Below are 100,497 nucleotides of genomic sequence, written 5' to 3'. Positions count from 1 at the left end.
AAATAAAATTATTAATAGAATTTTGTATTATATTCTTCTTTTCAGAAGATAAATAGACATTATTGATAGATGGTATGATGTTTTTTGTTTAGAGGGACAATAAATAAAATTTATTTTATTAAATATTATATAGGTGATTATGATGAAAATATTTAGGCATTGTGTATTATATGTCGTTGCAATAGCTCTTTTCTTTTCACAGGTTTTAGGTGCTCATGCCGATTCTTTAAATGGTAGATTTCAAGATGCTGGTTTCATTTCTGCGATGACACAAGAAAATGGAGTTACTAAAGCTGTTAATATGATTATCGGCCAATTTGGAGGACAAGGTACTGAGAAAAATATTCACAAGGTTGCAGCTTTAATGGGGATGGAAGCAGCGATTTTTGGTTTAGTCGCATATCTTGTATATTTCTTTACTAGAAAGCCTCCGAGTCCTAACAGAGAGACAGGTGGAAGAATATTTGATGCTTTTGCTCATAGTGCATGGACTCTTAATTAAAAGTTATTTCCTTGATGAAATGTAAATTATTCTGTTTTTGAATCTTTCATGTTAATAAACCGTGATGTTTAATCACGGTTTATTTATTTTTACTTTTAATGATATTAGTAAATTTATCCTTTTATATCATTAAGATATTGTTGGGGGGATAACAGTATAGGGGGAAATTAAAATAATCAGCTGCTTTTTTTAGTTAATTAAATTTTTTCTTTTCAAAACACGCAATTGAACTAAGTTTTTTGTTGATATTTTTTCTATGATGAAAATAAATATGCTTTAATTGAGATAACCATAAACTGTGCTTATCCGGTCAAAAAATATAGGGTAATATAACTCTTATGGTTATTGCGGATTTTATTCTGATGAACCGAAAAAGCACAGTGATGCGTCTTACAAAGATTTGCAAAAAATACTTTTATTAGAGGCTGTTCATCTCTTTGTGGTTTACAATTTTTTTTATCATTTTATCTTAAGATAAAGAGAATGTGGATTTATTTCTATTTCTCTATTTTATCTGAGAAGGGTGGAGTTATACGAATGTCAAAAAAAGTCATGATCGTGGAAGATAATGAGCTTAATATGAAGTTATTCCGTGATCTTGTAGAAGCGAGTGGCTATGAAACCGTTGAAACACGTAATGGTCTTATGGCATTAGATTTGGCCCGTTCTTCGATGCCATCTCTTATCCTTGTGGATATCCAGTTGCCAGAGGTTTCTGGAATAGATGTCATTAAACAATTAAAAGAGGATGAAGAACTTCGGTCAATCCCTGTTGTTGCTGTAACAGCTTTTGCTATGAAGGGGGATGAGGAACGAATTCGTGCCAGTGGATGTGAAGAATATATGTCAAAACCTATTTCTGTCCCCCATTTTATCACAATGGTAAAACATTTTGTGGATTGAAGCTTTGTTAAGTGATGATAGAAAAAGACACTGAAAAGCGTACAAGATTGCTAAAATTATCATGCAAATGTTTTCGTACTTTAGCACGTGGATATATTACAAGTTAGTAAAACAGATTTTAAAAATTGATACTGAAGTTTTAAATTTTTTTGGTCTATTTTTCTTGGTTTTGTTTTAAGAGAAACAGTTGTTTCCCATTCTTGTTTTTTCTAATCGATATAGATTTTTTCCGATATTCATCTAAAAGTCTGTTTTAAGCAGGGGAAAAAAGCCCCGATAAAAACGGGGCTCTATACATCGCACAAAATCTGTACATTGCACGAAAGTTGAAATTAACGTTTTGAAAATTGGAAAGAACGACGCGCTTTTGCTTTACCGTACTTTTTACGTTCAACGACACGGCTATCACGGGTAAGAAATCCTCCTTTTTTCAAAATTGGGCGAAGTTCTGGTTCGTAATAGGTTAAAGCTTTGGAAATACCATGGCGCACTGCACCAGCTTGTCCAGAAAGACCACCACCTGCAACGGTTGCAATAATATCAAATTGGGTATCCCTATTTGTTGCAACAATTGGTTGACGAAGAATCATTCTCAGAACAGGACGGGCAAAATATTGATCAAAGTCCTTGTTGTTAATGGTAATTTTTCCAGATCCTGGTTTAATCCACACGCGAGCAACAGCATCTTTTCGTTTTCCTGTTGCATAGGCACGTCCTTGAGAATCAAGCTTTTGCACGTGGACAGGAACGACATTTTCATGGGGTTCTGTAATACTTGTTGCCATGCTAAGTTCAGAAAGAGAATTAATTTCAGCCATAATCAAGCAATCCTTTTGTTTTTGCGGTTTAAAGCACCAACGTCAAGAGATTCGGGCTGTTGTGCTTCATGTGGATGTTGGCTTCCAGCATAAACACGGAGATTCTTCAATTGACGGCGACCAAGGGGACCACGTGGAATCATGCGTTCTACAGCTTTTTCAACAACGCGTTCAGGAAAACGTCCTTCAAGAAGCTGACGCGCTGTACGTTCTTTGATTCCACCAATATAGCCGGTATGCCAATAATATTTTTTATCTGTATATTTTTTACCGGTAAGAGCTATTTTATCGGCATTGATAACAATAACGTTGTCACCATCATCAACATGTGGCGTAAATGTAGCTTTATGTTTGCCACGTAAGCGGTTTGCAACAAATGTGGCAAGACGGCCTAAAACAAGGTTTTCTGCGTCAATAATAACCCATTTTTTCACCACTTCAGTTGGCTTTTGCGAAAAAGTTGCCATAGAAGTATCCTTTAATTAAAGCCCTTGTAGTGTGAGGGCATTTTCACGTTTGCGTTGAAAATCATTAGCACAGCGAAACATTTCACGTGTATTGGTCTCTCTGATATAATGTCTTTTAATTTACGTCAAGAGAAAATAAAAACTTTATAAAACAGTATCTTATGTAAGAGGTATTATGATACCTCATTAAAATAAGTTTATGAGCAATTTAAATCTAAAATGAATGTTGTAAAAGGCTATTTTATCTTTATCGCGTGATTGTGTTTTATTGATCTTCATTATAAAATAAGCTGCAATGCAGCTGTCTCGTTATTTTCTCAATGTTGAATCTTCTGCTTGTGGTCAAGCTTGGTTAGATGCTCTTGATGTTCAAGGGATAAATAATGCGCGTGCTATTTCTCAAAAGTTTGGTTTTCCAGATCAGTTAGCGCGCGTCCTTTCAGCAAGAGGTGTGGATGAAACTGAAGCTGTTGCTTTTATTAATCCAACATTGCGAACGCTTATGCCTGATCCAGAAAGCTTTAGAGATATGCAATGCGCAGCAGAGCGCATTGTTAAGGCTCTTCTCAATCAAGAACAGGTTGCTGTTTTTGGTGATTATGATGTTGATGGTGCTTGCGCATCAGCACTCATAGCACGTTTTTTTCGTTATTTTGGGATTGAAGTTAAAATTTATATTCCTGATCGGATTGTTGAAGGCTATGGGCCCAATGAACAAGCAATGAGAATGCTTGTGCAAGAAGGTGCCCGTTTAATTATCACAGTTGATTGTGGCGCAAACAGTCCAGATGCTGTAAAAGCAGCGAGGCTTGCAGGTGCTGATGTTGTGATTTTAGATCATCATCAAATGTCAGAGATTCATCAAGAAGCTGTTGCTCTTGTCAATCCTAATCGCCCTGATGACTTTTCTGGACAAGGGCATTTATGTGCAGCAGGTGTTGTGTTTGTTACATTAGCTTGGGTTCATCATTTGCTGCGGAAAAAACAATTCGAAGGGAAGCTGCCTGATCTTCTCAGTATGCTTGATCTTGTTGCCTTGGCAACCATATGTGATGTTGTTCCATTACAGGGTGTTAACCGTGCTTTTGTGGTAAAAGGGCTTCAAGTAGCTCGTTCTATGCATAATCCTGGGATAGCAGCTTTAACAAAGGTTGCACGGATAGGCGAGCCACTTAATAGTTTTCATTTAGGTTTTTTATTAGGTCCTAGAATTAATGCAGGAGGGCGTATTGGCGACCAAGCTTTGGGAGCACGTTTGCTTAGCTGTGAGAATAAAGATGAAGCGGGCAGAATAGCAGAACAATTAGATCAGCTTAACCAAGAACGCCAAGAAATGGAGAACATTCAATTAGCACAGGCAGAATCTTATATTGCTTCTCTTTATCAAGATCAAGAAACCCCATTGTCACTTGTCATTTCTCATAAAGAATGGCATCCAGGGATTATTGGTATTCTTGCTTCTCGTCTTAAAGAGCGTTTTTTTTGTCCTGTTTTTGCTATTGCTTTGAAAGAAGATGGAAATGGCGTAGGATCAGGACGCTCAATTCATGGTATAGATTTAGGAGCTCTCGTTCGTGAAGCTGTTACACTCAATTTATTAGAAAAAGGAGGGGGACATGGTATGGCAGCAGGAATTACAATTCAATCAACAAAAATTGAAATTTTTCGAAAATGGCTAGAAGAAAAAGTTTCTGTAATGGTTTCACAATTGCATGCAAAAAAGTCTCTTCGTATAGAGGGGTCTCTTTCTGCTTCTGGTGTCAATCAAGCACTCTTTGAGTTACTTGAAAAGGCAGGACCTTTTGGAACAGGGAATGCAACACCTGTTTTTGTTCTTCCCTCTCATCGATTAATGAGCTTATCTGAAGTTGGTAAAGGACATCTTCGCCTCATTGTATCTAACGTGGAAGGCAAGAAACTGCAAGGAATAGCTTTTCGTGCTGTAGGAACAGCGCTTGGTGATTTTTTGTCGAGAAATATTGGTGAAATGATTCATTTAGCAGGTCATCTTAGTTTGAATTATTGGAATGGAACGATCAATCCGCAACTGCGCGTGATTGACGCTGCAGCAGTGATTTAAAAGAGATCTTTTTTATATTAGATATCTAAATTAGAAGCAAAAGTAGAATTTTCTTGTATGAAACGAAATCGTGCTTCTGGTTTTGTTCCCATGAGATTTTCTACAGTCTTTTTCGTTTCTTGCATTTCCACGGTATCAATAGAAACGCGAAGCAATGTACGTTTTTGAGGATGCATCGTTGTTTCTTTAAGTTGTTCTGCGCGCATCTCACCCAACCCTTTAAAACGCCCGATTTCAATTTTAGCTTTTCCTGTAAATTCAGTTTTGAGCAATTCATCCTTATGGGTGTCATCGCGGGCATAAGCAACTTTTCCTCCTTGCGATATTCTATAAAGGGGAGGGACGGCAAGATATAAATGTCCCTGATGAATAAGGTCTGGCATTTCTTGAAAAAAGAAGGTAATGAGCAGTGAGGCAATATGAGCACCATCAACATCAGCATCTGTCATGATGATAATCCGTTCATATCTGAGATCTTTTTCACGATATTTAGAACGTGTCCCACATCCAAGAGCAAGGATAAGATCGCTAATGGTTTGGCTTGAGTTCATTTTTTCATGGGCTGCACTGGCGACATTGAGGATTTTACCACGAAGAGGTAAAATTGCTTGGTTGGCTCTATTTCTCGCTTGTTTAGCGGATCCCCCTGCAGAATCCCCTTCAACAATGAATAACTCAGCACCCTCAGCATGGTTTTGGCTACAATCTGCCAGTTTACCGGGTAGACGTAATTTACGAACAGCAGTTTTTCGACTTATTTCTCTATCTTGGCGTCGTCTCACACGTTCTTCAGCACGTTCAATAACCCAATCGAGAAGTTTTGTTGCTTCTTGGGGGGAATTTGCCAACCAATGATCAAAAGGATCGCGGATTGCATTCTCAACAATACGCTGTGCTTCAATGGTTGCTAAACGATCTTTTGTTTGTCCAACAAATTCAGGATTACTGATAAAGACTGAAAGTATTGCAGCTGTTGAAATCATAATATCGTCAGATGTTATGATTGCTGCACGCTTATTTCCTATTAACTCAGCGTAAGACTTCAAGCCACGTAAAAGAGCTTGACGTAATCCTATTTCGTGTGTTCCACCTTCTCCTGTAGGAATCGTATTGCAGTAAGATTGCACACAAGGGTCACCACCATGCCAAGCGATGGCCCATTCAACGCAGCCATGACCATTATTTTGTTGTGTTTTGCCAGAAAAAATTTCTGACGTTACGCGATATTCATCTTTTAGTGACGCGAGTAAATAGTCTTTAAGTCCATTGGGAAAATGAAAAACAGCTTTTTCAGGAATATTTTTTACGCCTTCAAGTATGACGGGATCGCAACTCCAGCGAATTTTTACACCGCCAAAAAGATAGGCTTTGGAGCACGCCATTTTATAGATTTTTTCTGGATCAAAAGCTGCTTTTTCACCAAAAATTTCACGGTCAGGATGAAAACGAACACGTGTACCACGACGATTATAAACATCTCCCAAATCTTCCAATCCAGATTGAGGAATACCACGTGAGAAGCGTTGGCGATAAAGTTTTCGTTCTCGTGCAACTTCAACTTCCATATCATCAGAAAGAGCATTGACGACAGAAATTCCTACTCCATGAAGTCCGCCCGCAGTTTGATAAGCTTTTCCATCAAATTTTCCTCCTGAGTGGAGCTGCGTCATAATAACTTCAAGAGTGGATTTGTCAGGCATTTGAGGATGATTTTCGACAGGAATACCGCGTCCATTATCTGTAACGGTTATATAACCGTTCCTATCTAATGACACTTCAATGGAGTCTGCATAACCAGCAACAGCTTCATCCATCGCATTATCAATAATTTCGGCAAATAAATGGTGAAGTGCTTTACTGTCTGTTCCACCAATATACATTCCAGGGCGTAAACGTACAGGCTCTAAGCCTTCAAGTACGCGAATAGAGAGGGCATTATAGTCGTCTTCTTGCGTATTTTTTGCACTTTTTTTTGAAATCATTGCTTTTGATTTCGTTAGAGATTGCAGAGTGCTTTCTTTTGTATTTACCCGAGATTGGGCTTTATTTAAAATACTAAAAAGATCCTTGTGGTTATCGCTCATAGCGTTTAACTATCTACCTCATAAAATGAAAGATTTATTAAAATAAATTTTATGCCTGTTTTTTATTTAAAAATCAATGCAGTTAGGAAACATCAATTGTTGGACCAAAAATTTGTTCAAAAGTGTGTTTGAGAGCAATATCAATATCATGCATTGTTACAGGGCACCCTAGATCCAGAAAGCTTGTTACACCGTGGTTTGTAATTCCGCAAGGAACAATTCCTGAATAATGGGCTAAATTAGGATTAACATTGATAGAAACGCCATGAAAACTTATCCATTTGCGTACTCGAATGCCAATCGCCGCAATTTTATCTTCAGAAGAAAGATCATTTTGTTTTGATGGGTAATGAGACTGTTTAACCCAGACACCAACGCGATCTTCTCTACGTTCGCCTTTAATGTTAAAGCTTGCAAGCATCTGTATGATCCATTCTTCTAACGCACTAATGAAAGCACGGATGTCTTGTTTTCGGCGTTTAAGATCAAGCATAATATAAGCAATACGCTGTCCTGGACCGTGATATGTAAATTCACCCCCCCGTCCTGCTTCATAAACAGGGAATAAATGAGGTGCTAAAAGATCCTTTTTATCTGCACTCGTCCCCGCTGTATAAAGGGAAGGGTGTTCAAGAAGCCAAACCTGTTCATGGGCCGTTTTTGCAAGAATTTTTTCTACACGTTCCTGCATGTAACGTAGTGCTTCAGGATACTCAACCAAATGATCACTTATTTTCCATTCAACGGGTGGATTTCCTAGAATCGCATTAAAATGATGTGATAAGTGATTACGATCCCTATGTTTTAATTCAAATGTCATTGGCAATACTTATCTTAAGGTTTGAGTTTTGGTCCTGTAATCAGAAAAATAACAAAAGTGTAAAGTTTAAGAGACACTTTATGAAAATTGCAATGAATTTTATTTTAAAAATGCGTTATGCTCGTTTTACCATCTTCCTGTTGCTCCGCCACCACCTGATGATCCACCACCACCCCTGAAACCTCCTCCTCCTGAATGTCCACCAAATATTCCACCAGGGTTTCTACCGCTCGCGTTTAAGTTTAAAAACCAAGGCGTGAAGATAATACCCATCCAAAGATATTTTCGTGGACCTACTTTCTGACCAAAAATCATAGCAAGAATGGGCAACCCAACTGCTATAAAGAGAATGAGAAACATGATTGTATTGATAATCATTTCTTCTTTTTCAGCTTGTTTACGTTGCTCTTCAACAGTTTTAGCTTTTTGTTTGATTCGAAAAGAAAAATCAGCATCACTTTGTGTGATCACTTTGATAATGGCATGAACCGATTCGACAATTCCTTTTTGATAATTTCCTTCACGAAAATTAGGAATCATGAAGCTATTAATGATGACAGAGGAAATGGCATCTGTTAGTTCTCCTTCCAAACCATAGCCTACCTCAATGCGTGCTTCACGTTCATTGGGGGCAATGACGATTAATACGCCATTATTGATTTGTTTTTGACCTAGCTTCCATGTGCGAAAAAGAGAATTGCTGTAGGTCTCTATATCATTGCCCGAAAGAGTAGGGAGTGTTACAAGAGCGATTTGGTCTCCCGTTTTCTCTTCGAGTGTAGCGAGCTTTTCCGTTAAATTTCTCTTTGTTGCAAGATCAAGTAAATGAGCCATATCGTTGATATAGCCGGTTAAAGGAGGAAACTTAGTGTGTGCGTAAGAGACATTTCCCAATGCAATGATCAAGTATAGAATGCTCAAAGGAACCCATAAACGTAGAAAAAAACGACGTTGTATAGCATGTTGAAATGGTTTCATTAATTAAAATTAACCTTTGGTGTTTGTTGGCTATCCGTATCAATGGTAAAAGTTGGCATAGGCTTAGCATCGCGAAACCATAATTTTGCCCAAATCATTGTCGGCATTGTTTTGAGTGCAGTGTTGTAGGCACGGACTGTTTCGATATAATCTCGGCGCGCAACCGAGATACGGTTTTCAGTTCCTTCTAGTTGTGATTGAAGAGCAAGAAAGTTCTGGTTTGCTTTAAGATCCGGATAGTTTTCGACAACTGCCATAAGCCGCGAAAGTGCACTTGATAAATTTGCTTGATTTTTGAGATATTGCTGCATCACTTCTGGATTATTCAACATATCTGCATTAATGTTGACTTGTGTTGCTTTGGCTCGTGCTTCAATTACATTTGTGAAAACACTTTGTTCATGGGCGGCGTAAGCCTTGACGGTTTCTACGAGATTGGGGATGAGATCTGTACGGCGCTGGTATTGATTGAGCACTTCACTCCATGCTGCGTGTGCTTTTTCTTCATTTGTTGGTATTGTATTAAATCCGCAGCCACTTAAAAATGGTATTAATCCTGCCAAAAAAATAATGATTGAAATTTGTTTTAATATTTTAAACATTGAAGAAGTTTGTATATTTAACATAAAAGATGTCTCCACAGATATTTTATGTATCATATAGGGTTTATCTTCTTGGTGGAAAGTATTTTGAATTTTATAAACAGCTATTATTATCAATAAACTGACATATCTCTGCGTTTTTAGCAGGCTTAAGTGACTTGTTGATATGATAATAATAGCAAGAATATAGATGTCATCTTGTGAAAGATCAATAATATTTATATCAATTATTCTTACAGAAGATTGTATTATTTTCGCAGATTTTTTTTGTTTTATAGGTTTTATAGTAGGATTAATAATGTTAAGAATTGTATTTTAATTGAATAAAGAAAGAAAATTATGACGATTATACTAAAACCGGGTGAGGTAACGCTTAGCGAACTTGAAGCGATTTATTTTGATGGTGAAATCAGTAAGCTTCATAAGGATACGCATTTAGCTATCGAGAAAGGAGCGCAGCGCATTGCTGAAATTGTTGCTGGAAGTGAGCCTGTGTACGGTGTTAATACTGGTTTTGGGAAGTTGGCTTCCATTAAAATTGATGCGGACAAAGTCACTGTTTTACAGAGAAATCTTATTTTGTCCCATTGTTGTGGGGTAGGAGATCCTCTCGCTGAAAATATTGTGCGTTTGATGATGAGCTTAAAGCTTATCTCTTTGGGAAGAGGGGCCTCTGGGGTTCGTCTAGAGTTGGTAAATTTGCTGGAAAATATGCTTGAAAGGGGCGTTATTCCTGTCATTCCAGAAAAAGGATCTGTTGGCGCTTCAGGTGATCTTGCACCACTTGCTCATATGGCGGCTGTTATGATGGGAGAAGGAGAAGCATTTTTTCAAAATATTCGTATGAGTGGAGCACTTGCTTTAGAGAAAGCAGGATTATCCCCTATCATTTTAGAGGCAAAGGAAGGCTTAGCCCTTATTAATGGGACACAGACATCAACAGCACTTGCACTTGCCGGTCTTTTTCGAGCTTATCGAGCATTGTGTGGTGGATTGTTGGCAGGAGCTTTAACGACAGATGCTACCATGGGATCAACGGCGCCATTCCATCCTGATATCCATGTTTTGCGAGGCCATTATGGGCAGATTGCTGTATCGAAAACATTAGAAAAGCTTGTCGAGGATTCAGAAATTCGTGCAGCCCATTTACGGGGTGATGAGCGTGTACAAGATCCTTACTGTATACGTTGTCAGCCACAGGTTATGGGGGCATGTTTTGATCTTTTGCTTGCAGCAGCAAAAACACTGATTATTGAAGCAAATGCTGTTACAGATAATCCGTTGATTTTAAGAAATGGTGAGGTTGTATCAGGTGGGAATTTTCATGCTGAGCCTGTAGCGTTTGCTGCTGATCAGATTGCTCTTGCTTTGTGTGAAGTAGGATCTATTTCTCAACGACGTATTGCTCTTATGGTTGACCCAGCAGTTTCTTATGGTCTTCCAGCTTTTTTAGCGCACAATGCAGGTCTTAATTCAGGTTTTATGATCGCTGAAGTAACAGCAGCAGCTTTAATGTCTGAAAATAAGCAAATGGCTCATCCTGCTTCTGTTGATTCAACACCAACTTCAGCCAATCAAGAAGATCATGTTTCCATGGCTTGCCATGGTGCTCGTCGGTTATTAGTAATGAGTGAAAACCTTTTTGCACTTATTGGCATTGAAACGCTTATTGCAGCGCAAGGAATTGAGTATCGAGCACCTTTAAAGACAAGTGCTCTCTTACAGTCTGTTATGAAATGTTTACGTAAAAATATTGCTTCTCTTAAGGAAGATCGCTATCTGGCTCCAGATCTTCATCAAGTCCATATACTTGTACGTGAAGGGCATTTATTATCTGTTTTACCAAGAACAATTTTTCCTTCATTAATTTTTCAATAATATTTTTTTAAGGCCAATGATGAAGGGCATATATTAAATTTTGAAACTTTCTCGTATAAAAATATAGAAGATCAATACTATATTTGAATTATTTAATAGATTATGTATATATTTTCTATTCGTAGCCAACTAGATGTTTTATAATGGTCTGAATTTATTGGCATAATTTTATAAAAATTATAAAATTAAAGTACCTATACTTTATGATTTATATCAGAAATTTTTAATCTAAGTTAAATAATATCTATAAACTATATACTGTAATAATATTTTTATAATTATAAATTTTATTATAGGCATTGTATAAAGTAAAAATAAAAATTTTATTGTATATTCTTCTTATTTGTTAATATTTTATGAGTTTTATAATTTATTTTTTGTATTTTAAGTAAAAAAGGAGAAAGAAATGTTTAAAAGTGCTAGATTATGTGTCTTAACAACAGTTCTTTTTTGTTTTTCACAAATTCTTGAGGTTCATGCAAATTTGAGGAGAGGCCGCTTTCCAGAGGAGGTTTTCATTATGATAGGGGGGCAAGAGAAAGAGCCTCTTGTTTCGACGAAAAACAAAAATTTTATTGCTATCTTAGGGCAAAACTCCAGAGGTAAAGAGAGCTCTATTATCGGATCAGCAGTTAAAGATACTATTTTTACCGTATATTTTTTTTTCATTGGAAAACTTGTTGTTAGGGCAATTGGAGCCTTTAAAAAATGGGCTGTAGATACACTTTCTCATACTTTTGAAAACTGGCGAGATTCGCTTTATCACTGATTGAGCAATTCAATTTGCGTAGAAAATTTGTTTCATGGGCCCAAAGAGAATTTGCTTAGAGTAACAAAAAATTAATCATATGCATTGTTAATGCGCCTGTTATGAATTTTTAGGCTTCTATTTTGGTGAGCTGAAATAGAAACTTAAGAGTTTACACTCCATTAAGGCTAATTTTCTCTGTAAAAAACTAGAGAATACGGAATGAATTAAATGACAATTATAAAAAAATTCATTATCACTTTATTTAAATAAAATAATACGAAGTTGCAGGCTATAAAAGCTGAATAATTCGTAATAAAAATGTTTTTTCATTGTTTAGAGCAAAGTGTTGGACTGGCTGGTCTTCGGTTTTTTTATATATTTGTGAAAGAAACGCGAGGCTTTATTTATCATAAAGCTGTTATCGTGCTGTGGATTTTGTCAGCATTTCAAAAAGTAAGGAAAGAAATGGCAATAAATGAATTGAAACGAGGGATGAGTAAGCGGCAAGTTATTTTTTTAGCTCTTGGCTCTGCTATTGGAACAGGTCTTTTTTATGGTTCTGCACAGGCCATTAAGCTTGCGGGTCCTAGTGTTTTGATTGCCTATTGTATTGCTGGTTTAGCTATTTTTATGGTTATGCGGGCTTTAGGAGAGATGATACTTCATAATCCATTGCCTGGTTCTTTTGCGCGTTATGCGGCAAATTACATATCACCATTAGCAGGTTTTTTAACGGGATGGACATATGTCTTTGAGATGATTCTTGTTGGTTTGGCTGATATTACAGCTTTTGCGACTTATATGGGGTTTTGGTATCCTGATGTTGCTCCTTGGGTATGGGCGCTAAGTATTACATTAATCATCACAGGTATTAATTTAGCTGCTGTAGAAGTTTACGGTGAGCTAGAGTTTTGGCTATCTTCTATTAAAGTTATCGCTATCATTGCGATGATTATTTTAGGAATAGCAATTATTTTTTGGGGGTGGGGTGGAAGTGTAAGTTCTTCTACTGTTACGGTTCATAATTTATGGAAGAATGGTGGTCTTTTTCCCAATGGTTGGTTTGGTTTTTTAGCTTGCTTTAGTGTTGTTGTTTTTGCTTTTGGTGGTATAGAAATCATTGGCATGGCAGTCATGGAAGTTCAAAATCCTCATCAAACGATTTCAAAAGCAATTAATTCTACTCCAGTTCGTATTTTGCTTTTTTACGTCATGACGTTAGCTATTTTAATGTCTCTTTATCCTTGGAATGAGATTGGTCTTATGAATAGCCCTTTTGTATCAATTTTTGAAAATCTTGGGATTTCATATGCAGCAAATATTTTAAATATTGTTGTTGTTACAGCGGCTATTTCAGCAATGAATAGTGGAATGTATGGTGCTTGTCGTATGATCCATGGTTTATCACAGGAAGGTTATGCTTTAAAAAAGTTTCAATATTTATCAAAAAACGGTATACCAGTTTTTGTTATTTTGATGATCTTCGTTATTTTTCTTCTTGGTGCTGTCCTTAATTATTTTTATCATGAAAAGCTTTTTTTTCTTATTGCAGCAATGGCAACATTTGCAACGGTTTTTGTTTGGATGATGATTCTACTTTCGCAAATTTTTATGCGAATTAAGATGCCTAAAGAAGCACAGAATGGTTTAAGCTTTCCCATTCCATTTTGGCCGATAGGATCAATTTTTTCTATTTTATTTATGGTTTTTATTTTTATTCTCTTATGGTACTTTGATGAGACGCGACCAGTTTTAATTGTCGGTATTAGTTGGATTGCTTGGCTTATTATTTGTTTCTATGCCCTTAAACTTTATAATTTAAAGCAAAAAGAGATCGTAATAAATAAAGATTGAATTAAAAAGAAATAGCTGTTGTCTGCAGGAGAATGGGTATTTGATTTTTATCCTCTAAAGATTGGAATGATCGGTACAGGGCTCATTTTTATCACAAGTGGAAGAGTATAAATGCATTTTTCAACTGTATTTAAGCACAAAATTATACAATACTACTATCAAAAGTACGCAAGAGAAGTATAATTAGCAAAAAAAATCGTTCAAAAGTAGTCAATCTTCCAATAAATCTCAATTGCATACCACAACGATTTCCTCCATTTTGGGGGCCACAGGCAGTTAGGCGTACAAAAGAATCTGCAATTACTGCTTTTCATATGATTGCAAATGTAGGCATTGGCACTGTTTATAGCGGTAGTGGGAAAAACAACACACTAGCAGGGGCGTGGTTTCTGGAAACCATGTAGAGATGGGTGGTGTGGTAATCTTACCGTTACCAGCCTCAGTGTACGGGATAAATTTTCAGCAGGCAGAAATTTGTTTCTGTTGGATTTTATGCTGGAAAAAAGGATGATGCAGCGGCAACCAATATTTCCTTTAACAAGGATAAAACCTTTAGTAGTCATTACAGTGTTGTGGAAAGAGACAATACCTGCTGGAAGTGCGCTTGGAAAGAATGATCAAGAATGTTTACAGATCTCAACAGCGTTCATACTTGTCTTGGAAATGTGAGTCCAAAATGCCAAAAGCTTTACGGCACATCTCATATAGAACAAATTCCTTTAAGTAAATCAATGGAGTAAAAAATAAAACAAACTCTAAAATTATTAAGTGCTGTAACGCTATTAATCATAACTGGATATCAGTTTAATAAACCTTCTTTAGGAGAGGTGGTGACGTGGGAAAAGCTAGGAGCAGATTTTACTGAGATAGGAAAAGCCTTATTAGAATGTGGCATGCTAAACACCTTATGATCGCGATCCAGAAAGCAAAAAGCTTAGCTATAATGCAATAGCAACCATAAAAGCTTGTATGGTTCAAGCTGGTTTTCGTGATAAAGTGGGGGCTTGGTGTGAGAAGCATAAAGCCGAAAATCTTCCGATTTGTCGACCAAGCGCTGTTGTTCTACGGAGAAATATCAAAAAGCGCTTAAACAGCCTTTTTGTAAAAAGTACAAAAATAGCCGTAAATGACAACCTTAAGTTTTGCTGTTTGTGGAACGTACAATCGCCACATTCATGTGTTCCCATATTCGTGCGGGATTATTTCCCAACCAACCATCCAACGCTATTTATTTATGGGGCTTACAAATGTAGGCGCAACAATTTATAAAAATATCTGTTTCAATTATAATCAAAATATTGAGAATAATTTTATAAGCATAACGTTTATAGAATATGATTTTAGTAGTAATTTTGCTATATTTTTGATACGATACTAAGTGGTATTTCAGAAAAAGATTAAAGATAATAAAGATTGATAATTCCATCGTTGTTTTGGAAATGGAAAAACAGCATGTAAAATAATTTGTAGATTGTTTCGTGATATCAAAATTATTCAAGGATAGGAAAATGAAGCAGATTTTAAAATTATTAAGCGGGATAGCTCTATTGGTTATGGGTGGATGTTACCCAGAACAGCCTCCTCGAACAGCTGTAGATGCATGGGAAAAGCCTGGTGCGGATCAACTTGAGGTCAAAAAAGCACTGTTGGAATGCGGAATGCAACATCTTGATGGCCGTCTTGATGCAGAAAAAAGTACCGATGAGAAATTCAATGCAGAGGAGTCTGTGAATGCATGCATGACACAAGCAGGTTTCCAAGATAAATTGGGCAGGGTAAAGTGGTGTGAGAAATATGAAAATCTTCCAATTTGTCAGCCTGATGCTGTTATTCCTCAGCGAAGTGTAGAGAGGCGTTTGAATAGTCCTCATTGTGAAGAACACAAAGAACAACCTGAATGTCAACCTTAAGCGTTGGGGTTTCTGTAGTCAAAAATCCTTACATTCTTGTTTTTGCATGGGGGGGCAGGGTTGTTTTTCCAATGTCTACGTGCTAACGAAAGTCATCTTGCATGTGAGCAAATGTTAGCGGACTTATCAGTCTTTCTATCGTAAATATTAAAGGAGGGGGGAAATGAAAAGAATATTGAAAGTATTGAGTGCTATAATTTTATTAAGCTCTGCTGGATGTATTAGCAAACCTCCCCCATCGACCTTGGCATTATGGGAAAAGCCCAGTGTTAATAAATCTGTGGTCGAACAAGCACTGTTAAAATGTGGCTGGAAACCAATCTACGCTTCTTCCGAAAATATGGATTCGCGTGCAAGTGAGTTTGCAGCAGTTTATGAATGCATGACTAAAGCAGGTTATCGGTACAAATTACAAGATTCAAAGGGAATCTATTTTTCATTAGCGCCGCGAAGTGATTCATTTTTAGTTAATTTAATGGTAGCGGGGTATCAGCAGGTTATGGACAATGATACTTTTGGTGTAACCAATGCGACAAAACAGGAGCGAGATTTGCTGTTACGTCTTGAGAATGATAAAAAACGCCAAAAAATAAAAAAAGTTTTGAAAAAGTGAAATATTTGTCTTTAAAGCAATAATTGAATGAAAAATATTATGGAAAAAACGGAGAGAAATACAGCTTTTTTCTCTCCTTTAGAGTGATATTCATCAACTCTGAGAGTGCAATAATGTTATTGTCAGATGTGATGATATCGGGGAATATTTAGAAATTTATTCAATATAAAAATGACAAAAATAACTTTGCTAAAATATCTACTTTAACGATAACGAGTAGATTGCTTTCATAAAGCTGATTTTGATAAAATTTTATTTTGATGCTTTTCAATTTTAGGATAGTGAGTGTTTCACTGTATTTTAGTTTTTATCTGAAAATTTAAAAGGTTATGCAAGTGTCTTTGATGTGAATAGCTTTTCATGTTATGATCATGTTTAGAGATGATATCCTCTAAAATACTTCATTGTTTCATTCAAACCATTGATGATAGGGCATTAAGAGAAGTTTCGTGTGTTTATTTAATTTTGTGCTAAGTAACCAGCAATTTTAATGTAAAAATTGTTTGCATTCGCTTATCTCTCAAGGAGAGATTTCTTCAGTTTTTATTGCAGTTGAAGAAATGATGCGGTTATAAGTTTACTGTATTTCATCGCATGATATTTTTATTAACATATTTTGAGCATTTTAACCTTAAAAATTATTAACATTTTGTTTTATTTTTATTTTGGATAAATGAGATAAATTGAATTTTATTTCTCCAGAATTTACATTTCTTTGTGTTTTTTTGAGACTCATTTTCTAGTGCTTTATGTTATAGTTCTCAGCATTTTGGGGAGTGAATCTTTAAAAAGATCATCAATGATATTTTTAAATTTTTTGTTCTTTCTTTACATAAAACACAAAACATATTATGAAAACGCTTTCATTTATCATAAAAATAATAAAATAATTTCTTTATTTTATTCTTATTGTATTTAATTTGCAGTTTATTATTTTGCCAGCATTTTTTGTTTTTGTTGAAAAAAGAAAGTTTTGAAAAGCAATGATAATCAAGGTATCTCATAATCGCTTTTATTCGTGTGTTTTTACAGCAGCTATTTTTTCTTTTTCGTTAAACATAAATATTGAGGCACATTCTCGCTCATTTGGATCACCATCATGTGATGAAAACAAATTACCCTATGAATGCAATGATGGTGCAAAGCATACAATTAGTGATAAAATATATAAGTTCACGGCATCTGTTAAACCAAAGAATGAGGAAGGGCGTTTTCTCACTGTGCCTACTGCTATAGGAGCACAGAAGCCAAATACAGTTATTCAGGCAATGCGTATAGAGGTTGAAGGTACTGCAGGTATAGAAAACTTTTATGGGGCTATTGTATCACAAGGGGGAAAAATTGTCTTGAGTGATTCAGCTTTTAAAAATGTGTCAATAGGTCTTAAAGTTGATGGTGGAATAATTGAGGTCAATCGTGGAAAAATTGAAGCTTCTCAGGTCGCTGCTTATGCAGAGAAGGTAGGAGCATCTGTTACGTTAACGAATACAAAAATTAAAGTGGAGGGTCAGGGTACTGGTCAAGAGAGTGCTCTTTTCGTTAGTGCTGATGCGGATATTCAGATGAAAGGAGGATTTATTGATGTGAATGATGCCGCTGCACTTTATGTGGGGAAGGGGGGGCGTGCAACTTTAGATAATGTTACTATTACTTCAAAACGTCAAAAAACAGAAGAGAGAGAAAATATAAATGAAAAAGTTGCACATACAGTTTTCAATGTAAAACAGCAGGGAGCTATTTATTTAAGAAATACGAATATTGTTTCTACGGATGTTCGTGTTTTAACAGTTGGACAGGATTTGAACACACAGTCTGGGGACGGTTGGGAAGGAAATATTTTAATTTCGCGGGTTAATATTGAAGATTCAACCATTAAAGCAATAGGTAACAAACATGGTATGCATTTTGAAATGGGAGGAGAGAATAATACATACGGACAGGGACTTGTTTTTTTGAAAAGAACGGTTTTTGAGGTTCCAGCTGGAACAGCTATTCATAGTTATAACAGTCAGAGTTATATTGGAGTAACAGAAGGCACGAAAATTTCTGGTGATTTATTATTAACAGCTGAAAAAGGGGGGAGTGTAGCAATTTTGGCAGATTCTTCTTCATTGATCGGAGGGACTCGTGTTGATGATGATTCTATTGCTGAGCTTTATTTGACAAGAGGATCAAAGTGGTTTTTGACAAGAAGAAGAGAGATAGATTCGCACGTTGCAAATCGTACAAGCTCGTTTATTTCATTTATAAAACTTTCTGATAGTTCTATTGCTTTTGAAACGCCAATGTTTCACGAGTATCAGACACTTTATATTGGGAAGGGAGAAAAAGAAGTTTATAGTGCGCAAGATAGGGCGGATATTTATCTCAATACATATCTCAAGAGTGATGGTTTGCTCGATCATAAAAAGACTGATCGGCTTTTGATACAGGGTGATGTTTCTGGAAAAACGACCGTTTATGTGCAATTTGTTGTAGGAAATCAGGGGGAGATAGAAACGGGTGAAAATGCTCATAGTATTTCACTTATTCAGGTTTCTGGAACAGCAGCAGAAGATTCTTTTCAGTTAAATCGTGCTTATATTGCATTAGAGGGCTTGCCTTACCAATATTATCTTAATGGCTATGGTCCAGCTTCTTCTCTTGGACCAGCAAAGACTTCTCAAAGATTGGTTGAAGGAGAGGGAGATTTTTGGGATTTCCGCCTTGAAAGTAAATATATTCAGCCTGCTTTAGGGATGTCGGTTATTCCTCATTCTGAGTTAAAGATTAGGGAAGTTGTTCCACAAGTTCCGACCTATCTTCTGTTACAAAATGCTTTGTTTCATATGGGGATCATCAATATCAGTAATCAACAAAAGCAGTTGCAAGCTATGCGGTCTATTTCTCGTAAATTATTAAAAGTTGAAGGGAATTTTGCTTTATCTGTTTATGGTTACGGTGGGAGTTCTCGGTATGTTTCAGATCTTTCTGCCCTTGAATATGGGTACGATGGTCATGTTGATTATAACGCTATAGAAACAGATATTTTACTCAAAACAATAGAGAGAGCACATAGTGCGATGTCTTTTGGGATTATGGGAACCTATGGAAAGCTTTCCTTACAACCTCGTGATGTGGAACAAAGTCAAAAGAGTTCGTTTAATAAATGGTCATTTACGGCATACGGTAGTGTGGAACACAATACTGGTTTTTATGTAGACGGTCTTTTATCTTATGGTTTTTTAAAAGGGGATGTGCTTACGCATGTTTGGGGGAAGACAGCGACATTAAAAGCAAATCCTCTGAATATTTTGTTGTCTGCTGGTAAAGTGTTTATGACAGGACATGAGGGTCTTATTTTTGATCCGCAGATTCAGCTTACTTATCAACATCTTCAATTTGATAAGTTTCGTGATATCGATGGGGTTGATGTTGATATGAAAAAAGGAGACCAGTGGTTGATGCGTATTGGAGGGTATTTAAGTAAAACATTTACGGCATCTGAAAAGGATCGTGTTATTTCTTTAAAGGGTAATATTCATCTTGCACATCGTTTTGGTGAAAAACAGTTTATTCATCTAAAAGATGTTTTCCAGTTAGGTGCTTTTGGTTCTTCTTTAGAAACAGGTTTGGGTATTAATGCACAATTTTCTTCTAAAGTTACATTTTACAGTGATCTTAGCTATCAGCATAAACTAAGCAAGGCAGGTTTTTCTGGAGTGCATTTTTCTGGTGGATTGCGTTATCATTTTTAACAAATCTTTTTAAAAATAATCGATGTATTTTGACAAATATGAAAGGGTCACGTTGTTTTAAATTTTTTGTCTCATTGATAAGGGGCTCGAATGCTTTGAGGAAAATTTGTCAATGAAACTCTAAATCTGTTTGTGTTGTTTTGGCTATCAAGATATGGGATGCATTCGTCATCAGTCTTTTTAAATAGCAGCATTGTTGTTCTATATACCGTAAAACACCGTCGTTTGACGGGGGCTGATATTAAGAAAGGCAAGAGGATCTTGATTTTTGATTGGGGGCTTTTTCTGCTAAGCAAAGATGGATGATACGTAAAATGCACAGCTTCATATTTTTTGTGAAGCGCATTTTTCTGCTTTGCATTATATTCTGTGAGGAGTATTTTGAAAGTATGCGAGTGATATCTCTTTTAGATGAAGAGGGTGCAGGGTTGTGGGTGAATTATGACTATCAAATTCAACATTTCCAGCTTTTAAACTCTTTAAAAAAACTGTTCTAGCAGCTATTGCTGAATATATGAACAAGATCGTTGTCTTGTCTGTTCAATAGATATAAAAATATAATTTTTAAATTAAAGCGGGGTTGATAAGGTCTTTTTTCTCTTTTGAGGCGTGGAGAGAAGGGGGTGATCATGTCGAAAGGATTGATGATAGGTCGTCGTTATTTCGAATATAGAAATATTGAAGAGCTTCTATTAAAATGCAGTGTAAAAGCAAAAAGCAGGTCATAGCTTCTCTCTATCCTTTGTTTTTGAATATGCATCTTTAATAAAAAAATGTTTGCCAAATTTTAGGAAACCGCATTGTGGTTTTGCCTATATCAATGAGATTTATATAAAAGTTGAAATTGAGTGGAATCTTTATCGGGTTATTGAGCAACCTAGTGTTTCCATAGGATGCTTAAGGTATTATCAAGCCATTGATGGTAATCGCGCGCTTCTTGATCTGAGGCATGAACAGAGAAAATAAAACCAGGGTATCCACCAAATGCTGGTGGAGGTGGTGAAATATGATCAGGTTCAAAGAAAATTATAGTTCTGGCGGTTTGAGGATTCTGTGCAACTTTATCTAGACCTGAAAATCCGCAGAAGTGTCCATAACCATGAAGAGGAATAATGTAATTTGCAGCCACTTTTTTAGCTGGGAGTCTATCGGGAAGGATGGGGTTTTGTTCAGCTAAAGCGGCTTTCATACAGAGTTTTGCAAATGAAACCCCTGTACCTTGCTCCACAATAAAATGGGAGACCCCCGATCCACCTATACGAGCTCCAATCTCAATGATATAAGGTAAATTATTGGCATCGAGGCGTAGCTCCACATGGGCAGCACCCATGTTTATACCAAGAGCTTTAACGCCTGAACATGCAGTCTCACATAAAGCAATCATTAAAGGATCATCTATATCACAGCGTTGACGATAAATTGTTTCCTCAAACCATGGTCCTTCAGGTTTCCCTTTGTCGCCAACGGCTAAAACATGCACACCTGCTGTATCCACAAAGCATTCGACAACAAATTCTTTTCCTGGCAAATACTGTTCTACGACTAAACCTAAAGGTTTATTTTTATCGTTAAAACGTGCCATGTCTTTATGCTGAACATTCCATACCGCTTTGACGAGATCAGGAAGTTCGGTGGAATTTTTAGCTAACATTACGCCTGTACTCGCCCAGCCAGAGACAGGTTTAATAACGAGTGGATAGTCTAAGGCATGTACTTGTGATAGGTCTTTTGGATTATCTATATAAAGAAATCTTGGTGTTCTAAGCCCTGCTTTAGCAAAAGCTTGTCGCATGAGATATTTGTTTCTGGTTAATGCTGCTACTTCTGGCTCAATACCGGGCGTATTGATTTTTTGGGCTGCCAAAGCTGTCCATAGGATGGCTTCTTCGCGAAGGGTCATAACTCCAGCAATATTGCGTTCTTTTACGCCTTTTGCAAAAGCATCTAGAGCTGCTTCTGGGTTATCAAAAACAGGAAGTTGCCAAGTTGAAGTTACTGCTGCGGGGAGTTGAGTAGGAGCGCTTTCAGCGGTATCATAGATCATGACTAATTCGATATTAGCTGCTTGTGCTGCTTCAAATATAAAGGGTAATTTTGCATTGCGTTGGCAAACTAATGCGAGCTTTTTCATTTTGTTTCCTCATTAAATTTGGAATTTTGGGCACGACGTTTTTCTTGCCATCCAGATACCTTTGATGCATCTATAAATAAGAGTGTCATTCCTATAATAGCCATTATCATAGCAATTATTTTGATAACATTGAGAGAAGTGCTTGAGCCGATTATCCATTCACATGCAACGACTGCAAAAGGAGATAATACGCCAATAGTGTTGGCGTATAATACGCCTCCTTCAGCTAAAACTTTTTGGTACAATACGTAAACTGGCGCTGAGCAAACAGTTCCTAAAATCAATATCTTAAATATATCTTCTAACTTAAGATATAAGAGTGGAGCAGGATCAAAAATGAATAATGGCATAAATGACACTGCAGAAATTGTCGTGATCCAAGCCAATGAGGTGAGCAAAGGTAAATTTTTAAGATAACGTTTAGACAATAAACCATAAGCAGAGTAAGAAAGCGCTGCTGTTAAAGCAAGAGCTATTCCTATGAAGCTGTAATATCCCCCCTCTACACTGTTTATATTGAATGCTATAGCCGCTACACTGACAATGATCATACCGATAAGCTTGAACCATGAAAACATAAGACTATTTGTCAGTGTGCCCAATATATAGGTAATTCCTGGAATAGTGGCGAGAACCATGGTTAAATCACTGGCGTTGAGTGATTTTAATGCACCAAAGCTGCATACAAAGTACAACGAGAATCCTAATATTGATAGAATTAAAAAAGAGGGCATCATGGAAAGTAATGGTAGGGATCTGAAAACAGCTTTCTCACGAACGGCTGCAATCAACCATAAAGCGGCAGCAGTGGCAAACAACCTCAGTCCAACCGCATGCATTACTGGTATATTGCTAACCAAATTCTTAGATAATAACCAACTTATGGAAAACAACGCTAGAATGGCAAAAGTGAATAGGAATAACCGTCCTTTAAAAAAATCCACTGATTGAATCCCCCCAATAACTCGCTGTGCATAAGATGAAGTTGAAAAATTAAATCGTGACTATAAGGTTTGCGATCTTCCACGATTATTTTGGATATAATCTTTAGCCCCTACCAAATAAGCGTTATCATCTAATATTTCAAATGCTTCTGTATCTGCAATTATCAGTGATATTACTTGCTTAAGAGGCTCTAAGTCAAATTGAATATAACCTTGATCCCTTTCAATTAATGTTTTGTTACGTATCAATATTTCAAGAAGAAAGATATAAGAAAAACAAATTATTTTAAAAAATTATACTAACAACTGTTTTTAGAATATAGAGACAAGATCCAAGATCATTGTCTTGTTTGTTCAATAAAGGATATATTTTAAAATCAGATTTGGATTGGTAAGACTTTTTTCTTTCTTTAGGATAGAGAAAGAAATCAGTTTAGCTTTAATCAGATATATAGAGCTTTGAAAAACCGTCGTTTTTTGAAATATCAGAGGTGAAGCAATATGCGTGAAATTTTGAATCGTTTTGATAGACCCTTAAATAAAAAGAGTTCTGTTCAGGAGAATCAAAATTTTTCATGCCAATCACATCCCAAACGGTTTTATAGACAAGTGAAGATCGCTTGTGAGGAGGGTGGCTTTACAATTTTATTGGATGAACGTTCCGTTAAAACGCCTGCAAAGCGCCCTTTTCTTGTGCCAACGGAAGTGTTTGCTAAATTCATTGCTCACGAGTTTGAGTGCCAAAAGCACGTTATTGATCCAGCAAAAATGCCGATGACGCGTCTGGTTAATACTGTTATTGATGGTATCGCTGATGATATGCAGGTTGTTTTTGAAGATTTATTGCGTTTTGTTGCCTGTGATATGATCTTTTATCGTGCACAAACACCTAAAGAGCTGGTGCAAAAACAATCTGAACAATGGGATCCTTTATTAGATTGGGCAGAAGAAAAACTGGGGGCACGGTTTTATTTGACGGAAGGGTTGATGCATGTGGAACAATCATCAGAAGCCATTCAAGCCGTGAGCAATTATTTACGTAACGTTGAGTCTCCTTATATGCTTGCTGCACTTCATATGATGACAACCTTAACAGGGTCTGCTCTTATTGCTCTTGCGGTTGCTGCGGGAAAAATTGATGCAGATCATGCTTGGTCTATTGCCCATTTAGATGAAGATTGGATGATGGAACAATGGGGAACGGATAAAGAGGCAATGGCACACCGTACTCATAAAAAAGTTGAATTTAATGCTGCTGTTACAATTGTTACAGCTTGTTTATAAGTTTTTTTCATTACAGTATTTTTGTGATTTTTTGCGGATTGATTTTTACTTTTTCAAGTCCAGGAAAAACTTCATCGATTATATTTAAGACTGTCTCGTCATTCCCTCGGATAAAATACCATTGGTCATTATGAAGTAAGGCAATAATCTCAGTTTGAATAGAACATTTTTTCCCAACATTTGTTGTGGTTACAAGCTCCACGGGTATAACAAAATAGGGAATGCCATTATCTAGTGTACCGTCACGTTTTTGTTTTTGGTCGATGTGGATACTTTCAATTTTATAACTTTCTGCTAACTGTTCGATTTGGCTTTTCATGATTTGCCGAAATTGTGATTGGCTAAGATTTTTTTTGGCGGTTAAGCTGTTGATGATTTCGGGAGGGATAGCATTTAAGATGGCATCCGCATCGGCATTTTTAAGTGCTGTACTATAAGCAGATGTCGCTTTTTCAAGGGCGGTAAGTTTGGGGGGGGTAATTGTATGTGCTTGAGTTGTTGATGTGATAAGGGCAATGCGTAAAAGAATGGAAACGAGAAAAAAAATCCGCGGCATTAGAAACCTTTGTTAATTAATCTGAGAGATTCAAAATGACTATAAAGGAAAAGTAGATAAGCTAAAAGCCTCTTACACCCTTGCACGAGAAGAATATCCACAAAAATGGAGGCTTTTGCCTCCATTTTAAAAATCAAAAGAATGGGTATGATTGTTTAAACAGAATAGTACATATCAAATTCAACGGGATGGGGCGTTGTTTCGTAACGCAAGACTTCTTGCATTTTTACTTGAATGAAGGAATTAATCTGATCATCATCAAAAACATCACCAGCTTTAAGAAAGCCACGATCTTTGTCAAGCGCTTCAAGTGCTTCACGCAGGCTTCCTGAAACGGTAGGGATTTCTTTGAGTTCTTTTAAGGGAAGATCATAAAGATCTTTATCCATAGCATGTCCAGGGTGAATTTTGTTTTTGATTCCATCAAGACCAGCCATTAAGAGGGCTGCAAATGCTAAATAAGGATTTGCTGTTGGGTCTGGAAAACGAACTTCTACGCGTTTTGAATTTGGTGAAGAACTCATTGGAATACGGCAAGATGCAGAACGATTACGTGCCGAATAGGCAAGAAGGACAGGCGCTTCATAACCAGGAACCAAACGCTTGTAGGAGTTTGTGGATGGATTGGTAAAGGCGTTGATTGCTTTTGCGTGCTTAATGACACCGCCGATAAAGAATAAACAGGTTTCTGAGAGTCCGGCATATTCATTGCCGGCAAAAATGGGTTTGCCATCTTTCCAAATAGACATGTGAACGTGCATACCTGAGCCATTGTCACCAAACACTGGTTTGGGCATGAAAGTTGCTGTTTTTCCATAACTGTTTGCTATTTGATGGACGACATATTTAAAAATTTGCATCTTATCCGCTTCACGAACGAGCGTATCAAAACGAATACCCAATTCATGTTGACCCGCTGCTACTTCGTGATGGTGTTTTTCTACCTGTACGCCCATATCTTTGAGTGCTGTGAGCATTTCAGAACGCATGTCTTGGCAGGAATCAACAGGGGGTACAGGAAGATAGCCTCCCTTCATTCGTGGGCGATGCCCTAGATTGCCTGTTTCATATTCTGTATCATCATTGGAGGGAAGTTCACTTGAATCGAGTCTAAACCCTGTGTTGTAAGGATCCGTTTTATAGCGCACGTCATCAAAGATAAAAAATTCTGCTTCAGGACCTATATTGATTGTATCTCCAATCCCTAAAGATTTCATATAAACCTCAGCCCTTTTAGCGATAGAACGAGGATCCCTACGATAAAACTCGCCAGAGACAGGATCAAGGATATCACAAAATATGACCAAAGTAGACTGAGCAAAAAAAGGATCAATATGCGCTGTTTTGGGATCAGGCATTAAAACCATATCAGATTCATTAATTGTTTTCCAACCCGCAATTGAAGAACCATCAAACATAACACCATCACTAAAGGTATCTTCGCTGATCTCTGCGATGTCCATTGTAATGTGATGCAATTTTCCTCGTGGATCAGTAAAACGTAAATCAACAAAACGGATTTCGTTGTCTGCAATCTGTTTGATAATATCTGATGCGGTTGTCATATTCAATTTCCTTAATATGGCGTTGAGGGTGATAAAAGATGAATTTTTCGTTGTATATTCAAAGAGCATCGATCCCAGTTTCGTCAGTGCCTATACGAATGGCATCATCAATGGAAAAGACAAATATCTTTCCATCTCCTATATGTTTTGTTTGCGCTGCTTTACGTATTGCATCAACAGTTTGTTCTAGTTTTTCATCGGATACAACAATTTCAATCTTTACTTTAGGCAGAAAGTCAACAACATATTTTGTACCACGATAAAGTTCTGTATGTTCCCTTTGACGACCAAAACCTTTCGCTTCTGTTACGGTAATACCATGGAGTCCAATTTTTTGAAGCGCTTCTTTTACTTCATCAAGTTTGAAAGGTTTTATAATGGCTTCAATTTTTTTCATGCTGAAATTATCTCCAACGTTATTTTGTCTTTTTAGACTGCATCACATTATATTGACAACTGTAAGATGTCCAATAGATACTTTGTGCACAAAAAGTCGAAAACAATGATACTCTACGCTCTTGGAGGAGCGTTTTTTTGTAGAATAAAGGGCAATGCTGCTGTTCTGGAAAAAATCTTACGCTTCTTTATACAGAATTAAAATAATATAATAGGAAAGTTTTGTTTCTTTTTTTTAAATAATAGGTTGATTTATAAGGATAATTAGACGTTTCTCATATTGAAGAAGAAATTCGAGTAGCGTGAGATCTTTTTATCGTCAATCAATTAAAATGATATCTTTGTGTATTCTCATCGTACGAGTGTGTGGATAAAATAAAAGAGAAATAAAAAAGCCTATAATGAAAGGTTCTCAAATACAAGAGCTTTAGTAGAAACTGAGAGCTGGCAAAGTGTGTGATGGTGCTGGTTTGCATCTTCGTAAAAGCGTAAAGATGGTGGTATACAATAATCGAGTGACCATTATATCATTTACAGGGGATGCCATGCAATGAGCTTGGAAGTATTGAGAAATATTACTTTGAAACAAGCGTCTGGAATTGGCAATACAAATATTCCGTTTAGGAAATTCTGTCTGTTCGTGAGGACCGTGATCTTGTTAAAGAATGCGATAAATGAAAGCGTGAAGCAATGGGCAATCTTCATTGTAGGATCTTGCTATGGATACTTTTGAAAGTCGTTAAGGTAAATTAAAAGGAGATGGGAAAGATGACAACTTTTTTATACCTTTCAAATTTCGTATTTTTTTCAAATTAGGTTGTCTGATCATTTTAGATATAAATAAACAGAGAAGAGATATGCAATTATGCGCGCATTCTTATTTGGCAATACGAAAACTGAAACAGCTTATGCTAAATCGTTTCAGTCTTGTTTCAAACAGGCTATTGTACTGGAATGAGAGGTTAATTTACAGGTAACAATAAAAGTACAGGCTTTATTTATGTGCTGTATTTTCAAGGGGTAGACTTTTTAAGCGTTAGAATTGTGGAGAGATTGGCGCAGTAAAACGTCTTTTAGAAATTTTCCCGTATAGGAAGCGGGAACTTTAATAATGTCTTCAGGGCGTCCAATGGCAACGATTTCTCCACCGCGATCTCCACCTTCTGGTCCTAAATCGATAATCCAGTCGGCTGTCTTGATAACGTCAAGGTTATGTTCAATGACGATGACGGTGTTGCCTTGCTCGACCAGTTTATGGAGTACTTCAAGAAGTTTAGAAATATCATGAAAATGTAAGCCTGTTGTTGGTTCATCCAAAATATAGAGTGTCCGCCCTGTTGTTTTGCGTGAAAGTTCTTTCGCAAGTTTTACACGTTGTGCTTCCCCACCAGAAAGTGTGGTCGCTTGTTGTCCTACTTTTATATAACCCAATCCCACTTTAATGAGGGTCTCCATTTTATTATGAATAGCGGGAATAGCGTGGAAAAATTCCTCTGCCTTTTCGATTGTCATATCCAAAATATCAGCGATAGAATGCCCTTTGAATTTTATTTCTAGTGTTTCTCGATTATAGCGCTTTCCTTTACAGACATCACAAGTCACATAGACATCTGGTAAAAAGTGCATTTCAATTTTGATGACTCCATCACCTTGACAGGCTTCACAGCGTCCTCCTTTAACGTTAAATGAAAAACGCCCAGCTTTATAACCACGGGCTTTTGATTCTGGAAGTTCGGCAAACCAGTCACGAATCGGTGTAAAAGCGCCTGTATAGGTTGCGGGGTTAGAGCGTGGGGTGCGGCCAATGGGGGATTGATTGATATCGATGACTTTATCAAGAAACTCTAATCCTTCAATTTTATCGTAGTGGGCAGGGCTGTGATGACTGCCCATGATCTGATGTGATGCTGCTTTGAAAAGCGTTTCAATGAGAAATGTTGATTTTCCTCCTCCAGAAACACCGGTTATGCATGTGAAGGTTCCAAGAGGGATATTCGCACTGATATTTTTAAGGTTATTGCCTTTGGCGCCGATGACTTTAAGGATTTTCGATTGTGATATTTTGCGTCGCTCAGTTGGCATTCTAACAGCCATTTTTCCTGAAAGATATTGGCCTGTGAGAGAGGATGGATTCTCGATAATTTCTTGCGGTGTTCCTTGCGCTATGATTTTACCACCATGAACCCCTGCAGCAGGACCCATATCAACAACATGATCTGCTGTGAGAATAGCATCTTCATCATGTTCAACGACAATGACGGTATTGCCAAGATCGCGCAAATGGCGTAGCATTTCCAAAAGGCGTTCATTATCACGTTGATGTAAACCGATGGATGGTTCATCTAAAATATAAAGGACGCCTGTAAGACCAGAACCAATCTGGGAGGCTAATCGAATACGTTGGCTTTCTCCCCCTGAAAGGGTTCCTGAGTTTCGAGATAAGGTAAGATATTCCAGTCCTACATGATTTAAAAAAGCTAAGCGTTCGCGAATTTCTTTTAAAATACGTACAGCAATATTACGTTGTTTTTCCGAGAGATATTGATGGATATTGGCAAACCAATCATCTGCTTTTAGAATAGAAAGGTCTGATATTTGCCCAATATGCATCCCATGGATTTTCACAGCAAGTGCCTCTGGTTTTAAACGATAACCGTGACAGGCTGGGCAAGGTGAAGAAGACATATAACGCTCAATTTCTTCGCGGGACCAAGCAGAATCTGTTTCTTTCCAGCGTCTCTCCATATTGGGGATGATACCTTCAAAAGGTTGAGTCATTTTATGCGAACGAGAATCATTTTTGTAGATAAAGGAGATTTCATTTCTTTTTGTACCGTAAAGAATAGCTTGTTGTGCTTCATCAGAGAGTTTACACCATTGATCTGTGAGTTTGAAACCGTAAGCTTTTCCTAATGATTCTAAGGTTTGACGATAATAAAGTGAATCTGATTTAGCCCAAGGGGCAATGGCTCCGTTTTTTAAGGTAAGGTTTTTATTGGGCACAATTTTCAGTGGATCCATTGCCTTTTTGATGCCCAGTCCATCGCAAAGAGGACAGGCTCCAAAAGGATTATTGAACGAAAAAAGGCGTGGTTCAATTTCGGGGATAGAGAAACCGGATACAGGGCAGGCAAACTTTTCTGAAAAAAGAAGCCGTTTGTGTGTATCATTTTTTGACTTATGAGCCGATTCTTTTGTTGTTTCTTTTTGTGCCAAGGGCTGGTCTGCCATTTCAGCAATGGCAAGTCCATTTGCTAGTTGTAAACAGGTTTCTATACTATCAGCCAAGCGAGAGATGATATCCTTCTGTACAACAATGCGGTCTACCACGACATCGATGTCGTGTTTATATTTTTTATCAAGAGGTGGAATATCAGGGATTTCATAGAATTTTCCATCAACTTTAGCGCGTTGAAACCCTTTTTTTAAAAGCTCGTTTAGCTCTTTTTTATATTCTCCCTTTCGTCCTCGCACCAAGGGGGCCATAATAAAAATTCGTGTACCTTCTGGTAAGGACATAATTTGATCTACCATTTGGCTTACCGTTTGGCTTTCAATAGGGAGACCTGTAACAGGGGAATGAGGAATACCAATACGTGCAAAAAGGAGACGCATATAGTCGTGGATTTCAGTAACAGTGCCGACCGTTGAACGAGGATTGCGGCTGGTTGTTTTTTGTTCAATGGAGATGGCTGGGGAAAGGCCATCGATACGGTCGACATCGGGTTTTTGCATGACTTCCAAAAATTGGCGTGCATAAGCCGAAAGGCTTTCGACATAGCGGCGTTGTCCTTCAGCATAAATTGTATCAAAAGCTAAAGATGATTTTCCTGATCCAGAAAGTCCTGTTATAACAATAAGTTTATCACGAGGTAGATCGAGATCAATATTTTTAAGGTTATGCTCACGTGCACCACGAATGGAGATATATTTTTGATGAGTCATATTTTATCCTTGGCATATGTGATAAAAATTAAGCCTTTAAAATGGAATAAAACTGTTTTTTTAGAATTACAACGTGTTTAACTACTTTAATGCAGAAAGAAGGTATGGGTTTTGTGAAAAGAAAAATACAAATGAGCAGCTTTTTATTCTCTAGTGATGGAATAAACTATGCGTTGTTGTCATATTTTGTTATAATTATACGGATCCAATATTGGGAAAGGATAGCAATATCCATATTGAAGGTCAATTACAGACGTGTAAATTGAAGGTCAAGATGGTCATAACTGTTATGTAAAGACTATTTTACGATTAAATTTTTGGAGTTTATGCGATGGCTGGTAGCCTTAATAAAGTTATTTTGATTGGTAATCTCGGGGCAGATCCTGAAATCCGCCGTTTGAATTCTGGAGATCAAGTGGCAAATTTGCGTATTGCTACTTCGGAAAGTTGGCGTGATCGGAATACAAATGAGCGAAAAGAACGCACCGAGTGGCATAATATTGTTATTTTCAATGAGAACCTTGTCAAAGTTGCAGAGCAATATTTAAAAAAGGGGAGCAAAATTTATATTGAGGGGCAGTTACAGACACGGAAATGGCAAGATCAAAATGGAAATGATCGTTATACAACAGAGGTTGTCTTGCAAAAATACCGTGGTGAATTACAAATGCTTGATGGGCGTGGGGGGGCTAGTGGGGAGCAAGGAGCAGGTGGGGGTAGTTACAGTGGTGGTTTTGCAGAGAGTAGCTCAAATCAGAGAAATACTTTTGGCCAAAATAATAGCCAAGTGGGAGAAAGTTTTTCTCATAAATTAGATGATGACGTCCCTTTCTAAGAGCCTTTATATTCCAGTATTACGCGTTCTTTATAGTTTGTCTGTTCAAATTTTTGAAGTTTAGCGAAGTGGAAACTGTTTATTATTATTGATGATTCCTAATAGGAATGAGTAACATCTTGAAAAATATTGTTAAATTTCTTTTTTGTTATGGGAGAGAAATTAGCATTTTGCTGTATTTTTCGATATAAACAAAGTGAAATGATTCTTTTTTGAAAGTTTTGAAATTGTGACTGATCTTACTCCACAGCCAGAACGTGATGTGCTGACCGGTATTGAACCAATCAGCATTATTGATGAAATGCAACGCTCTTATCTCGATTATGCGATGAGCGTCATTGTTTCGCGTGCACTCCCTGATGTCCGTGATGGTCTTAAACCTGTTCATCGACGTATCCTTCATGCTATGAATGAGATGGGGCTTGTTTTTAATAAGCCGTATCGTAAATCTGCTGGTGTTGTTGGGGAGGTTATGGGAAAATTCCATCCCCATGGTGATGCTTCAATTTATGATGCTTTGGTACGTATGGCGCAGGATTTCTCTTTGAGAAACCCATTGATTGATGGGCAAGGGAATTTTGGTTCCGTTGATGGTGATCCTCCTGCGGCAATGCGTTATACAGAGTGTCGTTTAGAAAAAGTTTCAGAAGAGCTTTTAGCTGATATTGATAAGGATACTGTTGATTTTCAGGATAATTATGATGGGCGTGAGCGTGAACCGGTTGTCTTACCAGCGCGTTTTCCCAATCTTTTGGTGAACGGATCAGGGGGAATTGCTGTGGGAATGGCAACCAATATTCCACCCCATAATCTTGGCGAGGTTGTTGAGGGTTGTATTGCTTTGATTGACAATCCCGATATCACACTCGATCAAATAATTGAAATTATTCCCGGTCCAGATTTTCCTACAGGGGGGATTATTCTCGGCCATTCTGGTGTCCGTTCAGCTTATGAAACTGGGCGTGGCTCAATCATTATGCGCGCTAAAGTTGATATTGAAGAAATTCGCAGTGGTCGACAGGCAATCATCGTGAGTGAAATTCCTTATCAGGTTAATAAGGCAACGATGATTGAGAAAATGGCTGAATTAGTGCGTGATAAACGCATCGAGGGAATCTCTGATTTGCGTGACGAATCTGATCGTGATGGATATCGTGTTGTTATTGAGTTGAAGAAAGATGTTGTTGCGGAAGTTGTTTTAAATCAATTATATCGTTATACGCCGCTGCAAACTTCTTTTGGTTGTAATATGGTTGCGTTAAACGGGGGAAAACCTGAACAAATGACGTTGCTTGATATGCTTCGTGCATTTGTTTCTTTTCGGGAAGAAGTTGTTAGTCGGCGAACAAAATATCTTTTGCGTAAAGCGCGTGAGCGGGCCCATGTTTTGGTTGGTCTTGCTCTTGCTGTTGCCAATATTGATGAAATCATAGCGCTTATTCGCAAAGCTCCTGATCCGCAGACAGCACGTATACAATTAATGGAGCGGCGCTGGCCAGCGATGGATGTCGCACCTTTGATTAAACTTATTGATGATCCTCGTCATATTATTCATGAGGATGGTACTTATAATCTCTCTGAAGAACAGGCGCGTGCTATTTTAGAATTGCGTTTGCAACGGTTGACAGCTCTTGGGCGTGATGAAATCGCTGATGAATTGAATAAAATTGGCGTGGATATTGCTGATTATCTTGATATCTTGGCATCGCGTCTACGCATTATGCGTATTGTTAAGGATGAATTGAGTGCTCTTCGTGAGGAATTTGCAACGCCACGACGTACCGTCTTTGGTTTTGGTAGCGCTGAGATGGAGAGTGAAGATCTGATCGCGCCAGAGGATATGGTGGTAACGGTGAGCCATAGTGGCTATATTAAGCGCGTCCCTCTTAATACCTATCGTGCACAGCGCCGTGGTGGTAAGGGACGTTCTGGTATGTCCACAAAGGATGAGGATTTTGTAACGCGGTTGTTTGTTGCCAATACGCATACTCCGGTTCTTTTCTTTTCATCACGTGGGATTGTTTATAAGGAAAAAGTTTGGCGACTACCGCTGGGGACACCGCAATCGCGTGGGCGGGCTTTGATCAATATGCTTCCTTTACAACAGGGCGAACGCATTACAACGATTATGCCTTTGCCTGAAGATGAATCAAGCTGGAGTGCATTGGATATCATGTTTGCGACAACACGTGGGACAGTGCGTCGTAATAAGTTATCAGATTTCGTTCAGGTTAATCGTAATGGTAAAATTGCCATGAAACTTGATGAAGAAGATGAAATTCTTTCGGTTGAAACCTGTACAGAACATGATGATGTCGTTCTCACAACAGCCAATGGACAATGTATTCGTTTTCCAGTTTTAGATGTTCGTGTCTTTGCAGGGCGTAATTCTGTAGGGGTTCGTGGTATAAACTTGGCTAAAGGCGATAAAGTCATTTCGATGACAATCTTAGAGCATGTTGAGGCGACGTCTCTTGAGCGTTCTGCTTATATTAAACGTGTGATGAGCGAACGGCGTGCTGCTGGTGCAGATGCTGATGTTGAAGATATTCTTACTCTTGATGAGGAAGATGGGGGCGCTGAAACAGAGTTAACAGATGAACGTTATGCAGAACTTCATGCACGTGAACAAATGCTTTTGACCGTGAGTGAATTTGGTTATGGTAAACGCTCTTCTTCCTATGAGTTCCGGATTTCGGGACGGGGGGGAAAAGGGATTCGTGCAACAGATCCCTCTAAAACAGCTGAAATTGGTAAATTAGTAGCGGCTTTTCCGGTGAGAGCGCAAGATCAAATTATGTTGGTATCAGATGGGGGACAGCTTATTCGCGTGCCCGTTGAGGGAATTCGTACTGCTGGGCGTTCAACTAAAGGGGTGACAATTTTTAATACAGCCGAAGGTGAAAGAGTCGTATCGGTTGAGCGTATTTCTGAACCTGAAGATGATACGCGTTCCTTAGAGGATGAAGGTGCAAAGCATTCTGATACAGTTGGTATGAGCGAAGAAAAATAATTTTGAAGAGGGTGGAGTGAAATCATGAAAATTGCTTTTTATGCAGGTTCCTTTGATCCTCTTACAAACGGTCATCTTGATGTTTTAAAAGGGTGTTTTGTGTTAGCTGATAAGGTGGTCGTCGCTATAGGACTACAGGCGAATAAAAAAACACTCTTTAGCTTTGAAGAGCGCGTTGGTTTTATTACGCAGGTAGGGAAAGATTTGTTTGGTGCAGATTCTGATCGGTTGCAGGTTCTTTCATTTAATAACCTTCTCATTGAAAAGGCGCGTGAAGTTGGTGCTTCATTTCTTATTCGCGGGTTGCGTGATGGGACTGATCTTGATTATGAAATGCAAATGGCAGGGATGAATGGCATTATGGCTCCTGAATTGCAAACTGTTTTTTTGCCAGCAAGCGTTTCTGGACGTGCGATAACGTCTACATTGGTCCGTCAAATTGCCTCTATGGGAGGGGATGTGACACCATTTGTGCCGCCCAATATTGCACAGGCTTTGCGTTCGAAATTCCATTCTGTTAGGGGAGAATAATTGTGTCTCGTAGATTTTTGGCTGTTTTGATATGTGTTTTTTGTTTTTTTTCATTGCGCGCTGTTGCTGATAATTCTAGCTTAGTAAGTTCAGCAAGTGATGCGAGCCTGCTTGTTTTATCTCTCAAAGATGGTGATGTTATTATTCGTCTACGTTCTGATTTGGCGCCAAAACATGTTGTGCAAATCAAAAAACTAACAAAAGAGGGGGCTTATGATAATGTTGTCTTTCATCGCGTTATTCCTAGCTTTATGGCACAAACTGGTGATGTAAAATTTGGAAAAAAAGGCAGTAGAGATTTTGATCTGAAACGCGTTGGTATGGGAGGTTCAAATTATCCCAATATACCGGCTGAGTTTTCAAAGCAGCCGTTTAAGCGGGGTACGGTTGGGATGGCACGTTCACAAGATCCAAATTCAGCTAATTCTCAATTCTTCATTTGTTTTGATGATGCTGCTTTTTTAAATGGTCAGTATACGGTTGTTGGAGAGGTTATAAAGGGGATGGATGTTGTTGATAAAATTAAAAAAGGCACCGCAAGTAATAATGGAACTGTAACAAATCCTGATGTTATTTATGCCGCCACTTTACAAATTGAGAGATAAATCAAAGGAGTTTCCATATGGCTGAGTATAAAAATCTAGAGAATACTTTGATTCTTGAAACAACAAAGGGCAGAGTTGTTATTGAGCTTTTTGCTGATTTAGCACCTTGTCATGTTGAACGTATTAAAGAACTGGTCCGTGAAGGTGCTTATGATAATGTTATTTTTCATCGCGTTATTGATGGTTTTATGGCGCAGACTGGTGATGTGCAATTTGGAAAGAAGGATGGTGAAAAATTTAATTTATCACGTGCGGGGATGGGTGGTTCAGAAAAACCAAATTTAACAGCAGAATTTTCAAATCTGTCTCATAAGCGTGGTACAGTTTCTATGGCACGGAGTCAGAATCCAAATTCGGCTAATTCGCAGTTTTTTATTTGTTTTGCAGATGCTCCGTGGCTTAATCGTCAATATTCCATATGGGGGCAGGTCGTTGAAGGTATGGAAAATGTCGATAAAATTAAGCGCGGCGAACCTGTTATCGATCCTGATGCAATTACCAAAGCTGTTATTGCTGCGGATGCAGAATAGTATGATGGTACGCGTTTCAATTGTAAATTGTTAAAAGGAAATACCCTTTTCTGATCAGTAAAGGTGTACGGAGCTCCTTTATAGTATCATGCTTATCTGTCATATTCTCGGAGTCAAGAGTTTTCCATTATTCTCTTCAATCTGATCTTCACGAATATGGCGCCAAGGATTTGTATAAACAGCTGTTAGGATAAGAAAATGCAAAAAGGTTAGGGGGGGCAAAGTTTTTTGTAAAAAATCCGATAATTTCTCTTCGATCCATTGCCGGTCTCTTAATGGTTTTATGATGTTACTTTCCTGAAAAAGCACGTGCTTTTTTGCCGCTTATATATCAACATCCAATCTTAATGCAGCAGCATGTTTGAAACATATATTGAGACAGATAAGAGCTAGGGAAACGCCATCATAAAATTTTCCAGCTTCCAATATTACAGTAGAATTTTGGTATTTAAGGCTCTGCATAAAAAGCATTTTAATTTTTTGATTCAATGCATTATCTTTAATGTCTGCTCTTTTAAAAAGATTGATGAATCTATCCATGTGACGATATAAGGTGAGGTTTTGTGATGGATCGTTACATTATATTTTTAACGTTATATTGTGAAAATATATGTGCAAGAAATTAAAAATAAAAAATATGATCTTTTCTATTTTCAGATAAAATGTAGCAAAGATAGGAAGGGGGCGTGAGAAAAACTCTGAATAACTTTATAGATAAGTTGCATTATATATCAATGCATTAGTTTATAATGATAATTTATTATTTTGAACATTGAATGAGAATTCAGAATATTGGAAGTTGTGCAATGTGATTAAAATTTTTTTATTCGTACAAAATTATTGCTTATGAAAGTACGTAAAGATGAGATTATTGGAGATAATAATTTTACAGTTCTATTAAGGCTTTGGTGCGTTAAAAATCAATATTTGAAGTATGATATTTTTGCCATTTTCTAAAGTCAGATTGTTTCTTTATTATGGTGATTTCTTAACAACAAATGTTCTTTTAGCTCGTTTAATTTTTTATGCTGGTTACAATATCGATCGAATCAACAATTAATTTAATAAAGTTTATGACAATGCTCGTAAGGGAGGTGTCTTTTTTCTTTCTATAGAGATATGCATTGATGAAATCAAAAAGACGATAGTGATGATAAAGACATTTCATTATAGAAAAATTGCTCAAGATGGATATGCACGTCGAGGTGAAATTATTACTGGACGGGGGTGTGTTCGTACACCTGCTTTTATGCCTGTTGGGACAGCAGGAACCGTTAAGGCTATGTATATGGACCAAATTCGTGATCTTGGAGCGGATATCATTTTGGGGAATACTTATCATTTAATGTTACGTCCAGGAGCTGAACGTGTTGCACGTTTGGGGGGATTACATGAATTTTCACGCTGGAATGGACCTATTTTAACCGATTCTGGTGGTTTTCAGGTTATGTCATTGGCGGGCATCCGAAAAATTACCGAAAAAGGKGTGATTTTTCGCTCTTACATTAATGGAGCCTACTATGAAATGAGTCCAGAGCGTTCTATCGAAATTCAAGGACTTCTTAATGCGGATATCCAGATGCAGTTGGATCAATGTATTGCATTACCGGCTACGGAAAAAGAGATGGAAGAAGCTATGGAACTTTCATTGCGGTGGGCACAACGTTGTAAAAAAGCTTTTGGTGATCAACCAGATAAAGCCTTGTTTGGAATTGTTCAAGGCGGTGATAATATGAAACTGCGTGAACGTTCTGCTCAAGCATTAAGAGAAATGGATTTAAAGGGCTATGCGATTGGAGGACTTGCTGTTGGTGAGCCACAGAGTGTTATGACAGCAGTGTTGGATGCGACTTGTCCAATCTTGCCAGAAGATAAACCACGCTACCTTATGGGAGTGGGGACACCTGATGATATTTTACAAAGTGTTGCGCGTGGTGTTGATATGTTTGATTGTGTTATGCCAACGCGTGCAGGGCGTCATGGTTTAGCTTTTACGCGCTTTGGGAGAATTAATTTGCGTAATGCACGTTACGCAGAAGATCCTCATCCTCTTGATCCACAGTCACTTTGTCCGGCTGCAAATGATTATAGCTGTGCTTATTTGCATCATTTGATCAAATCTGGTGAATCTCTTGGTGGTATGTTATTGACTTGGAATAATCTTTTTTATTACCAACAATTGATGCAAGGAATTCGTGATGCCATTGAAGAAGGCTGTTATGCTGATTTTTGCGCTGAAACGCGTGCTCTGTGGGCACAAGGGCGCTAAAATATTATTCATCTAATACTGCGTTTTATTTGTTATTGAATTTGTTTTTTACTTACAAATTTTACGCAAAATGAAATTATAAATATCTTCCCAAAATATAAAATTGCACTATCTTAAAGTGTAAAAGTGCTACTTTTATGGGGCATACATTTTTTTGTAATTATCATACAAAACAGAAACTGTTACTCCGGTACGCGCTACCTGATCCGGAGAAAAACAGTTTGTTTCTGTTTCTGATGACTGTTTAAAGCAACAATGTTAATGAGGCGTTAGCGAACTCTTAAAGAAGTATGAAAATTGTATTTTTATGAGTTCCTTTGTGTTTTTTATTGATAAAGGTAAAAAATGTATTACCTAAACAAGAATAGATAAATTATTAGAAAATTAAAAGAATAATAAAGTAACATTATATTTAAAAATGTTATAATTTTACATTTTGTTTTTAAAATTTTAGTATAAGTATATTTAAAATATAGTTATAATTTTATTAAATATCATTAATATTTTAATCATAAATTATTATATTTATTTTATGCTCTATCTATAAAATTTATATGAAAAAAAGCATAATAGATTACGTGAATATTTTAAATTTATAGATAGTGAGTTTGATAAAAAACTATTTTATGTTTTTCCATCTATAAGATGAGATAGGGCTGAATATCTCTAGAATAGGACTATTTAATCAATGGAGAAATCAAGCACTATTTCATGAAAACTTAAAAAAACTCTATGATAATGCATAAGGATGGCGTACGCGTTGAAATTATAGCTTATCGATTTGGAGAGTGAGAATTCAGGTAATAAAAGCAAAGAGATAATAAATTGTGGAGAATCTTTATACTTGTATCAAGATAATGATGAGATATTACTTACCCGTTTGGAATGCATTCTTTGATAAATTTTAGAGTTGTTTATAGTGTGCGCTACATCATTCTAAAATAAAAATTTTAGGGGAAAATTGAAACGACTGAAAAGAAGAGACAGAGTTTATTATCTGGCAGGGCTCATAAAAATAGTTGAATACATTTATAACCGTTAGTTTTTTAAGATCCTTCATTAAAGAATTTTACTGAGAGCTCCATAAAGTGCTTATAGATGTTTCTAAAACTTTATTGGGAATGATTTGGCATGTGCGTAACAATGTTTTAAATTTTTATTTTTACGTATTACAGATATCTACAGCTAAAAATCTTATCCAGAAGTGATGATATGAAGGATTCTCATAAACAAAACATTCTTGCATTGGGGATTGATTCGAGAATACGGCGTTTAGCAATTTTAGCTCTTGCAGTGGGAAGCTTTGCTATTGGGACTGCAGAGTTTGTTGCAATGGGGCTCTTACCAGAGATGGCGAGAAGTTCATATGTTGATATTCCTATTGCGGGTCAATATATTTCTGCTTATGCATTAGGGGTTGTGATTGGAGCACCTCTTTTAGCTATTGCGACAGCTCAGATATCACGCAAAACTGTTTTGATAGGATTGATGCTTTTTTATGCCTTAGCAAATATTGCGAGTGCTTTTTTTTCTGATTTTAGCATATTAGTCGTATTACGTTTTCTCAGTGGTCTTCCCCATGGAATCTATTTCGGACTTGCAGCTATGGTTGCCTCTTCAATGGTGGAAATGAATGAACGTTCTAAAGCTGTTGGATCTGTTATGCTTGGCTTAACCATTGCAACTGTTTTAGGAGCACCAGGGGCTACTTGGATTGGTCAACTTATTGGTTGGCAAATTGCTTTTATCCTTGTGGGGATAATTGCTTTATTGTGTTGTTTTCTTATTTGGAATTTTTTGCCTTCCGATTCAAGTTCTCCAAGAACGAGCCCCTTACGCGAAATGGGGGCATTAAGGCAAAAGCAGGTGTGGCTTCTTTTGGCAATGGTTTCTGTGGGAGCTTCAGGATTGTTTTCTGTTTTCACGTATATTAAGTCAACACTCATGCACATTTCTGGTGTTTCGCTTGAATGGGTGCCATTTATCATGCCCTTAGTTGGATTGGGGATGGTGGCAGGAAATCTCTTGGGGCCTAAATTGGCTATTAAAATAGGCATTTCGCCGATGATATTTTTTTCTATGCTTTGGAGTGTATTTGTTTTTTTTCTTTTTTTCTTTTTATCCTATGCTCCGTTAACAGCAGCAATAGGATGCTTTTTTGTTGGGACTTCTTTTGCTTCTATGCCTTCTATACAAACAAAAATTATGGATGTTGCACGACAGGGACAGATTTTGGCAGGAGCATTAATGCAGTCTGCTTTTAATATTGCCAATGCTCTTGGTGCAGAAATTGGAGCATTGGTTTTAAAATTGGGTTATAGTTATGAGTATACAGCTGTATTAGGGAGTATTCTAACTTTGTGTGGATTAATGATTTTTTGCGTCTCATGGTCCATGGAGAAGCATGCTTAATATTGTTCTTTTGGGGATGAAGAAAGAATTTTTATATTTATTGTTAATTCTTGGAATGTTCTGTTGGGGTTGGTTTTTTTAATATGCAGTAAGAAATGCGTAGCGCTAATGGAATAGCAAGACAAAATAAAAGCCCCATGAGCACCATAAGAAGCGTTTTTGCCGCTAAGATCATTCCGATTGTTCCTCCAGGATTAAAAAGACCCGCAAGATTGGTGATGACTCCCGCCAGAGTTGCACTTAAGGCGGCTGAAAATAGCTGTACAGAGGTGAGGGATTCACTGGCACGAAGAGCATCTTCATCATTTGCACATTGTAAGACCCTTGTGAGCAAATGTGGCCACGCTATACCCGCACTGATCCCAATAAAAAATAGTGCTAAGCAAATAATAAAAATATATTGGAGTGTGGAAACTTTTGTTGGAATGAGCCATAAAAGAATAGTAATGCCTAACAGTTTTAATAAGGGGGAGTATACGATGATATTGCGAATTTTTTTTGCGGAGACACCAACACTTGAGAGGGCTCCACATGTCCATCCTAGGCTCATAAGTGCGGCTATATAGCCAGCAACAAGTGGCGCTTGACCATGAAGCTCTTGAAGAAAGAGTGGAAAATAAAGTTCCATACTATATATGACTGTTGTCATAACAAGTATCAATGCGTAAACAGGAAAAATTTCAGAAGAAAAAGAAAAGGTTTTGTGTGGCAACATAGGATGAAGGGAGGATGATTCAATTTTTGCTAGAACAAAAAGAAGACTAAGTCCGATAACGAGCCCGCAAATTTTTGCCATTGTTGACTCCATAGCTCCTCCAACAGAAATGATAGAAATCAATAAGGTGAGTGTGAGAAGCTGGAGAAAAGGGAGAGGGGATATTGGAACATTATTTTCATTCTTTTTGGGTAAAAATTTAAAAGCGATGAGTGAGAAGAATATAGCGAATATGCCAATGATCCAAAAGGATGCTCGCCATAAGCCATAATATACAGAAAGTCCTCCGATTGCTGGTCCCAACAAGGTCGATATTCCCCACATTCCGGAAATAACACTTAATGCGTGTGACCATAAAGATGGGCTGAAAACAATGCGTACCATGGAATAGGATAGGGATAACAAAGAACCACTTCCAAATCCTTGAATAAGGCGTCCTATTAAAAATAATGGCATAGATGAAGAAACGCTGCACAGAAAAGTTCCGATGGTAAAGATAAGTCCAGAGATAACATAAGCGTTACGAGGACCTAATTTCCCTAATATTGTTGTCGCAAGCGAAGTCCCCACGAGTGAAGCTGTAATGAAGACAGTTGCTACCCAAGAATAATATATCTCGCTACCAATATGATTCATAAGAGAGGGTAAAATAGTAATAACAATATAAACGTTGGTGGCGTGCAACACAACTCCGCCTGTAAACGTTAAAAAACAAGCACTATTTTTACCCAATAAAAGCGCAGACCAGCTTTGTTTTTTCACTGTTTTTGCTGTTCAATAAAAATTACTCTCTTTTTACTTATAAGGCAGTTTTTTAAATTTTCCAAGAAAAATTCAAAGCTCTACATAGAGCTTTGAATTTTAATTAAATTATTTCTTAATTGCCCATTGCTTTTTTGAGATTTTCATCAATTTTATCGAGAAAACCTGTTGTAGAGAGCCACTTTTGTTTAGGTCCGATTAAAAGTGCAAGGTCTTTGGTCATAAAACCTTCCTCGACAGTTTTAATACATACTTCTTCCAATGTTGAGGCAAAGCTTTTTAATTTTTCATTGTTATCTAGTTTGGCACGGTGCGCTAGTCCCCTGGTCCATGCAAAAATAGAGGCAATAGAATTGGTTGAGGTTTCTTCACCTTTTTGATGCTGACGATAGTGACGTGTTACGGTGCCGTGTGCAGCTTCTGCTTCAACAATTTTACCGTCTGGTGTCACGAGAACGGAAGTCATAAGACCAAGAGAACCAAAACCTTGGGCAACAATATCAGATTGAACATCACCATCATAGTTTTTACATGCCCAAACATAGCCACCCGACCACTTTAATGCAGAAGCAACCATATCATCAATGAGACGGTGTTCGTAAGATAATTGACGGTTTTCAAATTCATCTTTGAATTCTGTATCAAATATCTCTTGAAAGATATCTTTAAAACGGCCATCGTAAGTTTTTAGAATGGTATTTTTTGTTGAAAGATAAACCGGAACATTCCGCTGTAATCCATAATTAAAAGATGCGCGGGCAAAATCACGAATTGACTCATCAAGATTATACATCGCCATGGCAACCCCTGCGCTTGGGGCATCAAAAACATTATGTTCAATAACTTGATTATCATCACCAACAAATTTAATAGTTAATTTCCCTTTGCCTGGAAATTTAAAATCTGTTGCCTTATATTGATCACCGAAAGCGTGGCGTCCAATAATAATTGGCTTTGTCCAGTTAGGAACAAGGCGAGGGACATTTTTACAGATAATGGGTTCACGAAAAATGACTCCTCCTAAAATATTGCGGATGGTACCATTAGGCGACTTCCACATTTGTTTTAGGTTAAATTCTTTAACACGTGCTTCATCAGGTGTGATGGTGGCACATTTTATACCGACCCCATATTTTTTGATAGCATTGGCAGAATCGATCGTTACCTGATCATTGGTTGCATCACGGTTTTCGACGGAAAGATCATAATATTTGAGATCAATGTCGAGATAGGGATGGATTAGTTTATCTTTGATATATTTCCAGATGATACGAGTCATTTCATCCCCATCGAGCTCAACAACGGGGTTTTCTACTTTGATCTTTGCCATTAGAAGTCCTTTTTCTTTTAAGTGATACTACTTTATAGCACTTTCAGGTTTATAATGAAAAGTAAAAACAAGGGAAAAAGGCATGTAAATATGGGTGTTAGAATATATGATCAATAGAGTGTAAAATTTTATTGAAGAGTTTAATTTTTGAAAAGAAGTGATGTGTTTGCAAACCTATAATCATTGTATAATTGATAAAAATCTGTTTCATTGATAAAATAAGTCGATCACGAGGGAACAAGGGGATGTATTTTTATTATCAAAGTTTCCATTTAACTCTTTGATAAATTGATCGTATTCTAAATTATGGTTTCTTGAATTGTTCTCTTGCGTGAGGAATCCTCTATTTTTCGATCGCCTTTTGATTCTAAAATTGCGGACTACTTGTTTATAGAAAAATTTAATATGATACAAAGGCTCTGTAATGAGGAATGATTCATCTAAAATGCCGCTGTGGGAGCCAATTTCAATTTTGAAGGTTGAAAAAGATGGATAAAGAACATAGCTGATTTTAATGTAAAAATTAACAGCATATGCATGAATTCACGTTATAACGAGCTAGAGCTTTCTAATTTATTTTGTTGCTATTAATTGTGCAAAGCAAAAAAAACTATCCTTGAAATGGAACAAATAAATTAATCACAGGGTGATTCTTGAACCCTTTTTACGAAGGGTTTCTCTAGAAATGCTATTCCCTTACTTTTACTATAGCACCCCGTACCTTAAAAAATATGAATAAAACGAATATATTATATAGAAGAAAATGAATGATGGTACGCCCAAGGGGAATCGAACCCCTGTTTCCGCCGTGAAAGGGCGATGTCCTAACCGCTAGACGATGGGCGCAAACCAATAATGAGGCTTATAGAGAGGATCTTTTTACTTCGCAAGCCCTCTGGGGCATTTTTTTTGAAAAAAGTGTGCTTTATTGAATGATTTTTGAGTGTTTCTTGTTTGGATCATTCTATTTTCTAAGATTCTTTGTAGAAAAAATATGAGGTTATCATGAGGGATAGAAAGTTTTGCTGCAAACATTATATTTAGTGAATGATATTTTTGTTCGTTTTTGTCTCATGCTTGCACATATGAATATTTTTTAACTTGCTTAAGAGAGCTTTTATACAAGAAGGCTGCTCATTTGAGCTTGTTATAAATCAAAACCGTATAATTTATGAAGTAGAAAGCCATATTTATGAGCAAGTTAACAACTAGCGCGAATCATAAAAAATTTCTTTTGAAGTATAAGCCATAGTTTTCGTTTCATTTCACAAGAAGAAGGTCTGTATGGTAAAATTAAAAAATAATGGGGAAGGTTTTATAAAATATCTTAAAAATTATTTTTTCTCAACTTTGCTTTTACATGATTGTAAGAACTTTAAATGCTTTTTATTTGTTCTTTTGCATCTTTCGAAAGTTATTTATTTGAAAATAAATCAGTGTAAGTAAAGAGTTGATTAAGGTTTTTTGTCCTTTCAATTCGTTCGTTTTCAAAGGGATAGCAATAAATTAAGGTAAAATATTCGAATTTTACAAATTTATTCTCAATATTTATAATGTGTTAGGATTATGCTGTAGATACATGAGTTTTTGTTTTTTACTTTAATGTAAATTCTGTTTTTATATAGGGGAACGTTAAGAGTTTTGCATTAAAGAACGATAATTTAAGCTATATAATGGTAGGAAGGAATGTGGTATTATTTACTAATCTACTTTATTTTTTCCATTTTCTTTACGTATCATATGAGAGAATGTTTTTTATTTAATGTTTGCTGATTTAGAAGAGATGTTTTTTTCTATCAAACTTTCAATATTCCTTTGCGTGTTATTGATTGTTTTTGAGAGATTTTTTTCTATCCTTTGTTGATAGAGTTTACTTTTTAAAAACAAGGCAGTTTTTTGTGGTAGCTCGCATTCATTCGTTTTGCAGATTTTCATTCTAAATTAGATTTTTTTATAAAAGTTATGAAATCTTTGAAGAAATAAATATTTGTATTTTTAGGAATTTTGCTTGAATAGGCAGGGATAATTCTATTAGAAAAAATGAAAGTGAAGAGAGCAGAGGGGCTTTTGTCCTGATAGTATCAGTATTCTTTGTGTTGAGTGGCACATCATTTAAATGATTTTTCAATTAGAGATAGGGATCAGTGGTTAGATAATGGCAGAAGCTTTAAAAGTTGGTGTGGCGGGACTTGGTACGGTTGGTACTTCAGTTGTTCAAGCTCTATGTGAAAAAGCGAATAGTTTGGCTTGTCAATGTGGGCGATTCATCAAAGTCATTGCTGTTAGTGCGCGCGATAAAGGCCGTAATCGTGGAATTGATCTAAGTGGTATAAGATGGTTTGATTCACCTGTAGAGATGGCTGCTTTTGATGAGATTGACGTTTTTGTCGAGCTGATTGGTGGTGAATTGGATATTGTGTATACTGCTGTTAAAAGGGCGCTTGAGGCAGGACACCATGTTGTGACGGCCAATAAAGCTCTTCTTGCTCGATATGGAGTAGAGCTGGCTATAATTGCAGAACAAAAGGGTGTTTTTCTTCATTTTGAAGCAGCTGTTGCAGGGGGAATCCCTGTTATTAAAGCGATGAGAGAATCACTGGTCAGTAATCACATATCGCGGATTTATGGTATTCTCAATGGAACCTGTAACTATATATTAACACGCATGTTTACGGAAGGTCTTTCCTTTAAGGATTGTTTAGCAGATGCACAGAGACTTGGTTATGCTGAAGCAGATCCAACTTTTGATATTGAGGGAAATGATACGGCTCATAAATTAGCTTTGTTGACAAGTTTGGCATTTGGGACAGCTGTTTCGTTAGAGGATGTTTATGTTGAAGGAATTCATAATATTTCACAAATTGATATCCGAGCGGCTGATGAATTGGGGTATCGAATTAAGCTTTTAGGGGTTGCATTAAAAACGGATTCTGGAATAGAGCAACGCGTTCATCCAACAATGGTCCCAACATCCTCAATGATTGCACAGATCAATGGTGTAACCAATGCTCTTTCTATTCAAAGCGATTTATTAGGTGAACTACTGTTTTCTGGTCCTGGCGCTGGAGGAATGGCAACAGCATCAGCCGTTATTGGTGATTTGGCTGATATAGCAAAAGTGCGTTCTGGTTTTCACTATGCTCCTGTTTTAAGACGTCCAGCATTAGAACTTTCTCCTCATAAAAAAGCACGTATTTCACATCATGCAGGTGGTTATTTTATTCGTTTAAATGTTCATGATCGTGCTGGTGTTTTTGCTGCGGTTGCAAAGCATATGGCTGATAATCACATTTCATTAGAGTCGATTGTTCAAAGGCCTTTTGTAGAAAATCAGATTGAAAAAACGATTATTTTAATCACGCATGAAACAACAGAAGTGAATGTACGACAGGCACTTGCAGAAATTGAAAAAGATGGACTTCTTGTGGCAAAATCTCAATTCATTCGTATTGAACGTATGGCAGAGAATTGATAACTTATCTTGATAAGACAAACTTGAATATTTTTATCTCTTGTGGAAAGTTTTCATCTTTGCCAAAAACTTTATTCTTAAGGCTTAATAAGGACTCATATTTTTTCTGGTATTCATTCGGTAGGATTTTTTCATATGCCCACAACTCAGAAGATTTTAAATGGACTTGATCGTATTTTGACACTTGAATTGGTTCGTGTTACTGAACGCGCTGCTGTTGCTGCTGCGCGCTGGCGTGGACGTGGCGATGAAAAAGCTGCAGATCAAGCAGCTGTGGATGCAATGCGGCGGGAACTTAATCGATTGCCAATTGAGGGTACAGTGGTGATTGGTGAAGGTGAGCGGGATGAAGCGCCTATGCTCTATATTGGAGAAAAAGTAGGTCTTCAAAATGGACTGGCGATCGATATTGCACTTGATCCACTGGAAGGAACAACACTGTGTGCTAAAAATCTTGCCAATTCTTTGGCAGTGGTTGCAATTGCTGAAAAGGGTAATCTCCTTTATGCTCCTGATGTTTATATGAACAAAATTGCTATTGGTCCTGGTTATCCAAAGGGAGTGGTCGATATAGATGCTTGTCCTACCGATAATATTCATGCTCTTGCTAAGGCTAAAGGAGTGGCGGTTAATCAGATTACTGTTTGTATTATGGATAGACCGCGTCATGAAAAATTGATTGATCAAGTGCGAGCGACAGGGGCATCGATTCGCTTGATTGGTGATGGAGATGTTGCTGCTGTTATTGATACAACTAATCCAGAAGAAACAGGTATTGATCTTTATATGGGGATTGGTGGAGCGCCAGAGGGTGTTTTAGCATCCGCTGCTTTGCGCTGCATTGGAGGACAGATGCAAGGCCGTTTGCTGCTTGATACAGAAGAGAAAATTTCTCGTGCAGCCAAGATGGGGATTAGTGATCCCAATAAGGTTTATACAATGGAAGAAATGGCAAAGGGTGATGTTTTGTTCTCAGCAACAGGGGTAACAGATGGTAATATGCTTTCTGGTGTTAAATTCACGCCTCGCTACATTCAAACGGAAACTCTAGTAATGCGTTCTCATACGGGTACAGTTCGTAATATCAAAGCACAGCATAAAGATCATTCAAAATTTGATTAATGTTTTTTTGTTATTCCTAAAAAATAGAGAGATCACTTTAGAGCGTACGCTTCCATGAAAATCGATCTATCTTCATGGAAGCATTTATAGATGTAAAAACATTGTTTTATTATGAGAGCTGGACAGAATGCACCCAGCCATTTTGATCTTTTATATTCCCTTTTTGAAGATCAACCAATTGTGTCCGAAGTTGCTTTGTGACTTCTCCAACTGTTTCATTTCCGATAATAAATTCCTCTCCTTTATATCTGAAACGGCCGATTGCTGTGACAACGGCTGCTGTACCACAAGCAAAAACTTCTTTAAGATATCCGCTCTTTGCATCTTCTTGAAGCGATGCAAAAGAATAAGGACGCTCTTCTATCGTTAATCCCATTTGTTTTGCCAACTGTAAAATTGAATGACGCGTTATTCCTGGAAGGATCGTTCCATTAAGGGGAGGGGTTACGAGTGTATTATTTTCCATAATAAAGCAGACATTCATACCGCCAAGTTCTTCAATCCATTTATGTTCAACCATATCAAGGAAGAGCACTTGGCTACAATCATTTTCAGTTGCACTTTTTTGTGCAAGTAAACTGGCTGCATAGTTGCCACCACATTTGGCAGCACCCGTCCCTCCTGGGCCAGCACGACTATACTCTGTTTCAATCCAGACGCTAACAGATTTTTCTTCTCCTTTGAAATAGGATTCAACTGGAGAGGCTATGATACAAAAAAGATATTCTTGAGAAGGGCGAACGCCTAAAAAGTTTTCATTGCCAAACATGAATGGACGGATATAGAGGCTAGCGTTGGGATGATCAGAAACCCATTTTTGATCAACTTTTACTAATTGATGAACGGCATCCAGAAAAATATTTGTTGGTAATTCTGGCATGGCTAAACGTTTTGCTGACTCTATAAACCGTTGTGCATTGGCATCAGGACGGAAGAGCAAGATGCGTCCGTCTTTTGCACGATATGCTTTTAAGCCCTCAAAAACTTCTTGTCCATAATGCAAAACAGTACTTGCAGGATTAATTTCTAAAGCTTTATATTGAGAAATAACGGCGTTATGCCAGCCTTTGTCTTCAGTCCATTGAACAGTACACATATGGTCTGTAAAAAATTGACCAAAACCAGGATTTTTTAGAATTTCTTCACGTTTTTCTTCTGACAAAGGTGATGGGTGCTTTTCTATTTTAAAGGGAAGTGAGGATACGGGAGATTTCATAAAAAAACCTTTTGAGAATGTTTTATTTTTTTATTAATAAAAATAATGAGATATTTTGGTTATAACTCTATTATTAGCAAAACCTTTGTGTCAATGTTTTATTATAGAGAATTCAAAAACTGTGGTAGATATTTTAATTCTCTTCTCAGCTCTTTTTTCTGACTTTATGAAGTAAACTGGAACCTTTATCTCTCTTTATCGTTTTTTCAAAATAAGTATCTGAATAATTTCATATATGCATATTTTCTTGAAATTTAAAGGTAAGGGAATTGAGAAAAGGAATCCACAATGATTGATAAAAATTATCACACATATGAAGAACGTATGGCTGCCGAGCGAAAAGATCGCGAACAGCGTGTTTCAATCGCTAAGGGTATTTTTGCTATTCTTCTTGCGCTGTTTATTATCTGGTTTATTTTTGGTTTTTTAGGATCTTTTTTTGCAAAATCTCCTGAACATAGTTCACGCTATAATACTCCAGAAACAAACCAGACCATAACAACGCCCCAAAAAGATTTAAATTCACCCCCTCCTGTACCTTATACCTATAAGAGTACGCAGTGATTTTTTCGTAAACACAATCTTTTAAATAAGGCGAAAATCAGCGCAGATTAAAGAATAAAGTTAGCGTAAATACATAAGAAAAAAAATTGAGATAATTTTAATTTCTGAATTTTTCGATAAATCATTAAATATTCTGGGAATAAATAGCCTTACAATAAAACGTGCAACGGTTTTAACAACCGTTGCATGATTGGTTTAGCGTGTGATGAAGCAACTTCCACCAGAACTTTTAATGGTTTCACAAAGGATTATGGCTTCATTACGGTCCTGCGTTTGAATACGAACACGGTAATAGGTTCCTTTTCCTGCTATAAAAGCTGGTTGAATATTTAAGGGGCGGGTACCGATAAGAAATCCAAATTTGGATTTCATCTTTTTCAAAGAATCTCTCGCTAACTCATGCGTTGGTTGAGAGGCAAGTTGCACATAATAACCCTCTGAATTTTGTTGTGCAATTCTATTTTGTGATAGGGCGTGCGTTTCGACTTCTGCATTTCTCTCTGCATGAGAAGGAATTGGAATAAATTTTTCTTCAATACTCACGTTAGAACTATTTTCGGCGATTATTTTATCAATATTATTTTTGAGATCATGATCATTTTCTTGGTCGCTTCTATCGGAATCATGCGATGAAAAAACGGACGACTCTTGAAACTCGTCAGGAATTTGATCAACGGTTTCTGCAGATTGAGCAGCAGGTTTTCTCTCTGTTTGATGCATGGGAGAGAGTGTCATTGTACCATCTGGATTGACAATAACGGTTTGTACTTCTCGCGTTGGAACAGTATGATTGATAGCTTGTGTAATGGCATCTTCGACATCAGATTCAGTTGAAGAAGATGATGAAATATTTGAAGATTCTTCTGGATTGAATCCTTCTAAATTTTCAGGTTGTTCAGAGTTATCAATGAGGAATTGTTGTGTATTTTCTTGTTTTTCATTTTGTCCAGTCGTTTGTTTATAGACATCTAAATTATGGGCAACATCATTTTTTGTTTCAGTTGTTTCTGGTTTGAATTTAAAAGGTGTATTATCAGCGTGGATAATGACCATTTCTTCATTTTTCTGTGATGGCATAAAAAAATGAGAATAACCAGCAAACCCAACGGCTATTAAAATAAGAAGAAAAATACCTTTGATGAAAATTTTACCCCAAATAGGGCTTTTAAGAGGAGGAGGCGCTGAGGGATATGTGGGGATTTCATCTGAACTTGTGTAGGGTGAACTTTCGCTAAAAGAGGGAGAATTATATTCCATATTGGCAGCAGAAAAATAGTCAGTATTTTGTTCTTTAGAGTTTATATAACCCCCTTCTTTTGAATTCTGTATAGTTTGATGAAAAATTTCATTAAAAGATTCGTTTTTCTGTTGTTTTTGAGAAAAATCATTTTTGGGAACATTTCCTACATTGAGTACATCCGCAAATTCTTCTTCCAAACCACCTGTTGGTACATCATATTCTGGGGCTTCATACGGGACTTCTGGAACCATAACAGGCCCTGTTTTTTCTACGATTTCTTCTGAGAATTTATAAGTATCAACATTGGGTGGAGGCGTATTTCTGTGTGTATAGTTATGGGCAAAAAAGCTCTCTGTTTGCTTTGTATTAAGAGGTTCTGATGAGGAAAGAAACTCGTCTAAATTATTTTGGTTATATGAAATCTCTCTGTTTTGGTTAGAGACATTTTCAGCCTTATTGATGTATTGAGTTTGATCCTCGTTATATGTTCGAACTTTTTCGCTATACGTTTCTTGTTGTGTGGGATTTTCTTCAAAAAAATGAGGATAATTGGTTGTATAATCTTCTCGCGAAGATTCTTTTAAATGAGATTGTCTGTCAACATGTGGTGAATCCAGAGGAGAAGAGAAAGCACTCGTTGTTTGATTTCTTTCTGTGTTTTGTCTCTCTGACACAAAGTTGGAAGATGGGAAAAATTCATTTGATTCCGGAGAAGAGGAAGCATCCGTATGATCTTTTGGCATATGATCTTTTGGGCCCCAGTTTTCTTGAGCTGCTGAAATCTTATAGAGATGGTTTATAGAAGTATCATAGAAGCTTTGATTGTCATCATAAGTTTTTTGTACATTCGCAGTCTCAGGCTGTTGTGAGTTTTTTTGTGAAAAATAATTAGTTTGTTCAACAGTTTCTGTTTCGTTTCTCTTATTTTCGCGTCTTTCAGATTCATCAAAAAAGAAATTTTCTGTTTCTGATTGTGGGATAAAATTACGTTTTTCAAAAAAAGGATCAGCACTTGTTACTGTCTTTTTCTGTTGAGGTAATTGATTCTTTTGGATTGGTAATGGAGAAAGCGCGTCTAAAATTCGTTCTTCATCATGACTGATTTGTGAAGAATATCTCTCTGCAGATAAATTATTTTGTTGTGAATGGTTGAAAGAACCGGTTTGTGCGATATCTGAGGCTGTTGCGTTGCTGGTTGCATGCAAGTTCCATTGCTTTTTTTGATCATCAAACGGTAAGTCGTATGTTAAATTATTTTTAAGTTCTTCTTCTAGAAAAGACAAATCAAAATCATCATCATAGGATGATGCTTTGGCATGAGATGTTGAACGATCTGTCTCTAAAGAGGCGTGTTCATTTTGATTTCCGCTTTGTTTGGTCGGATTAAAAATGCGCGTAAGTCTTTCTAAAGGATCATGGTGTTCATGATCTTGTCTTGTTTCGTGCGGATTTTTGCGATCATTATCGCTCATAGCTTTTCTCACATAATGATTTGCACTTGCATGCAATCAATGGTTGATTTTGATTTATTATATTAAAATTATAAATTTTCCCCTCTCATGCAAGGATACATGAAAAAGTTTACGAATAAAGTACCTATTGTATGTATTTATAGAACTTTTTCAACGCATTTCTATTGGGGCTTCGACTCCTATGATGCTAAGTCCTGATGATAAAATATTGATAACGGCTTGTATTAATCCCAATCTTGCAAAGGATAACTCTTTATCATGAGGCTGAATAAAGCGTAAATTGAGATTTTCACTTCCTTTATTCCAATGGGTGTGAAAGCAGGAGGCAAGGTCATAAAGATAAAATGCTAATCGATGAGGTTCTTTATGAATGACGGCTTGTTCAATGATACGCGGATATTCAGAAAGTTTGCGTATTAATAATATTTCATTGTCATCTATTAGTCGATGAAGATAGGTGATCAATATATCATTTGAAAAACTTTCGATATGAAGCACTTCTTGTGCTTGACGAAAGACTGAGTGACAACGTGCATTTGCATACTGTACGTAAAAGATAGGATTATCTTTTGATTGTTCTGTTACTTTTGCAAAATCAAAATCAAGAGGCGCTTCACATTTGCGGTATAGCATCATAAAACGCACTGGATCACGACCAACTTCTTCGACAACGTCTCTTAGAGTGACAAATGATCCTGCTCTTTTTGACATGCGTACAGGTTGACCATTGCGAAAGAGTTTTACCAATTGACATAAGAAAACACTTAATTTGGCTTTATCTCCAGAAATTGCTTTTGCCATGGCTTCTAGCCGCTTTACATAGCCTGCATGGTCTGCTCCTAGAATATAAATCATTTCGTCAAAATGACGATTAAATTTATCGCGAAAATAAGCAACATCAGCAGCAAAATAGGTATATGAACCATCAGATTTGATCAAAACACGGTCTTGGTCATCACCGACATTTGTTGAACGAAATAAAGTTTGCTCGCTTGGTTCCCAATCTTCTATATTTTGCCCTTTTGGAGGGGGGAGTTTTCCTTTGTAGATATAACCATTTAAAGTGAGGTCGTTAATGGTGTTACGAATAGCGCGGGCATTATCTGCGTAAAGCATTCGCTCAGAAAAAAAGATATCATGATAAATATTAAGAGCAGCCAAATCCTCGCGAATCATGGACATCATTGCATGAATCGCTCGTTCTTTCACGATAGATAAGGATTCATTTTTATCCATGGTGAGAAGTTGGTCACCAAACTCTTGAGCTAGCGATTGACCCAATGGTATCAAGTATTCTCCAGGATAGAGTCCTTCTGGAATTTCATTAATTTTTTGTCCAAGAGCTTCACGATAGCGCAGCAGTACGGAGTGAGCGAGGACTTCGATTTGTTGACCAGCATCATTGATATAATATTCTTTCGTAATGTTATAGCCCGCAAATTGCAGCAAATTAGAGAGAACATCTCCAACAACGGCTCCGCGACAGTGTCCAACATGCATGGGTCCTGTCGGATTTGCTGAGACATATTCAACATTGATACGTTTTCCTTGTCCCATAGGGATACGACCATAAGAAAGGCCTAGTTCAAGCATATATTTTATAGCATCTTGCCAAAATAATTTTGTAAGCTTGATATTGATAAAACCAGGACCGGCAACACCAATATTTTCGATGGAGGAATCATCTTTAAGCAATTCTATGATTTTATCTGCAAGTACGCGGGGGCTGAGCCCAATCGATTTTGCAAGTACCATAGCAGCATTGGTTGATAAATGACCATGGGAGGAATCACGGGGGGGATCAACGGTGATTTTTGATAAATCTAAATCTTCTCCATTTTTTCCTTTTAAATCAGATGATTCAATTGATTTCTTAATTTTATTTTCGAAGTTTTTAAAGATATTCATATTAAGCTTCCATGATGATTTCAAAAGCCATTAAACGAAATGATCTGTATGGTCAAACAAACGATGATATTCACGTAGAGCATAGTGATCAGTCATGCCTGAAAGAAAGTCAGCAATCAGACGTGCTAACTCTTGATTTTTTAAGTGCACTGCTTTTTTGCACCAACTTTCAGGCATTGTATCTGGATTTTCATAATAACAATTGAATAATTTTTGTACAATGCATTTTGCTGCATTGCGACGGCTAAGAACTTGTTCATGGTAATAAAGATTTTTAAATAAAAAGTTTTTTAGTTCTTTTTCGTAAACGGTCATCGATGGTGAAAAGGTCACAATAGTTTGTTTTGCTTGGTAAATATCGTTTATGCTGGTTGGTTTGATGCGTGCTAAGTTTTCATGCGATTGTTTGATGACATCTTCAACCATGGTTGTTATCTGTCTTCGTACAAGTGTGTAACCGCATCGTGCTTGGTCGAGGTGGGGATGCTCATCTGTTATATCTTTTAAGAGTTCTGCTGTGAGTGAAACGTGTTCAAATTGATCGAGTGTTAAAAATTGTGACCGTAAACCATCATCAATATCATGGGCATTGTATGCGATATCATCTGCAATCGCAGCACATTGTGCTTCTAGTCCTGCAAAACAATCGAGTGCAAGATCTTGCTTTGCATTGTATTGTAAAATATCGCTAGGAACCTCTTTATTTTTAGCATAAGGACCTAAAAGGGGACCGTTATGCTTGACAAGTCCTTCGAGAGTTTCCCATGTAAGATTCAGTCCATCAAAATTTGCATAGCGCTGTTCTAGTTTTGTAACAATGCGTAAGGCTTGTGCATTATGGTCAAAGCCACCATAATGAGTCATGGCTTCATTAAGAGCCTCTTCTCCTGCATGACCAAAAGGCGTGTGCCCAAAGTCGTGAACAAGGGCAATGGCTTCGGCAAGATCTTCATCAACACACAGGGCACGCGCTAAGGTTCGTGCAATTTGAGAAACCTCTATGGAATGGGTGAGGCGGGTACGGTAATGGTCGCTTTCATCAGCAATAAACACTTGCGTTTTATGTTTAAGACGCCGAAATGCATTAGAATGAATAATACGATCTCTATCTCGTTGAAAAGGTGTGCGTGTAGAGCTCATCGTTTCATGGAATAACCGACCACGGCTTGTTTGCGGATGAGCACTGTAGACGGCTCGAGATTGGTAATTGAAGTTGATCGTGCCTATATCCATTGCAAGCTGTCCATTATCATCTTAAAATTGAGGGTGGTTTATGATGAATAAACTTCTCTTTATAATAATGGGATACTCTTTCTTGATGGCTTAATGCAAGGATATATAAAATGAAAGTGAAAATTTCAGATGCTGCTGCTAAGCAAATTGTACAGATACTTTTGCGCGAACCCGATAAAATCGCATTACGTATTTCTGTTGAAGGCGGTGGGTGTTCTGGTTTTTCTTATAAATATGACTTGGTTTCTGAAATGTGTAAAGATGACCTCGTTCTCAAAAAAGATGGGGCAACGGTGTTTATTGATTCACTCTCACTTCCTTTTATGGAAGGCGCTGAGATCGATTTTGTTGATGATCTTATGGAGCAGTCTTTTCAAATCCATAATCCTAATGCTGTTTCATCGTGTGGTTGTGGTGTAAGTTTTTCAATTTGAGAGTGGGGGCATTGCGATATTGTTTCTTGAAAAAAATATCATGTTGGTCAACAATATAAAAATGGATAGCCTTATAAAAATAATGCGCGGCTGTGTGCGATTCTGCGTGGTGCTCACTTTATTGATCTGGAGCCCCTGTGCTTTTTGTGAGGAAGGAGTAGATCAGCAGCTGGGACAGTCACGGAGTTTTATTGTAAAGTCAAAAGAGCAGGAAAAAGAGAATTTAACATCTCAGGCACAACTCATTTTAAATGCTCGATTAACAAATAGCCGTCAAGATATTGAGAAAGGACTTGTCTGGCGGGTTTATGCCCCTATTCTAGGGATTGATAATAAATTACCATTAGTGGCAACCTATAAGGGGGGAAGTGCACATTTTGATTTAGAGCCTGGAAGTTATCTTGTTCATGTCTCATTTGGTCATGTGAGTGCTGTGGGCCGTATTCGTCTAGAAAATGGGCAAAGTTTGGTGAAAAACTTTCAGCTTGAGGCTGGTGGTCTTATTTTAAATGCAACACTGCTCAATGGTATTATCAATGAAAAGGAACTTCGTTTCACGATTTATGAGGATGAAAAAGAAAATGATGATACGGGGGTAATTTTATCAAATGTTAAGCCTCAATCTGTTGTGCGTTTAAAAGCTGGACGCTACCATGTTGCTTCCCATTATGGTTCCATTAATGCGACGGCACGTTCGGATATTCAAGTGGAGGCTGGTAAAATGACAGAAGTTACCCTTGAACATCAGGCGGCTCAGATTGTTTTAAAGCTGGTACGGGAAGAAGGAGGGGAAGCGCTTGCAGATACAAGTTGGTCTCTTGCCAATGATTCTGGTGATATCGTTTATGAAACGGTTGGTGCTTACGTTTCACTCGTGTTAGCAGAGGGAGAGTATATTGCAATTGCTAAAAATAAAGATAAAATTTATCAAAAGGTTTTTTCTGTCGTTTCTGGTCATGATGAAGATATAAGTGTGGTGGCAAATGAACAAAATATGCAACGGATTGATGAAGATATAGATTGATCGTTGTTCATGGAACTAAACCGTGAATAAAAGATGGGGTTTGTGCGTTTTGATTGAAATTTCAACAGTTGGTGTGTTTTTTGCTGGGGCACTCTCTTTTTTATCGCCATGCGTTTTACCATTAGTTCCTCCTTATTTATGCTATATGGCTGGGGTTGGTATTGATGACTTTCGTTCAGAAAAACCTGATGAAAAAGTCTTTATACGGCGGGCTTTATTGTCTTCTGTTATTGCTTTTGTTCTCGGGTTTACCACTATTTTTGTTGCTTTGGGTGCGAGTGCAAGTACCATTGGTAAGTTCATCGGTTATTATCGTGATTGGTTTGCACTTGCTGCTGGAATTATCATTATTATTTTTGGTTTAAATTTTTTGAGGTTTTTCAAGATCTCTTTTTTATTTCGTGAGGCGCGCTTTCAGACGGGTAAAACACCTGCTGGTCCTTTAGGAGCTTACGTTATTGGTTTAGCTTTTGCCTTTGGTTGGACACCATGTATTGGTCCCATTTTAGGGCCTATTATAACGCTTGCTGGAACAAAAGAAACTGTGGGCGAGGGCGCTATTCTATTAGCAGTTTATGCGTTAGGTCTTGCTGTTCCTTTTGTGTTGACAGCTTTATTTTCCAGTCGTTTTATGCGGTTTTTAGCAGCTTTTCGTATTCATTTAGGAAAAGTTGAAAAAATTATTGGTGTTTTTCTTATTCTTACAGGGGTTTTATTTTTAACAGGCTCTATGCAGGATCTTTCATTTTGGCTTTTAGAACATTATCCTTCGTTGAGTTATGTTGAAAATATTCGTTGGCACGATATTATGAACTTTTTTGGATTTTCTCGTTAGTCTTATGTGTTTTTATGGTTAGAAGTTGTCTGTCTATTGTTCTTGCTGCTGGTGAGGGGACGCGTATGAAATCGCCTCTGCCTAAGGTGCTTCATAAAATTGCTGGATTGCCTTTTATATGCCACGTTCTAAAACAAATAGAATTGGCAGGATCTTCGCAAGTAGCTGTCGTTGTGGGATGTGGTGCTCAAGAGGTTACACACGTTGTTCAATCATTCGTAAAAGATGTGATGATTTTTGAACAAAAAGAGCGTTTAGGAACGGCGCATGCTGTTTTATCGGCTCGTTTAGCTTTGCAAAAGGGGGKGGATGATGTTCTCATTGTTTTTGGGGATACACCTCTCATTCAGCAAGATTCATTGCATCAAATGCGTGCACAGCTTGCTGATGGAGCCGATGTTGTGTTTGCAGGCTTTCATACCCAAGATCCAACAGGTTATGGGCGCCTTCTCGAGAAAAATGGTCAATTGATCGCGATTGTGGAAGAAAAAGACGCAAGTGATGAAGAAAAAAAGATTTCTTTTTGTAATGGGGGAATACTCGCTATACGTGGAAAACATGCACTTTCTCTTTTAGAGAAGGTTGAGAATAATAATCTGAAAAAAGAATATTACTTAACAGATATTGCTTCTCTTGCTTCGCGTGAAGGATTAGATGTGCGTGTTATTGAGGTCCCTTTTGAAAATGTTGTAGGAATTAACAATGGTTTTGAGCTATCGAGGGCCGATTCTTTGTGGCAAAAACGTAAAGCGCGCGATTTAATGTTATCGGGTGTTACACTCTTAAAACCAGAAACAATTTATTTTTCTTATGATACAGAAATTGAATCAGGTGTGGTGATAGAACCAAATGTTTATTTTGGATTAGGCGTGAAAGTACAATCTGGTGCTGTTATTCGTGCATTTAGTTATCTGGAAGGTGCTGTGGTGGGTCAAGATGCACAGATTGGTCCCTATGCACGTTTGCGTCCTGGAACAGAGTTAGCAAAATCTGTAAAGGTTGGAAATTTTTGTGAAGTCAAACAGGTTAAGATAGGGGAATCTTCTAAAATAAATCACTTAAGTTATATTGGTGATACAGAAATTGGTGCACACACCAATATTGGGGCTGGTACGATTACATGTAATTATGATGGATTTAACAAATATAAAACCGTGATTGGTGATCATGCTTTTATTGGATCTAATACGGCACTTGTTTCTCCATTGGAGATAGGAAATGGCTCTTATATTGCTTCAGGAAGTGTTATTACTAAAAATATTCCTATGAACAGTATGGCTTTTGGGCGTGCACGACAGGTTATAAAAGAGGGCTATGCAACAAAATTTCGGGCGCGCTTGTTAGAGAACAACTTGTCAGAAAATAAACAGAAAAAATGATCATTTTTCAGTCTATTTCTTTGTTTTGTGCCGATCTAACATGGATAAGAGGTTTATTCTTAGAGATTGCCGTACGCTATGTTTGAGTTATTTTATTATTTGTCGTTTTAAATAAAGGCTGTTGGATTGTTTTATAAGATTTGAATCTTAAGATGTGGGTTGGAGCTTTTTAATGTGTGGAATTATTGGAATTCTTGGAAAGAGGTGTGTTGCATCCTCTTTGGTTGAGGGGTTAAAACGTCTTGAATATAGAGGGTATGATTCATCTGGGGTGGCAACAGTCTATAATGGGCATCTGTATCGTGTCCGTGCTGAGGGGAAGCTTGTTCATTTAGAAGAAAAATTAAAAAAAACACCTCTGGAAGGAAATTTAGGGATTGGCCATACCCGTTGGGCGACGCATGGTGTTGCTGTTGAGCGCAATGCGCATCCCCATGTGACTGAAAAGCTTGCGGTTGTTCATAATGGTATTATTGAAAACTTTGTAGAATTGCAAAAGGAACTCATCGAGGATGGTTATATCTTTGAAACAGAGACGGATACAGAAGTTATTGCACATTTAATAACGCGTGCATTAAAAAGTGGTCTTTCTCCGCAAGAAGCTATGCGTACCAGCTGGAAAAGGTTGCAGGGAGCTTTTGCTATGGCTCTTATTTTCGAAGGTGAAGATAATCTTATGATTGCGGCTCGTTCTGGTCCACCGTTGGCAATCGGTTATGGAAAAGATGAATTTTTTGTGGGATCAGATGCTATTGCTTTGGCTCCATTCGTTGATCATATTAGCTATTTGGAAGATGGGGATTGGGCTGTTATCACACGGGAAGGCGTCACAATTTACGATGGAAGCAATCAACCGGTAAAACGTTCTGTGACAACATTACTTGAAGAATCCTTATTGATTTCTAAGGGGAATCATCGTCATTTCATGCACAAGGAAATGTTTGAACAACCTGAAGTGATTTCTCATAATTTGGCACATTATCTTGATCTTGGAAATTATACCGTTCGCGCTTTTGAAAATTTGATTGATTGGAAAAATATTCATCGTCTCCTTTTTGCGAGTTGTGGAACGGCTTATTATTCAACCTTAGTTGCACGCTATTGGTTTGAGAAATTTGCCGCGTTAAGTGTTGATAATGATGTTGCTTCGGAGTTTCGTTATCGTGAGCTCCCTATAACGTCCGATGCGTTATCATTGTTTGTTTCTCAATCCGGTGAAACAGCGGATACATTGGCTTCTTTGCGTTATTGTCGTGAGCGGGGTGTAAAAACAGCCACAATTGTGAATGTTAAGCAATCAACAATGGCAAGGGAGGCTGATTTTATTCTCCCAACACTTGCCGGACCGGAAATTGGTGTTGCTTCAACAAAAGCTTTTACCTGTCAATTGGCAACGCTTGCTTCACTTGCCCTTAGTGCTGCGAAACAACGTGGCTACCTCTCGGTTCAAATGGAACAGCAATTGGTTCAACAGTTGGCAGAAGTTCCCCGTATTTTAAATGAGGTTTTAAAATTAGAGAGTGAAATTGAATCTATTTGTCGTGATTTGGTGAACGCAAAAAGTGTTCTTTATCTGGGACGTGGAACTTCTTATCCAATTGCTTTGGAGGGCGCTCTTAAACTGAAAGAGCTTTCTTATATTCATGCTGAAGGTTATGCTGCGGGTGAGTTGAAGCATGGGCCAATTGCGTTGGTGGATGAGACAATACCCGTTATTGTCGTGGCTCCTTATGATCGGTGGTTTGAAAAGACTTTTTCTAATATGCAAGAAGTGGTTGCGCGCAATGGTCGTATTATTTTAATCACCGATAAAAAAGGCGCAGAAGTAGCTTGTCTTAAGACTTTATCAACGATTATTTTGCCAGATGTTCCAGAATTTATTGCTCCTATTATTTATGCTCTCCCCATTCAGTTAATCGCTTATCATACGGCTGTTTTATTAGGTACAGATGTTGATCAGCCTCGTAATTTAGCAAAATCAGTCACGGTTGAATGAAAATAGATTGTGTATTTCTGAATTTGTCGAACATAATCAACTGTAACAAATTGATTCATAGTGATAATTCATTTTTCTTTGTTGAATGAGAATATCGAAGACAGGACTTTTCGTTTCAAATTCTTGATGACAGAATAAAAAATGTTTCCTTAACGATCAGAAAATGGACTAGATGTATGAATATTAAGAGTAAAAAGGCGCAGTAATATGCTTCTTCTCCTTTAATGTAAAGCGTAATCCAGATTGGGAGAGAAAGTGCTGCTGTTGGTTTGTTATTCTTTCATGAAGCATAATAGTGTAGGGATTGCGTTCGGGTATTGTGGGGGATTGGAAAAAAGAAAATCATATTTGAATAGAGAAGTTTTTATCAAATATTTTTTCTAGAATTATCCTGCTCGTAAGAGGCGCGCAGCATCGTCATGTCCGAAAAGATAAAGAAGCAATCGTAAAGCTTGTCCTTGCTCAGAGGAAAGATGAGGATCGCGTTGTAAAAATAAGCGTGCATCTTTTCTTGCTATGGACAAAAGATCGCTGTGAACTGCAAGGTTTGCTATATGAAATTCAGGAATCCCAGATTGTTTTGTTCCTAGAAGTTCTCCTTCACCTCGCAAGCGCCAATCTTCTTCAGCAATTTCAAAACCATCTTCTGTATTGCGTATAATATTCAGGCGTGTGGCTGCTGTTTTGGTTAGTGGCTCTTTATAGAGCAAAATGCAGGAAGATTTTTTATCACCTCGTCCTACACGTCCACGCAATTGGTGCAATTGTGAAAGGCCAAAATGTTCTGCGTGTTCGATGATAATAATCGAAGCGTCTGGAATATCCACGCCTACTTCAATGACGGTGGTTGCAACTAAAATACGTGTATTTCCGCATTTAAAAGATGCCATAGCGGTTTCTTTTTCTGCTGTAGACATTTTGCCATGGATCATTCCAACGAGAGTCCCAAAGCGCTCATGGAGAAACGCAAAACGATTTTCAATTGAAGTAAGATCAAGAGCTGTCGATTCCTCCACTAAAGGACAAATCCAATAGAGTTTTTCTCCTTTGTCTAGTGCTATTGCGATTCGCTCTATAAGCTCATGCATACGTTTTAAAGAAAGCATTGCTGTTGTAATGGGTTGTCGTCCTATTGGTTTTTCTGTAATTTTAGAGACATCCATGTCACCAAAAGCTGTTAAGACAAGGGTGCGGGGAATGGGGGTAGCAGTCATGACCAGCATGTCAGGTTTATCGCCTTTTTCTGTAAGTGCAATACGTTGATGCACACCAAAACGGTGTTGCTCATCGATAATGGTTAAGGCAAGATTATTATAAGTCACACTGTCTTGTATGAGAGCATGGGTTCCGATGACAATAGAAACTTTGTCTGATAAAATATCATTTAAGATATTGGTCCGCGACTTTCCTTTTTCTCGTCCTGTTAAAAGCGTTGTTTTTAAGCCTATCTTTTCGGCAAGTGGGGCAATAGTGGCAAAATGTTGCCGAGCGAGCACTTCTGTGGGGGCCATTAAAGCTGATTGTCCTGAATTTTCAGCAATTTGTGCCATTGCCATCAGTGCAACGATGGTCTTTCCTGCGCCTACATCGCCTTGGAGTAGTCTTAGCATCGGTTCTGGTGAAGCAAGATCATTGGCGATATCCTCTACTGCTTTCATTTGCCCCGTTGTGAGTTGAAAAGGGAGAACATTGAGCAATTTTTTCGTATAAATTCCTGTTGATGGTCGAGAAGTCCCAACAAGAGATTTGGTTTTCAAACGCACAAGGCCTAGCGCCAATTGACAAGCGAGCAGTTCATCATAGGCAAGACGTTTGCGTGCTGTACTTTCTAAGGAGAGATCATCGGGATTAATGGGAGCATGGATACGGCGTAAAGCAACAGAAAAGGAAGAAAAATTTTGCTGCTTTTTAACATTTTCGTCTATCCACTCTGGGAGGAGAGGAATAAAATCAAGAGCATTTTGTATGGCACGTCTTAGTGTCTTTGCGGCTAGTCCTGCAGTAGAGGGATAAACAGGTTCGATGAGAGGAATCTGATTTGATTGTTCGCTTGGGGCAATATGATCGGGATGCGCCATTGAAAGTTGCCCATTAAACCATTCAACTTTTCCTGATACAATGATTTTTTTCCCTTCAGGGAGTTGTTTTTTCAGCCAAAGAGGTTGAGCATGAAAAAAAACTAAATTTATTTTTCCTGTTTGATCATGGGCGATAACACGATAGGGGATTTTGTTATGACCACGGGGTGGGGGTTGATGTTGATCGATAATAATTTCGAGCGTAACCGTTTCTCCTTCTTTTGCATAAGCAATGCTGGGACACATTCTGCGGTCTATAACGGAATGGGGCATTAATTGAAGAAGATCAATAAGGGTTGCTTCACGGTGTGTAGGATTAACATTTAAAAGTTTTGTCAGTAAGCCATAGGTTTTAGGTGTAATACCAGAAAGGGTCCGAATAGAATTAAAAAGAGGGATAAGAAGATTTGGAAGCATGGGGAAATTTAACTTGCTCTTTTTATTTTTTCTAGACCTTTATGAAGAGCTTTTTGGGGATAAAGTCATAAAGGGGGAATTGTTTTATTAACACATTGAGTTTTAGGAAGAAAAATGAATATTTAAAGAGAAATCTAATCTAGAGAATGCTAAAATTAAAGTGCTCATATGAGGTATATTTTCTTCCTTTTATTTTAGGCGTTTATTTGCTGTGAATAGAGGCATTTTCTTGATAGAACTCTCTTATAAAGATCAATAATATTGATCATGTGGGATGATAAATTTATAGCTTTAAAGTTATGCTAGCCTGAAATTTTTTTAACGGGTGCTGTTTGGCATTTAGTTTTTAGTAGGAAATTGTGAGAGTGGTTAAAAAAAATAAACTACAAGAGTATAAAAATTCTTTTCCTCGCTTTATTCATTTGAGAGTGCATTCAGCTTATTCTTTGCTCGAAGGAGCTTTAAAAATTCCCCAAATTATTCAACAGGCGATTTCAGATCAGGCACCAGCGGTTGCTATTACCGATACCAATAATTTATTTGGGGCTTTGGAATTTTCGCAGTATTGTCTTTCTCATGGGGTTCAACCTATTATTGGTTGTCAGCTTGCTGTTGATTTTTGTGATGAAAATGATCATTCACGTTTGCTTAAAGGACGTCATGCTTCTGATTTTTGCTCTATTGTTTTGTTTGCTGCTAGTAAAACCGGTTATGCCCATTTGGTTCGTCTTGTGAGCCGTGCTTATCTTGATAAATGTGATACTGATCCTCCTCATATTAAAGCTGATTGGTTGTCAGAGTACAGTGAAGGTATCATTGCTTTAACGGGGGGCAAGGGAGGGCCTATTAATTATTCTTTGGCAGAAGAAAAAAAAGAACGCGCTGTTGAACGTTTAATTTATTTGAAAAAAACTTTTGCTGATCGTCTTTATGTGGAATTACAACGGCATGGTTCTTATGATCGAGGAATAGAAGCAGACCTTATTGAATTGGCTTATGCGCATGAAATTCCTCTTGTTGCAACGAATGAAGCCTTTTTTCTGAAGAAAGAAGGGTATGAAGCGCATGATGCGTTAATGGCTGTTTCAGAAGGACAAATTGTCTCTAATCCAGATCGAAAAAGGGTGACGCCAGATCATTATTTGAAGTCACAAGATGAAATGGTTGCACTGTTTTCTGATCTTCCAGAAGCTTTAGAAAATAGTGTTGAAATTGCATTGCGTTGTCATATTGCCACGCCTCTTCGAAAACCGATATTGCCTCGTTTTATAGAACAATCTACTCATTCAGAAAACACTTTAGAAGCAGAAGATAGTGAATTGTTAAATCAAGCTAAAGCTGGTTTGAAGATGCGGCTTGAAACAATTGGATTGGCTGAAGGGTATTCGATTGCAGATTATGAGCAGCGGCTTGATTATGAGGTTTCAGTTATTACGCGTATGCAATTTTCTGGATATTTCCTTATCGTTTCAGACTTTATAAAGTGGGCAAAATTTCATGATATTCCCGTTGGTCCAGGACGGGGTTCTGGTGCAGGTTCACTTGTTGCTTATGCATTGACGATTACCGATGTTGATCCATTGCGTTTTTCTCTTCTCTTTGAACGTTTTCTCAATCCAGATCGTGTTTCGATGCCAGATTTTGATATTGACTTTTGTCAAGAGCGGCGTGAAGAAGTTATTCAATATGTTCAAAAAAAATATGGACGTGATCAAGTTGCTCAAATTATTACCTTTGGTAAGTTACAGGCACGTGCAGTTTTGCGTGATGTGGGACGTGTTTTAGAAGTTCCTTATCGTCAGGTGGATTATCTTACAAAATTAATTCCTGCTACACCAGGAAGTCAGGTAGAATTGGCTGATGCTATTAAGGATGAGCCTAAATTTGAAGAGGAAAAGAAAAAAGATCCCGTCGTGGGACGTACATTAGATATAGCACTTCAGTTGGAGGGACTTTATCGTCACGCTTCAACGCATGCTGCTGGGATTGTTATTGGAGATCGTCCGCTTTGGGAGCTTGTCCCGATGTATCGTGATCCTCGTTCTGATATGCCGGTTACACAATTTAACATGAAATATGTTGAACAAGCAGGATTGGTAAAATTTGACTTTCTTGGATTAAAAACGCTGACTGTTTTGAAAATGGCTGTTGATTTTGTGGCCAGAAAGAAGATCAAAATAGATTTGTCAAATATTCCTCTGAATGATGAAATAACCTACGCTATGATGGCACGTGGTGAAACGGTTGGTGTATTTCAGGTGGAAAGTTCTGGTATGCGCAAGGCGCTGATTGGAATGAAGCCAGACCGTATTGAAGATATTATTGCGCTGGTTGCGCTTTACCGTCCTGGTCCTATGGAGAATATTCCAACCTATAATGCACGCAAACACGGAGAAGAGGAAATAGCTTCTATTCATCCTAAAATAGATCATCTGATTAAAGAAACACAAGGTGTTATTGTTTATCAAGAACAGGTGATGCAGATTGCTCAGGTGTTGGCTGGTTATTCGCTTGGAGAAGCTGATTTATTACGTCGTGCTATGGGGAAAAAAATTCATGCCGAAATGCAAAAACAGCGTACACGTTTTGTCAATGGAGCTGTTGCTGGTGGTGTTGATAAAGAGCAAGCTGATATTATCTTTGATCTTTTAGCAAAATTTGCTGATTACGGATTTAATAAATCGCATGCTGCTGCTTATGCGATTGTTTCTTATCAAACAGCTTATATGAAAGCCAATTATCCCGTTGAGTTTTTAGCTGCTTCAATGACGCATGATATGACGAATACGGATAAGCTCAATGATTTTCGGCGTGAGGCATTAAGGATGGGTATTGAAGTTATTGCACCTTCTATACAAACATCTCATCGTGTTTTTGAGGTTGGGGATCACTGTATCTATTATTCTCTTGCTGCCATTAAAGGGGTGGGAGAAACGGTTGTCGATCATATTGTTGCTTGTCGTGGGAATAAGATTTTTAAGGATCTGGAAGATTTTTGTGCACGTGTTGATCCTCGTATTGTCAATAAGCGTGCGATGGAAAGTTTAGTTTGTGCTGGCGCTTTTGATTGTTTTAATATTGCACGTGAAGTTTTATTAGCCAATCTTGGAACGCTTCATGCACGGGCACTTCGTATTTTTGATGACAATTCTAGTGGGCAGGTTGATATATTTGGAATGGCAGGCGGATTAAAAGAACCATTGATTTTATCCCAAGCGACTCCTTGGTTGCTGGCTGAAAAACTTTATCGAGAATTTCAAGCAATAGGCTTTTACTTTTCTGCGCATCCATTGGATGAGTATCAAGCTATTCTTGCCAAAAAACGTGTTCAGGCTTGGAGTCATTTTGCCAATGCCGTTAAAGGGGGGGCAACGGCTGCACGGCTTGCTGGAACCGTTGTGGCAAAAAATGTGCGCAAAACAAAATCTGGTAAAAAAATGGGAATTATTCATTTTTCTGATACAAGTGGACAATATGAGGCCGTTCTCTTTTCTGAAGCACTTTCGGATTATGAAGAGATGCTAGAACCTGGAAAATCTTTTATTATTACGGTGAGTGCAGAAAATCGCTCTGAAGGGGTTAGTTTGCGAATTGAGACAATTCAGTCTTTGGAAAAGGAAGCGTTACAACAGCATAAAATGATGCGTCTTTTTATCAAAACAGTTGATATGCTTCCACAAATTGAACAAAATTTAAATCTTGGGGGGCATGGAGAGGTTGGGCTTATTTTGATTCAGGAAGAGGGATTACGAGAAGTCGAAATTGCACTTCCAAAACGATATAAGGTTAATTCACAAGTCGCAAATGCTATGAAATTAATTCAAGGTGTTGTCGATGTCGAATTGAGTTAAAACAAGATTTAAAGTAAGGGCTATTGGGGAAACTTTTGGAAAAGTTAAAAGTTGAGTTTTGAAAACCAAGTAGGTGATTTAGAAATCTTTTGCTTTTATTTGAGTAAACTGTGATGAACTTTTGTCAAAAAATCTCTTTCTTTGGTAATATTCAAAGTACTGGAAGAGTTTTATAAGTTTTTATCACGATTTTTTATGGAATTCATCGCATTATACATATAAAGCCAATGGAGACTTGACATAATGCTCTCTGGTGTACGAATTTTCATCATGAGATTACGGGCTATTGCTATGGGTCCGGTTGCATGATAGACTAATCTGTTGAAATTTCCGCGTTTTTTTACTGCTTCAATACGGGGGATGCGTGTTGTTTCGTAAAGCGAAAGTGCTTTCGTTAATGGAAGATCTTTCAATGAAAGTGCTTCTGCTAATGTGGCAGAGTCTTCGATTGCCATAGCAGCACCTTGTGCTGCAAAAGGTAAGGCTGCATGCGCACAATCGCCAACAAATACTTGTCTGTCTAAGCCTAAAAAACGATTTTGTTTCATGTGAAAGAGTGGCCAATATCTCCATTCATCAATATGATCAAAGAGTTGTAAGATTTTTGAATTCCAACCTTTAAAAAGAGATTTGAGTTTTTCTTTATCTCCTTTATGGGCCCATCCTTCTTTTGGTTTTTCTCCATTTGTGATGGCAACAAAATTAAACATTTTTTCTGACGATTGAATGGGATAGACAACAAGATGATTGTTTGGTCCCATCCAAGCTGTGATTGTCTTCATATTGTGCAACGAAGAACAAAAGTTTTGAGGAAGATTATCAAATGTTGTTGTTGTACGCCAAGCAATAAAGCCACTAAAATTTGCTTTTTCATGAAAAGGAGATTGTTGCCGTAATGTTGACCAAACACCATCACATCCGATCAGGAGGGGCGTTGAATAAAGCCGTTTTGTTGTTGTATCTGTTTTTATTGTTGTTATTTTAATGTTGGTTGCAGAGTGGGTAGAAGATACTATCGTTTCGCCTGCTTTGTATTGAATCAGGGGATTTGCAATCACTGCATTATATAAAATTTTTTGTAAAGCCGCACGATGAATTGTCATATAAGGGGCTTTCCAATATTTTTCTGTTAGATTGATAAGAGGAACATGTAGACGTGTTTTTAAAGATATCCCATCTTTTAGCTCAAGAAAATGTGGGATTGTTGCGATTTCAGTGAGTTTGTTAAGAAGGTTCCAGTGTGCGAGAATAGATGTTGCATTTGGAGTCAGTTGAATACCAGCTCCTACCGTTTCAAGTTGCTTATATTTTTCGATAAGGGTGCTTGCAATGCCTTTATGAGCGAGCGCTAAAGCGGTACTTAAACCAGCAATTCCTCCTCCAACGATGATGGGTGATTGCTCCATAAATGATTTCATATTAAATAAACATAATTAAAAGAGTGGTAGAAAGTCCGAGAACGCATTATAGTGGCTATTTTGGATGATATAAACATCCTGTGGGGTTTGTTTGATCGTACGAGAGTGAGGGAACATAACGATAAAGAGTTGAGCAATAAGGGCAGATTTTCTCATCGGCTGCTCCCATGTCGATAAAGATATGAGGATGATCGAATGGTTGTGTAGCGCCTACGCACATAAATTCTTTCACACCAATTTCGATTGTTTTATATCCAAGATCATTTTGAAAATGGGGAATATTATGATCAGCCATGGTGTATAAACTCCAGAATAAATTATCTCATCAGCTGTGATGAGGCTCTTCTATTTTATAAGTGTGAGTTTGTAATAATGCTTATAATAATGCAAGATGCTTTTTAAGACAAAATACTCTTCTTTTATGCTATACGGAATAATCGTCATGTTTTTAGCACTTTGCAGATGAAATTTGTTTCTAAGTATTTTTAAATATTCAATGAAAACATGATAATAAAAATTGGACACTGATGTATTATGAGTATGGTAACATATTAGAGAATATTATGTGAGGTGTTTCTTCAAGGATTTTAGCAAGTATAAAAGAAGATTAATGAGAAGATATGGAACAGAGGGTGGCAGATAAAATTTCTATATCGGATATAATGATGAAAAATCCGGCACGATTTATTAATCGAGAGTTTTCATGGCTACAATTTAATAATCGTGTTTTGATGGAAGCGGCTAATTCAAAACATCCTTTATTAGAACGGCTACAATTTCTTTCGATTTCAGCAACAAATCTTGATGAGTTTTTTATGGTTCGTGTTGCGGGGCTTGCGGCTCAAATTCGTGCTCATGTTACAGCGTGCAGTGCAGATGGGTATACGCCACAGGAACAACTTGATATTGTGCTCGCTGAGGTTTCACAGTTGCAGACTCATCAATTACAGGAATTGAATGTTTTACGTGATGAATTAAGAAAGAATGATATTGAAATTATTTGTTCTGATGATCTTTCAGAGATTGAAAAATCATGGCTTGAAAAATATTTTCTTGATAAAATGTTTTCTGTTCTAAAACCTTTGCCTGTTGATCCTACGCATCCTTTTCCCTTTATTCCTAATTTAGGGCTTTCTTTAGCACTTCAATTGTCTGAAGGGACAGACCAACATGCACGTACCGTGTTATTGCCTATTTCAACGCTTTTGAGGCGTTTTATTCTTCTTCCTCAGGAGGGCAAACATTTTCGTTTTATTGCATCTGAAGATGTTATTTATCTTTTTATCAAATATCTATTTCCTCACTATGAGGTTAATGGAATGGGTACATTTAGAGTGATTCGGGATAGCGATATTGAAGTAGAAGAAGAAGCTAAGGATCTTGTTCATTTTTTTGAAAAAGCTCTTAAAAGACGGCGGCGTGGGCAGGTTATTCGCGTTGAATTTAACGCAAAAATGCCAGAGAATTTACGCCAATTTATAACGAAGTGTCTTGCTGTTCCTGATAATTGTATTAATGTTCTTGATGGATTTTTAGCGCTTAATATGATCTCAGAGATTGTTTCTATTTCTCGTGATGATCTCAAATTTATTCCTTATATTCCTCGTATTCCAGAATCTATTCGTAAACATAATGGGGATTGTTTTGCAGCTATTCGTAAAAATGATCTCGTGATTCATCACCCCTATGAGACATTTGATGTTGTTGTCCAATTTTTACGTCAAGCTGCTTTTGATCCTGATGTTGTGGAAATCAAACAAACACTTTATCGTACATCAAATGATAGTCCAATTGTTAGCGCTTTGATTGAAGCTGCTAAACAGGGGAAGTCTGTGACTGCTTTGGTAGAACTTAAAGCACGTTTTGATGAGGAAGCAAATATTCGTTGGGCAAGGGATCTTGAATGTGCTGGGGTTCAAGTTATTTTTGGTTTTATTAGCTTAAAAACACATGCCAAGATGTCTCTGGTTGTGAGACGTGAAGGAAAACGTCTTTGTTCTTATGTGCATCTTGGAACAGGAAATTATCATCCCGTTAACGCTAAAACTTATACGGATCTTTCTTTTTTTTCCATGAATGATGATATTGCTCATGATGTTTTGTTATTGTTCAATTATATTGCACAATATGAGCGTCCGCATGAAACAATGAAGATTGCTTTTTCGCCCTTAACATTGCGTGGTCGTATTTTAGAGCATATTGAGGGAGAAATTGCTCATGCACAACGAGGAAAGCCTGCTGCTATTTGGATAAAAGTGAATGCATTGGTTGATTCTGAGATCATTGATGCTTTATATCGTGCTAGTCAAGCAGGGGTACAGATTGATTTGGTTGTGCGGGGGATATGTTGTTTACGTCCTGGTATTCCAGGAATTTCGGATAATATTCGTGTAAAATCAATTGTTGGGCGTTTTCTTGAACATAGTCGTATTTTTTGTTTTGGGAATGGTCAAGATTTGCCTAATGAAAATGCTCTTGTTTACTTAGGTTCTGCTGATATGATGCCTCGTAATCTAGACTACCGTATTGAAATATTGGTTCCAGTTTTTAATAAAATGGTGCGACAGAAGATTCTTTTACAAATTATGGTTGCTAATCTCATTGATAATCAACAAAGCTTTGATATACTCAAGGATGGAACATCAAAACGTATCACACCGCAGATAGGTGAAAGCCCGTTTAATGCGCAGGAGTATTTTATGGCCAATACAAGTTTTGCGGGGGAGAATGAGTTTTTTGAATCTTCTATTTCACGCTTGGTTGCTTTGCATCGGCAACAAGCTGAAATGTATAAAGACTGAAATCCAATGACATATAAAGATGCTCAAGGTCGGCTAAAAGGGCGTAAGCCTGTTGCTGTTATTGACATTGGATCAAATTCTGTTCGGTTGGTTATTTATGAGGGGCTTGTTCGCTCACCAACGGTTTTGTTTAATGAAAAGATTCTTTGTGGTCTTGGTCATGGTGTGGCAAAAACGGGGTTTTTAGAAGAAGAATCGATAAAAATGGCGTTGCAAACGCTCAAACGGTTTCGTACGCTTTGTCGACAGATTGGAGCAGATGAGGTTTATACTTTAGCAACGGCGGCGGCACGAGATGCAAAAAATGGTGTAGCGTTTATTCAAAGTGCTGAAGAGATTTTACAAAATAAAATATATCTTCTTTCAGGAAGTGAAGAAGCTATGTATTCAGCCTATGGGGTTATTTCTACTTTTTATCAACCAAAGGGTATTTCTGGAGATCTTGGGGGTGGAAGTCTCGAATTGATTGATATTGATCATTCTAATGTCGGTGAAGGGATAACGCTTCCATTAGGTGGTTTACGGCTGCAGTATATGTCCAATAATGATAATGCTATCGCGGCAAAAATTGTCCATGAGCAATTTTATCAATCTTCTGTTATACGTACGCGTAAAGATCGGGCACGTTATTTTTATGCTGTAGGGGGGACGTGGCGTAATTTGGCAAAACTTCATATGGCAACGAAACACTATCGGCTCCCTGTTATGCATGGCTATGAAGTTGAATCCACTGAAATGGAGAACTTTTTACGTCTTGTAGCAAGCGGCAATATTGATAATATGAAAGGGATTTCAGCGATTTCGCAGAATCGTCGGAAACTTTTATCGTATGGGGCAATTGTCCTTATTGAACTCATTCAGTGTATGGAGTTTGAGAAGATAATTTTTTCTGGTGCTGGCGTTCGTGAAGGTTTTCTTTATTCACGCTTGCCTCAGGCAATTCGACTTTCAGACCCTCTCATTGCGGCGTGCACAGAAATGGCTATTTTACGGGCACGTTCACCAAAACAAGCAGAAGAACTTATTGATTTCACGACGAATGCCTTTGAGGTTTTTGGAATTTCAGAAACTGAAAATGAATGCCGTTATCGTCAAGCGGCTTGTCTTCTTGCGGATATTGGTTGGCGTATACATCCAGATTATCGAGGCAATGAAGCAGCTAATCAGATAGCATTAGGATCTTACCCAGGAATTTCTCATGAGGGGCGTCTTTATGCAGCGCTTGCTGTTTTCTTTCGCAATACAAGTCTACTGGTTGATAAAGAATCTCTTCCCATTTTTCAATTAGCAACGCAAAGTATCATTGAAAAAGCACGTATTCTTGGTGAAATAATGCGTATTGCTCATTTGTTTAGCGCTTCTGTTGCAGGAATTTTACCTCATTTATTTTGGCATAAAAAAGCAGATCATATTGTTTTGCAGATCCCAAAAAATTATTCTGGATTATTGGGAGAACGTCCTCTTGGACGATTAAAGAAGTTATCAAAATTAATAAAACAACCTCTTGCTTTTGAAATTTTTTGATTTTTTCTTCTCATTTATTCGTGTTTCACCTTTTAAAAGGCTAGGTATTTTAGTTTCTATGCTCGTTCATTTTTAAGTATTGGATTGCAATTTTGATAAGGACTTTTTATATGATAGAATAGTATAGGATATTATCTTTTCATACTTTTTTATTAGGCTTAAGCTCCTATTTTTGTAATGAAACGCGCTTTTATTATAAAAATTTTTCTCTTTTAATTTTCCACTCATTTTGACATAAAATAAAACTTTCTTTAGAAGACCTTATGGAAATCTTAGGAATGTAGAGGAAATGTAAATTAAAGCTGTTTTGTGCTTATCTTTCCATCGTTAAAGTAAAACCCTATCTGTCCCTTTAGCAGTTGTTCCGCTTTTTTACCAAATATTTCGTAGCGCCAGCCATTCATAGCGGGGATATTCTTCTTTATTCCTCCATTGGCGATTTTTTCTAAATCATTAGATGTTGCAATAATTTTAGGGGCAATACTGTTTTCATTTGCAACAAGTTTTAATAATACTTTGAGTAGATCGACAGCAGCGGCTGTTGTATCGTTGATTGGATTATGTTTAGGAATAGGGGGTAAAGTAGAAAGATCAACTTCTAAGCCTTCGTGGACAGCTTTGATTAATGATGAAGCAATTGAGCGTTTATCCCAATTCTTATTAAGACTGCGCAACCGTTTTAATGTAGATTCATCTTTTGGTTGTTGGGTTGCTATTTCTATAAGACATTCATCTTTCATGATATGGCGACGTGGCATATTGTATTTTCGTGCTTCACGTTCACGCCAAGCTGCTATCTTTTGTAGTACGGCAAGTTCACGCGGTTTTTTAACTTTTCCTTTTACTTTTTTCCATGCTTCATCTTCTGGCATATCATAGGTTTTTGGATTTAAGAGGATTGTGATTTCATCATCCATCCAGTGAGTTCGTTGATTTTTTTCTAACCTTTTTTTCAAGAGGAGGTAAACATCTCTTAAGTAAGTTACATCGGCAAGGGCATAGAGCAGTTGTTTTTCAGACAGGGGGCGACAACTCCAATCTGTAAAGCGAGAGGATTTATCAAGATGATGCCCCGTGCAGCGTTGTACAATTTGATCATAGGAGATCGAATCGCCAAATCCGCAAATTGATCCTGCTATTTGTGTGTCGAAGAGAGGAGAAGGAATAACGCCTCCAAGATAATAAATCGTTTCAATATCTTGACGGGCAGAGTGAAAAACTTTGACAATTTTTTTATCGATCATAAGATCAAAAAATGGTTGTAAATCAATATCTGGTGCTATGGGATCAATCAGAACTGTAATGTCTGGTGATGCGAGCTGGATTAAACACAGTTGAGGCCAAAAAGTTGTTTCGCGGATAAACTCAGTATCGACTGTTACAAAATCAGAGGTACTTAGAGCGTTCAGTGCAATTTCAAGATCTGTTGTTTGTGTAATAAGATTCATCATACTATTCTAATTCGATACATTAAATTTGTCTTTTATTGACTTTTATTTTAGCGTTTTTATTCTCATATCTTGACAAATGGTCCTTAAAAAGCGTTTGTAGCGCATGTGAATATTATAATCAAAGGCAAAAAACATGCACCGTTATCGCAGTCATCATTGTGCGGCTCTTCGTAAATGTGATGTAGGAACAAAAGTTCGTCTTTCGGGATGGGTTCATCGTGTTCGTGATCATGGAGGAATTCTTTTTGTAGACTTGCGTGATCATTTTGGAATCACACAAATTGTTGCAGATCCTGCTTCACCGGCTTTTAAAGTTATTGAAAAAGTACGTTCTGAATGGGTTGTTCGTGTGGATGGAGAGGTCTGTGCACGTTCTGATGAGGTTATTAATGCAACGCTTCCAACAGGTGAAATTGAAATTTTTGCACAAGAGGTAGAAATTCTTTCAAAGTCTGAAGAGCTTCCTTTACCGGTTTTTGGTGAGCCTGATTACCCAGAAGATATTCGGTTAAAATATCGTTTTCTTGATTTGCGTCGGGAGACTATGCACAAAAATATCATGCGTCGAACTGAAATTATTGCGGCTATGAGACGGGCTATGCAAAATAATGGTTTTACGGAATTTACAACGCCGCTTTTGACGGCCTCATCGCCGGAAGGTGCACGTGATTTTTTAGTTCCAAGTCGTGTCCATCAGGGAAAATTTTATGCACTACCACAAGCGCCACAGCAATATAAACAGTTGTTGATGATGTCAGGTTTTGATCGTTATTTTCAAATTGCACCATGTTTTAGAGATGAAGATCCGCGAGCTGACCGTCTTCCTGGTGAATTTTATCAATTAGATGTTGAAATGAGTTTTGTTGAGCAGGAAGATGTTTTAGGAACTATGGAACCTATTATGCGCTCTATTTTTGAGGAATTTGCCGATGGAAAAACTGTGACACAAAATTTTCCTCGTATTTCTTATGATGAAGCAATGCAGAAATACGGTTCTGATAAACCTGACTTGCGTAATCCGATCATTATGGAAGATGTTTCTCAGCATTTTAATCATTCTGGTTTCAAAGTTTTTGCTCAAATTTTAGCGAATGATGAGAGTGCACAAGTGTGGGCTATTCCGGCTAAAACGGGTGGAAGTCGTGCTTTTTGTGATCGTATGAATGTATGGGCACAAGGTGAGGGACAACCGGGGCTTGGTTATATTTTTTGGCGCAAAGAAGAAGGAAAATTTGAAGGAGCAGGGCCTATTGCCAAAAATATTGGTGAGCAGCGAACTGAAGCGCTTCGTATACAACTTGGACTTGAAAGTGGTGATGCTTGTTTTTTTGTGGCTGGAGATCCAAAAAAATTCGCATCTTTTGCTGGGGCAGCTCGTACACGGGTAGGAGAAGAATTAGACCTTGTCGATAAAGAGCGTTTCTCCTTAGCATGGATTGTTGATTTTCCATTTTTTGAATGGAATGAAGATGAGAAAAAGATTGATTTTGCACATAATCCTTTTTCCATGCCTCAGGGGGGAGAAAATGCTCTTGAATGTCAAGATCCTCTTACGCTTAAAGCTTTTCAATATGATCTTGTTTGTAATGGTTATGAGATTGCATCCGGTGGAATTCGTAATCACTTACCAGAAATGATGCTTAAAGTTTTTGAACTTGTAGGGCTTTCTAAGGAAGTTGTGAAAGATCGTTTTGGTGGTCTTTATCGTGCATTCCATTATGGGGCTCCACCCCATGGTGGTATGGCTGCGGGAATTGACCGCATCATTATGCTGTTGCAAGGTGTTAAAAATTTACGTGAAGTTGCTTTATTTCCGATGAATCAACAGGCTCTTGATCTTTTAATGAGTGCTCCGTCTGATGTTTCTTCTACACAATTACGCGATTTAGGAATCCGCATGGCTCCTACGCACAAAAATAATTCATCAAGTTGATTTATGGATTGTTTTCATCTTGCTTCGTAATGTGAAGTTTTGATGTTTCTCAAGAACATATGTATTGCTTATGGATTTAGAGAAGTAAAAAATGCTATTGTGTTAATCCTTCAAGCGGCCTTATTTCTAAAGGAATATCTCTTAATGTAGTTGATCTTGTTTTATGATGACTTGCTCGTGGAGGATACAATTGCTTCATGAGTGGTATAAAAGGCACATTGTACAACACAGTCTATATTGAATAAAGGAGAATCTGTCATTATACTTTCTAGGTTTTCGTTTTGCTGACAGTTTGTGTATGCAAATGGTTCCAGTATTTCTATTCCTTGCTTGCATAATCACTCTTTCCTTTGTGATAAAAGCAGCGAAATGAGCGTAGTTCATTTATCATGAACTATATAAGCTTTGAATATCTTTTAAAGTTTTTCATAGAAAAACTGGATAGCGTTGTTATTACAATTTATCTTTGTAATAAAGATGATGTTTGAAAGATGCTTTTATTATTGCCAAAAGGATGAAATAGCTCTTTGTGAGCTGTTAAATTATATCGTCGGGTTTGCAAAGTTTTCAATAAGGTTTTTGTTTAGAATAATCTGTATTCAAAATATATTTTCAGGGAAACTGTTATTTTGGGAAAGGCTATAAAAATCGTTTTGAAAAGTTGTGTCATGATTTTATTTTGCCTAGATGCATTAGCTAATAATAGCATTGTTTTTTAGATTTTTATTTATTTAAACATGCTTTTCGCTTTCCTTAACAATGAAAATATTTTCTATTTTTTTGGTTTATTTTGTTTTTTACCCCTTAAAGAGGATATTGAAAGAATTTTTCGGTAATCTATTAAATATTCTCATATATTGTTTAGGACAAGGAGAAAGAACATGTATAAATTTTTCAAATTGATATAATTTTCTGTTCATGTTCTAATTACACCGTTTATTTTTATATCGTTGACTTTTAATAAAAAAGTTTACTCATAAAAATTTTCATTAAATAAATCCTACATAATAATTTTTTATTATTGTAGGAATTTTTATTCTAATATTATGTCTGATAAAATGAATTTACCTTTTGATAAAGAACATATTGAGCCAATAGAGTTACGTTCTGCTTTACAGGAACGCTATTTGGCTTATGCACTTTCTACGATTATGCATCGTGCATTGCCTGATGTGCGTGATGGATTGAAACCTGTCCATCGGCGGATTGTTCATGCGATGCGTCTTCTCAAATTAAATCCTGGACAGTCTTATGCAAAATGTGCGCGGATTGTCGGTGATGTTATGGGAAAATTTCATCCTCATGGGGATGCATCTATTTATGATGCTTTGGTGCGTTTGGCTCAAAGCTTTGCGGTTCGCTATCCATTGGTCGATGGACAAGGTAATTTTGGTAATATTGATGGTGATAATGCTGCAGCTATGCGTTATACGGAAGCACGCATGACTGAAGTGGCTGCGTTGTTGCTTGAAGGCATTAATGAAAATGCTATTGATTTTCGTTTGACCTATAATGAAGAAGATGAAGAGCCTGTTGTTCTACCAGGTGCTTTCCCTAATCTTTTAGCCAATGGTTCCTCAGGGATTGCTGTTGGTATGGCAACATCTATTCCTCCCCACAATGTTGCTGAGCTCTGTGATGCGGCACTACATTTGATTGCACACCCTGATACGCGTGATGAGGATTTAAATCAATTTGTGTTGGGGCCTGATTTTCCAACCGGTGGCATTTTGGTTGAGCCTAAAAAGAGTATTGAGGAATCTTATCGTATAGGGCGGGGTTTTTTTCGATTGCGTTCACGTTGGCATCAGGAAATAGGTAGCCGCGGTTCTTATGTGATTGTTGTGACTGAAATTCCTTACCAAGTTCAAAAGTCACGTCTTATTGAAAAAACTGCAGAATTGTTGCTTGCGCGGCGCTTACCAATGCTTGAGGATATTCAAGATGAATCAGCAGAAGATATCCGCATCGTGCTTGTTCCTAAAAATCGCTCGGTTGACCCTGAACTTCTTATGGAATCCCTTTTTAAATTGACTGATTTTGAAGTAAGATTTCCTCTTAATCTGAATGTTCTATCGTTGGGGAAAATACCCAATGTTCTCTCGTTGCGCGAAAGTATGCAGCAATGGCTTGAACATCGTAAAGAAGTGCTTATTCGGCGCTCTCATTATCGGCTTGATCAAATTGATAGCCGTTTAGAAATTCTTCATGGCTATCTTATTGCCTATTTGAATCTCGATGAGGTCATTCAAATTATTCGTGAAGAGGATGAACCGAAAAAGAGGCTGATTAATCGTTTTGAATTAACAGAAAATCAAGCTGAAGCTATTCTTAATATGCGCTTGCGTTCTTTACGGAAGCTTGAAGAATTTGAAATTCGTAAGGAATTTGAAACCCTTAAAGCTGAAAAAGAAAAACTACAGAATTTGTTAGATTCTCCTATAAAACAATGGAAAATAATTTCAGAAGAGATTAAAAAAGTTCGCAATACTTTTGGTCCTGAAACGCTCTTAGGGAAAAGGCGCACGACGTTCGAAGAAGCACCAAGGCGTGATCTTGACGATATTCAACAAGCGATGATCGAAAAAGAACCGGTTACTGTTGTTATTTCTGAAAAGGGGTGGATGCGTGCTTTGAAGGGGCATTTAAGCGATTACAAAGCGCTTTCTTTTAAAGAAGGAGACAGTTTAAAGTTAGCATTTCCAGCATTTACGACCGACAAGATTGTGCTGATAAGTACTGGTGGAAAGTTTTTCACTATTGGTGCCAATAGTTTGCCTGGAGGAAGGGGACATGGTGAACCCATTCGTCTTTTAGTTGATATGGATGATGAGCATGATGTTCTTACAGCTTTTGTGCATCATGCAGAAGAAAAATTACTTTTGGTTTCATCTTACGGAAATGGCTTTATCGTTCCTGCTGCAGAGGTGATTGCCAATACACGAAAAGGAAAGCAAGTGATGAATGTGAAATCTCCTGATAAGGTAAAGCTTTGTGTTCCTGTCAATGGTGATTATGTTGCCGTGGTTGGTGAAAACCGTAAAATGCTTATTTTTTCTATTGAACAAATACCAGAAATGAATCGTGGTAAAGGGGTTCGTTTACAACGTTACAAAGAAGGGGGTATTGTTGATGCCAAGACTTTTAATTTATCAGAAGGTTTAAGTTGGCAAGATACAGCTGAACGAATCTTTAACCGTCAAGCTGATGATCTCATTGAATGGATGGGAATACGTGCGGGTGTTGGGCGTTTGGTTCCAAAAGGATTCCCAAAGTCAGGTAAATTTACCAATTAAATAACGGAGCGTTTTTATTCTAAGTCTATAAAAGCATAAAGAAAATTTCTTATGTGTTTTTATTCTATAATAACATATTGATAATTCAATATCATTTCATATTAAATGAGAGGTTCTAATATCTACATAGGTTTTCTTATTTTAATGTTGTTCATGTTGAGACAATCAAAATGATCTGTTTTGCATATCAGAAGTGGGTTGGTGTTGTAGATAGAAACTTACAAAGAAAAGAATTAAAAATATCTTTTATGAGCTATTTTAAGTGCCAAGAGCTGTTGTAATATTGAGAACAGAATAAATATAATAGCTTTTACGCTTCATAAGTGTGGGGATGATAGAACACTTTATTATTTTACCATTAATTATTCATGAGTGCTGTCGTGAAATGATTTGGTGCTTTGAGAGATGTATCTTTAAAATGAATATGTGAATATTTAATTCAAAAGTGTCGTATTGAGAGGTATTCTATTTTGTGTGAGAGGCATATCTCTCTTCTTCAAGAGGGGGGGTATTATCTTTTCTTAAGCATTTTTATTCGTTAGGATTATGATGATATTGCCTAAAGAGATGACCACGTTCAGCCCATAAGACAAGAACAATGGCAATAAGACTTAGAAAGAAAAATCCTGCTGAGTTTGGGATAGTTGTTTCATCAAATTGTTGGGCAATAAAAAAGCTTAGTCCTGCACCGATAGATGTTTGAAGAAAGCCCGATACAGAAGAGGCTGTACCAGCGATTTCGCCCAGAGATTCGAGAGCGAGTGTATTGAAATTAGCCATAATGCCACCGCAGGTAAACATTAATATACAATATAACGCCATATAAAAGGGAAAAGGGATAACGCCATCTGCTAAGACAGATCCAATAAACCAAATACATGAAGTGGCACAAAAGAGCAAAAGCATAGCATGGGCAATCCGCCGCATTCCAAGACGTCCGACAAGTTGAGAATTCATAAATGATGAAAAAGCTTGAAATGCAGCACCGATGGCAAATGCTATCGGAAACCAAAAGCCTAAGTTATAAATTCCTTCATAGGTTTGTTGTGATGTATTAACAGCAATAAAAATGCAGCCTAAAATGATGGACGTTGCAAGTGTATAGCAAAGTGTTGTACGATTTGTCACAACAATCCATAAGTTGTGTTTGACTGAAGAAAAGGAAAGAGGGCGTTGTTCATGAAGTGTTTCAGGCAAACGGAATAGAATCCAAATCATTAGCCCGAAACCGATCATTGCCATGAAAATAAAAATAAATTGCCAATGTCCGAGTAGTAAAATGATCTGTCCTGTCGCGGGACCAACCATGGGTGCAACAAGAAAAACCATCATAACAATAGACATAACTTCTGCCATTTTTCGACCACAGTAGAGATCCCGTACGACAGAAACCGTAAGGACCCGCATAGATGCGCCTCCAATGCCTTGCAAAACACGCAAAATAAGCAGGAGAGAAAAATCCGTTACAAAGGCACAGCCAATCGCCGTAAATGAATAAAAAGCAAGCCCAATAAGCATAAGTTTGCGTCGCCCATATCGATCACTTATTGGACCAAAAAATATTTGAGCAATACCATAGCTAATAAGATAACTCGAAATGATATAATGTTGATCATTCTCGTTGAGAACATTTAAGCCTTCCAAAATATTAGGCATAGCCGGCAACATAATGTCTACAGCTATAGCGTTAATGGCCATGAGTGAAGCAATAAGAATAACAAATTCTTTATAGCCAATTTTTTTCTTAATCGCATCACTATGCGTCTGTTCATCAACTGAATATGACATATGGCATCCTTGAAATAAAAATTTCGTCTGAAAACAGCTCTTTTTAAAGAGTCTGAATAAAATGAAAGATACCTATGATCGATTACAAGGAATATTCTTTTCTTTCAAAAGTTCCTGTAACTCACTGTTTTGAAACATTTCTTTAACAATATCACACCCTCCAATAAATTCACCTTTGACATAAAGCTGTGGAATTGTTGGCCAATTTGAGTAATCTTTGATCCCTTGACGCAGTTCGTCAGAAGTTAAGATATTAATCCCTTTATAATTCAATCCCAAATAGTCGAGAATTTGAACGACTTGTCCTGAAAAACCACATTGCGGAGCATCAGGAGTTCCTTTCATGAATAAAATAACGTCGTTTGTTTTAATCTCGTTATCAATAAAATCATGAACAGTGGTCATTTTTATCCCTCGATATTTCAGATTTTTATAAGTGTGTAATTATGTTCGTACTAGTTTTAATCGTATTGAACGAATGAATGCAAGAAGAAAATTTAGACTATTTTGGGATACTTGTTTGCAACATTAAGGCATGAAGATCATTTCCCATATTGCCTTTAAGGGCATCATAAACCATTTTATGTTGCTGAACGCGGGTTTTCCCGCGAAAACTTTCAGAAATAACTTCTGCAGCATAATGTTCCCCATCTCCAGCAAGATCACGAATTCTTACAGTAGCATCGGGAATGCCTTCACGAATAAGCGTTTCAATTGTATGAGCACTCATTGCCATCACTATTCTCCTATGTTGTTCATCTTTTTGTAAGAGCTGTTTTACAAGAAAGAATAAATTTTTACGCTTCACCCATAAATTTTGGAAACCAGTTCTCATAGGCTTGTGTAAGACTTTCTACCGAAAGTTCGAATATCCCATCTATGTTAAGAGAATCTCCCTCAACTTGACCTAGCTCTGTTAAAGAAACGGCATGGGTTTGGGCATGCTCTTTAAGATTATTGAGAGCATCAGGTTTGACGGCTAAAAGATAACGTCCTTGGTCTTCTCCAAAAAGTTCTGCATGGTGGGGAGATTTATTGCTTAATTTGGCTTTGATTCCTTTACCTGCTTTAATGACCATTTCTGCAAGTGCAATTGCTAGTCCCCCATCAGAAATGTCATGAGCGGCATGAACAAAACCATTACGAATAACATCTCGGACAAATTGACCATGTTTTTTTTCAAGTTGCAAATCCACAGGGGGAGGGGCGCCTGCATCAATATTTAAAATGTCACGTGCATAGATTGATTGCCCTAAATGAGAACCGCAATCTCCCACTAAAACAATACGATCTCCATTTTGCATACCACTTATTGTTACCATTTTAGACCAATCACTCAGAAGGCCTACACCAGCAATTGTAGGGGTAGGCAAAATAGCTTCCCCATTTGTTTCGTTGTAAAGAGAAACATTGCCAGAAACGATAGGGAAGTCGAGGATTCTGCAAGCTTCTCCGATACCTTTTATCGCAGAAACCAGTTGTCCCATAATTTCAGGTTTTTCAGGGTTGCCAAAATTGAGATTATCTGTCGCAGCCAGTGGTATTGCGCCGGTTGTAGTAATATTTCTCCAGCATTCTGCAACAGCTTGTTTCCCTCCCTCATAAGGGTCAGCTTCACAATAGCGCGGTGTTACATCAGAAGAAAAAGCAAGAGCCCGTTTACTCTTATTGCTGATGCGGATAACACCTGCATCATTTCCTGGACAAACGAGGCTATTTCCTTGGATAAGTGTATCATATTGTTCATAAACCCAGCGCCGTGAACTTTGATCAGCCGAATTCAATAAAATCAGAAGTGCATCACCAAGATTCTTAACTTGTTTGAAGCCTTCTGCTTTTAGAAGTGTTTTTTTTGCAGGTTCGCTCCAAGGACGGTCATAAACAGGTGCTTCATCACCAAGTTCTTTGATGGGGAGATTGACAACTTCTTCTCCTTGATGAAATACACGGAAACGTAAATCATCGGTTGTTTTTCCAATAATGGAAAAATGAAGCCCCCACTTATGAAAAATTGCTGCTGCTTGCTTTTCTAACTCTGGTTTAAGGACCATGAGCATACGCTCTTGACTTTCAGAAAGCATCATTTCATAGGCTGTCATGTTTTCTTCACGAACGGGAACTTTATCGAGATTAAGCTGTATTCCTAGATTTCCTTTAGCACCCATTTCAACGGCAGAGGAGGTGAGACCTGCAGCCCCCATATCTTGAATAGCAACCACAGCTCCAAGTTCCATGAGCTCTAAACATGCTTCAAGAAGACATTTTTCTGTAAAAGGATCACCAACTTGAACGGTTGGGCGTTTTTCACTGATTGAATCATCAAATTCAGCAGAAGCCATTGTTGCGCCACCGACACCATCTCGCCCTGTTTTTGCACCAAGATAAACGACAGGAAGTCCTACGCCTTGTGCTTTAGAATAAAAAAGGGCGTCTGTTTTTGCAATACCGGCGACAAAAGCGTTAACGAGGATATTGCCATTATAACGCTTATCAAAATTGATTTCTCCACCAACCGTTGGAACACCAAAAGAATTGCTGTAACCCCCTATTCCAGAAACAACGCCAGCAACAAGATGGCGTGTTCGGGGGTGATCAGGAGCACCAAAACGCAGTGCATTCATCGCTGCAACAGGACGGGCACCCATTGTAAAGACATCACGCAAAATACCACCAACACCTGTTGCTGCTCCTTGATAAGGTTCAATATAAGAAGGATGGTTATGACTTTCCATTTTGAAAACAACACATTGCCCTTCACCAATATCGACAACGCCAGCATTTTCACCAGGCCCTTGAATGACACACTTTCCTTCTGTCGGAAGAGTTTTGAGCCATTTTTTAGAGGATTTATAGGAACAATGTTCGTTCCACATTGCAGAAAAAATTCCCAGTTCAGTAAATGTTGGTTCTCTTCCGATTAACGTTAAGATACGTTGATATTCATCCTCTTTTAGGCCGTGTTGTGCAATGAGCTCTGGTGTAATCGTGATGTTATTGCAAGGATTCATGAGTATTTATCCGTCAAATTAATCGAAATTTAGCATTTTAATTTTTAATCTAGCAGCTTAAATTATGGAAAACTTATGTGGTTTAATAATTAAAAAATATTCATAGTCCCTATAAGCTGAAGATTTTGTTGGTTTGGTGTATTTCAAGAGCAAAAATAATCTTAAATAATTATGTGTTTAGAGAATAATATCCATTGTTATTTGTATAGAATTTCCGTTTACAATTTTACAATGTGAGAAACAATATAGACCTTTGTTTTACAATTATAGAGGACAAGAATTTTTGCAGCATCATCCATTGGCTAATTCTAAAGCACTTTGAAAAAGCAAACGACCGTCAATCCCTCCGTGAGCGGGTTCAATAAGGTTTTCAGGATGGGGCATCATACCAAGAATATGACCAGCTTTATTAACAATACCAGCAATATCTTTTATTGAGCCGTTAGGGTTTGTATTTTCTGCGTAGCGAAAAACAATTTGTTCATTGTCTTCCATTTGTTTTAGGGTTTCACTATCTACAAAATAATTTCCATCGTGATGGGCAACAGGACAACGAATAATTTGCCCTTTAGAATAATATCGAGAAAATTTTGTCTTGGCATTAACGACTTCGAGTTTAACTTCACGACAAACAAATTTTAAGGAAGCATTACGCATTAACGTCCCAGGGAGCAAGCCAGCTTCCAACAAAATTTGAAATCCATTACAAATACCTATGATCGTAATGCCTTTTTGTGCTTTTTCACGAATAGCTCTTAAGACAGGGGTTCGCGCTCCAATAGCACCACATCTTAAGTAGTCGCCATAAGAAAAACCACCAGGAATAACAATAACATCTACATCTGGAATTGTTGTCTCTGTTTGCCAAATTTTAAGTGGCTCAACTCCTGTTATATGATGCAATGCTGCAACCATATCTCGGTCGCGGTTTAATCCAGGAAGTTGAATGATGGCAGTTTTCATGAGCTTTCCACTTAAAGAAGTTCGATAGTATAATTTTCAATGACAGTATTTGCGAGTAACTCTTCACACATCTTCTCAAGTTTTTTCTTTGCGTTTTCAGAAGGTTGGTCATCAAGAACGATATCAAAAACTTTTCCTTGACGAATGGAGTGAATACCTTCGAAAGCTAAACTTTTTAAAGCACCGACAATAGCTTCCCCTTGTGGATCAAGGACGCTTTCTCTTAAAGTAACTGTAATGCGTGCTTTCATTTTTTGCTTCCTGTTGTTAAAAGAACCTCTTCTTGAAGAGGTGTATTTATAGAAGGTGGTAATTATTTTATCTTGTGTTTACCTGACGCGTTTTTTTACTTTACCAAGACGGGACCACTTGGACGTACTGGTTCATTTTCATTCATAATACCAAGGCGTTTGGCAACCTCTTGATAGGCATTAATAAGCCCCCCCATATCACGACGAAAACGATCTTTATCCATTTTTTCTCGTGTCTGCATATCCCATAGTCGTGCAGAATCAGGTGAAATTTCATCAGCAAGAACAATGCGCATTGTTTCATCTTCCCAAAGGCGACCAAACTCCATTTTAAAATCAATTAATTGGATGTTGACACCAGCAAAAAGCCCAGAAAGAAAATCATTAATACGAATTGAAAGTTGCATGATATCTTCTACCTCTTGTGGGACAGCCCACCCAAAAGCAGTGATATGTTCTTCTGTTACCATGGGATCATCGAGGGAATCGTTTTTATAGTAGAACTCAATGATGGATTGTGGGAGTGGGGTTCCTTCTTCTAGTCCTAAACGCTTAGCAAGAGAGCCGGCAGCAACATTGCGAACAACAACTTCCAAAGGAATGATTTCCACCGCTTTAATAAGCTGTTCGCGCATGTTTATGCGTTTAATAAAATGTGTTGGGATGCCCAAACGTCCAAGATGGCCAAAGATATGTTCCGAAATTCGGTTATTTAAAACCCCTTTTCCGTCGATAATTTCATGTTTTTTAGCATTAAAGGCTGTGGCATCATCCTTAAAAAATTGAATATAGGTTCCTGGTTCAGGTCCTTCATATAAAATTTTGGCCTTGCCTTCATAAATACGGTGACGACGATTCATTACGATTCTCTATTTATTTTGAGAGCTTTTTAATAACATAGGTAAATGATACTATCCTAATTGATTGAAATTCTCAATGATATTGCTATGATACTTTTGTAATTTTTGCATGATACATCTACCCAAAGGTGAAGAGACAGAGGCGATGAGAAAAAGGATTACCTCTTTTGGATCAGATTTTTGCAAGAAAATGAGAGAGCACCATAAGCCCTTCAGGCCAAGGTCCGTGTCCAGATTCTGCATTAATATGGCCAGAATACCCAGCATCAACAAAGAGTGAGCCCCAGTCTTTGGCAATTTTTTCTGCAACTGAAAATTGACAAAATTCATCGTTACGACTGGCTATGACAATAGAAGGAAAAGGCAACTTTTGACGATGATAGGGGCCAAACGTCATTAAATGTTTGGGACGTATTTTCTCATTGGCGACATCGGGAGGAGCAACAAAGAAAGCGCCACAAATTTTTTCTGCATTTTGTACAGTTGCATGAATCGCGGTAGGAACCCCTAATGAATGCGCAATAATCATAACAGACTTTTGAGCTTGTGCGATGCCGGTTTTAACTTCATTAACCCACTCATCACAAACAGGTTTTGACCAATGGGCTTGTTCTATACGGCGGGCGGTCGATAGTTTTTTTTCCCAACGTGTTTGCCAATGATCAGGACCAGATCCTTTGTAGCCAGGAATAATAAGAATATCGAGTTGATTTGCTTTCATGAATTGTTTTCTTTGTCACAATAGGTTTTTGATCATAGATGGAATAGATTTGGACTTTCTATATTGTTCTATTGTTGTTCAAAAACACGTTTAAAAATCGTATTGATATGTTTGGTGTGGTAAGAAAGGTCAAATTTTTCTCGAAGTTCTGCTTCACTTAAAGCTTTTCTAACATCTTTGTCGTTGAGCAGTTCTTCTAAAAAATCTTTTCCTTGTTCCCAAACCTTCATCGCATTTCTTTGTACAATCCGATATGAATCTTCACGACTGATTCCTGCTTGTGTGAGGGCTAAAAGTACCCGTTGTGAATGAACAAGACCTCGGAATTTATTAAGATTTTTTTGCATATTTTCTGGATAGACAATGAGATTTTCAATGACAGATGTGAGGCGAGAAAGTGCAAAATCAAGGGTAATCGTTGCATCAGGGCCAATATAACGCTCGACAGATGAGTGAGAAATATCACGTTCATGCCAGAGTGCTACATTTTCCATGGCAGGGAGTGCAAATGCACGGACCATACGAGCTAACCCCGTTAAATTTTCTGTTAAAACTGGATTGCGTTTATGAGGCATTGCCGATGAACCTTTTTGTCCTGGTGAAAAATGTTCCTCTGCTTCGAGAACCTCTGTTCGCTGTAAATGGCGTATTTCTATCGCTAGCCTTTCAATAGAGGACGCAATAACACCAAGTGTTGCAAAAAACATAGCATGACGATCCCGTGGTATGACTTGGGTGGAAACGGGTTCCGCACGCATCCTCAAGGCTTTTGCGACATGTTCTTCAACGCGTGGATCGATATTGGCAAAAGTTCCTACCGCTCCTGAAATCGCGCAAGTAGAAATTTCTTCACGTGCAGCAAGAAGACGTTTGCGACAACGAGAAAATTCAGCGTATGCGAGAGCGAACTTGACGCCAAATGTTGTTGGTTCAGCATGAATGCCGTGACTCCGCCCAATGGTAATGGTTTCTTTATGTTCAAAAGCACGTCTTTTTAAGGCTTCAAGGAGTTGATCTATATCCTTGAGTAAAATATCACTCGCACGCATCAATTGAATGCTCAGTGTTGTATCGAGAACATCAGAGGATGTCATGCCTTGGTGGATAAAACGTGCTTCGGGTCCAATGAATTCAGCAAGATGGGTTAGAAATGCAATAACATCATGTTTGGTAATGGCTTCAATTTCATCAATGCGATTGACATCAAATTCAGCGGCCGCCCCTTTTTCCCAAATGATTTTGGCTGCTTCTTTTGGAATAACCCCCAGTTGAGCAAGAGCATCACAAGCATGGGCTTCAATTTCAAACCAAATACGATATTTTGTTTCAGGAGACCAAATTGTTACCATTTCAGGGCGGGAATAACGTGTGATCATCATTTTTTTCCTTATTGTGCGAGGATTGCAGCTTGGCGCAATGCATTCATGCGTGTTTTGTAAAGCTCTTTGTTTCCGTTTTTATAAATTGCAGAGCCTGCGACAAATACATTTGCACCAGCTTTTGCAGTTATTCCAATCGTATCAACGGTGATTCCACCATCAACTTCAAGATCAATAGGGCGATTTGCAATCATGCTTTTAACGCGCTTAATTTTATTTTTTATTTCTGGAATAAAATTTTGTCCACCAAAACCAGGATTGACCGTCATAATGAGGATGAGATCTAGTTGATCAAGCAAATATTCAAGGATATGTTCAGGGGTGCTTGGATTGAGTGCAATCCCTGCTTTTTTACCCATTGCTTTGATTGTTTGGAGTGAACGGTGAAGATGGGGACTTGCTTCAGCATGAATGGTTATAATATCTGCGCCAGCTTTTGCGAAAGCTTCCAAATAAGGATCAACAGGTTTGATCATCAGGTGGACATCAAATATTGCTTTGGTTAATGGACGCAGAGCCTTGATGACGTCAGGGCCAAAGGTGATGTTAGGAACAAAGTGCCCATCCATAATATCAAGATGAAGCCAATCTGCACCAGCATCAACGACATCTAATATTTCTTGTCCAAGTTTAGAAAAATCAGAAGCCAAGAGTGAAGGTGAAATAAGATGAGAATGGGGCATAAAAATCTCCTTGATTGGCTGTTTTTATCATGTTGCTGTGTATACACAAATATCTTTTGTGTTATGACGGAACAGAAAAATGCGTATTATAGATCCTTGTTATAGAAAGATCGCTTGAAATTTTAAAGTTTGATAAGTGAAAGATATGTCGAATCATAAAACGTGTTTAATGCCTGAACTTCAAGATAATATTACCGTTTCTTCGCAAGAATATCGAGATGCTATGAGCCATTTTGCAGGCGCTGTGCATATTGTGACAACAGATGGCATTAAGGGAAAGCGCGGGGTGACGGTTTCGGCATGTTGTTCTTTATCTGATGATCCTCCAACACTTCTTGTTTGTCTCATGCGCCATAATCTGAAGAATCATGTGTTTATGGAAAATGGAATTTTTTGTGTTAATAGCTTGGCAGGGAAACATCGTCCATTAGCGGACGCCTTTTCAAGGCGTTGCAATGTTCCACAAAATGAGCGTTTTGATGTTGAACAATGGGGAACTTTGCAAACGGGGGCGCCTAGTCTTTCAGATGCTTTAGCATCTTTTGATTGTCGTTTGATTTGTTGGCATGAACATGCAACCCATTGTGTATTGATTGGTGAAGTTGTTGCAATCAATCGTAGTCAAGAAAAAGATGCTTTGATGTATTTGAATCGCGGATATCACACTTTACCTTTATAAAGATTTTTATTTTTGGGCAGTGGTGAGATGGTTGATTAGGGCTTCATTTAAATTTTAGTGCGCTGAAAAAGGAGGAGGGATAGGGCTTTGAATTTTCTTCTTTTTAAGGTTTATCAAAAAATAAGGAAGATAATTTTTAATCAAGAGTCCAACTTGAGATCAAAAAAGATACAAGATCAAACAGCGTATTTAGACATTTTGTAGATTGTTATGAAAAAACATTTTACTCTTGTGTTGATGGGTATTGCACAATATATAGACCCCACAGAGCAGATGTGGAGGTTTTTTATTGCATGAGCGAAGAGATTGATGGTCAATATCGCCCTAGTGAAGATGAGCCTTTTATGAATGAGCGGCAAAAGGCATATTTTCGTGCTAAATTAGTTTCTTGGAAGAATGATATCTTAAAAGAAGCGCGTGAGACTTTGGAAAATTTGCAGGAAGAGAATATTGGTCAACCCGATTTGACCGATAGGGCATCTTGTGAAACTGATCGTACAATTGAATTACGTGCTCGTGATCGTCAAAGAAAACTTATTTCAAAAATAGATGCTGCCTTGGAGCGAATTGATAATGGGACATATGGTTTTTGTGAAGAAACCGGTGAGCCTATTAGTATAAAACGTCTTGAAGCTCGGCCGATTGCCGTTTTGTCGTTGGAAGCACAAGAACGTCACGAACGACGTGAAAAAGTTTATCGTGATGATTAAAGGTTATTAGAACGATACACAAAAGAGGTTTGTAGTAATAAAATTGTAATATTTTATTTTGGAGGGGTAGGAATAAACAGAGATGGTTCTTGCCTCCCTTCAATTTCGGCCGTAATTGCTGAATCTTTTACCGCTTGTTTTGAAAAAGAAGAGGAGATTTTATCTGGCGTATCGTTTCTTTCTGTAAGAGGAGAAGTGGGATCGGTGTGTATTTCTCTCTTTTGTGTTCTGGATGTATTGGCAATATCGGATTCTACAACCACATCTGTTAATCCGCCAATAAGAAGCAAATGTTCTTTATCATCACAACGGACTAAAACAAGGTGGCGTGTTCGATCTATAGAAATTGCTTCACATAATGCTAGTCGTGATAGATTTTTTTTTCTATTAGTCTTGAATCTTCCCATATTTAAACGGCGCAAAAACAAGATAATTATGGTAATGGCTGCAATTGTTATTATAAAAAACAAAGAGCTTATCGTTATATTTGCAGCAGAGACACCTATTTGGTCTGATAACCAGATATACATAGTTTTTCTCCCATTTTGCTATGGAAACTATCGTTTTTTATTGAGATAAATTTATAAATATATCCTTAAAAGACTCATTTAAAGACAAGAAATAAGCCTTTTGACATTAAGTGAGCTTTCTTAGATAGATAATATCATAGTATATATTTTATAACAAAGGAAGTTTCTTGGTATAAGAGACAGCTAAATCTAAGGCAGAGAGAGATGGATAAAGGTTTTGAGAATAATGAAAGATCAGCGTCTTCGTCTTCTGCTCGTCAGAGAGTTGTGATGTTGGCTGCTGTTTTTACCTTAGTTTTCCTCTTTATTATGGGCATTTTAGATTTTTTTTATCCACAAAGTTATTTGCAAAAGGCTGTGGTGGCATCTTTTTTGATTCTAGCGATTATCGGAGTTGCAACACTTGCTTTAAGTGGAATGGGAATTTTAAGATACCATGCATCATGGTTGTATGAAGATTTTGATTTTAGCATCTTTAATAGGAGTGATGATGCAATTGTAATCTCTGATCTTTCTGGTTTTGTTTATTATTCTAATCAAAACTATCAAAAAATTCTGACCTATAAGCCTGAAGCGTCTTGTTATAGGGTTATCGCTGATCTTCCAGGAGCTGGTGCACTTTCCTATCGCTTAAAAGTTGCAGCTTATAACAATCTTTCAGCGCAAGAAGAGTTAAGAGTAGACCAACCAATTTTAACCGATTCTACACAAAAAAAACCTGCTTGGTATAATATCTCCATTCAACCTATTACAAAACGGAAAAAAAAGTTTTTATTTTGGCGCATTAGCGATATTTCCCATTTACAACAAACCCGAGAAGTTTTTTTCTCTAACCTTCAAGAGGCGATCAATCATTTGGATCAAGCGCCTGTTGGTTTTTTATCCGTGAGTGCACAAGGGACTATTCTTTATGCCAATGCGGTTTTTGCCGAATGGTTCTCTGTTGATTTAGCAAATTTTACCGTTGGTCAATATCATTTTGATCCATTATTTGAGAATGTTGGTGCTAAGAGCTCATGGAGTGATATTTGCTTGCAAATCAACAGATATCAAAACTCAGGTTACTCTTTACCTTATAGGTTCTCGTTATGTTTAAATTCACAGACCACGTGTGAGAAAATATTTCACTGTTTTATCTCTGCTTCTTCTCTCTTAGAGGAGGAAGCCGTTTATCGTATTGTGATCATTCCACAACAAATACAAAAAGAAGAGAATGATCAATTAAAGTTACCTCGTATATTAGAAGAATATTTTGATGCGAGTCCTTTTGCAATAGCTGTGGTAAATCAGGAAGGGCAGCTGATTCACATGAATAATGCTTTTTCATCACTTATGGAATGTATGGATAAAACGATCAATTTTTATGATGTTATTTCTCGTCGTGATTATGTGCAGTTAGAGCGTGCCTTTCAGAAAATTGCGACCAATAAAAATTATTTTATTTCTTTGGAAACCGTTTTAGAAAAGAATAAAGAGTGCCATTTACGTCTTCATGTTATGTCTGTACCACCCTATCATGGTAATGCGCTACAAGATTTGGTCATTATCTCTGTTACTGAAACAACAGAACAAAAAACACTTGAAGATAAAATGATGCAAAGTCAGAAGATGCAAGCTGTTGGACAATTGGCAGGCGGCATTGCTCATGATTTTAATAATGTTTTAACAGCCATTTTAATGTCATGTGATCTTCTTTTAAATACGCATCGTAGCTCTGATCCGGCTCATGCTGATCTGATCAATATTAAAAATAATGCTAATCGTGCAGCGGCTCTTGTACAGCAATTACTTGCTTTTTCTAGAAAGCAAACGCTTCGACCTGAAGAGGTTGATTTTACAGATTTTTTATCGGATATTCGCAATCTTCTTTTACCACTTTTGGGGAATAATATTCAGTTAAAAATTATCCATGGAAGAGATTTGTGGAGCGTTGAAGTCGATCAGGCATCTTTTCAGCGTGTGATTATGAATTTGGTTATTAATGCGCGTGATGCCATGTTCGATGGCGGTATTGTTACAATTGCGACAAACAATATTACAAAACAACAAAGTGCTGAATTTAATCATCTGGGTTTAGCAATTGGTGAATATGTGCGATTGACTATTTCAGATACAGGAACTGGAATATCTGCTACTATACAAGAAAAAATGTTTGAGCCATTTTTTACAACAAAAGAAGTTGGAAAAGGGACCGGCCTTGGTTTATCAATGGTTTATGGAATTATTAAGCAGAGTGGTGGATATATTTATTGTGAAAGTAAAGAGGGAGAAGGGGCAACATTTCATATTTTCCTGCCCCGTTATATCCCAGATATAAAAGGAGAAATTTCTCAGAAGATTGAAAAAGATGAAGAGAAAGATAAAAATATAGACTTAACGGGATCTGCGACTATTTTATTGGTTGAAGATGAGGATGCGGTCAGAATGGGAGGGGTAAGAGCTCTTCAAATGAGAGGATATACGGTTTTAGAGGCGGCAAGCGGGGTGGAAGCCCTTTCTATTCTTGAAGAAAAAAAAGGTGTTGTTGATATTATTGTTTCCGATGTGGTGATGCCAGAAATGGATGGACCTACTTTATTAAAGGAAGTCCGTAAAAACTATCCTGATATCAAATTTCTTTTCGTTTCTGGATATGCAAAAGATGCTTTTGCTAAGAATCTTCCACAAGATGCTGTTTTTGGTTTTTTATCTAAACCTTTTACACTCAAACAGTTAGCACTAACAGTTAAAGAAACACTTTCATCATGATGCAAAAATTGATGCAATAGAAAAATTGCGTATTTTAAGATTTTTTAAGGGAAATACGAGAGTATTTTGATCCGTAGAGCTCGTGGTAATATCCGGAAAACTTAAATAAGCAAGAACAATTTGGAAATTTAAATAATAAAAAAATTACATATTCTACGCAAAAATTTATGAAGAAATGAACTTTACCCTGTCAACATTAGAGATCTTTAATGATAGGTGCTGAAGATGAACTATATGTATGTACAACGTTGAAAAAAGCTATAGATTGCTGTGATATATATCAAAAAGATAAGAGTTGTTGTTGCGCATCGACATTTTTGCCCTTTCCTTCAATAAATACTTTTAAGGCTTCAGGGTAGAGTTTATGCTCTGCTTTAAGAACTCTTTGTGCCAAGCACTCTGTGGTATCGTGAGGATAGACTGGAACAGCTGCTTGGGCAAGGATTTTTCCAGCATCCATGTCTTCTGTAACAAGGTGAACAGTACAACCTGAGATTTTTACGCCTGCTTGTAAAGCTCTTTCATGCGTATTTAAGCCTTTAAATGAAGGTAAAAGAGAAGGATGAATGTTTAAAATTCGTCCTTCATAAAGTTTTACGAAACGCGATGAGATAAGGCGCATATACCCCGCAAAGCAAAGAAAATCCGGTTTATATTGATCTAAAATTGTAAAAATATCTTCTTCATGTTCTTCTTTTGTTTTGTAGATCTTGCGATCAACAATATGAATAGGTAAGTTATGATTTTGTGCTTTTTCAATACCGTTTGCACGTGGATTATCGCAAATAACTGCAACGATTTCAGCAGGATATCCCTTTTGTTGACTCGCTTGAACAAGGGCAACCATATTGGACCCATTACCAGAAATGAAAATGACGATTTGTTTTTTCATAAATGCAGTCCCCCTTTATAAAGTATTCCTTTATTTTGATCTTGGCGTTTTATTAAAACGCCAAGGGGAGTCACTGTCTCTCCATTTCTTTCAAGAGCTTGCGTAACCGTTTCAGCTGTATGCTGTCCTACGATAATAATCATGCCAATACCACAATTGAATGTTCGTAACATTTCTGTTTCTTCTATTTTACCTTGTTCGGCAATCCATGAAAAGACGGAGGGAACATTGATGGTAGAAAGATTAATTTCAGCACAGAGAGAAGAGGGAATGACACGTGGAATATTCTCAGAAAAGCCTCCACCCGTAATATGCGCTAGAGCTTTAATTCCTTCGTACTTTCGCATGATAGGAAGAAGCGATTTCACATAAATTCGTGTTGGTGTTAGGAGCGCTGTACCAAGGCTATTTGGGGGAGAAAAAGGGGCAGGGTCATTCCATTTGAGATAATTTTGCTCAATGATTCGTCGAACAAGTGAAAAGCCGTTGGAATGAATTCCAGAGGCGCTTAGGCCTAAGATAATATCGCCTTCTATCAGATCTTTTGATGGGAGCAGCATGCTGCGTTCACATGCGCCTACAGCAAAACCTGCCAGATCATAATCTCCTTCTGCATACATTCCTGGCATTTCTGCAGTTTCTCCCCCAATAAGAGCAGCACCGGCTTGTTTACATCCTTCTGCAATACCAGAAACGATTGCGGCACCTTGTTCAGGATCAAGTTTTCCTGTTGCAAAATAATCCAGAAAAAAGAGAGGTTCAGCCCCTTGTACAAGTAAATCATTGACACACATAGCTACCAGATCAATACCTACAGTGTTATGGTGCCCTACTTCAATGGCAATTTTTAGTTTTGTTCCAACACCATCATTGGCTGCAACAAGGATAGGATCTGTGAAACCCGCTGCTTTTAAATCAAAAAGGCCACCAAAACCACCAATTTCTGCATCTGCCCCAGCTCGTTTTGTCGCGCGTATAAAGGGTTTAATTTTTTCTACCATAGCATTACCCATATCGATGTTTACACCGGCTTTTGCGTAGGTAAGACCAGCTTTGGATTTATTGTTTGTAAGATCTTGATTGCTCATTGGAGCCTTCCTCTAATGGAAAATCAGGTTTTGATGTTATGCAATGCCATGATAGAGTTTTCTCTGCAAGAGATATTGATAAGAAAATAGGCAACTTTGCTTGTACCTTATTTTTAAGATGTTTATAATTTTTGTGAAGAATTTTTTTTAGGATATTTTATGAGCAAGATATCAGATAATCACGAGCAGTCTTCTTGGAAACTTATGAAAAAGAAAGTGAGTGAGAATATATCCCGTGACCGTTATAAGACTTATATGCCAGCATATACACAATTACCGTTGCCGAATAATATGAAGAGACAAATCTTTTTTTGGCTTGGGACGCTGATTTTTTTCATTCTTTTTATGTTTATTTTTGGGTCAATTTTACTTCCTTTTGTGGCAGGGATTGTGTTGGCTTATTTTCTTAATCCCATTGTTCAATTACTTGAAAAGTTTGGTATTCGTCGTGTTTTTGGAACTGTCCTCATTACTTTATTTATTGTTATTATCTTTGTTGCTGCTTTAGTTATTCTGATTCCTATTATTAGTTGGCAAATACAGCAATTTGTGAGTGATGGCTTACCTGTTTATATGAATCGTATTCAAACCTTTTTTGTTGAGCATGATTTTGATTGGATAAGGCGCTATTTTGGAAGTGATCCAAATGAATTACGGAGTAATATTAAAGGACTTTTGGGAGAAAGTTCTGATTTTATTACATCTCTTTTGAATTCACTTTTGAAATCAGGAAAGTCTATCGTTAATATCGTTAGCTTATTCGTTGTAGCGCCTGTGGTGGCATTTTATATGTTATTAGATTGGCCACGTATGGTGACGGCAATTGATTCTTTAATACCGCGCGATCATCTTGGTACTGTTCGTAGTATTTTTTATGAAATGGATAGAGCTATTGCAGGTTTTGTTCGTGGACAAGGAACTGTTTGTCTCATATTGGGAGGCTATTATGCTATTGGTTTAACGATTGCAGGACTCAATTTTGGTCTTTTAATTGGTATGTTTATTGGCCTTATTAGCTTTATTCCTTATATTGGAACAATGAGTGGTTTGGTCCTTTCTGTTGGGATTGCATGGGTCCAGTTTTATCCCAATAATTGGGGGGGAATCATCATTGTGATGGCGCTTTTTTTAATTGGTCAATTTATTGAGGGTTATATTCTTCAACCAAAACTTGTTGGTTCATCAGTGGGATTACATCCCGTATGGTTGATGTTTTCGCTTTTTGCTTTTTCTTCACTCTTTGGTTTTACTGGTATGCTTGTTGCTGTTCCTGCAGCCGCGGCTGTGGGTGTTTTAGTTCGTTTTGCCCTTCATACTTATCTTAGTTCTCAGATGTATTCACGAAGTGGAAATTCGGAGCCGCTAAAATGAATGGGCAAGAAACGCAATTATCTTTAAATTTTCCTTATGAGCCGATTTTTCAATTTGATGATTTAGTCGTGACGGATAGTAATCGTATGGCTTTTCAGCTTATTGATCACTGGCCCAATTGGAGCTTACCTATTGCAGTTTTGGTTGGAAAAGAAGGATCTGGAAAAACGCACTTTTCGAGTATATGGCTCCAAAAAGCAAATGCATTCAGGATACAGCACAATAAAATTGATCAGGCTGTTGCTATGGCTGCCTTAGGCAGATCATTTTTAATAGAAGATATTGATGCAGAGGAAATTAATGAGACAGAACTTTTTCATTTAATTAACAGTGTTAAACAAGCAAATGTTAATGTACGGCAAGCCACTTTGTTGATGACAGCACGAACGCTCCCTTCCACTTGGAATTTAGAGTTAAATGATCTAAAAAGTCGTCTTAATTCCGTGATGTTCGTTGAAATTAATCAGCCTGATGATGCTTTGTTAACAGCTGTTGCCTTTAAGCTTTTTTCCGATAGGCAGCTTATTGTGCATCCAGATACAGTTTATTATCTTATCAGCCGTTGTGAACGTTCTTTATTTTCATTAAAGTATGTTATTGATTCTGTTGATCAGTTGGCGTTACAAAGAAAAAGAAAAATAACACGTGCTGTTATTGCTGAAGTTTTGAATAGAAAAAAAACGTAAACATTTCTTATCATGGTTTTACATGTTCTTCTCTTTTATTGTTGTTTGAATATGAGGAAAGGCAAATCATTTAAATTTTTCTGCTTTTTTGATACCTGTTAAGAGTGAAAAAATGTTATTTTTTTATATGTTTCGTTTAAATGGCTTTGAGGTTTTATTGGATAAATATTCTTTTCATCACTTGTATAAGCTATATGTATTTTTGTATTTGAAAACGTTTCTAAAAAGAGCTCTTTATTTTATTTATCATAAAACTTTTATGGTTTGAAGAAATGTTTGTTGTTTAGGGACTTCGATTATAGGAGAAACGAGAGTTTTTTTCGTTTTGCGAAGAATAGAAAAAGAGGAGAAAGAAGCTTAATACAGCTGGATTTTATACGAATACAGTGGGGATATTATATTCCCTTTGGAAAAGTTTTTGTAGCATATAAGTTGTTTTTTCTAAAATTCTACCTGTAGAATGCGTTCTGATATAGTGGGAGTTTACTTAAAACAGGATAAAATTATAGAATTCTTATAAAGAGATTCATTATTTTTTATATCGATTAGATTTTTATACGGATGTTATTTTCTATTTTCCTCAATAAATATGTTATTGAGGGGAAAAAAAATTTAAAAACATTCTTTTTTGTAAAGAAATGCAACAAAATTGAAAAAAAGTGTGTTTTTCTCTTGCACTTCTATTGTGAAAATTTTAGGAAATGTGCATCAAATAAATATTAAATGGCGGAGCGTAGCGCAGCCTGGTAGCGCACCTGATTTGGGATCAGGGGGTCGTAGGTTCGAATCCTATCGCTCCGACCATATTTGATAAGGTATATGAGAATGACCCCGTTGGGTGCGTGTGGTGAAAGACGATCATTTAAGCGTTTTGTAATCTGGAGGGAAAAGGCATGATCGCACGTATTTATAGTCCTGCTAAAACAGCTATGCAGTCAGGTAAGGGGAATATAGGCTTTTGGATTCTACAGTATGAGCCAATGAAAGCAAAAATGCTAGAGCCTCTTATGGGGTACACGGCAACATCTGATATGAATAGTCAGGTAAGAATCCGTTTTCGGAGTAAAGAAGAAGCCATTGCTTTTGCACGCAAGCATGCTATCCCTTATCGTGTAGAAAAGATACATACGTCGATTCGGCGTGCTATTTCTTATTCTGATAATTTTCGCAGTGATCGGCAGCAATCTTGGACACATTAGGTTAAAAATGCTGTTTTGAATTGAGAAAATAATCAGTTGGATGTTGGGTCCCGTAGCTCAGCTGGATAGAGCAACGGCCTTCTAAGCCGTGGGTCACAGGTTCGAATCCTGTCGGGATCGCCAAGTTTAAATAAAATCAATAGGTTATATAAAAGTTCGGGCATTTTGAGTCTATTGATTCTTTTGACTTATTTTTATGTCTATCCCGAACCTTTTTGTAGCTTTTTTATTGCTTCTATTGCTAATCGTTTTCTATCTGCTGTTTTAGTATAAAGGGATGCCATTTTATCTTCTGTCCAGCCAAAAAGCGCTTTCATTTGTGAAACTGTCGCACCAGCATTCGCAGCGCGTGTGGCTGCTAATTTTCTCAATCCATGGGCTGATTTTTTAATTCCAGCCGCATTACAAGCGTCTCTAAAGGCGTTACCAAAGCTTTCTTTGATGAATTTTTTATTAG

At 37.4% G+C, this 100,497-nt stretch carries 74 protein-coding genes, 3 tRNA genes and 2 pseudogenes; 40 read left to right on the top strand and 39 right to left on the bottom strand.

Annotated elements, in window-relative coordinates:
* Nucleotides 1-142 precede the first annotated feature (142 nt).
* Both CER18_RS03930 and CER18_RS03925 read left to right on the top strand, forming a co-directional pair.
* Complete coding sequence (locus CER18_RS03930; RefSeq protein WP_100128793.1) at nucleotides 143-502, top strand: hypothetical protein; 360 nt, start codon at nucleotides 143-145, stop codon at nucleotides 500-502.
* Between the two features lie 537 nt (nucleotides 503-1,039).
* Nucleotides 1,040-1,405: a response regulator gene (locus CER18_RS03925; protein WP_005773308.1), complete on the top strand. Its 366-nt coding sequence runs from the start codon at nucleotides 1,040-1,042 to the stop codon at nucleotides 1,403-1,405.
* Nucleotides 1,406-1,485: 80 nt separating this feature from the next.
* Here the strand turns inward: CER18_RS03925 and CER18_RS10780 are convergent, their stop codons facing one another.
* The 3 genes from CER18_RS10780 to rplM all read right to left on the bottom strand — a co-directional run bounded on the left by CER18_RS10780 (nucleotide 1,486) and on the right by rplM (nucleotide 2,690).
* Entirely contained in the window at nucleotides 1,486-1,563 is a 78-nt protein-coding gene (locus CER18_RS10780) for a hypothetical protein (protein WP_143242708.1), read from the bottom strand.
* 174 nt (nucleotides 1,564-1,737) lie between these two features.
* Nucleotides 1,738-2,223 (bottom strand): 30S ribosomal protein S9, encoded by a 486-nt coding sequence (rpsI, locus tag CER18_RS03920; protein WP_100128787.1) that lies wholly within the window; start codon nucleotides 2,221-2,223, stop codon nucleotides 1,738-1,740.
* Between the two features lie 2 nt (nucleotides 2,224-2,225).
* Nucleotides 2,226-2,690 carry a 50S ribosomal protein L13 gene (gene rplM, locus CER18_RS03915; RefSeq protein WP_039760441.1) on the bottom strand — a complete coding sequence of 155 codons (465 nt, stop codon included), beginning with the start codon at nucleotides 2,688-2,690 and terminating at the stop codon, nucleotides 2,226-2,228.
* 295 nt (nucleotides 2,691-2,985) lie between these two features.
* Here rplM and recJ point away from each other — a divergent pair, with 295 nt between their 5' ends.
* Nucleotides 2,986-4,770, top strand: coding sequence for a single-stranded-DNA-specific exonuclease RecJ (gene recJ, locus CER18_RS03910; RefSeq protein WP_100128786.1), 1,785 nt, complete (start codon nucleotides 2,986-2,988; stop codon nucleotides 4,768-4,770).
* Nucleotides 4,771-4,787: 17 nt separating this feature from the next.
* Here the strand turns inward: recJ and parE are convergent, their stop codons facing one another.
* The 4 genes from parE to CER18_RS03890 all read right to left on the bottom strand — a co-directional run bounded on the left by parE (nucleotide 4,788) and on the right by CER18_RS03890 (nucleotide 9,278).
* Nucleotides 4,788-6,854, bottom strand: a complete 2,067-nt coding sequence (parE, locus tag CER18_RS03905) for a DNA topoisomerase IV subunit B (protein WP_100128785.1) — start codon at nucleotides 6,852-6,854, stop codon at nucleotides 4,788-4,790.
* Between the two features lie 82 nt (nucleotides 6,855-6,936).
* Nucleotides 6,937-7,674 (bottom strand): lipoyl(octanoyl) transferase LipB, encoded by a 738-nt coding sequence (gene lipB, locus CER18_RS03900; RefSeq protein ID WP_100128784.1) that lies wholly within the window; start codon nucleotides 7,672-7,674, stop codon nucleotides 6,937-6,939.
* A gap of 126 nt (nucleotides 7,675-7,800) precedes the next feature.
* Nucleotides 7,801-8,652 carry a TPM domain-containing protein gene (locus tag CER18_RS03895; protein ID WP_100128783.1) on the bottom strand — a complete coding sequence of 284 codons (852 nt, stop codon included), beginning with the start codon at nucleotides 8,650-8,652 and terminating at the stop codon, nucleotides 7,801-7,803.
* Nucleotides 8,652-9,278, bottom strand: coding sequence for a LemA family protein (locus tag CER18_RS03890; protein WP_100128782.1), 627 nt, complete (start codon nucleotides 9,276-9,278; stop codon nucleotides 8,652-8,654). Before CER18_RS03890 ends, CER18_RS03895 begins: the two co-directional genes overlap by 1 nt.
* Nucleotides 9,279-9,593: 315 nt before the next feature.
* On the opposite strand from CER18_RS03890, the gene hutH reads away from it, so the two are divergent.
* The 8 genes and pseudogenes from hutH (at nucleotide 9,594) to CER18_RS03850 (ending at nucleotide 19,997) form a co-directional block, all read left to right on the top strand.
* Nucleotides 9,594-11,132, top strand: coding sequence for a histidine ammonia-lyase (gene hutH, locus CER18_RS03885; protein ID WP_100128781.1), 1,539 nt, complete (start codon nucleotides 9,594-9,596; stop codon nucleotides 11,130-11,132).
* A gap of 520 nt (nucleotides 11,133-11,652) precedes the next feature.
* On the top strand, nucleotides 11,653-11,901 hold the full coding sequence (locus CER18_RS03880) for a hypothetical protein (RefSeq protein ID WP_245410042.1): 249 nt from the start codon (nucleotides 11,653-11,655) through the stop codon (nucleotides 11,899-11,901).
* Between the two features lie 447 nt (nucleotides 11,902-12,348).
* A complete protein-coding gene (locus CER18_RS03875) occupies nucleotides 12,349-13,737 on the top strand; it encodes an amino acid permease (RefSeq protein ID WP_100128792.1) in 1,389 nt (462 codons plus the stop codon).
* A gap of 507 nt (nucleotides 13,738-14,244) precedes the next feature.
* A complete protein-coding gene (locus CER18_RS10000) occupies nucleotides 14,245-14,406 on the top strand; it encodes a hypothetical protein (protein ID WP_180299379.1) in 162 nt (53 codons plus the stop codon).
* A gap of 74 nt (nucleotides 14,407-14,480) precedes the next feature.
* Nucleotides 14,481-14,844, top strand: a pseudogene (locus CER18_RS10420) (hypothetical protein); the annotation flags it as partial.
* A gap of 401 nt (nucleotides 14,845-15,245) precedes the next feature.
* On the top strand, nucleotides 15,246-15,647 hold the full coding sequence (locus tag CER18_RS03860; protein WP_100128779.1) for a hypothetical protein: 402 nt from the start codon (nucleotides 15,246-15,248) through the stop codon (nucleotides 15,645-15,647).
* Between the two features lie 163 nt (nucleotides 15,648-15,810).
* On the top strand, nucleotides 15,811-16,260 hold the full coding sequence (locus tag CER18_RS03855; RefSeq protein WP_100128778.1) for a hypothetical protein: 450 nt from the start codon (nucleotides 15,811-15,813) through the stop codon (nucleotides 16,258-16,260).
* A gap of 983 nt (nucleotides 16,261-17,243) precedes the next feature.
* The gene (locus tag CER18_RS03850) at nucleotides 17,244-19,997 is read left to right on the top strand and encodes an autotransporter outer membrane beta-barrel domain-containing protein (protein WP_100128777.1); all 2,754 of its coding nucleotides are present in this window, start codon (nucleotides 17,244-17,246) and stop codon (nucleotides 19,995-19,997) included.
* Between the two features lie 877 nt (nucleotides 19,998-20,874).
* Here the strand turns inward: CER18_RS03850 and CER18_RS03845 are convergent.
* Together CER18_RS03845 and CER18_RS03840 are read right to left on the bottom strand one after the other, a co-directional pair.
* The gene (locus CER18_RS03845; RefSeq protein ID WP_100128776.1) at nucleotides 20,875-22,128 is read right to left on the bottom strand and encodes an ATP-grasp domain-containing protein; all 1,254 of its coding nucleotides are present in this window, start codon (nucleotides 22,126-22,128) and stop codon (nucleotides 20,875-20,877) included.
* Nucleotides 22,125-23,072 (bottom strand): DMT family transporter, encoded by a 948-nt coding sequence (locus CER18_RS03840; RefSeq protein ID WP_100128775.1) that lies wholly within the window; start codon nucleotides 23,070-23,072, stop codon nucleotides 22,125-22,127. Before CER18_RS03840 ends, CER18_RS03845 begins: the two co-directional genes overlap by 4 nt.
* Before the next feature lie 501 nt (nucleotides 23,073-23,573).
* On the opposite strand from CER18_RS03840, the gene CER18_RS03830 reads away from it, so the two are divergent.
* A complete protein-coding gene (locus CER18_RS03830; protein ID WP_100128773.1) occupies nucleotides 23,574-24,356 on the top strand; it encodes an ATP12 family chaperone protein in 783 nt (260 codons plus the stop codon).
* Nucleotides 24,357-24,366: 10 nt separating this feature from the next.
* Here the strand turns inward: CER18_RS03830 and CER18_RS03825 are convergent, their stop codons facing one another.
* The 4 genes from CER18_RS03825 to uvrA form a co-directional block, all read right to left on the bottom strand.
* Nucleotides 24,367-24,912, bottom strand: a complete 546-nt coding sequence (locus CER18_RS03825; protein WP_100128772.1) for a hypothetical protein — start codon at nucleotides 24,910-24,912, stop codon at nucleotides 24,367-24,369.
* A gap of 155 nt (nucleotides 24,913-25,067) precedes the next feature.
* A complete protein-coding gene (glnA, locus tag CER18_RS03820; protein ID WP_100128771.1) occupies nucleotides 25,068-26,477 on the bottom strand; it encodes a type I glutamate--ammonia ligase in 1,410 nt (469 codons plus the stop codon).
* A 58-nt stretch (nucleotides 26,478-26,535) separates the two neighbouring features.
* Nucleotides 26,536-26,874, bottom strand: a complete 339-nt coding sequence (locus CER18_RS03815; RefSeq protein ID WP_015856528.1) for a P-II family nitrogen regulator — start codon at nucleotides 26,872-26,874, stop codon at nucleotides 26,536-26,538.
* A 1,028-nt stretch (nucleotides 26,875-27,902) separates the two neighbouring features.
* Nucleotides 27,903-30,818 (bottom strand): excinuclease ABC subunit UvrA, encoded by a 2,916-nt coding sequence (gene uvrA, locus CER18_RS03810; protein WP_100128770.1) that lies wholly within the window; start codon nucleotides 30,816-30,818, stop codon nucleotides 27,903-27,905.
* Between the two features lie 331 nt (nucleotides 30,819-31,149).
* Between uvrA and ssb the strand changes: the two genes are divergently transcribed.
* The 5 genes and pseudogenes from ssb (at nucleotide 31,150) to CER18_RS03785 (ending at nucleotide 36,332) form a co-directional block, all read left to right on the top strand.
* The gene (gene ssb, locus CER18_RS03805; protein ID WP_100128769.1) at nucleotides 31,150-31,653 is read left to right on the top strand and encodes a single-stranded DNA-binding protein; all 504 of its coding nucleotides are present in this window, start codon (nucleotides 31,150-31,152) and stop codon (nucleotides 31,651-31,653) included.
* Between the two features lie 229 nt (nucleotides 31,654-31,882).
* The gene (gene gyrA, locus CER18_RS03800; RefSeq protein ID WP_100128768.1) at nucleotides 31,883-34,666 is read left to right on the top strand and encodes a DNA gyrase subunit A; all 2,784 of its coding nucleotides are present in this window, start codon (nucleotides 31,883-31,885) and stop codon (nucleotides 34,664-34,666) included.
* Nucleotides 34,667-34,690: 24 nt separating this feature from the next.
* A pseudogene (gene coaD, locus CER18_RS03795) lies at nucleotides 34,691-35,210 on the top strand (pantetheine-phosphate adenylyltransferase).
* A complete protein-coding gene (locus CER18_RS03790; RefSeq protein ID WP_100128766.1) occupies nucleotides 35,200-35,802 on the top strand; it encodes a peptidylprolyl isomerase in 603 nt (200 codons plus the stop codon). The pseudogene coaD and the gene CER18_RS03790 overlap by 11 nt, the downstream one beginning before the upstream one ends.
* A gap of 17 nt (nucleotides 35,803-35,819) precedes the next feature.
* On the top strand, nucleotides 35,820-36,332 hold the full coding sequence (locus CER18_RS03785; RefSeq protein WP_100128765.1) for a peptidylprolyl isomerase: 513 nt from the start codon (nucleotides 35,820-35,822) through the stop codon (nucleotides 36,330-36,332).
* A 99-nt stretch (nucleotides 36,333-36,431) separates the two neighbouring features.
* Here CER18_RS03785 and CER18_RS03780 read toward each other — a convergent pair whose 3' ends face one another.
* Nucleotides 36,432-36,641, bottom strand: a complete 210-nt coding sequence (locus tag CER18_RS03780; RefSeq protein ID WP_100128764.1) for a hypothetical protein — start codon at nucleotides 36,639-36,641, stop codon at nucleotides 36,432-36,434.
* Between the two features lie 841 nt (nucleotides 36,642-37,482).
* Here CER18_RS03780 and tgt point away from each other — a divergent pair.
* Together tgt and CER18_RS03765 are read left to right on the top strand one after the other, a co-directional pair.
* Complete coding sequence (tgt, locus tag CER18_RS03770) at nucleotides 37,483-38,601, top strand: tRNA guanosine(34) transglycosylase Tgt (RefSeq protein WP_100128762.1); 1,119 nt, start codon at nucleotides 37,483-37,485, stop codon at nucleotides 38,599-38,601.
* A gap of 1,212 nt (nucleotides 38,602-39,813) precedes the next feature.
* Nucleotides 39,814-41,013 carry an MFS transporter gene (locus CER18_RS03765; protein WP_100128761.1) on the top strand — a complete coding sequence of 400 codons (1,200 nt, stop codon included), beginning with the start codon at nucleotides 39,814-39,816 and terminating at the stop codon, nucleotides 41,011-41,013.
* 43 nt (nucleotides 41,014-41,056) lie between these two features.
* On the opposite strand, the gene CER18_RS03760 is transcribed toward CER18_RS03765, so the two are convergent.
* The 3 genes from CER18_RS03760 to CER18_RS03750 all read right to left on the bottom strand — a co-directional run bounded on the left by CER18_RS03760 (nucleotide 41,057) and on the right by CER18_RS03750 (nucleotide 44,666).
* Complete coding sequence (locus tag CER18_RS03760) at nucleotides 41,057-42,490, bottom strand: MFS transporter (RefSeq protein ID WP_100128760.1); 1,434 nt, start codon at nucleotides 42,488-42,490, stop codon at nucleotides 41,057-41,059.
* A gap of 115 nt (nucleotides 42,491-42,605) precedes the next feature.
* Complete coding sequence (locus tag CER18_RS03755) at nucleotides 42,606-43,820, bottom strand: NADP-dependent isocitrate dehydrogenase (RefSeq protein ID WP_100128759.1); 1,215 nt, start codon at nucleotides 43,818-43,820, stop codon at nucleotides 42,606-42,608.
* A gap of 771 nt (nucleotides 43,821-44,591) precedes the next feature.
* Nucleotides 44,592-44,666, bottom strand: a tRNA-Glu gene (locus tag CER18_RS03750).
* Nucleotides 44,667-45,975: 1,309 nt separating this feature from the next.
* Between CER18_RS03750 and CER18_RS03740 the strand changes: the two genes are divergently transcribed.
* Nucleotides 45,976-47,292, top strand: a complete 1,317-nt coding sequence (locus CER18_RS03740) for a homoserine dehydrogenase (protein WP_100128757.1) — start codon at nucleotides 45,976-45,978, stop codon at nucleotides 47,290-47,292.
* A gap of 135 nt (nucleotides 47,293-47,427) precedes the next feature.
* Nucleotides 47,428-48,414, top strand: coding sequence for a class II fructose-bisphosphatase (glpX, locus tag CER18_RS03735; RefSeq protein ID WP_100128756.1), 987 nt, complete (start codon nucleotides 47,428-47,430; stop codon nucleotides 48,412-48,414).
* Between the two features lie 109 nt (nucleotides 48,415-48,523).
* Here the strand turns inward: glpX and CER18_RS03730 are convergent, their stop codons facing one another.
* Nucleotides 48,524-49,630, bottom strand: coding sequence for a branched-chain amino acid aminotransferase (locus CER18_RS03730; RefSeq protein WP_100128755.1), 1,107 nt, complete (start codon nucleotides 49,628-49,630; stop codon nucleotides 48,524-48,526).
* Nucleotides 49,631-49,918: 288 nt separating this feature from the next.
* Here CER18_RS03730 and CER18_RS03725 point away from each other — a divergent pair, with 288 nt between their 5' ends.
* The gene (locus CER18_RS03725; protein ID WP_100128754.1) at nucleotides 49,919-50,194 is read left to right on the top strand and encodes a hypothetical protein; all 276 of its coding nucleotides are present in this window, start codon (nucleotides 49,919-49,921) and stop codon (nucleotides 50,192-50,194) included.
* Between the two features lie 195 nt (nucleotides 50,195-50,389).
* Here CER18_RS03725 and CER18_RS03720 read toward each other — a convergent pair whose 3' ends face one another.
* The 3 genes from CER18_RS03720 to CER18_RS03710 form a co-directional block, all read right to left on the bottom strand.
* Nucleotides 50,390-52,906, bottom strand: a complete 2,517-nt coding sequence (locus CER18_RS03720; protein ID WP_100128753.1) for an SPOR domain-containing protein — start codon at nucleotides 52,904-52,906, stop codon at nucleotides 50,390-50,392.
* A gap of 150 nt (nucleotides 52,907-53,056) precedes the next feature.
* Nucleotides 53,057-54,814: an arginine--tRNA ligase gene (gene argS, locus CER18_RS03715; RefSeq protein ID WP_100128752.1), complete on the bottom strand. Its 1,758-nt coding sequence runs from the start codon at nucleotides 54,812-54,814 to the stop codon at nucleotides 53,057-53,059.
* A 30-nt stretch (nucleotides 54,815-54,844) separates the two neighbouring features.
* A complete protein-coding gene (locus tag CER18_RS03710; RefSeq protein ID WP_100128751.1) occupies nucleotides 54,845-56,047 on the bottom strand; it encodes a deoxyguanosinetriphosphate triphosphohydrolase in 1,203 nt (400 codons plus the stop codon).
* Nucleotides 56,048-56,157: 110 nt separating this feature from the next.
* Between CER18_RS03710 and CER18_RS03705 the strand changes: the two genes are divergently transcribed.
* The 5 genes from CER18_RS03705 to glmS all read left to right on the top strand — a co-directional run bounded on the left by CER18_RS03705 (nucleotide 56,158) and on the right by glmS (nucleotide 61,715).
* Complete coding sequence (locus CER18_RS03705; protein ID WP_100128750.1) at nucleotides 56,158-56,481, top strand: HesB/IscA family protein; 324 nt, start codon at nucleotides 56,158-56,160, stop codon at nucleotides 56,479-56,481.
* A gap of 40 nt (nucleotides 56,482-56,521) precedes the next feature.
* Entirely contained in the window at nucleotides 56,522-57,505 is a 984-nt protein-coding gene (locus CER18_RS03700; protein ID WP_180299380.1) for a carboxypeptidase regulatory-like domain-containing protein, read from the top strand.
* A gap of 49 nt (nucleotides 57,506-57,554) precedes the next feature.
* Entirely contained in the window at nucleotides 57,555-58,340 is a 786-nt protein-coding gene (locus CER18_RS03695; protein WP_100128790.1) for a cytochrome c biogenesis CcdA family protein, read from the top strand.
* Between the two features lie 14 nt (nucleotides 58,341-58,354).
* Nucleotides 58,355-59,719 (top strand): bifunctional UDP-N-acetylglucosamine diphosphorylase/glucosamine-1-phosphate N-acetyltransferase GlmU, encoded by a 1,365-nt coding sequence (glmU, locus tag CER18_RS03690; RefSeq protein ID WP_100128789.1) that lies wholly within the window; start codon nucleotides 58,355-58,357, stop codon nucleotides 59,717-59,719.
* Nucleotides 59,720-59,891: 172 nt separating this feature from the next.
* Nucleotides 59,892-61,715, top strand: a complete 1,824-nt coding sequence (gene glmS / locus CER18_RS03685; RefSeq protein ID WP_100128749.1) for a glutamine--fructose-6-phosphate transaminase (isomerizing) — start codon at nucleotides 59,892-59,894, stop codon at nucleotides 61,713-61,715.
* 386 nt (nucleotides 61,716-62,101) lie between these two features.
* Here the strand turns inward: glmS and recG are convergent, their stop codons facing one another.
* Nucleotides 62,102-64,210: an ATP-dependent DNA helicase RecG gene (gene recG / locus CER18_RS03680; protein ID WP_100128748.1), complete on the bottom strand. Its 2,109-nt coding sequence runs from the start codon at nucleotides 64,208-64,210 to the stop codon at nucleotides 62,102-62,104.
* A 359-nt stretch (nucleotides 64,211-64,569) separates the two neighbouring features.
* Between recG and dnaE the strand changes: the two genes are divergently transcribed.
* Nucleotides 64,570-68,061 carry a DNA polymerase III subunit alpha gene (gene dnaE, locus CER18_RS03675; RefSeq protein WP_100128747.1) on the top strand — a complete coding sequence of 1,164 codons (3,492 nt, stop codon included), beginning with the start codon at nucleotides 64,570-64,572 and terminating at the stop codon, nucleotides 68,059-68,061.
* A gap of 170 nt (nucleotides 68,062-68,231) precedes the next feature.
* Here dnaE and CER18_RS03670 read toward each other — a convergent pair whose 3' ends face one another.
* Both CER18_RS03670 and CER18_RS03665 read right to left on the bottom strand, forming a co-directional pair.
* On the bottom strand, nucleotides 68,232-69,467 hold the full coding sequence (locus tag CER18_RS03670) for an FAD-binding protein (RefSeq protein ID WP_180299378.1): 1,236 nt from the start codon (nucleotides 69,465-69,467) through the stop codon (nucleotides 68,232-68,234).
* Between the two features lie 67 nt (nucleotides 69,468-69,534).
* The gene (locus CER18_RS03665) at nucleotides 69,535-69,774 is read right to left on the bottom strand and encodes a zinc-finger domain-containing protein (RefSeq protein ID WP_100128745.1); all 240 of its coding nucleotides are present in this window, start codon (nucleotides 69,772-69,774) and stop codon (nucleotides 69,535-69,537) included.
* Nucleotides 69,775-70,099: 325 nt separating this feature from the next.
* Here CER18_RS03665 and CER18_RS03660 point away from each other — a divergent pair, with 325 nt between their 5' ends.
* Both CER18_RS03660 and ppx read left to right on the top strand, forming a co-directional pair.
* The gene (locus tag CER18_RS03660; protein ID WP_100128744.1) at nucleotides 70,100-72,280 is read left to right on the top strand and encodes an RNA degradosome polyphosphate kinase; all 2,181 of its coding nucleotides are present in this window, start codon (nucleotides 70,100-70,102) and stop codon (nucleotides 72,278-72,280) included.
* Nucleotides 72,281-72,286: 6 nt separating this feature from the next.
* A complete protein-coding gene (ppx, locus tag CER18_RS03655; RefSeq protein WP_100128743.1) occupies nucleotides 72,287-73,804 on the top strand; it encodes an exopolyphosphatase in 1,518 nt (505 codons plus the stop codon).
* A 296-nt stretch (nucleotides 73,805-74,100) separates the two neighbouring features.
* Here ppx and rnd read toward each other — a convergent pair whose 3' ends face one another.
* Nucleotides 74,101-75,255: a ribonuclease D gene (rnd, locus tag CER18_RS03650; protein WP_100128742.1), complete on the bottom strand. Its 1,155-nt coding sequence runs from the start codon at nucleotides 75,253-75,255 to the stop codon at nucleotides 74,101-74,103.
* A 133-nt stretch (nucleotides 75,256-75,388) separates the two neighbouring features.
* Here rnd and aspS point away from each other — a divergent pair, with 133 nt between their 5' ends.
* Both aspS and parC read left to right on the top strand, forming a co-directional pair.
* A complete protein-coding gene (aspS, locus tag CER18_RS03645; protein WP_100128741.1) occupies nucleotides 75,389-77,188 on the top strand; it encodes an aspartate--tRNA ligase in 1,800 nt (599 codons plus the stop codon).
* A gap of 1,046 nt (nucleotides 77,189-78,234) precedes the next feature.
* Complete coding sequence (gene parC, locus CER18_RS03640; protein ID WP_100128740.1) at nucleotides 78,235-80,484, top strand: DNA topoisomerase IV subunit A; 2,250 nt, start codon at nucleotides 78,235-78,237, stop codon at nucleotides 80,482-80,484.
* Nucleotides 80,485-81,015: 531 nt separating this feature from the next.
* Here the strand turns inward: parC and CER18_RS03635 are convergent.
* The 10 genes from CER18_RS03635 to rpe form a co-directional block, all read right to left on the bottom strand.
* Complete coding sequence (locus CER18_RS03635) at nucleotides 81,016-82,272, bottom strand: multidrug effflux MFS transporter (RefSeq protein ID WP_100128739.1); 1,257 nt, start codon at nucleotides 82,270-82,272, stop codon at nucleotides 81,016-81,018.
* 72 nt (nucleotides 82,273-82,344) lie between these two features.
* Nucleotides 82,345-82,677: a Grx4 family monothiol glutaredoxin gene (gene grxD, locus CER18_RS03630; protein WP_100128738.1), complete on the bottom strand. Its 333-nt coding sequence runs from the start codon at nucleotides 82,675-82,677 to the stop codon at nucleotides 82,345-82,347.
* A 97-nt stretch (nucleotides 82,678-82,774) separates the two neighbouring features.
* Nucleotides 82,775-83,008, bottom strand: coding sequence for a BolA/IbaG family iron-sulfur metabolism protein (locus tag CER18_RS03625; protein WP_100128737.1), 234 nt, complete (start codon nucleotides 83,006-83,008; stop codon nucleotides 82,775-82,777).
* Nucleotides 83,009-83,069: 61 nt separating this feature from the next.
* A complete protein-coding gene (gene purL / locus CER18_RS03620; RefSeq protein WP_100128736.1) occupies nucleotides 83,070-85,280 on the bottom strand; it encodes a phosphoribosylformylglycinamidine synthase subunit PurL in 2,211 nt (736 codons plus the stop codon).
* A gap of 291 nt (nucleotides 85,281-85,571) precedes the next feature.
* Nucleotides 85,572-86,243 carry a phosphoribosylformylglycinamidine synthase subunit PurQ gene (gene purQ / locus CER18_RS03615; RefSeq protein WP_100128735.1) on the bottom strand — a complete coding sequence of 224 codons (672 nt, stop codon included), beginning with the start codon at nucleotides 86,241-86,243 and terminating at the stop codon, nucleotides 85,572-85,574.
* An 11-nt stretch (nucleotides 86,244-86,254) separates the two neighbouring features.
* Nucleotides 86,255-86,494, bottom strand: coding sequence for a phosphoribosylformylglycinamidine synthase subunit PurS (gene purS / locus CER18_RS03610; RefSeq protein ID WP_100128734.1), 240 nt, complete (start codon nucleotides 86,492-86,494; stop codon nucleotides 86,255-86,257).
* A 95-nt stretch (nucleotides 86,495-86,589) separates the two neighbouring features.
* Nucleotides 86,590-87,354: a phosphoribosylaminoimidazolesuccinocarboxamide synthase gene (gene purC, locus CER18_RS03605; RefSeq protein WP_100128733.1), complete on the bottom strand. Its 765-nt coding sequence runs from the start codon at nucleotides 87,352-87,354 to the stop codon at nucleotides 86,590-86,592.
* A 172-nt stretch (nucleotides 87,355-87,526) separates the two neighbouring features.
* The gene (locus tag CER18_RS03600; RefSeq protein WP_100128732.1) at nucleotides 87,527-88,075 is read right to left on the bottom strand and encodes an alpha/beta hydrolase; all 549 of its coding nucleotides are present in this window, start codon (nucleotides 88,073-88,075) and stop codon (nucleotides 87,527-87,529) included.
* Between the two features lie 68 nt (nucleotides 88,076-88,143).
* Nucleotides 88,144-89,451, bottom strand: coding sequence for an adenylosuccinate lyase (gene purB / locus CER18_RS03595; protein WP_100128731.1), 1,308 nt, complete (start codon nucleotides 89,449-89,451; stop codon nucleotides 88,144-88,146).
* A gap of 11 nt (nucleotides 89,452-89,462) precedes the next feature.
* Complete coding sequence (gene rpe / locus CER18_RS03590) at nucleotides 89,463-90,137, bottom strand: ribulose-phosphate 3-epimerase (protein WP_100128730.1); 675 nt, start codon at nucleotides 90,135-90,137, stop codon at nucleotides 89,463-89,465.
* Nucleotides 90,138-90,282: 145 nt separating this feature from the next.
* Here rpe and CER18_RS03585 point away from each other — a divergent pair, with 145 nt between their 5' ends.
* Nucleotides 90,283-90,816 (top strand): flavin reductase, encoded by a 534-nt coding sequence (locus CER18_RS03585; protein WP_100128788.1) that lies wholly within the window; start codon nucleotides 90,283-90,285, stop codon nucleotides 90,814-90,816.
* 293 nt (nucleotides 90,817-91,109) lie between these two features.
* Entirely contained in the window at nucleotides 91,110-91,526 is a 417-nt protein-coding gene (dksA, locus tag CER18_RS03580; RefSeq protein WP_100128729.1) for an RNA polymerase-binding protein DksA, read from the top strand.
* Between the two features lie 53 nt (nucleotides 91,527-91,579).
* On the opposite strand, the gene CER18_RS03575 is transcribed toward dksA, so the two are convergent.
* Nucleotides 91,580-92,056, bottom strand: a complete 477-nt coding sequence (locus tag CER18_RS03575; RefSeq protein WP_100128728.1) for a flagellar biosynthetic protein FliO — start codon at nucleotides 92,054-92,056, stop codon at nucleotides 91,580-91,582.
* Nucleotides 92,057-92,260: 204 nt separating this feature from the next.
* Between CER18_RS03575 and CER18_RS03570 the strand changes: the two genes are divergently transcribed.
* Nucleotides 92,261-94,804, top strand: a complete 2,544-nt coding sequence (locus CER18_RS03570; protein ID WP_100128727.1) for a response regulator — start codon at nucleotides 92,261-92,263, stop codon at nucleotides 94,802-94,804.
* Between the two features lie 280 nt (nucleotides 94,805-95,084).
* Here CER18_RS03570 and purN read toward each other — a convergent pair whose 3' ends face one another.
* A complete protein-coding gene (gene purN / locus CER18_RS03565; protein WP_100128726.1) occupies nucleotides 95,085-95,696 on the bottom strand; it encodes a phosphoribosylglycinamide formyltransferase in 612 nt (203 codons plus the stop codon).
* The gene (gene purM / locus CER18_RS03560; RefSeq protein WP_100128725.1) at nucleotides 95,693-96,784 is read right to left on the bottom strand and encodes a phosphoribosylformylglycinamidine cyclo-ligase; all 1,092 of its coding nucleotides are present in this window, start codon (nucleotides 96,782-96,784) and stop codon (nucleotides 95,693-95,695) included. The genes purN and purM overlap by 4 nt, the downstream gene beginning before the upstream one ends.
* 159 nt (nucleotides 96,785-96,943) lie before the next feature.
* Here purM and CER18_RS03555 point away from each other — a divergent pair, with 159 nt between their 5' ends.
* From CER18_RS03555 to CER18_RS03535, 5 genes are all read left to right on the top strand, one after another.
* Complete coding sequence (locus CER18_RS03555; RefSeq protein WP_100128724.1) at nucleotides 96,944-98,155, top strand: AI-2E family transporter; 1,212 nt, start codon at nucleotides 96,944-96,946, stop codon at nucleotides 98,153-98,155.
* Complete coding sequence (gene hdaA, locus CER18_RS03550; protein ID WP_100128723.1) at nucleotides 98,152-98,841, top strand: DnaA regulatory inactivator HdaA; 690 nt, start codon at nucleotides 98,152-98,154, stop codon at nucleotides 98,839-98,841. Before CER18_RS03555 ends, hdaA begins: the two co-directional genes overlap by 4 nt.
* A 727-nt stretch (nucleotides 98,842-99,568) precedes the next feature.
* Nucleotides 99,569-99,645: transfer RNA gene (locus CER18_RS03545), tRNA-Pro, on the top strand.
* Between the two features lie 89 nt (nucleotides 99,646-99,734).
* Nucleotides 99,735-100,040 carry an ETC complex I subunit gene (locus CER18_RS03540; protein WP_100128722.1) on the top strand — a complete coding sequence of 102 codons (306 nt, stop codon included), beginning with the start codon at nucleotides 99,735-99,737 and terminating at the stop codon, nucleotides 100,038-100,040.
* A 46-nt stretch (nucleotides 100,041-100,086) separates the two neighbouring features.
* Nucleotides 100,087-100,163: transfer RNA gene (locus CER18_RS03535), tRNA-Arg, on the top strand.
* 77 nt (nucleotides 100,164-100,240) lie between these two features.
* Here CER18_RS03535 and CER18_RS03530 read toward each other — a convergent pair.
* On the bottom strand, nucleotides 100,241-100,497 hold a 257-nt coding region (locus tag CER18_RS03530), incomplete at its 5' end, for a tyrosine-type recombinase/integrase (protein ID WP_180299377.1).

Origin of the sequence: Bartonella tribocorum (assembly GCF_002777915.1) — a bacterium.
In the GTDB taxonomy this organism is placed as follows: domain Bacteria; phylum Pseudomonadota; class Alphaproteobacteria; order Rhizobiales; family Rhizobiaceae; genus Bartonella; species Bartonella tribocorum_A.
The sequence above is the reverse complement of the archived record's forward strand: the minus strand, read 5'-3'. Positions and strand labels throughout refer to the sequence as shown.

Excerpts from the sequence above, each read along its gene's own strand:
- CER18_RS03930 (WP_100128793.1), top strand. The coding sequence starts at position 143 with ATGAAAATATTTAGGCATTGTGTATTATATGTCGTTGCAATAGCTCTT.
- CER18_RS03925 (WP_005773308.1), top strand. The coding sequence starts at position 1,040 with ATGTCAAAAAAAGTCATGATCGTGGAAGATAATGAGCTTAATATGAAG.
- rpsI (WP_100128787.1), bottom strand. The coding sequence starts at position 2,223 with ATGGCTGAAATTAATTCTCTTTCTGAACTTAGCATGGCAACAAGTATT.
- rplM (WP_039760441.1), bottom strand. The coding sequence starts at position 2,690 with ATGGCAACTTTTTCGCAAAAGCCAACTGAAGTGGTGAAAAAATGGGTT.
- recJ (WP_100128786.1), top strand. The coding sequence starts at position 2,986 with ATGCAGCTGTCTCGTTATTTTCTCAATGTTGAATCTTCTGCTTGTGGT.
- parE (WP_100128785.1), bottom strand. The coding sequence starts at position 6,854 with ATGAGCGATAACCACAAGGATCTTTTTAGTATTTTAAATAAAGCCCAA.
- lipB (WP_100128784.1), bottom strand. The coding sequence starts at position 7,674 with ATGACATTTGAATTAAAACATAGGGATCGTAATCACTTATCACATCAT.
- CER18_RS03895 (WP_100128783.1), bottom strand. The coding sequence starts at position 8,652 with ATGAAACCATTTCAACATGCTATACAACGTCGTTTTTTTCTACGTTTA.
- CER18_RS03890 (WP_100128782.1), bottom strand. The coding sequence starts at position 9,278 with ATGTTAAATATACAAACTTCTTCAATGTTTAAAATATTAAAACAAATT.
- hutH (WP_100128781.1), top strand. The coding sequence starts at position 9,594 with ATGACGATTATACTAAAACCGGGTGAGGTAACGCTTAGCGAACTTGAA.
- CER18_RS03880 (WP_245410042.1), top strand. The coding sequence starts at position 11,653 with ATGATAGGGGGGCAAGAGAAAGAGCCTCTTGTTTCGACGAAAAACAAA.
- CER18_RS03875 (WP_100128792.1), top strand. The coding sequence starts at position 12,349 with ATGGCAATAAATGAATTGAAACGAGGGATGAGTAAGCGGCAAGTTATT.
- CER18_RS10000 (WP_180299379.1), top strand. The coding sequence starts at position 14,245 with ATGATGCAGCGGCAACCAATATTTCCTTTAACAAGGATAAAACCTTTA.
- CER18_RS03860 (WP_100128779.1), top strand. The coding sequence starts at position 15,246 with ATGAAGCAGATTTTAAAATTATTAAGCGGGATAGCTCTATTGGTTATG.
- CER18_RS03855 (WP_100128778.1), top strand. The coding sequence starts at position 15,811 with ATGAAAAGAATATTGAAAGTATTGAGTGCTATAATTTTATTAAGCTCT.
- CER18_RS03850 (WP_100128777.1), top strand. The coding sequence starts at position 17,244 with ATGATAATCAAGGTATCTCATAATCGCTTTTATTCGTGTGTTTTTACA.
- CER18_RS03845 (WP_100128776.1), bottom strand. The coding sequence starts at position 22,128 with ATGAAAAAGCTCGCATTAGTTTGCCAACGCAATGCAAAATTACCCTTT.
- CER18_RS03830 (WP_100128773.1), top strand. The coding sequence starts at position 23,574 with ATGCGTGAAATTTTGAATCGTTTTGATAGACCCTTAAATAAAAAGAGT.
- CER18_RS03825 (WP_100128772.1), bottom strand. The coding sequence starts at position 24,912 with ATGCCGCGGATTTTTTTTCTCGTTTCCATTCTTTTACGCATTGCCCTT.
- glnA (WP_100128771.1), bottom strand. The coding sequence starts at position 26,477 with ATGACAACCGCATCAGATATTATCAAACAGATTGCAGACAACGAAATC.
- CER18_RS03815 (WP_015856528.1), bottom strand. The coding sequence starts at position 26,874 with ATGAAAAAAATTGAAGCCATTATAAAACCTTTCAAACTTGATGAAGTA.
- uvrA (WP_100128770.1), bottom strand. The coding sequence starts at position 30,818 with ATGACTCATCAAAAATATATCTCCATTCGTGGTGCACGTGAGCATAAC.
- ssb (WP_100128769.1), top strand. The coding sequence starts at position 31,150 with ATGGCTGGTAGCCTTAATAAAGTTATTTTGATTGGTAATCTCGGGGCA.
- CER18_RS03785 (WP_100128765.1), top strand. The coding sequence starts at position 35,820 with ATGGCTGAGTATAAAAATCTAGAGAATACTTTGATTCTTGAAACAACA.
- CER18_RS03765 (WP_100128761.1), top strand. The coding sequence starts at position 39,814 with ATGAAGGATTCTCATAAACAAAACATTCTTGCATTGGGGATTGATTCG.
- CER18_RS03755 (WP_100128759.1), bottom strand. The coding sequence starts at position 43,820 with ATGGCAAAGATCAAAGTAGAAAACCCCGTTGTTGAGCTCGATGGGGAT.
- CER18_RS03740 (WP_100128757.1), top strand. The coding sequence starts at position 45,976 with ATGGCAGAAGCTTTAAAAGTTGGTGTGGCGGGACTTGGTACGGTTGGT.
- glpX (WP_100128756.1), top strand. The coding sequence starts at position 47,428 with ATGCCCACAACTCAGAAGATTTTAAATGGACTTGATCGTATTTTGACA.
- CER18_RS03730 (WP_100128755.1), bottom strand. The coding sequence starts at position 49,630 with ATGAAATCTCCCGTATCCTCACTTCCCTTTAAAATAGAAAAGCACCCA.
- CER18_RS03725 (WP_100128754.1), top strand. The coding sequence starts at position 49,919 with ATGATTGATAAAAATTATCACACATATGAAGAACGTATGGCTGCCGAG.
- CER18_RS03720 (WP_100128753.1), bottom strand. The coding sequence starts at position 52,906 with ATGAGCGATAATGATCGCAAAAATCCGCACGAAACAAGACAAGATCAT.
- argS (WP_100128752.1), bottom strand. The coding sequence starts at position 54,814 with ATGAATATCTTTAAAAACTTCGAAAATAAAATTAAGAAATCAATTGAA.
- CER18_RS03710 (WP_100128751.1), bottom strand. The coding sequence starts at position 56,047 with ATGGATATAGGCACGATCAACTTCAATTACCAATCTCGAGCCGTCTAC.
- CER18_RS03705 (WP_100128750.1), top strand. The coding sequence starts at position 56,158 with ATGAAAGTGAAAATTTCAGATGCTGCTGCTAAGCAAATTGTACAGATA.
- CER18_RS03700 (WP_180299380.1), top strand. The coding sequence starts at position 56,522 with ATGTTGGTCAACAATATAAAAATGGATAGCCTTATAAAAATAATGCGC.
- glmS (WP_100128749.1), top strand. The coding sequence starts at position 59,892 with ATGTGTGGAATTATTGGAATTCTTGGAAAGAGGTGTGTTGCATCCTCT.
- recG (WP_100128748.1), bottom strand. The coding sequence starts at position 64,210 with ATGCTTCCAAATCTTCTTATCCCTCTTTTTAATTCTATTCGGACCCTT.
- CER18_RS03670 (WP_180299378.1), bottom strand. The coding sequence starts at position 69,467 with ATGGAGCAATCACCCATCATCGTTGGAGGAGGAATTGCTGGTTTAAGT.
- CER18_RS03665 (WP_100128745.1), bottom strand. The coding sequence starts at position 69,774 with ATGGCTGATCATAATATTCCCCATTTTCAAAATGATCTTGGATATAAA.
- CER18_RS03660 (WP_100128744.1), top strand. The coding sequence starts at position 70,100 with ATGGAACAGAGGGTGGCAGATAAAATTTCTATATCGGATATAATGATG.
- ppx (WP_100128743.1), top strand. The coding sequence starts at position 72,287 with ATGACATATAAAGATGCTCAAGGTCGGCTAAAAGGGCGTAAGCCTGTT.
- rnd (WP_100128742.1), bottom strand. The coding sequence starts at position 75,255 with ATGATGAATCTTATTACACAAACAACAGATCTTGAAATTGCACTGAAC.
- aspS (WP_100128741.1), top strand. The coding sequence starts at position 75,389 with ATGCACCGTTATCGCAGTCATCATTGTGCGGCTCTTCGTAAATGTGAT.
- parC (WP_100128740.1), top strand. The coding sequence starts at position 78,235 with ATGTCTGATAAAATGAATTTACCTTTTGATAAAGAACATATTGAGCCA.
- CER18_RS03635 (WP_100128739.1), bottom strand. The coding sequence starts at position 82,272 with ATGTCATATTCAGTTGATGAACAGACGCATAGTGATGCGATTAAGAAA.
- grxD (WP_100128738.1), bottom strand. The coding sequence starts at position 82,677 with ATGACCACTGTTCATGATTTTATTGATAACGAGATTAAAACAAACGAC.
- CER18_RS03625 (WP_100128737.1), bottom strand. The coding sequence starts at position 83,008 with ATGGCAATGAGTGCTCATACAATTGAAACGCTTATTCGTGAAGGCATT.
- purL (WP_100128736.1), bottom strand. The coding sequence starts at position 85,280 with ATGAATCCTTGCAATAACATCACGATTACACCAGAGCTCATTGCACAA.
- purQ (WP_100128735.1), bottom strand. The coding sequence starts at position 86,243 with ATGAAAACTGCCATCATTCAACTTCCTGGATTAAACCGCGACCGAGAT.
- purS (WP_100128734.1), bottom strand. The coding sequence starts at position 86,494 with ATGAAAGCACGCATTACAGTTACTTTAAGAGAAAGCGTCCTTGATCCA.
- purC (WP_100128733.1), bottom strand. The coding sequence starts at position 87,354 with ATGAATCGTCGTCACCGTATTTATGAAGGCAAGGCCAAAATTTTATAT.
- CER18_RS03600 (WP_100128732.1), bottom strand. The coding sequence starts at position 88,075 with ATGAAAGCAAATCAACTCGATATTCTTATTATTCCTGGCTACAAAGGA.
- purB (WP_100128731.1), bottom strand. The coding sequence starts at position 89,451 with ATGATCACACGTTATTCCCGCCCTGAAATGGTAACAATTTGGTCTCCT.
- rpe (WP_100128730.1), bottom strand. The coding sequence starts at position 90,137 with ATGCCCCATTCTCATCTTATTTCACCTTCACTCTTGGCTTCTGATTTT.
- CER18_RS03585 (WP_100128788.1), top strand. The coding sequence starts at position 90,283 with ATGTCGAATCATAAAACGTGTTTAATGCCTGAACTTCAAGATAATATT.
- dksA (WP_100128729.1), top strand. The coding sequence starts at position 91,110 with ATGAGCGAAGAGATTGATGGTCAATATCGCCCTAGTGAAGATGAGCCT.
- CER18_RS03575 (WP_100128728.1), bottom strand. The coding sequence starts at position 92,056 with ATGTATATCTGGTTATCAGACCAAATAGGTGTCTCTGCTGCAAATATA.
- CER18_RS03570 (WP_100128727.1), top strand. The coding sequence starts at position 92,261 with ATGGATAAAGGTTTTGAGAATAATGAAAGATCAGCGTCTTCGTCTTCT.
- purN (WP_100128726.1), bottom strand. The coding sequence starts at position 95,696 with ATGAAAAAACAAATCGTCATTTTCATTTCTGGTAATGGGTCCAATATG.
- purM (WP_100128725.1), bottom strand. The coding sequence starts at position 96,784 with ATGAGCAATCAAGATCTTACAAACAATAAATCCAAAGCTGGTCTTACC.
- CER18_RS03555 (WP_100128724.1), top strand. The coding sequence starts at position 96,944 with ATGAGCAAGATATCAGATAATCACGAGCAGTCTTCTTGGAAACTTATG.
- hdaA (WP_100128723.1), top strand. The coding sequence starts at position 98,152 with ATGAATGGGCAAGAAACGCAATTATCTTTAAATTTTCCTTATGAGCCG.
- CER18_RS03540 (WP_100128722.1), top strand. The coding sequence starts at position 99,735 with ATGATCGCACGTATTTATAGTCCTGCTAAAACAGCTATGCAGTCAGGT.